114 protein-coding genes (1 of these 114 running past the window's edge) are annotated in these 110,624 nt (G+C 73.7%); 42 read left to right on the top strand and 72 right to left on the bottom strand.

Annotated features, from left to right (window positions below; translation table 11 throughout):
- Positions 1 to 1,503, top strand: the 3' portion of a protein-coding gene (locus KJP73_RS13970; RefSeq protein WP_213283469.1) for a relaxase/mobilization nuclease domain-containing protein. The gene continues 63 nt to the left of window position 1, outside the view; only the last 1,503 of its 1,566 coding nucleotides appear in the window; its start codon lies off the left edge, out of view; its stop codon occupies positions 1,501 to 1,503.
- On the opposite strand, the gene KJP73_RS13965 is transcribed toward KJP73_RS13970, so the two are convergent.
- The 26 genes from KJP73_RS13965 to KJP73_RS13840 all read right to left on the bottom strand — a co-directional run bounded on the left by KJP73_RS13965 (position 1,500) and on the right by KJP73_RS13840 (position 29,681).
- The gene (locus KJP73_RS13965; protein ID WP_213283468.1) at positions 1,500 to 2,300 is read right to left on the bottom strand and encodes a nucleotidyl transferase AbiEii/AbiGii toxin family protein; all 801 of its coding nucleotides are present in this window, start codon (positions 2,298 to 2,300) and stop codon (positions 1,500 to 1,502) included. The two genes, KJP73_RS13970 and KJP73_RS13965, sit on opposite strands and share 4 nt — an antisense overlap.
- A gap of 2 nt (positions 2,301 to 2,302) precedes the next feature.
- Positions 2,303 to 2,662: a hypothetical protein gene (locus tag KJP73_RS13960; RefSeq protein WP_213283467.1), complete on the bottom strand. Its 360-nt coding sequence runs from the start codon at positions 2,660 to 2,662 to the stop codon at positions 2,303 to 2,305.
- A gap of 77 nt (positions 2,663 to 2,739) precedes the next feature.
- A complete protein-coding gene (locus KJP73_RS13955; RefSeq protein WP_213283466.1) occupies positions 2,740 to 3,297 on the bottom strand; it encodes a hypothetical protein in 558 nt (185 codons plus the stop codon).
- A gap of 270 nt (positions 3,298 to 3,567) precedes the next feature.
- Positions 3,568 to 4,461 (bottom strand): hypothetical protein, encoded by an 894-nt coding sequence (locus KJP73_RS13950; RefSeq protein ID WP_213283465.1) that lies wholly within the window; start codon positions 4,459 to 4,461, stop codon positions 3,568 to 3,570.
- 62 nt (positions 4,462 to 4,523) lie between these two features.
- Positions 4,524 to 6,065 carry a hypothetical protein gene (locus KJP73_RS13945; RefSeq protein ID WP_213283464.1) on the bottom strand — a complete coding sequence of 514 codons (1,542 nt, stop codon included), beginning with the start codon at positions 6,063 to 6,065 and terminating at the stop codon, positions 4,524 to 4,526.
- 17 nt (positions 6,066 to 6,082) lie between these two features.
- Positions 6,083 to 6,697 carry a DUF4913 domain-containing protein gene (locus KJP73_RS13940; protein WP_213283463.1) on the bottom strand — a complete coding sequence of 205 codons (615 nt, stop codon included), beginning with the start codon at positions 6,695 to 6,697 and terminating at the stop codon, positions 6,083 to 6,085.
- On the bottom strand, positions 6,694 to 8,352 hold the full coding sequence (locus KJP73_RS13935; protein WP_213283462.1) for a type IV secretory system conjugative DNA transfer family protein: 1,659 nt from the start codon (positions 8,350 to 8,352) through the stop codon (positions 6,694 to 6,696). Before KJP73_RS13935 ends, KJP73_RS13940 begins: the two co-directional genes overlap by 4 nt.
- Positions 8,349 to 9,857 (bottom strand): hypothetical protein, encoded by a 1,509-nt coding sequence (locus tag KJP73_RS13930; RefSeq protein WP_213283461.1) that lies wholly within the window; start codon positions 9,855 to 9,857, stop codon positions 8,349 to 8,351. Before KJP73_RS13930 ends, KJP73_RS13935 begins: the two co-directional genes overlap by 4 nt.
- Positions 9,858 to 9,988: 131 nt before the next feature.
- Entirely contained in the window at positions 9,989 to 11,500 is a 1,512-nt protein-coding gene (locus KJP73_RS13925) for an SCO6880 family protein (RefSeq protein ID WP_213283460.1), read from the bottom strand.
- Entirely contained in the window at positions 11,497 to 12,714 is a 1,218-nt protein-coding gene (locus KJP73_RS13920) for a hypothetical protein (RefSeq protein ID WP_213283459.1), read from the bottom strand. Before KJP73_RS13920 ends, KJP73_RS13925 begins: the two co-directional genes overlap by 4 nt.
- A gap of 139 nt (positions 12,715 to 12,853) precedes the next feature.
- A complete protein-coding gene (locus tag KJP73_RS13915; RefSeq protein WP_213283458.1) occupies positions 12,854 to 13,600 on the bottom strand; it encodes a hypothetical protein in 747 nt (248 codons plus the stop codon).
- 10 nt (positions 13,601 to 13,610) lie between these two features.
- Positions 13,611 to 13,892 carry a hypothetical protein gene (locus tag KJP73_RS13910; RefSeq protein WP_213283457.1) on the bottom strand — a complete coding sequence of 94 codons (282 nt, stop codon included), beginning with the start codon at positions 13,890 to 13,892 and terminating at the stop codon, positions 13,611 to 13,613.
- The gene (locus KJP73_RS13905) at positions 13,892 to 14,383 is read right to left on the bottom strand and encodes a DUF6668 family protein (protein ID WP_213283456.1); all 492 of its coding nucleotides are present in this window, start codon (positions 14,381 to 14,383) and stop codon (positions 13,892 to 13,894) included. The genes KJP73_RS13910 and KJP73_RS13905 overlap by 1 nt, the downstream gene beginning before the upstream one ends.
- Before the next feature lie 82 nt (positions 14,384 to 14,465).
- Positions 14,466 to 15,917 (bottom strand): hypothetical protein, encoded by a 1,452-nt coding sequence (locus KJP73_RS13900; RefSeq protein WP_213283455.1) that lies wholly within the window; start codon positions 15,915 to 15,917, stop codon positions 14,466 to 14,468.
- Positions 15,917 to 16,969 carry a M15 family metallopeptidase gene (locus KJP73_RS13895; protein WP_249669390.1) on the bottom strand — a complete coding sequence of 351 codons (1,053 nt, stop codon included), beginning with the start codon at positions 16,967 to 16,969 and terminating at the stop codon, positions 15,917 to 15,919. Before KJP73_RS13895 ends, KJP73_RS13900 begins: the two co-directional genes overlap by 1 nt.
- Positions 16,966 to 17,475 (bottom strand): hypothetical protein, encoded by a 510-nt coding sequence (locus KJP73_RS13890; protein WP_213283454.1) that lies wholly within the window; start codon positions 17,473 to 17,475, stop codon positions 16,966 to 16,968. Before KJP73_RS13890 ends, KJP73_RS13895 begins: the two co-directional genes overlap by 4 nt.
- Positions 17,475 to 18,881: a hypothetical protein gene (locus tag KJP73_RS13885; protein ID WP_213283453.1), complete on the bottom strand. Its 1,407-nt coding sequence runs from the start codon at positions 18,879 to 18,881 to the stop codon at positions 17,475 to 17,477. The genes KJP73_RS13890 and KJP73_RS13885 overlap by 1 nt, the downstream gene beginning before the upstream one ends.
- Before the next feature lie 103 nt (positions 18,882 to 18,984).
- Positions 18,985 to 20,433: a hypothetical protein gene (locus tag KJP73_RS13880; RefSeq protein ID WP_213283452.1), complete on the bottom strand. Its 1,449-nt coding sequence runs from the start codon at positions 20,431 to 20,433 to the stop codon at positions 18,985 to 18,987.
- 77 nt (positions 20,434 to 20,510) lie between these two features.
- Positions 20,511 to 20,693 (bottom strand): hypothetical protein, encoded by a 183-nt coding sequence (locus tag KJP73_RS13875; protein WP_213283451.1) that lies wholly within the window; start codon positions 20,691 to 20,693, stop codon positions 20,511 to 20,513.
- Between the two features lie 36 nt (positions 20,694 to 20,729).
- Positions 20,730 to 22,796 carry a DUF11 domain-containing protein gene (locus tag KJP73_RS13870; protein ID WP_213283450.1) on the bottom strand — a complete coding sequence of 689 codons (2,067 nt, stop codon included), beginning with the start codon at positions 22,794 to 22,796 and terminating at the stop codon, positions 20,730 to 20,732.
- 226 nt (positions 22,797 to 23,022) lie between these two features.
- Positions 23,023 to 25,281, bottom strand: coding sequence for a hypothetical protein (locus KJP73_RS13865; protein ID WP_213283449.1), 2,259 nt, complete (start codon positions 25,279 to 25,281; stop codon positions 23,023 to 23,025).
- 189 nt (positions 25,282 to 25,470) lie between these two features.
- Positions 25,471 to 26,505, bottom strand: coding sequence for a hypothetical protein (locus tag KJP73_RS13860; protein WP_213283448.1), 1,035 nt, complete (start codon positions 26,503 to 26,505; stop codon positions 25,471 to 25,473).
- On the bottom strand, positions 26,505 to 27,419 hold the full coding sequence (locus KJP73_RS13855; protein ID WP_213283447.1) for a tyrosine-type recombinase/integrase: 915 nt from the start codon (positions 27,417 to 27,419) through the stop codon (positions 26,505 to 26,507). Before KJP73_RS13855 ends, KJP73_RS13860 begins: the two co-directional genes overlap by 1 nt.
- A 295-nt stretch (positions 27,420 to 27,714) precedes the next feature.
- Positions 27,715 to 27,909 (bottom strand): helix-turn-helix transcriptional regulator, encoded by a 195-nt coding sequence (locus KJP73_RS13850; protein WP_213283446.1) that lies wholly within the window; start codon positions 27,907 to 27,909, stop codon positions 27,715 to 27,717.
- A 5-nt stretch (positions 27,910 to 27,914) separates the two neighbouring features.
- Complete coding sequence (locus KJP73_RS13845; protein ID WP_213283445.1) at positions 27,915 to 28,301, bottom strand: hypothetical protein; 387 nt, start codon at positions 28,299 to 28,301, stop codon at positions 27,915 to 27,917.
- Positions 28,302 to 28,790: 489 nt separating this feature from the next.
- The gene (locus tag KJP73_RS13840) at positions 28,791 to 29,681 is read right to left on the bottom strand and encodes a helix-turn-helix domain-containing protein (protein WP_213283444.1); all 891 of its coding nucleotides are present in this window, start codon (positions 29,679 to 29,681) and stop codon (positions 28,791 to 28,793) included.
- Positions 29,682 to 29,856: 175 nt separating this feature from the next.
- On the opposite strand from KJP73_RS13840, the gene KJP73_RS13835 reads away from it, so the two are divergent.
- Positions 29,857 to 30,555, top strand: a complete 699-nt coding sequence (locus tag KJP73_RS13835) for an MFS transporter (protein ID WP_213283443.1) — start codon at positions 29,857 to 29,859, stop codon at positions 30,553 to 30,555.
- A 77-nt stretch (positions 30,556 to 30,632) separates the two neighbouring features.
- Positions 30,633 to 31,070 carry a hypothetical protein gene (locus KJP73_RS13830; protein ID WP_213283442.1) on the top strand — a complete coding sequence of 146 codons (438 nt, stop codon included), beginning with the start codon at positions 30,633 to 30,635 and terminating at the stop codon, positions 31,068 to 31,070.
- Between the two features lie 159 nt (positions 31,071 to 31,229).
- On the opposite strand, the gene KJP73_RS13825 is transcribed toward KJP73_RS13830, so the two are convergent.
- A complete protein-coding gene (locus KJP73_RS13825) occupies positions 31,230 to 31,697 on the bottom strand; it encodes a hypothetical protein (RefSeq protein WP_213283441.1) in 468 nt (155 codons plus the stop codon).
- Between the two features lie 114 nt (positions 31,698 to 31,811).
- Between KJP73_RS13825 and KJP73_RS13820 the strand changes: the two genes are divergently transcribed.
- Both KJP73_RS13820 and KJP73_RS13815 read left to right on the top strand, forming a co-directional pair.
- A complete protein-coding gene (locus KJP73_RS13820) occupies positions 31,812 to 32,708 on the top strand; it encodes a helix-turn-helix transcriptional regulator (protein WP_213283440.1) in 897 nt (298 codons plus the stop codon).
- Between the two features lie 36 nt (positions 32,709 to 32,744).
- The gene (locus KJP73_RS13815; protein ID WP_213283439.1) at positions 32,745 to 33,479 is read left to right on the top strand and encodes an SDR family oxidoreductase; all 735 of its coding nucleotides are present in this window, start codon (positions 32,745 to 32,747) and stop codon (positions 33,477 to 33,479) included.
- Positions 33,480 to 33,543: 64 nt separating this feature from the next.
- Here the strand turns inward: KJP73_RS13815 and KJP73_RS13810 are convergent, their stop codons facing one another.
- Both KJP73_RS13810 and KJP73_RS13805 read right to left on the bottom strand, forming a co-directional pair.
- Positions 33,544 to 34,362 (bottom strand): oxidoreductase, encoded by an 819-nt coding sequence (locus tag KJP73_RS13810; RefSeq protein WP_213283438.1) that lies wholly within the window; start codon positions 34,360 to 34,362, stop codon positions 33,544 to 33,546.
- 25 nt (positions 34,363 to 34,387) lie between these two features.
- Entirely contained in the window at positions 34,388 to 35,221 is an 834-nt protein-coding gene (locus KJP73_RS13805) for an oxidoreductase (protein WP_213283437.1), read from the bottom strand.
- Positions 35,222 to 35,387: 166 nt separating this feature from the next.
- On the opposite strand from KJP73_RS13805, the gene KJP73_RS13800 reads away from it, so the two are divergent.
- Positions 35,388 to 36,269 (top strand): aldo/keto reductase, encoded by an 882-nt coding sequence (locus tag KJP73_RS13800; RefSeq protein WP_213283436.1) that lies wholly within the window; start codon positions 35,388 to 35,390, stop codon positions 36,267 to 36,269.
- Positions 36,270 to 36,289: 20 nt separating this feature from the next.
- Positions 36,290 to 37,012, top strand: a complete 723-nt coding sequence (locus KJP73_RS13795) for a LytR/AlgR family response regulator transcription factor (RefSeq protein ID WP_213283435.1) — start codon at positions 36,290 to 36,292, stop codon at positions 37,010 to 37,012.
- A gap of 144 nt (positions 37,013 to 37,156) precedes the next feature.
- Here KJP73_RS13795 and KJP73_RS13790 read toward each other — a convergent pair whose 3' ends face one another.
- From KJP73_RS13790 to KJP73_RS13775, 4 genes are all read right to left on the bottom strand, one after another.
- Positions 37,157 to 37,714, bottom strand: coding sequence for a glycoside hydrolase family 3 C-terminal domain-containing protein (locus KJP73_RS13790; protein WP_213283434.1), 558 nt, complete (start codon positions 37,712 to 37,714; stop codon positions 37,157 to 37,159).
- Positions 37,653 to 39,548, bottom strand: coding sequence for a glycoside hydrolase family 3 protein (locus KJP73_RS13785; RefSeq protein ID WP_213283433.1), 1,896 nt, complete (start codon positions 39,546 to 39,548; stop codon positions 37,653 to 37,655). Before KJP73_RS13785 ends, KJP73_RS13790 begins: the two co-directional genes overlap by 62 nt.
- A 169-nt stretch (positions 39,549 to 39,717) precedes the next feature.
- Complete coding sequence (locus KJP73_RS13780) at positions 39,718 to 39,966, bottom strand: hypothetical protein (RefSeq protein WP_213283432.1); 249 nt, start codon at positions 39,964 to 39,966, stop codon at positions 39,718 to 39,720.
- Positions 39,963 to 42,140: an Ig-like domain-containing protein gene (locus tag KJP73_RS13775; protein WP_213283431.1), complete on the bottom strand. Its 2,178-nt coding sequence runs from the start codon at positions 42,138 to 42,140 to the stop codon at positions 39,963 to 39,965. Before KJP73_RS13775 ends, KJP73_RS13780 begins: the two co-directional genes overlap by 4 nt.
- Before the next feature lie 761 nt (positions 42,141 to 42,901).
- Between KJP73_RS13775 and KJP73_RS13770 the strand changes: the two genes are divergently transcribed.
- Together KJP73_RS13770 and KJP73_RS13765 are read left to right on the top strand one after the other, a co-directional pair.
- On the top strand, positions 42,902 to 43,141 hold the full coding sequence (locus tag KJP73_RS13770; RefSeq protein WP_213283430.1) for a hypothetical protein: 240 nt from the start codon (positions 42,902 to 42,904) through the stop codon (positions 43,139 to 43,141).
- The gene (locus KJP73_RS13765) at positions 43,138 to 43,686 is read left to right on the top strand and encodes a hypothetical protein (protein ID WP_213283429.1); all 549 of its coding nucleotides are present in this window, start codon (positions 43,138 to 43,140) and stop codon (positions 43,684 to 43,686) included. Before KJP73_RS13770 ends, KJP73_RS13765 begins: the two co-directional genes overlap by 4 nt.
- Before the next feature lie 289 nt (positions 43,687 to 43,975).
- Here the strand turns inward: KJP73_RS13765 and KJP73_RS13760 are convergent, their stop codons facing one another.
- Positions 43,976 to 44,116: a hypothetical protein gene (locus KJP73_RS13760; protein WP_213283428.1), complete on the bottom strand. Its 141-nt coding sequence runs from the start codon at positions 44,114 to 44,116 to the stop codon at positions 43,976 to 43,978.
- Positions 44,117 to 44,184: 68 nt separating this feature from the next.
- A complete protein-coding gene (locus KJP73_RS13755) occupies positions 44,185 to 44,613 on the bottom strand; it encodes a MarR family winged helix-turn-helix transcriptional regulator (RefSeq protein WP_213283427.1) in 429 nt (142 codons plus the stop codon).
- 91 nt (positions 44,614 to 44,704) lie between these two features.
- Here KJP73_RS13755 and KJP73_RS13750 point away from each other — a divergent pair, with 91 nt between their 5' ends.
- From KJP73_RS13750 to KJP73_RS13735, 4 genes are read left to right on the top strand one after another with little or no spacing between them, the layout of a single operon-like run.
- Positions 44,705 to 45,745: an AvrD family protein gene (locus tag KJP73_RS13750; protein ID WP_213283426.1), complete on the top strand. Its 1,041-nt coding sequence runs from the start codon at positions 44,705 to 44,707 to the stop codon at positions 45,743 to 45,745.
- 3 nt (positions 45,746 to 45,748) lie between these two features.
- Complete coding sequence (locus KJP73_RS13745) at positions 45,749 to 46,447, top strand: AAA family ATPase (RefSeq protein ID WP_213283425.1); 699 nt, start codon at positions 45,749 to 45,751, stop codon at positions 46,445 to 46,447.
- Positions 46,444 to 47,868, top strand: coding sequence for a DHA2 family efflux MFS transporter permease subunit (locus KJP73_RS13740; protein ID WP_213283424.1), 1,425 nt, complete (start codon positions 46,444 to 46,446; stop codon positions 47,866 to 47,868). Before KJP73_RS13745 ends, KJP73_RS13740 begins: the two co-directional genes overlap by 4 nt.
- On the top strand, positions 47,865 to 48,992 hold the full coding sequence (locus KJP73_RS13735; RefSeq protein WP_213283423.1) for a 12-oxophytodienoate reductase: 1,128 nt from the start codon (positions 47,865 to 47,867) through the stop codon (positions 48,990 to 48,992). The genes KJP73_RS13740 and KJP73_RS13735 overlap by 4 nt, the downstream gene beginning before the upstream one ends.
- A 104-nt stretch (positions 48,993 to 49,096) precedes the next feature.
- Here KJP73_RS13735 and KJP73_RS13730 read toward each other — a convergent pair whose 3' ends face one another.
- Entirely contained in the window at positions 49,097 to 49,918 is an 822-nt protein-coding gene (locus KJP73_RS13730) for an NAD(P)H-binding protein (protein WP_213283422.1), read from the bottom strand.
- Between the two features lie 86 nt (positions 49,919 to 50,004).
- Between KJP73_RS13730 and KJP73_RS13725 the strand changes: the two genes are divergently transcribed.
- Positions 50,005 to 50,427 (top strand): winged helix-turn-helix transcriptional regulator, encoded by a 423-nt coding sequence (locus KJP73_RS13725; protein WP_213283421.1) that lies wholly within the window; start codon positions 50,005 to 50,007, stop codon positions 50,425 to 50,427.
- Between the two features lie 223 nt (positions 50,428 to 50,650).
- On the opposite strand, the gene KJP73_RS13720 is transcribed toward KJP73_RS13725, so the two are convergent.
- Together KJP73_RS13720 and KJP73_RS13715 are read right to left on the bottom strand one after the other, a co-directional pair.
- Complete coding sequence (locus KJP73_RS13720) at positions 50,651 to 51,532, bottom strand: aminoglycoside phosphotransferase family protein (RefSeq protein WP_213283420.1); 882 nt, start codon at positions 51,530 to 51,532, stop codon at positions 50,651 to 50,653.
- A gap of 225 nt (positions 51,533 to 51,757) precedes the next feature.
- Positions 51,758 to 52,162 (bottom strand): DUF952 domain-containing protein, encoded by a 405-nt coding sequence (locus tag KJP73_RS13715; RefSeq protein WP_213283419.1) that lies wholly within the window; start codon positions 52,160 to 52,162, stop codon positions 51,758 to 51,760.
- Between the two features lie 45 nt (positions 52,163 to 52,207).
- On the opposite strand from KJP73_RS13715, the gene KJP73_RS13710 reads away from it, so the two are divergent.
- The 7 genes from KJP73_RS13710 (at position 52,208) to KJP73_RS13680 (ending at position 58,080) form a co-directional block, all read left to right on the top strand.
- On the top strand, positions 52,208 to 52,828 hold the full coding sequence (locus tag KJP73_RS13710) for a TetR/AcrR family transcriptional regulator (RefSeq protein ID WP_213283418.1): 621 nt from the start codon (positions 52,208 to 52,210) through the stop codon (positions 52,826 to 52,828).
- A 76-nt stretch (positions 52,829 to 52,904) separates the two neighbouring features.
- Positions 52,905 to 53,696, top strand: a complete 792-nt coding sequence (locus KJP73_RS13705; protein ID WP_213283417.1) for a phosphatase PAP2 family protein — start codon at positions 52,905 to 52,907, stop codon at positions 53,694 to 53,696.
- 276 nt (positions 53,697 to 53,972) lie between these two features.
- A complete protein-coding gene (locus tag KJP73_RS13700) occupies positions 53,973 to 54,305 on the top strand; it encodes a DMT family transporter (RefSeq protein WP_213283416.1) in 333 nt (110 codons plus the stop codon).
- Positions 54,306 to 54,325: 20 nt separating this feature from the next.
- Positions 54,326 to 55,225, top strand: coding sequence for a class I SAM-dependent methyltransferase (locus KJP73_RS13695; protein WP_213283415.1), 900 nt, complete (start codon positions 54,326 to 54,328; stop codon positions 55,223 to 55,225).
- Positions 55,222 to 56,448, top strand: coding sequence for an acyltransferase family protein (locus tag KJP73_RS13690; protein WP_213283414.1), 1,227 nt, complete (start codon positions 55,222 to 55,224; stop codon positions 56,446 to 56,448). The genes KJP73_RS13695 and KJP73_RS13690 overlap by 4 nt, the downstream gene beginning before the upstream one ends.
- A complete protein-coding gene (locus KJP73_RS13685) occupies positions 56,432 to 57,631 on the top strand; it encodes an aminotransferase class I/II-fold pyridoxal phosphate-dependent enzyme (RefSeq protein WP_213283413.1) in 1,200 nt (399 codons plus the stop codon). Before KJP73_RS13690 ends, KJP73_RS13685 begins: the two co-directional genes overlap by 17 nt.
- 59 nt (positions 57,632 to 57,690) lie before the next feature.
- Positions 57,691 to 58,080: a DUF5360 family protein gene (locus tag KJP73_RS13680; protein WP_213283412.1), complete on the top strand. Its 390-nt coding sequence runs from the start codon at positions 57,691 to 57,693 to the stop codon at positions 58,078 to 58,080.
- 139 nt (positions 58,081 to 58,219) lie between these two features.
- Here KJP73_RS13680 and KJP73_RS13675 read toward each other — a convergent pair whose 3' ends face one another.
- Positions 58,220 to 58,729, bottom strand: coding sequence for a GNAT family N-acetyltransferase (locus tag KJP73_RS13675; protein ID WP_249669389.1), 510 nt, complete (start codon positions 58,727 to 58,729; stop codon positions 58,220 to 58,222).
- A 371-nt stretch (positions 58,730 to 59,100) separates the two neighbouring features.
- On the opposite strand from KJP73_RS13675, the gene KJP73_RS13670 reads away from it, so the two are divergent.
- From KJP73_RS13670 to gdhA, 4 genes are all read left to right on the top strand, one after another.
- Positions 59,101 to 59,952 (top strand): amino acid ABC transporter substrate-binding protein, encoded by an 852-nt coding sequence (locus tag KJP73_RS13670; protein ID WP_213283411.1) that lies wholly within the window; start codon positions 59,101 to 59,103, stop codon positions 59,950 to 59,952.
- Between the two features lie 61 nt (positions 59,953 to 60,013).
- On the top strand, positions 60,014 to 60,682 hold the full coding sequence (locus KJP73_RS13665; protein ID WP_213283410.1) for an amino acid ABC transporter permease: 669 nt from the start codon (positions 60,014 to 60,016) through the stop codon (positions 60,680 to 60,682).
- Complete coding sequence (locus KJP73_RS13660) at positions 60,679 to 61,473, top strand: amino acid ABC transporter ATP-binding protein (protein ID WP_283770238.1); 795 nt, start codon at positions 60,679 to 60,681, stop codon at positions 61,471 to 61,473. Before KJP73_RS13665 ends, KJP73_RS13660 begins: the two co-directional genes overlap by 4 nt.
- Positions 61,474 to 61,581: 108 nt before the next feature.
- Positions 61,582 to 62,922, top strand: a complete 1,341-nt coding sequence (gdhA, locus tag KJP73_RS13655; protein ID WP_213283409.1) for an NADP-specific glutamate dehydrogenase — start codon at positions 61,582 to 61,584, stop codon at positions 62,920 to 62,922.
- Here the strand turns inward: gdhA and KJP73_RS13650 are convergent.
- The 3 genes from KJP73_RS13650 to KJP73_RS13640 all read right to left on the bottom strand — a co-directional run bounded on the left by KJP73_RS13650 (position 62,919) and on the right by KJP73_RS13640 (position 64,875).
- Positions 62,919 to 63,167 carry a helix-turn-helix domain-containing protein gene (locus tag KJP73_RS13650; RefSeq protein ID WP_213283408.1) on the bottom strand — a complete coding sequence of 83 codons (249 nt, stop codon included), beginning with the start codon at positions 63,165 to 63,167 and terminating at the stop codon, positions 62,919 to 62,921. The genes gdhA and KJP73_RS13650 overlap by 4 nt on opposite strands.
- Positions 63,167 to 63,775 (bottom strand): DUF2975 domain-containing protein, encoded by a 609-nt coding sequence (locus tag KJP73_RS13645; RefSeq protein WP_213283407.1) that lies wholly within the window; start codon positions 63,773 to 63,775, stop codon positions 63,167 to 63,169. The genes KJP73_RS13650 and KJP73_RS13645 overlap by 1 nt, the downstream gene beginning before the upstream one ends.
- A gap of 110 nt (positions 63,776 to 63,885) precedes the next feature.
- Positions 63,886 to 64,875: an SDR family oxidoreductase gene (locus KJP73_RS13640; RefSeq protein ID WP_213283406.1), complete on the bottom strand. Its 990-nt coding sequence runs from the start codon at positions 64,873 to 64,875 to the stop codon at positions 63,886 to 63,888.
- Positions 64,876 to 65,185: 310 nt separating this feature from the next.
- Between KJP73_RS13640 and KJP73_RS13635 the strand changes: the two genes are divergently transcribed.
- A complete protein-coding gene (locus KJP73_RS13635) occupies positions 65,186 to 66,100 on the top strand; it encodes a hypothetical protein (protein WP_213283405.1) in 915 nt (304 codons plus the stop codon).
- A 77-nt stretch (positions 66,101 to 66,177) separates the two neighbouring features.
- Here the strand turns inward: KJP73_RS13635 and KJP73_RS13630 are convergent, their stop codons facing one another.
- Positions 66,178 to 67,020: an HAD hydrolase family protein gene (locus KJP73_RS13630; protein ID WP_249669388.1), complete on the bottom strand. Its 843-nt coding sequence runs from the start codon at positions 67,018 to 67,020 to the stop codon at positions 66,178 to 66,180.
- A gap of 157 nt (positions 67,021 to 67,177) precedes the next feature.
- Here KJP73_RS13630 and KJP73_RS13625 point away from each other — a divergent pair, with 157 nt between their 5' ends.
- The gene (locus KJP73_RS13625; protein WP_213283404.1) at positions 67,178 to 67,480 is read left to right on the top strand and encodes a hypothetical protein; all 303 of its coding nucleotides are present in this window, start codon (positions 67,178 to 67,180) and stop codon (positions 67,478 to 67,480) included.
- Here KJP73_RS13625 and KJP73_RS13620 read toward each other — a convergent pair.
- Complete coding sequence (locus KJP73_RS13620) at positions 67,414 to 68,619, bottom strand: MFS transporter (protein ID WP_213283403.1); 1,206 nt, start codon at positions 68,617 to 68,619, stop codon at positions 67,414 to 67,416. The genes KJP73_RS13625 and KJP73_RS13620 overlap by 67 nt on opposite strands.
- Before the next feature lie 31 nt (positions 68,620 to 68,650).
- On the opposite strand from KJP73_RS13620, the gene KJP73_RS13615 reads away from it, so the two are divergent.
- Entirely contained in the window at positions 68,651 to 69,658 is a 1,008-nt protein-coding gene (locus tag KJP73_RS13615) for a LacI family DNA-binding transcriptional regulator (RefSeq protein ID WP_213283402.1), read from the top strand.
- Positions 69,659 to 69,668: 10 nt separating this feature from the next.
- Here the strand turns inward: KJP73_RS13615 and KJP73_RS13610 are convergent, their stop codons facing one another.
- Complete coding sequence (locus KJP73_RS13610) at positions 69,669 to 70,895, bottom strand: saccharopine dehydrogenase family protein (protein ID WP_213283401.1); 1,227 nt, start codon at positions 70,893 to 70,895, stop codon at positions 69,669 to 69,671.
- A 132-nt stretch (positions 70,896 to 71,027) separates the two neighbouring features.
- On the opposite strand from KJP73_RS13610, the gene KJP73_RS13605 reads away from it, so the two are divergent.
- A complete protein-coding gene (locus KJP73_RS13605) occupies positions 71,028 to 72,005 on the top strand; it encodes a cation transporter (RefSeq protein WP_213283400.1) in 978 nt (325 codons plus the stop codon).
- A gap of 54 nt (positions 72,006 to 72,059) precedes the next feature.
- Here KJP73_RS13605 and KJP73_RS13600 read toward each other — a convergent pair whose 3' ends face one another.
- From KJP73_RS13600 to KJP73_RS13580, 5 genes are all read right to left on the bottom strand, one after another.
- Positions 72,060 to 72,233, bottom strand: a complete 174-nt coding sequence (locus tag KJP73_RS13600) for a hypothetical protein (RefSeq protein ID WP_213283399.1) — start codon at positions 72,231 to 72,233, stop codon at positions 72,060 to 72,062.
- Positions 72,234 to 72,384: 151 nt separating this feature from the next.
- Complete coding sequence (locus KJP73_RS13595) at positions 72,385 to 73,980, bottom strand: threonine/serine ThrE exporter family protein (protein WP_213283398.1); 1,596 nt, start codon at positions 73,978 to 73,980, stop codon at positions 72,385 to 72,387.
- A 124-nt stretch (positions 73,981 to 74,104) separates the two neighbouring features.
- The gene (locus KJP73_RS13590; RefSeq protein ID WP_249669387.1) at positions 74,105 to 75,745 is read right to left on the bottom strand and encodes an MFS transporter; all 1,641 of its coding nucleotides are present in this window, start codon (positions 75,743 to 75,745) and stop codon (positions 74,105 to 74,107) included.
- Positions 75,742 to 76,755, bottom strand: a complete 1,014-nt coding sequence (glsA, locus tag KJP73_RS13585) for a glutaminase A (protein WP_213283397.1) — start codon at positions 76,753 to 76,755, stop codon at positions 75,742 to 75,744. Before glsA ends, KJP73_RS13590 begins: the two co-directional genes overlap by 4 nt.
- 106 nt (positions 76,756 to 76,861) lie before the next feature.
- Positions 76,862 to 77,188, bottom strand: coding sequence for a histone-like nucleoid-structuring protein Lsr2 (locus KJP73_RS13580; RefSeq protein WP_213283396.1), 327 nt, complete (start codon positions 77,186 to 77,188; stop codon positions 76,862 to 76,864).
- Positions 77,189 to 77,440: 252 nt separating this feature from the next.
- Between KJP73_RS13580 and KJP73_RS13575 the strand changes: the two genes are divergently transcribed.
- Complete coding sequence (locus KJP73_RS13575; RefSeq protein WP_213283395.1) at positions 77,441 to 78,091, top strand: DedA family protein; 651 nt, start codon at positions 77,441 to 77,443, stop codon at positions 78,089 to 78,091.
- A gap of 70 nt (positions 78,092 to 78,161) precedes the next feature.
- On the opposite strand, the gene KJP73_RS13570 is transcribed toward KJP73_RS13575, so the two are convergent.
- Positions 78,162 to 78,305, bottom strand: coding sequence for an Rv0909 family putative TA system antitoxin (locus tag KJP73_RS13570; protein WP_213283394.1), 144 nt, complete (start codon positions 78,303 to 78,305; stop codon positions 78,162 to 78,164).
- Between the two features lie 109 nt (positions 78,306 to 78,414).
- Positions 78,415 to 78,645, bottom strand: coding sequence for a DUF6480 family protein (locus KJP73_RS13565; protein WP_213283393.1), 231 nt, complete (start codon positions 78,643 to 78,645; stop codon positions 78,415 to 78,417).
- 105 nt (positions 78,646 to 78,750) lie between these two features.
- On the opposite strand from KJP73_RS13565, the gene KJP73_RS13560 reads away from it, so the two are divergent.
- Complete coding sequence (locus tag KJP73_RS13560; protein ID WP_249669386.1) at positions 78,751 to 78,981, top strand: hypothetical protein; 231 nt, start codon at positions 78,751 to 78,753, stop codon at positions 78,979 to 78,981.
- Positions 78,982 to 79,018: 37 nt separating this feature from the next.
- Here KJP73_RS13560 and KJP73_RS13555 read toward each other — a convergent pair whose 3' ends face one another.
- The 6 genes from KJP73_RS13555 to KJP73_RS13530 all read right to left on the bottom strand — a co-directional run bounded on the left by KJP73_RS13555 (position 79,019) and on the right by KJP73_RS13530 (position 83,521).
- Positions 79,019 to 79,681 carry a flavin reductase family protein gene (locus KJP73_RS13555; RefSeq protein ID WP_213283392.1) on the bottom strand — a complete coding sequence of 221 codons (663 nt, stop codon included), beginning with the start codon at positions 79,679 to 79,681 and terminating at the stop codon, positions 79,019 to 79,021.
- Positions 79,682 to 79,788: 107 nt separating this feature from the next.
- On the bottom strand, positions 79,789 to 80,520 hold the full coding sequence (locus KJP73_RS13550; RefSeq protein ID WP_213283391.1) for a GntR family transcriptional regulator: 732 nt from the start codon (positions 80,518 to 80,520) through the stop codon (positions 79,789 to 79,791).
- Between the two features lie 70 nt (positions 80,521 to 80,590).
- Positions 80,591 to 81,307: a sugar isomerase domain-containing protein gene (locus tag KJP73_RS13545; protein ID WP_213283390.1), complete on the bottom strand. Its 717-nt coding sequence runs from the start codon at positions 81,305 to 81,307 to the stop codon at positions 80,591 to 80,593.
- Positions 81,300 to 81,743, bottom strand: coding sequence for a PTS sugar transporter subunit IIA (locus KJP73_RS13540; RefSeq protein ID WP_249669385.1), 444 nt, complete (start codon positions 81,741 to 81,743; stop codon positions 81,300 to 81,302). The genes KJP73_RS13545 and KJP73_RS13540 overlap by 8 nt, the downstream gene beginning before the upstream one ends.
- Positions 81,740 to 82,042 carry a PTS sugar transporter subunit IIB gene (locus KJP73_RS13535; protein WP_213283388.1) on the bottom strand — a complete coding sequence of 101 codons (303 nt, stop codon included), beginning with the start codon at positions 82,040 to 82,042 and terminating at the stop codon, positions 81,740 to 81,742. Before KJP73_RS13535 ends, KJP73_RS13540 begins: the two co-directional genes overlap by 4 nt.
- A 48-nt stretch (positions 82,043 to 82,090) precedes the next feature.
- Entirely contained in the window at positions 82,091 to 83,521 is a 1,431-nt protein-coding gene (locus KJP73_RS13530) for a PTS transporter subunit IIC (RefSeq protein ID WP_213283387.1), read from the bottom strand.
- A 173-nt stretch (positions 83,522 to 83,694) separates the two neighbouring features.
- Between KJP73_RS13530 and KJP73_RS13525 the strand changes: the two genes are divergently transcribed.
- Entirely contained in the window at positions 83,695 to 84,450 is a 756-nt protein-coding gene (locus tag KJP73_RS13525) for a ZIP family metal transporter (protein ID WP_213283386.1), read from the top strand.
- A gap of 12 nt (positions 84,451 to 84,462) precedes the next feature.
- Here the strand turns inward: KJP73_RS13525 and KJP73_RS13520 are convergent, their stop codons facing one another.
- Positions 84,463 to 84,921, bottom strand: coding sequence for a GAF domain-containing protein (locus KJP73_RS13520; protein ID WP_213283385.1), 459 nt, complete (start codon positions 84,919 to 84,921; stop codon positions 84,463 to 84,465).
- 61 nt (positions 84,922 to 84,982) lie between these two features.
- Positions 84,983 to 86,005: a LacI family DNA-binding transcriptional regulator gene (locus KJP73_RS13515; RefSeq protein WP_213283384.1), complete on the bottom strand. Its 1,023-nt coding sequence runs from the start codon at positions 86,003 to 86,005 to the stop codon at positions 84,983 to 84,985.
- Positions 86,006 to 86,208: 203 nt separating this feature from the next.
- Between KJP73_RS13515 and KJP73_RS13510 the strand changes: the two genes are divergently transcribed.
- The 5 genes from KJP73_RS13510 (at position 86,209) to KJP73_RS13490 (ending at position 92,624) form a co-directional block, all read left to right on the top strand.
- Complete coding sequence (locus tag KJP73_RS13510) at positions 86,209 to 87,531, top strand: ABC transporter substrate-binding protein (RefSeq protein WP_213283383.1); 1,323 nt, start codon at positions 86,209 to 86,211, stop codon at positions 87,529 to 87,531.
- Positions 87,528 to 88,493: a carbohydrate ABC transporter permease gene (locus tag KJP73_RS13505; protein ID WP_249669384.1), complete on the top strand. Its 966-nt coding sequence runs from the start codon at positions 87,528 to 87,530 to the stop codon at positions 88,491 to 88,493. Before KJP73_RS13510 ends, KJP73_RS13505 begins: the two co-directional genes overlap by 4 nt.
- Positions 88,494 to 88,500: 7 nt before the next feature.
- A complete protein-coding gene (locus tag KJP73_RS13500; protein WP_213283382.1) occupies positions 88,501 to 89,325 on the top strand; it encodes a carbohydrate ABC transporter permease in 825 nt (274 codons plus the stop codon).
- Positions 89,322 to 91,253, top strand: a complete 1,932-nt coding sequence (locus KJP73_RS13495) for a glycoside hydrolase family 127 protein (RefSeq protein ID WP_213283381.1) — start codon at positions 89,322 to 89,324, stop codon at positions 91,251 to 91,253. The genes KJP73_RS13500 and KJP73_RS13495 overlap by 4 nt, the downstream gene beginning before the upstream one ends.
- A gap of 108 nt (positions 91,254 to 91,361) precedes the next feature.
- Entirely contained in the window at positions 91,362 to 92,624 is a 1,263-nt protein-coding gene (locus KJP73_RS13490) for a chloride channel protein (RefSeq protein ID WP_213283380.1), read from the top strand.
- A 118-nt stretch (positions 92,625 to 92,742) separates the two neighbouring features.
- Here the strand turns inward: KJP73_RS13490 and KJP73_RS13485 are convergent, their stop codons facing one another.
- The 4 genes from KJP73_RS13485 to KJP73_RS13470 form a co-directional block, all read right to left on the bottom strand.
- Positions 92,743 to 95,268, bottom strand: coding sequence for an MMPL family transporter (locus KJP73_RS13485; RefSeq protein ID WP_213283379.1), 2,526 nt, complete (start codon positions 95,266 to 95,268; stop codon positions 92,743 to 92,745).
- 41 nt (positions 95,269 to 95,309) lie between these two features.
- The gene (locus KJP73_RS13480; protein WP_213283378.1) at positions 95,310 to 95,957 is read right to left on the bottom strand and encodes a TetR/AcrR family transcriptional regulator; all 648 of its coding nucleotides are present in this window, start codon (positions 95,955 to 95,957) and stop codon (positions 95,310 to 95,312) included.
- Positions 95,958 to 96,028: 71 nt separating this feature from the next.
- Positions 96,029 to 96,703, bottom strand: a complete 675-nt coding sequence (locus KJP73_RS13475) for a response regulator (RefSeq protein ID WP_213283377.1) — start codon at positions 96,701 to 96,703, stop codon at positions 96,029 to 96,031.
- Complete coding sequence (locus tag KJP73_RS13470) at positions 96,700 to 97,944, bottom strand: sensor histidine kinase (RefSeq protein WP_213283376.1); 1,245 nt, start codon at positions 97,942 to 97,944, stop codon at positions 96,700 to 96,702. The genes KJP73_RS13475 and KJP73_RS13470 overlap by 4 nt, the downstream gene beginning before the upstream one ends.
- 118 nt (positions 97,945 to 98,062) lie before the next feature.
- On the opposite strand from KJP73_RS13470, the gene KJP73_RS13465 reads away from it, so the two are divergent.
- The gene (locus KJP73_RS13465; RefSeq protein WP_249669382.1) at positions 98,063 to 98,692 is read left to right on the top strand and encodes a hypothetical protein; all 630 of its coding nucleotides are present in this window, start codon (positions 98,063 to 98,065) and stop codon (positions 98,690 to 98,692) included.
- 60 nt (positions 98,693 to 98,752) lie between these two features.
- Here the strand turns inward: KJP73_RS13465 and KJP73_RS13460 are convergent, their stop codons facing one another.
- The 7 genes from KJP73_RS13460 to KJP73_RS13430 form a co-directional block, all read right to left on the bottom strand.
- The gene (locus tag KJP73_RS13460) at positions 98,753 to 100,558 is read right to left on the bottom strand and encodes a glycoside hydrolase family 2 protein (RefSeq protein WP_213283375.1); all 1,806 of its coding nucleotides are present in this window, start codon (positions 100,556 to 100,558) and stop codon (positions 98,753 to 98,755) included.
- A 49-nt stretch (positions 100,559 to 100,607) separates the two neighbouring features.
- Positions 100,608 to 101,711, bottom strand: coding sequence for a LacI family DNA-binding transcriptional regulator (locus KJP73_RS13455; protein ID WP_213283374.1), 1,104 nt, complete (start codon positions 101,709 to 101,711; stop codon positions 100,608 to 100,610).
- Between the two features lie 64 nt (positions 101,712 to 101,775).
- The gene (locus KJP73_RS13450; RefSeq protein ID WP_213283373.1) at positions 101,776 to 103,287 is read right to left on the bottom strand and encodes a DHA2 family efflux MFS transporter permease subunit; all 1,512 of its coding nucleotides are present in this window, start codon (positions 103,285 to 103,287) and stop codon (positions 101,776 to 101,778) included.
- 68 nt (positions 103,288 to 103,355) lie between these two features.
- The gene (locus tag KJP73_RS13445) at positions 103,356 to 103,925 is read right to left on the bottom strand and encodes a PadR family transcriptional regulator (RefSeq protein WP_249669381.1); all 570 of its coding nucleotides are present in this window, start codon (positions 103,923 to 103,925) and stop codon (positions 103,356 to 103,358) included.
- Between the two features lie 95 nt (positions 103,926 to 104,020).
- Positions 104,021 to 104,506 (bottom strand): hypothetical protein, encoded by a 486-nt coding sequence (locus tag KJP73_RS13440; RefSeq protein ID WP_213283371.1) that lies wholly within the window; start codon positions 104,504 to 104,506, stop codon positions 104,021 to 104,023.
- 81 nt (positions 104,507 to 104,587) lie between these two features.
- A complete protein-coding gene (locus tag KJP73_RS13435; RefSeq protein ID WP_249669380.1) occupies positions 104,588 to 105,322 on the bottom strand; it encodes an SIR2 family NAD-dependent protein deacylase in 735 nt (244 codons plus the stop codon).
- Positions 105,323 to 105,331: 9 nt separating this feature from the next.
- Positions 105,332 to 106,156 (bottom strand): LysR family substrate-binding domain-containing protein, encoded by an 825-nt coding sequence (locus KJP73_RS13430; protein WP_213283370.1) that lies wholly within the window; start codon positions 106,154 to 106,156, stop codon positions 105,332 to 105,334.
- Positions 106,157 to 106,372: 216 nt separating this feature from the next.
- Between KJP73_RS13430 and KJP73_RS13425 the strand changes: the two genes are divergently transcribed.
- Positions 106,373 to 106,765: a DUF5997 family protein gene (locus KJP73_RS13425; protein ID WP_213283481.1), complete on the top strand. Its 393-nt coding sequence runs from the start codon at positions 106,373 to 106,375 to the stop codon at positions 106,763 to 106,765.
- Positions 106,766 to 106,804: 39 nt separating this feature from the next.
- On the opposite strand, the gene KJP73_RS13420 is transcribed toward KJP73_RS13425, so the two are convergent.
- The gene (locus KJP73_RS13420; protein ID WP_213283369.1) at positions 106,805 to 107,182 is read right to left on the bottom strand and encodes a hypothetical protein; all 378 of its coding nucleotides are present in this window, start codon (positions 107,180 to 107,182) and stop codon (positions 106,805 to 106,807) included.
- A 259-nt stretch (positions 107,183 to 107,441) separates the two neighbouring features.
- On the opposite strand from KJP73_RS13420, the gene KJP73_RS13415 reads away from it, so the two are divergent.
- Genes KJP73_RS13415 through KJP73_RS13405 form a run of 3 tightly spaced genes read left to right on the top strand, consistent with a single transcriptional unit; the run spans position 107,442 to position 110,586 of the window.
- Complete coding sequence (locus KJP73_RS13415) at positions 107,442 to 108,578, top strand: heme/hemin ABC transporter substrate-binding protein (RefSeq protein WP_213283368.1); 1,137 nt, start codon at positions 107,442 to 107,444, stop codon at positions 108,576 to 108,578.
- A 5-nt stretch (positions 108,579 to 108,583) separates the two neighbouring features.
- Complete coding sequence (locus KJP73_RS13410) at positions 108,584 to 109,681, top strand: FecCD family ABC transporter permease (RefSeq protein ID WP_433995177.1); 1,098 nt, start codon at positions 108,584 to 108,586, stop codon at positions 109,679 to 109,681.
- Complete coding sequence (locus KJP73_RS13405) at positions 109,678 to 110,586, top strand: heme ABC transporter ATP-binding protein (RefSeq protein ID WP_349628313.1); 909 nt, start codon at positions 109,678 to 109,680, stop codon at positions 110,584 to 110,586. The genes KJP73_RS13410 and KJP73_RS13405 overlap by 4 nt, the downstream gene beginning before the upstream one ends.
- Positions 110,587 to 110,624: the final 38 nt, after the last annotated feature.

The raw sequence follows: 110,624 nt of genomic DNA, 5'->3' as shown, positions 1-110,624 counted from the left end.
GGCAAGCGCAACGAGCACACGTTCCCGCACGTGCTCGGCGGCCATGAAGCGGTGATCAGCCAGGTGGGGACCGGTGAGCTGTCTCGCGAAGACGCGGTGGCACTGGGTCAGGCGCTGGAGATGCCGACGAAGGTGTTCGGCACGAAGGTCCGCCAGCGGGTGAAGGTCCGCAACGAGGGCGAGCAGCGGCAGCAGCACGTCGGGTACCGGGACGCGCACGTCTACCACGTGCCGCTGTCGCTGGAGGCCGGCGAGGGGCCGCTGCCCGACGAGCAGTGGGCGGCGATCGCGACGGACTTCGTCGCCGAGATGGGGTTCGCCGGCGAGGGAGTCGACGGCCCGCAGTGCCGGTGGATGGTGGTGCGTCACGGGCTGTCCACCGAGGGCAACGACCACGTGCACGTCGTGGTGAACCTGGTCCGCGAGGACGGGTCGAAGGCGAACCTCAACAACGACTTCCACCGCATCCAGGCGGCCGCGAACCGTCTCGAGCACCGGTACGGCCTGCGCGTGCTGGAGAGCCGCGAGCAGGGCCGCGGGACGCTGTCCGCGGCGCACGCCGCCGAGCTCGGCAAGGTCGAGCGCCGGGCGCTGTCGCTGCCGCCGCGCGAGGAGCTGCGCCGGCGGATGCACGCCGTCGCGGTGACCGCGACGTCGGAGAAGGAGTACCTCGACGGGTTGAAGAACGCCCGCGTCCTGGTGCGTCCGCGCCTGGAGAAGGGGTCGACGGACCGGGTCGTCGGCTACTCCGTTGCGCTCGTCCCGACGTTCGCTGACGGCAAGCGGCAGGACCCGATCTGGTACGCGCCGTCGAAGCTGGACCGCACCTTGGGGCTCGGTCAGCTGCGGATGCGGTGGGGCACCGACGCCGCTGCTGACGGCGCGCTCGCGCCGGTGTGGCGCGGCCAGTGGAAGGACGGGGTGGTCTCGGACAAGGTCGACGTGCGGGCTGCCCCGGAGGTCGGCACCGTCGCGCTGGCCCGGCTTAACGAACGTATGTCCGCCGGCGATGAGCGGGCGGCGGCCGCGGACATCGCCGGCGTCCTGGCGCGCGCGTCGCTGCTCCAGGAGAAGGACCAGCCCGGTCCGCTCGCGCGCGCCTCCGAGGAGTTCGCGCGCATCGCCCAACCCGACCGGTACGACGCCCGCGGCGCCGGCCCGAAGGTGGACCTGCGGGCGCTGATGGGCGCGGCGTACAAGGCGCGGCTCATCGCACGCGCGACCGGCACGGACACCTCGTCAGGTTGGATGGCCGTGCTGCGCCAGGCGCAGCGCACCGGTCAGGCCGTCGCCCGCTCGCACGCCGCACGAGGTCACCTCGAGCGCGCGACGACCGCGAGCCACGCCGCCGACGCTGCGTTCGCGACGCTGCCGGCGCTGCGGCAGCCGGCTCCCGTGGCGGCGCCTACGGCGCGCCGCGCCGCGCCGACGATGCGCGTCGACCGGGGCCCTGCACCGGACGCCGGTCGAGACGCCGGCCAGGGCTACGGGGTCGGCGGCTAGAGCCCGAGGCCGGTACCAAGGTCGGGCGCCCCACGTTCGACCGGTGGCCGTGCCGCGCGCGCCGGGGCCGAAGGATTGTGGAGCCCGGGGAACGACGTGTGTGCCTCCCGGACTGCGCGCGCGGCAGCCGACTCCTGAGCCGGGTCGGCCGGCGCGCCGTCGAGCTCGCGGCCCCACTGCGCGAACCGGTCGACGACCTGCGTGCGCTGTACGGGGTCGACGCCGTACCGGGCGAACTGCCGTTCGGTGTGCGTCGCGGCCTGCTGGAACCGCGCGGCGAGCATCGCGCGGTCCATCGGCTCGACCTCCCGGGCGTCACCAAGCTCGAGGACTTTCGCACGGGTGAACCGCCCGGACTGCACGACCAGGTCGACGTCGATGTAGTCGCGCGTCTCACCGCGCGAGTACAGCGCGGTCACCTTGTTCGCGACCGCGTCTTGGACGTCGAGGACCGGCCCGATCTCCAGTCGAGCGGGAGCGTGCTCGCGGTAGTCCAACCCCAGCTGGATGCTGCTGCTGTCACCGGTGCGTGCGTCGCTGACCACGACGTCGAGGAACGTCGGCCCGTCCCGGACGACGTCGACCTGCAGCCCGTGACGGTCGTACGCCTCCTTCAGCGCGTCCACGGCCTTGGCGAAGTCGTCCGGGGACTGCCGGTTGGTGAACAGGTCGACGTCCTCGGACAGCCGATCGCCCATGCCGTTGGCTGCGACGGCGTACCCGCCGGCGAGCACGAACCCGTACTGCTCGGTGGCCTCGAGCCCGATCCGGGCCAGCCGCTCGTGGAACGGGAGCATCGCTACAGGCTCAACGCCTGCACGCCGAGCTCGCCGAGGCTCGGGAAGCGCGTCGACCACACCTCGCGGCAGCGGCGCGGCAGGACCAGCACCGGCCACACCTGCTCCAGGGTGGCGCGGTTCAGCAGACGCCGCTGGTCGTCGGCGGAGCCAGCTCGCACCACCGCGGCGTACAGCGCGACCACGTCGCCGTGGTCGTCGAGGTCGTACGTCGGATCCTGGCTGGTGTCGATGTGCGGGCGCACACGCACGATGCCGGACGTCGGTCCCTGCAGCTCTGCAAGGTCGTCGGGGGTCTCGTACGGCACGTGGTCAGCGAACCGGTACCCGCGGGGCACCGTGCCGGGCTCCCTTGTGTTCATCGTGACCTCCTGCAGTCCAGGGTAGGGGGTGGTCCCCACGTGCGTTCCAGAGGAACCGTCGTCGGGGCGATCGGGTGCTAGGGCTGCGGGGGCCATCGGCTCGCACCGCTGGCGAGTTCTCGAACAAGGGCGCGATCGGCGAGCGTATGCAAGCTGCGGTGCCACGTACCTCGCACCAGGTCCTCGACGTTCGGGTCTTCGCAGATCTGGCCAGCGACGAGCACCAAGTCGCTCGCCCCGCCGATCACCTGGTGCGCGATCGGCCCGAGGGTGGAGGGCGCGAGCTCCCGCTTCGCCCCCACAACGACCTCGATCGGGTCTAGCGCAATCCGCCGCCGCAGACGATAGCCGGAGCCCTGCACCACCTCGACGCCCCGCCACCACGCTTCGTGCAGGTCATCACGCAGTGCCAGTCCTCGACTGAGAGCACCGGTCCACCCGCGGATGCTGCCGGAGCCGGTGTGGCCGTCGTACGGCGGCAACGCGCGGAACCAGTCCCCCCGCTCGCCGAAGCCGGCGAGGTCGCTCATGGCCGGCAGTGCGCTGCGCACCAGCCAGTCGGCCATCTGTGGCCCGGTGACGCTCACCGTGACCGGGGTGGCGCAGCAGTCGTCGGTGTCGTTCGTCGCGGTCATCGCGCGCACCGTCCGACGCAGAGCACGGGCACCACGGTGCTAGTCATCGTCATTCCGGACTCCGAAATGTTGGTGTTCGCGTCGCGAGCGCGCGACACGGCGAGGGCTCGGGTGATGTCTCGGTGGGCGTTGCGGGCACGGGCGCCGCTCATCGTGATCCCGGTCCGCAGAACCGTGCCGTCGGGCAGGGTCCACAGCGCGTCACCTCCACGTCGCCGCCGGCCTGCCGCACCTGCCGCACGAGCGGCTTGAGTTCCTTGTTGACGCCGATCACTTCGCGATCACCGTCCCCGCCCCCGCGATCGCCACAGCGATCGCGCTCTCGTCGAGACGGCCGCGCGCCGTGAGCGCGGCCGTCACTGCGTCCACCGCAGCGCGGTTCTGAGCCAGGAGCTCGGCGGCTGTGCGGTGCGCGGCGGCGAGGAGCCCGTCGAGTGTGAGGGGCCCGTCGTATCCGGCTGGCGGCTGGCCGCGCCGGATGATGAACGTCGCCGTGGCGAGGGACTGGTGGGTGTCCCCGCTGGCGCCGGGCCAGGCGACCGCCCCGTCCGGGCACTCGACCTCACCGGCGGCCAACGCGCACATCGACACCCAGGCGTTCTCGACCGCCGACTCCCCGTCATTGCGGAACTGCCACTCGCACGTCCCGGCGGCGAGGCCCGTCGGAAGTGCGTTGAGCTGCAGCACTTTGAAGCCGAGGATGCTCGCGACGACGGCATGGGCGGCCTCGTGGCGAGCAACCCCCTCGTCGACGGCGACCGGGAGGAACGTCCCGGCGATCGCGGTCCCGGACGCGCTCACCGGTCGCCGCCGGACCGCCCACACCACCCACCGTGCGATCAGTAACACCGCGACGACAACGACGATCCACGCGTTCTGCACGGCCGGCTCGCTCGCGATCATCTGCTCAGTGATCCGCCGATTAGCCACCACGATGCTCGGGCCGATCAGCAACCAGAGCGCGATGGTCGCGGCCGCGCCCACGATCGCGGTCACCACCGTGCGCGCGTGAGCGCGGAGCACCGCGCGCCGGCTCACGCCGAGCGTGCTCTGCTCGTTGAGCCAACCGGCCACTGCGGCGCGCAGCGTCGACCAGCCGGCGGCCACCCGCTCCTGCAGGTGGACGTCTCGCCGGCCGCTGGCCGTCGCGCCCTTCTCCTCCATCGGAACCCCTTCGCGGTCTGCCGGTCGCACACGACCTTTTGTGGACCTCGCGCGCACGCCGATCACTTGGCCAGCTCCTGACCGCGTGTCGCGTCCGCGCCGCGGTCGACGCGCGCCTTGGTGGCCTTGCTGCGGCCGGCGGATGCGCGCAGCCCGCTGGCGGTGGAGCGCGGGAAGTTGGTCGCGGCCTGCTTGCGGGCGCCCGCGGCCACCGGGGGCACCTGGGTGAGCTCGGCGTCCGTCACCCGCTGGTAGTCCAGGGGTGCACCGGCGGTTGCTTCGGTTGCGGCGGCGGCGGCGCCGACCTGGTCAGCGCGGGCCTCGTGCGCGGCCGCCGTGTGCTCCAGGCGCTCGTCGACGTCGACCAGGTCCGCTCCGTCGTCCATCGCACCGCCGCGCGGCTCACCGAACGCTCCTTGTCCCTCGAGGTCGTGCCCCGCCCCGGCCTCTGCGATGTCTCGTGCCGCCAGGCCTCGTTCGACGCTCTCCTGCTCACGCAGGACGTGTCCGAGCGCTTCCGCGCCCGCGGGCGCGTGCTCGCTGTTCACCGGCCGGGTGCTGGAGGCGCCCGCGGTCCTTGCGAGCTCGTCGTCGCGGCCCTCACGCGTGACGGCGATCTGGTCATCCAGCGCTGCGAGGAGTGCCGCGCGACGCGCGTCGGGCGCGGCCGGCGCCGGGTTGCTCGGGTCCTGCAGGTCGATGCCGAACCGCTTGTGCAGCTGCTCGTCGACGACGCGTGCGGCCTCCCTGCCGGTCAGGTCGTGGGGCGCAATCTGGCGGGTGTACTTCACGACGTCGGCGATCTGCTGATCGGTGGCCTGGTTCCAGAACTCGGGCCGCCGGACCCGGTCGTAGACCAGGCGCGTCTCATCGCGGTTCGCGGCGACGTCGCGCGCCGTGACGGCCTTGCTGAGCTCGCCGCTTAGGGCGCCCGCGCGCGCGGCGGGATCGGCATGCGTCGCACGGATCATGTCCAGGTCGATGTCGTAGCGGCCCTTGAGCTGTTCACGCAGGACGTTGTCGGCTTCCGCTGCCCGGGCGTCGTGCGGCGCCAGGCGGGCGGTGAGCTCGGCCACCTGCGACAGCTGCTCGGGGGCGGCCTGCTCCCAGTACTCGCGGCGGCGCAGCCGGTCGTGCAGGGTGCGCGCGACGTCGGGGTTGTCCTGCGCGAACCGGGCCTCGGCGGTCCGGTCGAACGCCTCGGCGATCTGCGCGCGTCGCACTGCCGGGTCGAGCTGGGCGAGGGGCTGGTGCGCGAGGTCGAACCTCTCGTGGAGCCGTTCGGTCACCAGGTCCTTGGTGCCCATCTCGATCGCGTCGACCGGGACGAGCGTCGCGGTGTACGCGACCACGTCGTTGACCTGGTCGACGGTGGCGCTCTTCCAGAACTCGGGGCGCCGGACCCGGTCGTGGACGACCCGGGACTGCTCGCGGCGCTGCCGCTCGTTCAGCGCGTTGGTCTTCTCCTGGGCCGCGGACAGGTCCCGGACGCGGCCCTCGCGGGCGCGGGACACGCTCTCGGCGGTCATCATCACGCCCATCAGCGCCGATCGGACCATCCGGTCGAACTCGCCGCCGACTTCGTCCTCAGTGCTCGTGCTCATCGGTCCTCCTTGGTTGCTTACTGCTCTGCGGGGTGATCAGCGGTGCGGAACATGCCGCCCGGCGGGGCGTCCAACGGCCACCGCCCGGGCAGCTCGCGGGCGGTGATGTCCTGGAGCTTCCAGAACGGGCCACCGGTCGAGGTGAGCTCGCGCATCAACGGCCACAGGTAGTCGCGGAAGAAGACGGCCATGCCCGTCATGGAGTCCTGGCGCAGGAACTCCCACGCCTGCCACAGGGCCTCCAGGACCGCGATGGCCTCGGTGTACTCCCACCAGCGGGGATCCCAGAGGTGGTTCCGCGGGTCGCGCTTGAAGTGCGGGAGCAGCCACTGGTCGACCCACTCGGCCACGTTCGGGTAGAACGGGCCGGACGCCGCCGGCTCGGGCTGTACGACGTCCGCTCCCGGCGCCGGCACCGGGAGCTCCTGGGAGAAGTCGACGTAGCCGACCTCCCGGGCGCCGTCCAACGCGTCCCCGGCGCCGGTGGCGCCGCCGGGCGTGCCGGTCGCTTCGAGGTCGGTGAGCACGTCGGCGTGGCTGACGTTCGGTCCGTCCTCGGCGTGCGCGGCCGCGGCCGCCGCGACGTCGTCCGCGTCCGCGCCGATCTGGTGGGTGTCGTCGAACTCGCTCATGGGCGTGCTCCGTTGCGCTTGGCGAACCACTGCTTGGACGCGTCGACGTCCTGGGCGTAGGGGCGCGTCGAGTAGTGGTCCAGGCGCAGCAGCACCGCGCGGGTGCCGGCGATGAGCGCGATCGCCCGCCCGCGGGGCAGGGCGGTCAGGTCGGACACCTCGAAGATCCGCCGCTCACCGATCGACGCCTGACGGCTGGCCCCGCCACGGGAGCCGCCGGTGCTGCGCGAGTGCCGGCGGACGTCGCGTGAGCCGATCGCGTCGGACACGCTGCGCAGGAACGTGGACTGCGCGAGCCCGGCGCCAGCGACGCGGACGTTGGCGGCGGACCACAGCTTCTCCATGCCGTTCTGCCCGAACGCCTCCACGCCCTGCGGCCAGGACTGGAAAAACGCGGACACCACGATGCCGCGGCTGCCGTAGTGCGAGTAGACGTCCGGCAGCTCCTTCCACCTGCACACGTTCGCGACCTCGTCCAGGACCGCGGTCAGCGGGACGGGCAGGCGACCGTTCGGCTGCGCCGCGGCGTACGTCTCGGCCGCCGACAGCACGGCCACGGTCAGCGCCGCCGTCAGCGCCCGGGCGGTGCCGCCGCCTTCCATCGAGGCCAGGTAGAGGGTGTCGGAGGACCGCACGAACGCGTGCGGGTCGAAGTGCCGGCGCCGGCCCGCGGGGTCGGTGATCCAGTCACGCACCGCCCGGGAGCCGAGCACCGCGATCCAGGGGCGCAGGGTCCCGTACACGCCGTCGCGCTGGCGGGGGTTGAGGGTCTGGGTCTTCAGCAGCGCCTGGCCGAGGTCGGCTTCCCCGTGCGCGACGAGGATCCGCGCGGGGTCGTTCTCCCGGTCGGCGTGGTCCTCGGTGTTGGCCCACCGGAACACGTCGGTGATGGGCCTGTGGTCCAGCGCCGCGGCCAGCAGCAGCCGCGCCAACGTCTCCTTGCCGGTGGACGTGAAGTACGCGTCCTGCCGGTCGTTCGCCGAGGTGGAGGACGTGATGAAGACGTCAGCGAGCTTCTCGGCGCGGGCGATGTCGGTGACGAACGTCAGCGGGTTCCACCACCAGGCGGCCGGCTCCCCGACGATGCCCTGCACGTCGTGGATCCACACCCGTCCCAGGCGGGACCGCGGCCCGATCGTCTCGGGGATGCCGTCGATCTTGTTCGTGGTGAACAGCACCGGTCCGGTCGCCTCGAGCATCTGGGGCACGCACACGCACGTCGTCTTGCCGGCGCGCGGGCCCAGGATCCACAGCTGCACCCACTCCCACGTGGCGTACAGGCGCATGCTGCCCGGCACGTGCGTGCCGATCGGCACCCCGGGGCCGGCCTTGTCGGCGCCGAGCCGCGCGGCGTGCGCCGCGGAGTCCTTCTCGGTGAGCTCCCGGACGTCGCTGACGTGGTTCATGAACCGGCCGCGGTCGTCGGCCCACGTCGAGGCAGCCTTCTGTCGACGCAGGACGATCACGACCAGGCCGGTCACGCCCGCGAGGACGACCACGGCGGCGATCAGCGCGGCGCGCCCCAGGCCCGCCGCTCCGGCCCACGCCCGTACGAACGCGAAGCCGCCGACGGCGACCGTCAAGACACCGAGCAGCACGCACCACGCCACCGAGACGTCACCGGGCTCGCGGAGCCGGTTCGGTTCGCGGCTCATGCCGCCACCTGCGCGCCGGTGGCCCGGTCCGCCGCCGAGGCCCACGCCTTGTTGGTGTTGTTCACGGGCAGCTCGGCCTCGGTGAGCTGCACATGCAACGGCGTCCCCGAGGACTTCCCGAGCTTGAGCAGGAAGTTGCCCTGTCCGGGTGGTGAGGTCGCCCGGCCGGTCTCCGGGTTGACCTGGCCCTCCACGGCCCAGTCGGTGATCCGCTGCTGCTCGGCGTTCGACACCGCGAACACCTCACGCAGGTTGCCCATCTCGGCGTCCGCGAGGCCGCCGAGGAACACCATCGCGGAGCGTTCGACGAAGCCCCACGCGATCGACGTCAGATGCTCGCTCTCCAGACGGAGGTCGTTCATCGTGTGCGTGATCATGATCTGCCCAATGCCGCGCTGGCGGTTCAGGCGGGTCAGGGCGTCGATGAAGTAGACCATCAGCGCCGAGACGCGCACGATCCGCCACAGCTCGTCGAACACCAGCAGGTAGTGCGTGGGCTCACGCAGCCCTGCCTCCGCGAGGTGGGTGTCTGCCGACACCAACGCGGATCCGTACGCCCAGCAGACCGCCTGGACCGCGGCCTGGAGCTGGACGTCGCCGTCGTCGATACCCGACAGGTCGAACGCCATCGGCCGGCCCAGCTCGATGTGCTCGGTGGTGGGACGGCAGAACACCTCACCGAACGGCCCGGAGGGGCCCAGCGCCAGCAACCCGTCCAGGAGCTCCTGGGTGCGCTCGTCGTAGTGCTCGACGTCGCCGCGCGTGGAGGCGACCGCGAGAAGTCGCGGGTGCCGGGCCCGCACGAGCGCGGTCAGGTGCTCCACCAGCGGTACGCCGTCGTGATCGTCGTCCAGGATCCGCAGGGCCTCGGCGATCAGCGTCTGCTCGTACTCGCGCAGCCGCGACCCGCGCACCATGTCCAGCACCGCGATCACGGTCGTCCGGCGTCGGGCCCGCATCTCCTCCACGGCGCGGCGCCGCGCGGCGAGGTCGGGGATCGTCGCCAGGTCACCCATCGCCGGTCCGAGGTCGAGCAGGTTGATCGACCCGATGCCCGCCCCGACGGCCACGACCTGCCCGTCCATCGCCCGGATCAGGTCGACGTAGTCCGGCTTCAGGTCACCCAGGACCATCGGCACGTCGCCCCACGCCTCCAGCAGCGTGATCATGCGGCGCACCAACGAGCTCTTGCCCAGGCCAGGGCGGCCGAGCACGAACGCTGACGGCTGCAGGATCAGGTTGGCGCGGAACCAGGACAGGGGGTCGGCGCACACCGGTGCACCGTTCAGAAGGCTCCGTCCGAGCGGCACGCCCTGGAGCGGGCTGCCCGCGCCCACGCTGAACGGCCACATCCCGCAGACCTGCACCGACGTGCCCCGGAACTCCGGCGCGGGGTCGATGTAGTTGACCTTCCCGCCCCCGCGTCCGGCCCACCCGCGCCACCCGGCTCGGCCCGCGGCGTCCGCGCGGGCCTCGCCCGCGTCGGAGAGGAACCGCCAGAACACCCCACGTCGCTTCGCCCGCGAGGCACGGATCTGTCGCGCCAGCGCCGCGCGTCCCTGGCGGGACTCGCGCCGCGAGAGGGTCAACGTCAGGTCACCGACGGCCGCAGTCTGCTCACGCGACATCCGGCGGCTCACAGGAACTCCCGCAGAGCCGTCGGCATCATCGAGTGCTCAGGGAGCACCACTCCCAGAGGGAGCGCAGCCTGGAACGCGACGGCCTGGTTCCCCAGCGCCTCACGCACCCTCAGGCGTGCACGGTTCGCCTTGCCGCCGACGACCTTGTCCGCCCGTGGCAGGTCCGCTCTCGACGCGCAGCTCACCGTCACGAGCAGCCCGAAGCGCAGCAGACCGGCGCCGGCCGCCTCCTCCTGCGCGGCCTTCTCCGCGTACCTCGAGCGCTGCTGCTGACGGGCGCTGCGCCGGCGCTTCTCCGTGCCGGCGAAGTCGGCGTTGTCCAGCTCGGACTCGATCACGTCGGCGGCCTTGGACGCCGGGACCGGCCGGTAGAGCATCGTCACGCGCTTGCGGATCACGCCGCCGATCGGTTCGAGCAGCGGCGTCAGGACGTTGGAGTAGAAAATCCCCGACGGGGGCTGCCACATCTGCCACGTGCGCGACACCGCCCGGTCGTGGAAGTACGCGTCCAGCTCCGCGTCGGCGATCGACGGGCCAGCCTCGGCCCACGTCAGGCCCGTGCCCTCCGGTGTGCCGCGGGCCTCCTCGACGGCGGTCGCCACCGTCGGGTCGTACGCGACCCGGGTGAAGTCGACGATGTCCTGCGCGGTGCACGCCCGCACCGACCCGCCGGCGCCGGTGCCCTTCAACGTCGACAGCAGGCCGGGCAGCCGGTTGGCGAGGTCCTCGACCATCGAGTCCGCGCCCAGGTCGCCGGCGCCGTCGTGGCCCTTGCCGGAGAACGTGATGGCGATGCGGCAGCTCACCATCGGTGACCCGGTCTTCAAGTCACTCACCAGCTGCTCCGCGACCGCCTTGGCGAACGGCGACCCCGACGGGTCCAGGTTCGTGTTCACCATCCGGGCCAGCCGCACCCCGGGGTCGATCGACGTCTCCAAGGTCACCGAGGCTCCGACAACAGCCTCTTCGATGCCGAGGTGTGCGAGCCACGCGGCCCAGTGCTCAACCATCGAGTCGACCCGCTCCTGGTCGACCAAGCCGTCACCGTCGGGGAACGCCTCAAACACCACGGTGTAGTGAGCCGCCTTCGGCAGCCGGATCACCCCGAACCGGTTGCCGTACCCGTCGTCGTGCTCGATCAACGTCGAGGCCGCCAGGAGCCCAGGCAGCCGGAACGACCCCTCGGGGACCTTCCCGGCGGGCCCAGCGACGTAGGTGCTGGCTCCGGCACGCACGCTCGCGTTGTGCGCACGGCGCAGCGCCCACCGCTCGTACACGGTGCGGCCCTGCCGCTTGCCGATCACCATCAGCGACACCGCCACCGACCCGACCAGGACCAAGGCGAGTGCCGGGAGCCACGCCTGACGCGTGAGCATCAGCATCGCCGTGGCGATGACCGGCACCGCGCCGATCGTCACGCCCATCGGCAGCCCGAGCAACCCACGCCGGCCCTCGGACATGATGTTCCCGTACGTCACCCGCGGGGTCGGGGCACTGCTCGCGCTCATCGGTCCTCCTGGTTGCTCATGTCGTCGATCGGCCCACCGCGGGCGCCGCCGGCGACCGCACTGCCTGCCATCTGCGCCAGTGCCGCCGCGTTCCCGACGCCCGTCGCAGTCCCGCCGCCGCCGGAGGCCGGGTTGCCGGCGGTCGCGCCGGCGCCGGTCGCTGTACCGCCGGTCGGATCCGCGGCAGCTGCCGCACCGCCGGACGTACCCGCGCCCGGGGTCGTCGACGTCGACGACGTCGACGCACCGGAGGCCTGTCCCGCGCCCTCCGACGAGGACTTCGCGCCCGTGCTGGCGTTGCCCGCACCGGACGTGCTGGCGCCACCGGTGGCTATCCCGCCGGCGGTCGCTGCGCCGCCTGTGGCCGTCGTCCCTGCGCCGGTAGTCCCGCCGGCCGTTGCGGCGGCCCCACCGGCGGCCGGTGCGGCACCGCCACCGGTCGCCCCGATCGCGACGACCGCCGCTCCCGCCGCCACGACGCCGCCTGCGACCGCGCCGCCGGAGAACATCGAGGACGACGCGGCCCCGGCGACCGGGGTCACGAACCTGACAAGGGCGGGCAGCGCGAGCGCGGCCGACAAGATCACCACCACGGCGAGCGCGGAGCTGTACAGGGCTGTCCCCAGCTCGGAGGTGTCGGCGAAGGCCGGCGGGGACTTCACCAGCAAGATCCCCAGGGCGTAGATCACTGCGGCGACCGGCTTGAACAGCAGGCACGCGATCAGCCAGGCGATCATCTTGCGGAACGTCTGGTTACCGGCCTCTGTCGCGCTGGCCGCCGCGGCGGTCGGGATGAACGCGAACAAGATCGCGCTCATCGCCGAGCGGAAGACCATGAACACGACGTTCGCGAACGCCCCGAGGAACAGGCAGATCGCGATGATCAGGGCCGGCCCGAGGCCGGCGGACATCACCACCGCCGTGGTGATGAGGCCGTCCAGAGCGAGTGCGTCACCGGTGGCCCTCTGCACGATCCACGGAGCGAACGCGTCCCCGGCCTGCATCAGCGCCGTGAACCCCGCGGCGAGGGCCGCCGAGGACACGATGAGGTTGACCAGCATCTTCAACCCCGGCGCCCCGGCCTTGAAGTCACCCGCGACCGCCATCCGGCCGATCGCCCACAGCAGGCCCCCCAGGGCGAACGCGAAGGTGTACCAGCTGAGGTAGTCCTGCACGACCGCGACGCCACCGGTCTCCACCGACGGGCTGGGCATGCCCAGCCAGAGCGATGACAGCCACCCCAGGGCCTCGACCGTCGCATCCGCGAGGGACTCGACGACCCTCCCGAGAACTCCTTCACCGGCCTCCGCTGCCGCCCCGGCCACAAGGCAGAGGGGGTCGTTCCAGGCGCAGTCACTCACCGCTGGCGCTCCACGGGGTGTACGTGTCCAGGTCGACCGCGCTCCAGTCGAACGTTCCGGCCGCGAGGTCACCTCGCCACGTGGCGGTGTCCTCGTCCCACTGCAGGGCGATCTTCACCGCGGCCTCGACCGGGTCATGGCTCATGCCCAGGGACACCACCACCTGGTCTTCGGTCACGGACAAGAACTGGAAGCCGGCGATCTGACCGACCTGCCCGGCGGTCTGCGTCCGGTTGCTCGTGTCCTGCTCTTCGAGCCACGCCGTCCCGGCGGGGTTGTCGACCAGCGCCTCACCGACGACCAGTGCGTAGTCCGGCTCGCCGATTTCGGCGAACAGGTTCGCTGCCGCGAACAGGGCCCCGGTGGGGTTGTGCGCGAAGCACCCCCACTGGCGTCCGCCCTCGGTCACGGGCCCGTACACCTGGGACTGCGGGACGAAGACGTACCCGTAGGCCACCCACGTCGCCTCCGGCCCCGCCACGGGGATGTCCTGGTTGTCGGCCGGCAGAGGGCAGCTGCCGCCCTCACGCTCTGCGGGAGCGGGTGTCGCGGCCGTCGAGGAATCGGGGTCGGCCTGCGACCCGGCCCCGAACTCCGGGCGGTCCTCGGCGGGGGGCTCGCGGGTGAGCACCAGCACGGCCACCAGGGCCAGGACCACCACCACGAGGAACCCGCCGGCGGCCCACCACATCGGGGTGCCCCCGCCGGCATCACGGAAGCGTTCGGTGCGCTCGTTCATCGCCCCGGCCTCAGATGAACATGCGCATGATCGCGCCGGCCGCGGAGGCCAGGATGCCGACGATCATCCCGATCACGATGATCTTCACGCCCTTGGCTTCGCGACCGGAGAAGGCCGCCGCACCGAGGACTCCGGCGCCGCCCAAGAACACCCCGAAGCCGACGATCATCACCCCCCAGGAGAGCCAGTTCAGGAGGGTCTGGACGCCCTCGGTGCCGGGGGGCTGTTCCGGGGTCGGGTCGGGCAGGATGCTCGCGGTCCGGATGATCGCTTCGTTGAGCAGGTGGCGCATCAGTTCGTCTCCTTGGTGGTGCTGGTGATGGACGTCATGACCCGCCGCACCCGGGCGGGGGCGGTGGGGAGTTCGGGGGCGGTAACGCGCCAGGCCTCCTGCCAGGGCAGGTGCCAGCCGTGCGGGGTCATCCGGCCGAGCTGGCGGGCGGCCTTGCGTTGCGCGACGGTGAGGTTCGGGCCGTCGTCGACGAGGACCAGGCCCACGAGCCGGGAGTCGGCCAGCGCGCCGGTGGCCCACAGGCGGGCGAGCCGGGTGGCGGCTTCGATGCCCCGGTGGTGGGTGCGGGCGACCGCGACGACCGACAGCACGGGCAGCGGTCGAGCCCAACCGCTCGCGACCGGCCACGCGGTGCCGACGTCCAGCGCCGCGGCGCCGAGCAGGGAGGCGACGGTGGTGGTGCCGGCGCCGCCGTGCACGCCCATGACGCAGATCTGCGGGTTGCCCAGCACCTCGACGGTGGCCCGGCCCAGGCGACTTCGTCGTCCCACAGGGCGTCGGGTTCGACCTGGTCGAGGAGGTCCTGGTCGACCGGTGCGGCGGCCGGCGCCTGGTGGAACGGGTTGGTGGTGGTCACTGCTGCTCCTGTGCGGTGGGGACGCGCGGCAGCGCGTAGAGGTAGGTGGCGTCGACCTTGTGCGCGAGCACGTACGCCAGGTCCGCGGTGACGGCCACGAGCTCGCCGGTGTCCTGGTCGGGGGTCGCGTACTGCTCGAGCGGGACGGAGACCGTCGTCGTGTCGGCGAGCACCGCGGCGCGCTCGTGGGTGCCGTAGACCAGGTCGCCGGCCACCGCACGCGCCCGCAGCTCGCCGAGGTCGACCACCCGGGGGGTGCCGGTGAACGCGACGTACGCGCCGCCGACGACCAGGACGTCGGCGGTGGGGTCGCGGACCACGTCGTCCTGCTCGCTCACCGACCCCGACGCCAGGACGGTGGCCGTCGTGACCTGGTCGGTGGTCAGGTCGATCACGGCGACGACCTGGTCCTGCCCGGCCGGCCACACGCCGATGAGGTGGGTGTCGTCGCCGGCGATCAGCCGCTCCCACGGGCCGGTCGCGCCGGCCGGCGTCGGCAGGGTGTGGCGGACCGGCTCCCCGGCCGCGCCGATCAGCCACCAGGCGTCTTGCGAGGCAGCGACGACCCCCGCGGTGGTCGAGGCGACCGCCGTTGCCGCCACGGGCACGTCGCGACGGACCAGACCGCGCGGACCGAGGACCTCGACGGTCTGGTCGGGCAGCACGATCAGCGGCACCGACCCGGACACGTCGACCTCGCCGCGGGCACCGAACTCCAGCACGCTCGCCTCAGCGGGGGTGACGTCCAGCGGCCACAGCGACACGGCCTGCGACGTGGCGCCCATCAGCACGGGCCGGTCCTCGACCGTCCCCGCGCTGACGGTCCCGTACCAGGGGCCACCGGACCACACCCGCCGACCGGTGCTGTCCCAACCGACCAGAGACCCGCCCGTGTCGAGAGCGATGACCCCACCGTCAGGCAGGACGAGCGGGGTGCTGCGTGAGGTCACCGGCACCGACCACGCGGCCCGCTGAGCGAACCCCGCGGGTGCGTGCACCGGAAGGTTCGCGCCCGCGCCGGGCGGGGTGAACGCCTGCTCCGCCGTGGCGGCCGGCTCCCGGTCGCGGTTCTGCAGCACGAGCACGGCCCCGGCCCCGGCGCCGCTGGCCAGCAGGACACCGGTCACCACGCTCAGGGCCACCACGCGCCTGCGCCGGGTCTTGGTGCGGTCCGGCGGGGCGGTCACGTCGTAGGTGTCCCCGGCCGCGGTGACGACCATGTCGTAGGACCGCTCCGGGGTGACCGCCCGCACCCGCACGGCGTCAAGGCCCTGCGCCCTGGCCTGCTGTGCGACCAGCGCGACGCCGGTGGCGGTCACGGTCGCGTCGTCACCGGTGCTCGAGGCGACGTACTCGTCGTCGACGAGGACGGCGCCGCCGGCGGTGAGCGCAAGGCGCACCAGCGGGAACGTCGGGACCTTGGTGGGGTCGAACTTCGTGCCGTCCATCAGCTCTCGCTCCCGTTGAACTCCCAGTGCCACGCCTCGGGCTTCGCGCCGCCGGCCTGCGCCCACTCGGGCAGCACCCACCCGTAGGTGGGCGCGTTCTGGCGCATCCAGGTGTGCTGAGCCGTCCCGAACCGCTCGATGCCGCCCCCGAGGTCAAGGGCCAGGCCCCAGCCGTGGTTCGAGGTGCCGGGCGTGGCGGCGAGGTTGCCCTTGGACTTCTTGGTGCTGACCTGCTGGTCGAAGTCGCGGTAGGAGTCCGTGATCTGGATGCTGGTGCCGAACTGCGCCCGGTAGGCGTTGTTCAGCCCGGTCAGCGCCTGGCTGGCGTCGGCGCGCAGCAGCTGCCCGGGCGCCCACGGGACCGGTGCCAGCGCGCTGAGGGGAATGCGCCCGTTGGCGTGCCCACCCCAGCCGCCCGGTGCGTCGCCGCCGGCGCCCACCGGCACCTCGGGCTGGCACGTCGCCGAAGACCCGCCGGTCAACGCCTGCACGATCAGCACGGCGGAGTCCCAGTGCTTCGCGTAGTGGTTCGGGTCGGCGTTGCGCTGCACCCGGTGCGCCGCCAACGTCGGGGCCATGTCCGCCCACCCCTGCACGCCCTGCAGCCGGGTGTAGAACGTCGTGGCCGCGAACGTCGGGTCCATCACCTGCTCCCGGGTGCCGTACCCGCCCAGGCACCACTGCTGCTGGAACAGGCCGACCGAGCAGGTCGCCGACCCGTCCGGGTTCGTCACGCCGGCGGCCTCGTCGCCGTGGGCGACGTTGATCAACGAGGACTCACCGAACGCCGTCATCACGGCGATCTGCTGGGCGCGCACGTCCAGGCCGAGGGCGGCCGCCGCGTTCATCACCGCCGCGGCGTTGCTCAGCTGCGCGGACCGCACCTGCGGGTCACCGGACAGCCCGGGGGCCTCCACGTGCGCCGCGGTGCCGTCGAGGGCGATCGCTGCGGCGGTGGAGCCGGGGGCGCAGCCGTCGTCGCCGGCCACGAGGAGCAGGATCACCAGCACTGGCGCCAGCAGCACCGCCAGCAGCCCTCCGACGGCCTTCACGCGAGCTCCTGCGGGGCGGTGATCATCAGCACCAGCCAGGGGTGCTCGACGCTCTGGCGGACCATGTCCAGGCGGTAGACGCCGACGTCCGTGCCGACCGACACGACCAGGGACGTGGCGTCCGGCGCCGAGAGCACCTGCGCGTCGCCGGTCACCGCGGTGGCGGGCACCTTCCACGGGTCGGTGGTCTCGAACAGCCACTGCGCCTCGGGGGTCAGCAGCGGCGACAGGGCCGCCCACCACTGCTCGTAGGGCAGCGTCCGGGCGGTGAACGCCTGCATCGCGCGCACCGCCGCCGCGCCGCCATCGGCAGCGTCCTGCTGCACCATCACGTCCGGCCCGGGGACCGCGGCGGTGCTGGGTGCCGCGCTGCGTGCCGCGGCTGCGCTGCTGCTCGGCTCCGGCGCGGGTTCGGCGCCGGAGGCGCACGCCGCGCACAGCACGAGAGCGGCCAACGCCGCACCGCCCCATCGCACGGCACGGAGGCCGCTGCGGTCGGCGCGCATCAGCCCACCGCCACGTTCTTCGAGCCGGACGCGACCAGCTCGTCGGCGCTGACCGACCACGCGTACGTCCCGGCGGCCAGTCCGTCGACCCGGGCGGTGAACGTCCCGGATCCGGTCCCCATGTAGACGCTGCGCCCGGCGATGTTCAGGTAGACCGCCCCGGTGATGCCCTGGGTCGTGGCCGACGCCTGCGCCCACCCGGTGCCGGTCGAGATCGCGCCCGGCTTGATCTCCTTGTGCGTCGCCGCAGGCGGTGCGCCGCTCCCGGCCGTGCCACCGCTCTGCCCGGACGGGGCGGGCGTCGACGAGCCCTCCTGCGGGCCGGCGGCCCGCCCGCCGGCGGGCGCCTGCTGCGCTGCTGCAGCCCGCTCGGCAGCGGCGGCCTGCTCCGCTGCGGCCTGCTCCGCGGCGACGCGAGCGTCCTCCGCTGCCTGCCACTGCGTCTGGGAGTCGGCCACGGCCTGCATCGCGGCGGGGAGCTGACGGACCAGCGCCTCCCACGACGCCGGCGCCGCACCAGCCGCCAGCTGCGCCCCGGCCTGCTCAACCAGCACCGACAACGCCTCGCGCAGACCGACGTCGGCCTGCGCGGAGGCGGTCAGGACACCGCGGGCGGCTTCGACCGCCGCTTGGGCGCCGGCCACCTCTGCGGCCCGCTGCTGTGCGACGCGAGCGTTCGCGACGACGGTGCGCCGCTCGTCGAGCCACCGCCGCTCGTTGAGGTCCGCGGCCCACTGGGCCCGGGATGCGGCGTTCACGGCGAGCGGTGCGGGCGCGTCCCTGCTCAGCCACGCGGCACCTGAACCCGCAGCGACCACCGCCACGACAACGCCCGCGGCCGCGAAGCGCGGCCACCGTCGACGCGCGGCCACAGGCGCCGCGGCCACCGGGCCGAAGGCGGGCTCGTCCTCGTCGACGCCGGTCGTGCTGTCGGCGTCGTCAGGCACGGGTGCGACCGGGACCTCAGCGTCCCGGGCGGGGATCTCGGCGGCCGGCGCCTCCGCGGCGGGCTCCACCGGAAGACTCATGGCCGGTGCGGCGGGTTCGATGCGTGCCGGCGCAGGGGGCGCGGGAGGCGCAACTGCTGTGGCGGGTGTCTGCGGCGCGCGGCCGCTGGCATGAAGCACCCTCGGTGACGGGACGGCGGCGGTGATGGCGGACCCGACGTGCTCGACGCCGCCTTCCGGGCTCACCCGCAGCTGGAACGACCTGCTCGGTTCGTCGACAGTCGCGTACAGCGCACCGGTGCCGGCCTGCGCGACCAGGAGCGTCACAGCGTGCTTGCGCGCGGCGGCCAGGTCGCGGCTGTTCCACCGGTGGACGTCGCCCCCCGCGTGCAGCGCACCGGAACCGTGAGCGTCGAGCTCGACGGACACCGTGCTGGCGGGCGGCGGCTGCGTGCTCATCGCCTCGGTCCTCACGGGGTCCTCCAGAAGTTCGGGTCGGTCGGTGCGAGGGGCCGGCGGCGGGCCGCGCGAGGGGGGCGCGTGACCCGCCGCCGGCGGTCTGTCAGCCCACGCTCGGGTCGGTGGGGACACCGGTGTCGGCGGTCGCGCGGCGCCGCTTGATCGCGACGGCGGCGACGCCGCCCGCCACGAGGGCGCTGGCGGCGGCGAACGCGACCCCGACGGTCACGCCCGTGGTGGCGAGCTGCGACGGGCCGTTGTCGGCGGCGACCGGCTCCACAGCGACGGGAGTGCCGGCACCCTGGGCGGGACCGGCGACCGGGATCGTGCCCGGGGCGACCGGCGCGTCCTGCGCGAGGACGGTCCAGGTGACGGCGTGGGTCGTCGTGCGGCCCTCACCGTTGGTGGCCAGCGCCACCAGCGTGTGCTCACCGACGGACAGGTCGGCCATCTGCAGCGTCGTCCCGGTGAACGGCAGGTCGACCCCGTCCAGGGCGTAGGACCAGGTCACGTCCTGGTCCGTGGAGAACTCGAACGCGGCGCTGCGGTCCGTGGTCGACGCGGCCGGCCCGGACACCTGAGTGACCACCGGGGCGGTCACCGCCGGGTCGGTGGGCTCCGGGTCGGGGTTCGTCGGCTCGGTCGGCTCCGGGTCGGGGTCGACGGGGCCGGGGTTCGGGGTGATCGTCGCGCCCGACGGGCCGACCGGGACCATCAGCGACGTGCCGGTGGCCGGGACCGTGAGGATCCCGGTCAGGGCGGTGGGGTCGATCCCGCCGCCGAGCGGGACGAGGTCCTGGCTGCCGTACGCGTAGGGCTTGAACGTCACGTCGTACGTGCCGGGCACGACCCAGTAGGTCCGCACACCGGGGTCCATCGGCCCGAACGCGGACAGGGGCACCAGGCCGTCGCTGGGGCGGTCCTGGTTGCGCAGCTCGAGGGTGACGGCGTCCTCGGGCGAGCCCTCGCCGGCGTCGACGGCGCCATTGAGGTTCGTGTCGAGCCAGGCGTACATCTGCACCGGCGCCAGCGGCGTGGCCTCGGACGTGATCCGTGCGCTGATCGTGCGGGAGACGATCGAGCCGCCGGCCTTGGTCAGGTCGAACTCGACGACCGCGGTGCCGCCCGGCTCGGCGAGCACCCCGCGGGAGGTGTCCAGGGAGTAGACCCCGGTCTGCTTGAACCCGGCGGGGGCGGTCAGCTCGACCCGGTAGTGCCCGGCGGTCGCACCAGTCAGGTACATCTTCCCGCCGGCTTTGGCGTACGGGACGCTCAGGTCGCCGGTGGCGACCTGAGCCCCGTCCTTGGTGACGGTGAAGGTGATCGCGTCGTGCACGGCGTCCGGGACGCCGGCGAGCAGGAAGTCGGTGCTGGACAGCTCGAGCCACGTGCAGTCGTCCGAGGACGTGTCGAACTTCGCGGTCGGGCAGTTCGGGTCGAGGCTGATCGTGTCGGCGGCGATCTGGGTCTGCGCGGACGCCGCGGGCGCCAGCGCCAGGGCGCCCGTTCCGGCCATCATCAGACCCGCCACTGCGGCGCCGGTCGTCTTCATCGAAGGTCGCATCAGGTGTCGTGCTTTCTGTCGGTACTCGGCCCCGCACCAGCTGGTGCGGGGGTCGTGCGGGCGGGTCACAGCAGCGACTCGCCGATCGCGGTGGCCGGCTCGCGGCCACGGCGAACGTCTCGCTCCTCGGCCGCCGCCAGGACGAGCAGCGGGGCGAAGAACGCGAGCAGCAGGGGCATCACGAGCACCGCGCGGGTCCGGGCCGCGGTCGTCTCGGCTGCGTCGCGCAGCCGCCGTGAGATGGGCATGAGGGGCTTCTTCCTGGGAGGTCTGGGGACGCTGGTTCAGGCGTCGATCTGCGGCTGACCCGCGAGGGCCTGCCGGCGCCGACGGACGGCATGCACGACGACCGCACCGGCGGTCAGCAGCACGAGGACCGCGGCGACCACGGCCGTGATCCCGGCCGGGCCGGTGACGGCCAAGGGCGCCGGGTCGGCGGCTGCGGCGGGCAGCGCCGGCGTCGGGTCGGCGTCGACGACCTGCACGGGCTCCGGTGGGGCCGGGAGAGCGGGCGCGGGTGGGGTGGTGATGTCCTGGGTGACCGTCGCGGTGGCGTCCCAGCCGGTGACCTCGACGGTGTCGCGGATCGTCGGGACCGGTGCCGTGGCGTTCGTGTGCACCTGGTACTCGACCGTGGCCGCCCGCCCGGCGGGCAGGTCGCCCGTCCAGGTCAGGGTCTGGGCGTCGACGTCCAGGGCGGCCTGGCCGGTGGTGGTCGTGATGGTGTCGGGGTCGAAGTCGCCTGCCGGCAGGACTGCGGCCAGGTCGTCGACGACCTCGAGGCCGAGCAGGTCGACGCTGCCGGTGTTCTCCACCGTCCACGTGTGCGTGGTGGTGTCGCCGGCGGTCAGCGTCTCGACGTCAGCGGCCTTGGTGATGGCCACCGCCCCGTGCAGCTGCAGCACCGCGGAGACGGCGCGGTCGGTCGTGTGCGTCCAGTCCTGGATGTGCTTGCCGTCGCCCCAGGTCGTTGCGGCCTCGGTGATGACCGCGCCCTGCCCCCAGCCGTGCACGCCCCCGGTGGAGTCGATGCCGTCGCCGGCCAGGGCGGTGGGCTGCCCGCCGATGCACGGGGTCACGGTCCGGCCGGACCCGTCGCTGTAGAAGCAGCCCTCCATCGGGCGGTCGTCCCACCACAGCGCCCGCGACCCGGCCTGCGGGCCGTTCACGGCCTCGACCTCGATGCCGCCGTCGCGGTACTCCACGTCGTCGTGCACGAAGTAGATGTCCCCGGAGGTCACCAGCTCGGCCTGGAACCGCACCGCCTGGGACAGCGGCACCGGGACGCCCGTGGCGTCGGTGCCGTCCCACTCGATCCCGGTCACGCCGAGCGGGACCGCGCGGGTGAGCGTCACGTCGCGGGCGCCGGTGAACGCGCCGTCGTCGTCGACGTCGACGCGCACCTCGACCGTGCCGGCCTGACCTTCGAGGGTCACGGCCAGCTCCCCGCCCCAGGCGTTCCCGGGGGTGGTCTGCGACCAGGTCAGCGCGGGGATGCTCGGGCTGGTGTAGGTCGGCATGACCCAGGACTGCTGCCCGGTGAAGAACGCGGCGGTCGCCGGCATGGTGGTGTCCGGGGTCTCGAAGAACAGCCGGTAGCGGGTCACGTCGGGGCAGGTGGATCCGAACCGGACCAGCGGGTCCCCGGCGGTGGTGGAGTGCTGGATCGGCTGGCACGACAGGTCGGTCAGGCCGAGGCTGTCGGCGTGGCTGCGTGAGTGGATGCCGTTGAACCCGAACTGCGTGGCCCGGTAGGTCACCCCGGACGCGGACAGCAGGTAGTGCGTCTGGTCCCAGCGGGACACGCCCTTGGCGCGCATCCCGGCGTCGGACTGCAGGTACTCGTCGACCCACACCCGCCCGGTGTGCGCGGTGCCGTCGCTGTCGCGCGGGACGATCTGCCAAGCCTCGCTCGTCAGGTACTGGCCCCACGCCCACGGGGCGCCGGCCTCGTTCGTGGCGGTCAGCCGCACCCGCCATACCCCGGCGTCCTGCGCGGGGTCTTGGAACGAGTCAGCCACGATCGCGCCGGCCTCGGGGTCCCACTGCACGTCGCTGGCCTGCTCCTGGCCGGACGGGGAGGTCGCGACCAGGCCGACCGTCCCGGGCTGCTCGGTCACGATCGCGTGCGGCTCGCCGTTCGTCGCGGCGTTCGGCGAGATCTCGACCCGTACGTCGACGCGGCCGCCGGCCTCGACGTACACCGACCACTCCTGGCCCACGTGAGTGGGGCCCGCGGTCGCGCCGCTGGACTCCTCGGCGCCCGGTTCGGCGGCGACCGCGGACGCGCCGGTCGCGGCCATCGCCACGAGCGCGGCTGCCAGGACCGTTGCTGCTGTGCGGGTCCGCACGGCGGTACTGCTGGTTCCGCGACCCTCGCGGGGGGTACGTCGCTGCGCGTCCATGACGCTCCTTCGAAGATGAGGGAAGAGCTGGCGCCGGTGGGTGGTGGGTGTAGGGCTCAGCCACCGGCGAGGTCCGTTGACGGGCCGGCCCCTACCTGCCGGGGCCCGTCGGACCGTGGGAGCCGCGGCGGGGGTGCCGGTTCCGGCCTGGCCGCACCCCCGCCACCGCCGCTCAGGGCAGGTCGGTGCCTGCCTGCGCTGCCACGGCCTGCGCGAGGCGCCGTCGGTACAGCACGACGCCGACGCCTGCGGCGACCAGCGCCGCGGCCGCGGCCGCCATCGCGGTGGCCTGCGAACCGGTCACGGCAAGGGCGCCGTCGGTGTCGGCCAGAGCGGCGGCCGCGTCCTCGTCGCCGGCCAGTGGTGCGGCCGGCTCCGGCGCCGGGGTGACGTGCAGGGTCTCCTCGGCCTCGCCGCACTCCCCGCGGTCGATGACCTGACCGTCGACGTTCCGGACGGTCTCGACGTACCCGTAGCTGCCCGCGTTCACGGGGTCCAGAACCGTGGGGGTCGACTCGTACTCACCGGGTCCGTCCAGCGGGATCGCCTCGGAGTGGTCCACCAGGTTCTCCGGCGTGCAGACGGGGTCCTCACCGGTCCAGTGGTGCAGGTCGTACTCGATGGTCGAGTCCTCGGGCACCGTGCCCGTCACGATGCCGGTGTCGCCCAGGGTGGCCGTGCCGCCCTCGACGAGCTCGACGTCGGAGTGCGCCTTCGTGGTCACGCCCAGCGGCACGGGCAGGGTGGCGTACTGCTCGGCCGGGTCCGTCACCGAGGACGTGAACGGCGCGACCCGGTCGTCGCCGGCCCACACGACCCGGGCCGCGTACGTGCCCACGACGTCGTTGCCGGCCTCGTCCTTCTTCACCACGTACTTCGTGGACCCGACGGTCGGCTCGAACCCGTTCTCGGCGTCGAGCTTGACCGTGCCGACGAGCTCGGCCTGGTCGATGTTCTCGTCGAGAACCTCGACGTCCTGCGGGAAGAACCACAGCTCGTGCGCCATGTCCTTGACGTCGGCGGCGAAGCCCGCGGCTCCGTCGAACTCGGTGTGGTCCTCGGGGAACCCGTCGGTCCACACGTCGTCGACCAGGTACGTGCCCGACTTCGTCTCCCGCACCGTCAGCGTGGAGTCGAAGTCGACGGTGTCGTGACGCACCGACGTGGTCTCCTCGGCGATTCCGTACGCGTCGGACCAGTCACCGCGGATGTACGGCTGGAGGTTCGCAGGCTGGTTCGCCTTCACCTCACGCCACACCCACGTGACGAACTGCCCCTGCGGCAGCGCCGGGGCCGTCACCGTGTACTCGCCCGGGCCGTCCGCGATGAACGACGCCGTGCCGACCACGGGCGCGTCCGCCGGGACGTCAGCGGCCTGCGCGGCCGGCTGCAGGCCCGTGGCGTACGCCGTGCCCTCGAACAGCACGTCCACCGGGTCCCCGCCCAGCACGACCCACGGGTCGTCCTTGGCCGACACCGTCAGGGTGTCCGACAGCTCCTCGCCCGCCTCGACGACCTTCGCGTCACCGACGTTCGACGTCGCCACCGGCTGGAAGTCGAAGACCACGTCGAACGCCGGGCCCGGTGCGGTGATCTCCTCGGGGTCCGACGGGCTGCGGTACCCGTAGGACAGCGTGTCCTGCACCTGTCCGGCGGCGGAGAACTTCGTCAGTGTGGTCCGGGCGGGCGCCTTGATGGTGCGCGTCCAGTTCACCGTGCCGTTGCCGTTTGCGGCCCAGCGCAGCGAGATCGGGCCACCCTCGGTCTGTCCCGTCCAGACGTTCGTCTCGCCAGGGTCGGGGCGGCCGTTGCCGTTCGTGTCGAACACCGCAGGGCCGTCCAGGGTGACGGTCATCTCCTTGCCGGGGATCCAGGCGCCGGCATCCGACTGCATGCCTAGGTTGTTCACCTGACCAGTCCGCTCGCCGGCCCCGACCGCGGCCGCGTTGCCCGCTCCGTAGGGACCGGCCTGGCTGGCGGCTTCCCCGAGATAGGCCGCGGCCTTGTCCTTGATCGACTGCGGGGTGTTCGCCTCGAGCGCGGCCCTGCGTGCTGTGTCCGACACCGTGGCGGTGCCGGTGTCGTGGCGGGAGTGCATCAGGTACGCGATCGCCGCCGCGGACAGCCCCGATCCGTCGGACCTGGCCTCGCCCTCCTTGGCCTGCACGATCCACGCGAGCTGAGGGTCGGACACGTAGTCGATCGCGACTGCAGGGGCGCCGTCGGGCGCGTCGGGGCCGATGGTGATGCACCAGGACAGCCACCCGGTGACCTCGGCGTCTGCGGTCCCGACCACCGGTCCCAGCCACGTCGTGCCGTAGGACGTGACACCGCTGATCTCGATGCCGTGACCGGTGCGGCCCATCGCCGCGAACGCCGGACCTGCGGCTCCCGCAGCCAGCGCGCACACCACCGCGGTCGTCGTCGCCACAGTCAGCGTCGCGCGCCGCCCCTGAGCATGGAAAACTCTTACTGCTCGCATGACAAAACCTCTCCGGGGCCTTGGCCCCGACTGGTGATCTGGAGTGATCTCGTGCGAGAAGAGGGCCCGGCGTTCCCGCGCCGGGTCCTCGCCTTATGGCGAGGGGTCCCTCGTCCCGCGGACCTCATCTGCTTTCCATCAGCACTCCCAAGAACCGCCCGACGTGTCGCCGGAGTGGCAGAGGTCAGGGCCGGAACTGGTGTCCGACCAGTGCGACCCGTCGCCTCCCGCCGGTGCGGCCGGGCTCGGGCTGCCGGCCCCGGTGCCTGCGCCAGAGCTGCCGGCACCACCGCCGCCTCGCGGTGCAGAACTGCCACCGCTCGTCGCAGTGGGCGTCTTCTTCCGGCCGGAGCTCGCTGCCGCCGCGGCAGCGGCGTGCTCGGCGGCAACCCGGTCCTGCTCGGCCTGCCACGCGGCCTGCGCGTCGACGACGGCCTGCTGAGCGGCGGCTAGCGCGGCGACGTGTTCGCGAGTCGTGACGGCAGCGGCGGTGAGGGCTGCCGTGTCCTCGGCGTCCGCGGCGGTGTCCCGAACGGGGCCGGCAGCGTCGATCGCTGCGCTCAGCGCCAAGCGCGAGGCGTCGTCGAGCACGTGACCCTCGGACGCGGTCAGGAGCGCCGCTGCGGCGTCGACCGCCGCTACCAGCTCGCCGTGCGCGGCGTCGTGGTCGGTGCGGGCTTGATCAAGGAGCCACGCGTCGTGCGACGCGAGCACCGCAGCGGCTGCCGCCTGCCGGTCGGCGGTCTGGCTGCGCGTCGTAACGGTGATGCGACGTAGGTCCCGGGCGCCTCCGTCCAGGTCCTCCGTGGACCAGGAACGCCACGGCGCGTCCGCGCCCGACTCGGGCACGCGCGGGAGGTCAGAGACGGCGCCGACCGCCGTGGCGAGGGCCGTGAACGTCTCGGGGTCCGTGACCTGGTCCGCGGGCACCAGCGCGGCGGCGTTCACGTCGGCGACCCCGTCCGCATCTTCGAGCGCGTCACGCAGATCGGCCACCGCCGCGGCGTAGGCGTCCACTGCGTGCGCATGAGCACGCGCGCGTGTCGAAGCAGTCACCGCCACGGCGCAGACTGCGAGAGCGACGATGAGACCGCTGCTGATCCATAGCCTGCGACGGCGAGCATGGATACTGACGCGCTGGTCGCGCGGTGGGTGATTCTCGTCGAGGCTCATCAGCCCTCCAGGTCTGACGTTGCGCGGGCGTTGCTGGGGTCGAGCAGGGCGGGGATCCCACCGGGAGGACCAGGCAGCGACTCGACCGCCGCTCGCCGCCGGTGCGGGCTGACCTGTGTGTAGATCGCGGTCGTGGCAAGGGAGCGGTGGCGCATCAGCTCCTGCACGACCCGGACGTCATGGCCCTCCTCCAGGAGCGTGCTCGCGAACCAATGCCGGAGCTGGTGTGCGGTGGCGACGGCGCCTGCGCGCGCGAACGCCGCCGAGATCACCGTCGAGACCGAGTTCGGGTGCACCGGGCGACCCTGGCGGACGGGAGAGGGAAACCACACCCCCCGAGCCGGCCGCAGTGCGGCGGCGGCGGCCACCCAGGGGTGCACGGGCAAGTAGTCCTCCCTGGCGCCCTTGCCCACCACGCGGAGCTGGCCCGGCACAATCCGGAAGTCCTCTCCGCGAACCTTGGCGATCTCGTGCACGCGGAACCCCTCGAACGCACCAAGCAGGACCTTGTCGCGCGTGTCCGGGTGCTGCCCGGGCGCCGTCAGCACGGCGTAGAGCGCCGTGGTGTCAGCCGGCCGCGGCAGGCCCGGCACCGTGCGAGGTCGCGGGACCCGCAACATGGGGTCGTCGTCCCGCACTCCGGCGCGCACGAGATGGCGCGACCAAGCCACGAGAGCCTGGTAGTACGAGGCGCGAGACGTAGGCAGTTCGACGGCCTGCAGCCAGACCCTGATCAGGTCGGAGGTCAAGCGCGTCGGGGACGCGTCCATGTCCCGGGAGATCGCGCGCACGATCCTCGTGCGTTCGGTGATCGTCCGGGACGAGAGGGCAGCGACTTCCATGTGCTGCACCCAGTCGGCAAGGATCTCGGCGGCGTTGTCGCGCGGCGAGACGGAGGTGTCGAGGCAGTTCACTGGCACCTACGCGACGATTGCATCGCACTGGCACTCAGCGAGGCGACGCCGTGGGAAATGGGTGCTCACAGACCGGCAGCCTCGGCGAAATCGGGTGCTGGTGAGTGGTGGCCGACGCCCAGCGTGAGGATCCGTGCATCCCCAGACTTCGGATCAGAAGGTTGGGGGTTCGAGTCCCTCCGGGCGCACAGCGCACAACCCCCGTCCGGGTCACCCTGGGCGGGGGTTTCTGCATGCCCCGTCTGGACGCAGGTGACCGAGCCGGAGCTCGCCCGGGCTAGCACCCGTCTGATCGTCAGCGATCGCCGGAGAAGATGTCCTCGATGGACTGCTCGAACAGCGCGGCGATGCGGAACGCGAGGGGCAGGCTGGGGTCGAAACGGCCCGTCTCGATCGACACGATCGTCTGCCGGGACACTCCGAGTTCTTGAGCCAGTCGCGCCTGTGACCACTGCCTCTCGGCGCGCAGGGCGGGCAGGATGTTGTCCATCAGGATCAGGATGCCCGGCGTCGCACCACGACCAGCCGCACGAGCGCGTCGACGATCGCCAGGACGACCACACCGAACAGCACCGTGCGTCCATCCAGGTCGGTGCCGCCGATCGACGTGACGGTCAGCCCGAGACCGGTGGCGGCGAGCACGTCGTGGAATGCGCCACTCGTTGCCTCGCGGTACCACCGCGTCTCGATGTTGTCCTCCGGGTGCCGGTCATGCTGAACAGTGTGGCCGGCGACGAACAGCGTCCACGCCAAGGAGAACACCACCGGTGCGCACAACAGCGCGAACACGAAGGCGGCCCGCCAGAAGCCGTCCTCGTCGGCTCGCACCCAGCCAGCAACCGCCCCGATCGCCGCCGTGAGAGCCGTCGCGGTCGCTGCCATCAGCACGTACGCCCGAGCAGGCGCCCGAGTCTGCCCTGTGTCAAGCGTGCTTGTCATGCGCTCAGACTTCCTCGCGCCCGCACCGGATGTCAAGCGTACTTGTCATCGCGTGGTCCGGCCTGGCTCGACCAGGAGGAACCGACAACGGCGCACGCTTGACACAAGCGTTCTCGGACGCCTGATCGCGGTCGAGCACGCGTCAGCCACGGGGGCCCAGGCGACAGGTGTGATTCGTTGAGCCGGGTCAACCCCGTGCCAGTCGTGGTCCGGCCCCCGCGCAGACCGGCGCTACCGCCGGCGCGTCCGGCGGCGCCTGACCGGGACGACCAACACCGCCCCGGCCGCCAGGGCCACGACGACGGCCACTGCGACGATGGCGGGTATGGCGTGCGCCTGGCGAGTACGCCGCTGGTCGCGGTCACCTGAGCCCACGCCGAGCGGGTCGGGACGGCGACGGATACCCCGGAGGGACCCCCAAAAAAGGAGACGTCAGCGCCGCTGCGACCCGGTCGCCGGCAGCGAGCCGTCGTACGCGTCGTCCGTGGCGGACCAGCTGGCGAGCAGGTCGAGCGCCTGCTGGGACGGCGAGCCGGGCTCCGCGCCGAAGACGAACATGGCGAGACCAGGGTCGGCGGGCAGCTCGAGGCCCTCGAAGAACAGGTCGAGGTCGCCGACGACCGGGTGGTGCAGACGCTTGGTGCCGGTGCGGTGCAGCCGGACGTCGTGCGTGGCCCACCGCTCGCGGAACTCCTCGCTGCGGGTGCTGAGGTCGCCGATCAGGTCGGTCAGCGCCTTGTCGTAGGGGTCGCGGCCGGCGGCGGCGCGCAGCACCGCGACGATCTCGCGTCCGGTGCCCTCCCAGTCCCGGTAGAAGTCGGCGGCGCGGGGGTTCAGGAACCGGAACCGGGCGGCGTTCACGGGACGGACGGGGTCGTCGAACAGCGGCGCGTTCAGCGCCCGCCCGAGCCGGTTGGTCGCCAGGATGTCGCCCCGACCGTTGCTGACCCAAGCGGGCGCGAGCTGGCTGTCGAGGACGTGCTGGAGCGCCGACCGCACACGCTGCGGGGGCGTGGCGCGGCGTCGCAGCGTCGCGCCGTCGCCGGCCACGCGCGCCAGGTCGAGCAGGTGGGCGCGCTCGGACGGGTCCATCTGCAACGCGCGGGCGAGCCCGTGCAGCACGCTCTCGGAGACCCCGCGCAGGCTCCCGCGCTCGATCTGCGTGTAGTACTCCACGGAGACCCCGGCCAGCATGGCAACCTCGTCGCGGCGCAGGCCCGGGACGCGACGGGCGCGTCCGTACTGCGGCAGACCGACGTCGTCGGGCGTGATGCGCCCACGACGGGAGACGAGGAAGTCGCGCACCTCGCTGCGGTTGTCCATGCCGCCACGCTACGAGTCGCCCGCCGACGCAGGCAGTGGCTACGAGAACCCCCTTCGGTCGGCGACTGGTGGTCGTGCGAGGGACTGCCGTGTCCGGTACTGGCAGACACTCCCTCGGACGTCACCCGCCTGGTTCGCTGACGCGGCCAGGTCGTCGACAGCCAGGAGCACGTGCGTGAGCAAGCAGGACCGGTCCGTCATTCGTCGACTGGAGGGCACACCGGCGTTCGGGGCGGCGACCGCGGCCCTGGCGATGGTGTTCCTCGCCTCGGGCACGCCCGTCCCGCTGTACAACACCTACCGCGTCGCTGACGGCATCACCGACGGCGGCCTCGCGATCACCACCGTGTGCTATCTCGCGGTCACGGCGCTGTCGCTGCTGCTGCTGGGGCGACTCTCCGACCACGTGGGTCGACGTCCGGTCGCCGCGGCCGCTGTCGTCCTGGCCGCGGCGGGCTGCCTCGTTCTGATGCACGTCGACCGGCTGGAAATCCTGCTGGGCGGGCGGATGCTGCAGGGGCTGGCCTGCGGGGTCGCGTCCAGCGCGCTCGGGTCTTTCGTCGTGGACACCGCTCCCGCCCGGCCTGGAGGGCTGGCGGCGATCGTCACCAGCAACACCCCGCCGTTCGCCATCTCGGTCGGCGCGCTGCTGTCCGGCGCCCTGGTCCAGGTGGCTCCTGCTCCGCGCGTCCTGACGTACGCGGTCGTGTGCGTCGGCCTGGCGGTGTGCCTGGTGCTCGTGCTGCTGTCCCGGGAGCCGGGTACGCGGGCGCCCGGCGCGCTCGCCTCGCTCGTGCCGCACGTCTCCGTCCCGGCCGGTGCCGGTGCGCGCTGTTCACGGCCGGCGCGGCCCTGGTCGCGACGTGGTCGCTGAGCGGCTTCTACCAGGCGTTCTCGCCGGCGGTCACGGCGGACCACCTCGGCACGACGAACACCGTCGTCATCGCGGTCGTGTTCTCCTCCGTGGTGATCCTGGGCCCGGTCGGTGGGACGCTGACGCGCCGCCTGCCCGAGCGCACCGCGATGACCGTGGGGCTCGTGCTGTTCTGCGTGGCGGCGGCCGGTGCCGTGCTCTCGCTGCACGCCGGGGCGATCCTGCCGTTCCTGCTCGCCTCGTACCTCGCGGGCCTCGCGCAGGGCGCCGCCAACTCGGCGGGGATGCGGGCGGTCCTCGGCCGGACCGGTGCGGGCGACCACGCCGGGGTCCTGGCGACGGTCTTCCTCGTCTCCTACGCCGGCGCGGCCGGCCCGGGTCTGGCCGCCGGCCGGCTGACGTCCGTGCTCAGCGTCGATCAGATCGCCGACGGCTACCTGCTGCTCGTGCTCGTCGCCTCGGTGGTCGCGCTCACCACCGCACGCCGGTCGCTGCCACTGCGAGGGCTGCGATGAGCTCGGCAGGACGGGCCGGCACCGCGGTGGTCGTGGGCGGCTCGCGCTCGGGCCTGATGGCCGCGCTCGGGCTGGCGAGGCTGGGGCAGGACGCCGACAGCGCCTAGGCCAGGGCGACGACGGGCACGACGTCCCGGGCCGCCTACGAGCGCGAGCGCGTCAGCGCGCCGCCTGCTCCCGGATCTGCTCCAGGGCGTCGTTGAACCCGAGCGTCGTCCCGCTCGACCCGGCCAGGTAGTCCAGCTCGATCTCGTCCAGGGGGCGGCCCACGACGACGTCGACGACCGCCTCCGCGAACCGCTCCTGCAGGTCGAGCGACGTCTCGTTCGTGGCTGTCGGAGTGACCTCGACGTCGGTGACCACGTCGTCGCGCAGGGTCACGTCCACGACGATGTGCGAAGGCAGACCGCCGTACCACCCCGTCGCCGTGTACTCACCGTCGCGGTACCGGTCCTGGTCGGGCACCGGTGCGGCCGCCCCCTGCTGCGCGGCGGTCGTAGCGGTCGTCGGCGCGTCGGCCCGGTCCCGGTCGGCCGGCCCGCACCCGCCGAGACCCACGACGCCGACCACGCCTGCGGCGGTCAGCCCGGTCGCCTGCCACGGGGATCGTCTCGTCGTCTGTCGCATCCTCCGACGCTACGGACGCGACGTGCGGCGAGGCAGGGCCTGGCAGTACCCGGCTGGGAGACCGGTACTGCCAGCCCCTGCCTGCCGTCCGCATCGCGACGTAGCGTGCCGGTCATGGACACCAGGGAGCAGGTGCGCGAGTTCCTCACCACCCGCCGCGCACGGCTGACGCCCGAGCAGGCAGGACTCCCGGCGTGGGGCGGGCACCGCCGCGTCACCGGGTTGCGCCGCGAGGAGGTCGCGATGCTCGCGGGGGTCAGCGTGGACTACTACACCCGCCTCGAGCGCGGGAACCTCACGGGTACGTCCGAGCAGGTGCTGTCAGCGCTCGCCGACGCCCTGCAGCTCGACGAGGCCGAGCGGCTGCACCTGACAGACCTCGCGCGTGCGGCCAACGCCGGACCGTCGCGGCGCGCGGCACGGGGTGCGCGGCCGCCGCGTGGCACCGTCCGCCGGGAGGTGCAGTGGATGCTCGACTCGATGCAGGGCGTCCCGGCCATGGTGCGCAACGACCGCCGTGACATCGTGGCGACGAACTCCCTGGGCCGGGCGCTCTACAGCGAGCTCTACCGCGACCCCGCGCGCCCGGTGAACCTGGCCCGCTTCACGTTCCTCGACCCGCGCGCGCGGGACTTCTTCGTGGACTGGGACCGCGCCGCGACCGACCTGGCCGCCAGCCTGCGGACCGCCGCGGGCCGCACGCCGGACGACCGCGTCCTGAGCAGCCTGATCGGTGAGCTGACGACCCGCAGCCCCGAGTTCTCCCGCATGTGGGCGGCGCACGACGTCCGGCTGCACCGCAGCGGCGCCAAGCGCATGCGGCACCCCGTGGTCGGTGACCTGACCCTGACGTACGAGTCCATGGACCTCCCCGGTGACCCCGGGCACTCGCTGATCGTCTACACCGCCGAACCCGCGAGCCCCTCGGCGGCCCACCTCCTCCTGCTGGCGACCTGGGCCGAGCAGACCGCCGCCGCCGCGCAGCAGGACCGCGCCGCCGCGCGGTCCTGACGGCCGCGCACGCACCTGACGAAAGGGCACCTCACCATGACGCAGTCCGCCACCCACGACCGCGTCGCCGTCATCACCGGAGGCTCCTCCGGCATCGGCGCTGCTACCGCCCGCGCCTTGGCCGCCGCCGGCTACCGGGTCGCGCTCCTGGCCCGCCGCGTCGACCGCATCGAGGCGCTGGCCGCCGAGATCGGCGACCGGGCACTGCCGATCCAGGCCGACGTCACCGACCGCGACGCCCTCGTCACGGCGGCCGAGCGCGTGCGCACGGAGCTCGGCGGCGCGGACGTGCTCGTCAACAACGCCGGCACGATGCTTCTGGGCCCGTTCGGCCCCGACCAGCGCGACGACTACCGCGCCATGGTCGAGGTGAACCTGCTGGGCGCGATCACCGCGACCGAGGTCTTCCTCGACCAGCTCACCGACGGCGCCGGCGACCTGATCAACATCTCGTCCGTCGCCGGGCGCACCGCCCGCTCCGGCAACGCCGTGTACGCCGCGACCAAGTGGGGCATGAACGGCTGGTCGGAGTCCCTGCGCCAGCAGCTGCTCCCGGACGTGCGGGTCACCCTGATCGAACCCGGTGTCGTGGACACCGAGCTGCCGACGCACATCACGCACGAGGCGACACGCGAGGCCGTGCAGCAGGGGTACGACATCGCCACGGTGACCCCCGAGGACATCGCCGAGGTCATCGCGTTCGTCCTCGCGCGGCCCCGCCACCTCGCGATCAACGAGGTGGTGCTGCGTCCCGCCGACCAGCTCGGCTGACGTCTACGGCCGATCGGCACCCAGGTCGCGCGCGCCGGCGTAGAACCGCACGGTCGGCGGGCGGTCAGTCGGCGTCCGTGCTCAGGGTCAGCTCCTCGAACCGGTCGACGTCCTCGGCCTCCGCCAGCGCCCGCGCCCGGAAGCCCTCGAGCGCGTCGCTGCCCAGCAGCAGCAGCTGCGGCGGCTGCGGGGACTGCACCGCCTCGAGGATCGCGTGGGCGGCCTTCAGCGGTTCCCCGCGCTGGGGTGACAGCCCGCCACCCCCGTCGCGGCCGAGCACGGCGTCGTAGGCGTCGATCACGACGTGGGAGCGCTGTGCCGAGCGGCCTCGGAAGTCGGTCCGGAACGACCCGGGCTCGACGACGACCACGCGGATGCCGAACGGCTCGACCTCGCGCCGCAGCGACCCGGACAGGCCCTCGAGAGCGGCCTTCGCGGCCGAGTAGTACCCGCCCCCGGGGATCGTGGTGCGGGCGCCGACCGAGGAGACGTTGACGATCGTCCCGGCGCCGGCGGCACGCATCGACGGCAGGACGGCGCGGATCAGTGCGGCGGGCCCGAAGACGTTCGTCGCGAACAGCCGGTCGACCGCCTCGGGCTCGCCCTCCTCGACGGCCGCGACGTAGCCGTACCCGGCGTTGTTCACGAGCACGTCCATGCCACCGAACGTCTCGTGCGCCTGCCGGACCGCCCGCTGGACGGACTCTTCGTCGGTCACGTCCAGCCGGACGGCGACCGCGGTCCGCGGGTACCGGTCGACGAGCTCGTGCACGTGGGCGGTGTCACGGGCGGTGACGACGACGCGGTGCCCCGCGGCGAGGACCGCCTCCGCGAGGGCTCGACCGAGCCCGCTCGAGGTGCCGGTGATCAGCCACGTCGACATGCTGCGTGCTCCTTCTGGTGCGGGTTCAGTCGGTCGGGAAGTCGGTGGCGGCGCTGGTGTCCTGCCAGGCGTCGATCTCCGCGAGACGCCCGGTGAGCTCCTCGCGCACGACGGCCAGGGCGTCGCTGCCCAGCAGCAGCCGGAACGGTGGGTCACCGGCGGCGACGACGTCGACCACCGTCTCCGCCGCCCGCGCCGGGTCGCCCGGCTGCGTGCCGTGGGTGCGGTCGTTCTCCTTGCGGCGCAGGCCGGCGGTGCCGGCGTAGTCGTCGATCACCCTGCGCGACTGCAGCAAGGAGCCGCCGGAGAACTCGGTGCGGAGCGCGCCCGGCTCCAGGACGAGGACGTGGATGCCGAGGGGTCGGACCTCCCGCGCGAGCGCGTCGGAGACGGACTCCAGCGCGGACTTGGTCGCCGAGTAGTAGCCGGAGGCCGGGTTGGACCGCGGCGCACCGATGGACGAGACGTTGACGATGGTCCCCGAGCGGCGCTCGCGCATCTGCGGCAGGACCGCCTTGACCAGGTCGACCGGTCCGAAGAAGTTGGTCGCGAAGAGCTCGGCGACCTCGTCGTCCTCGGCCTCCTCGACGGCGGCCCGGAACCCGTGACCGGCGTTGTTGACCACGACGTCGATCGCGCCGAACCGCTCGGTCGCGGCAGCGACCGCGGACACGACCTGCGCGTGGTCGCCGACCTCCAGGGGCAGGGCGAGGGCGGTGTCCGGGAACTGCGCGACGACGTCGGCGACGCGCTGCGGGTCGCGGGCGGTGACGACGGCGTTCCAGCCGCGACGCAGGACGGCGAGGGCGAGCTCGCGGCCGAGGCCGGTCGAGCAGCCCGTGATGAACCAGGTAGGCATGGGTGGCTCCTCTCGCCGGCCATCGTCGCCCGTGACTGCGACGGGAGGCAGGGGCTGCTGTTACCCCGCTCGCGGAGTCGCCGGGCGCGCTGCACCCGGCCGCGGCCTTCAAGGGGGTACTGACGACCTCTCCCTCGCATCGGTGTCGGCTCGTAGCGTGGACGGCATGACGCAGACACTGACGCTCAACAACGGAATCGAGATCCCCGTGATCGGGTTCGGGGTGTTCCAGACGCCGCCGGAGGAGACCGTCTCTGCGGTGTCCGAGGCGCTGCGCGTGGGCTACCGGCACATCGACACCGCCGCGGCCTACGGCAACGAGCGCGAGGTCGGGCAGGCGATCGCCACCTCCGGCGTCGACCGCTCCGAGGTGTTCATCGAGACCAAGATCTGGATCAGCGACTACGGCTACGACGCCACGCTGCACGCGTTCGACAAGAGCGCCGGCAAGCTCGGCGTCGAGCAGATCGACCTGCTGATCCTGCACCAGGCCCTGCCGTCCGACTTCGAGCTGACCATCGGCGCCTACAAGGCCCTGGAGACGTTGCTCGCCGACGGCAAGGTCCGCGCGATCGGCGTCTCGAACTTCATGCCCGAGCACCTGAGCAGCCTGCTCGAGCGCACCGACGTCGTCCCGGCCGTGAACCAGGTCGAGGTCCACCCGTACTTCACGCAGCCCGATGTCCAGGCCGCGGACGCCGCCCACGGCATCCTCACCCAGGCGTGGTCGCCGATCGGCGGCATCACGGCCTACCGCGGCGGCGACAGCAAGCGGACGTTCGACGACCCGGTGATCCTGGGCATCGCCGAGCAGTACGGCAAGTCCGCCGCGCAGGTCATGCTGCGCTGGCACCTGCAGCAGGGCCGCTCCGCCATCCCGAAGTCCGTGAAGCCGGCGCGGATCGCGGAGAACCTCGACGTCTTCGACTTCGAGCTGACCGGCGAGCAGCTGGCGGCGATCGACGCGCTCGACACCGGCGTCCGCGGCGGGCCGGAGCCGGCCGACGTCCGGCTGGACAACTTCGGCCGCGAGATCCCCGAGGCCTGAGGGCCGGCGCTGGTCCGCGCGTGAGCGAGCTCCGGGTCGCGGTCGTCGAGGACGACCCAGACGACCGGCAGCGTCTGGTCGAGCTGCTGGACCGCTTCCAGGCCGAGAACGGTGTGCGGTTCGAGATCCACCACTTCTCCGACGGACGGGACATCGTCCGCCGCTACCGCGCCGCCTACGACGTGATCCTCCTCGACGTGCAGATGCAGCACCTGGACGGGCTGGAGACCGCGCGCCGCATCCGCAACCTGGACCCTCGGGTGGTGATCGTGTTCGTCACCCACCTGGTGTCGTCCGCCCCGCGCGGCTACGAGGTGGACGCCATGGACTTCCTCGTCAAGCCGGTCTCGTACTTCTCGCTGGCGCGGAGCCTGACCCGGAGCGCGGGCCGGCTCCGGCGTCACAGCGGCGCGGCGGTGCTGCTGCCGACGTCGAGCGGCACGGCCCGCGTGCCGGTCGCGGACATCGTGTACGCGGCCAGCTCCTCGAGGCACCGCATCGACGTGCACACGGTCGACGGGTCCTACGGGTTCTCGGGGACGCTCCGTGCCCTCGAGGACGATCTCGTCCCGCAGGCCGGCTTCTTCCGCTCGAACAGCTGCTTCCTCGTGAACCTGCGGCACGTCGCCGAGGTGCGCCAGGCCAGCTGCGTCATGACCACCGGCGCCGAGCTCGTCATCAGCCGGTCCCGGCGGCGCGCGTTCCTCGAGGCGCTCACGGACGACGTCGCCCACTCCGGCTGAACCGGGGTGGTCGCGACCGCGCCGGTTGCGCGGGGACGACGACGGGTGCCCTCCCCGCCCGCAGGCGGAGAGTGCACCCGTCGTGTCCGTCCCGGTGATCGCCGCGGTGGCGGCGCAGTGACCTGGGCGGGACCGGGCGAGCACTCAGCCGGTGATCGGCCCGTCGTGATCGAGTCCGAAGCCGAACTCGTAGGTGTTGCCAGCCGAGTCCACGTACGGCTCGGTGTCCTCCGGCACGTCCTCGAGCTGCGCCTCCACCGCGTCCATCGACTCCGGGAAGCCGATCGGCAGGCGACCCCGGGGCTCCGACAGTCCGAGGGCCGTCTCGATGAGCGCCTGGTCGCTCGTCCCGAACCCGACGACGATCGCGTCCGACTCCGCCTCGAACTCGGTCGGGACCGTCGGGTTGTTGGCCTTGAGGACCGTGATCACCGGGACGTCCCGGCCCGACGCCTCGACCGCTGCCACGGCGCGCTCGAACGCGTCCAGGTCCGCTTCGTTCGAGATGCGCGAGGTGCTGCCGGCGTACGAGCGGTTCTCGCGGCTGCCGTCCGGGAGGACGTCGCCGCCGATCGAGGTCTGGCGGACGTCCGGGCCGTCCGCGGTGTACGGGCGGTACTGCAGCGAGAGGGGGTACCACTCACCGGTCTCGCCGTCCTGCCCTGCACCCGACGACAGGCTGCCGTTGGTCGGGCTGTCCATGCCGACGAGCACCAGGTCCACGTCGGAGAGGTCCGGGGGCGGTGTAACCCGTGACCCTGCCGTCCGCGTCCTCGACGGCCTCGTCCGTCACGACCTCCGCGAAGTACTGCTCGGCGACCTCCACCGTCAGGCCGGGGCCCTCCGTGTACTCGGCGGGCGTCCGCGTCGTGGCGAAGCCCGTGTCGAACGAGCGCGGGATGTACACGGTCTTGTCCGCCCAGTCGTCCGCCTCGGCGGCGGCGATCGTGCCGGCGTCGTTCTTGAGCATCACGACCGAGTCCAGTTGGGCCTGGTAGCCCGCCTCGAGCTTGTCGGAGGAGGCGACGACCGCCTGCGACTGCTCGAGGTCGAGGTACGGGTTCTCGTACAGGCCGGGCTGGAAGATCAGGGTGAGCACACGCGCCCCCGTCTCCCGGAACCGGGTGTCGGCGTCGACCTCGTTCTCGCCGGCCTCGAAGTCCGCCTGCCACATGGCGTGAGCGGCGAGCACCGGCGCCACGTCGTTGTTGCCGCCGAACATGTCGACGCCCGTCCTGAGGATGGCGTAGTGCCGCTCGTCGACGGTCAGGTCCTCGCCGCCCCAGGACGTGGTGATGGTGCCCGGGTCGAAGTCGCGGGTGACGCCCCAGTCGGTGACCACGACACCCTGGTAGCCGTTGTCCTCCCGCAGCAGGGCCATCCGCCCCGGGTCGTACGCGGTGCCGGCCCGGTTGCCGAGAAGCGGCTCGCCGGCACCGTCGACCGCGATGGAGTACGACGTCATGATCGCGGCGGAGTCGAGCGCCGCGATGAACGGCTGCGTGTGCAGGTCGAAGGCACCGCCGGGATACACCCCGTACTTGCCCGAGCTCTTGTGCGACTCCCGGCCGCCCTCGCCGGGGCCGTCGCCCGCCCAGTGCTTGATCATCGCGTTGACCGACTCGTCGCCCCAGCCCTCGGTACCCGGCGACGTCTGGAACCCGTCGACGTAGGCGGCCGCGAGCCGGCTGCTCAGCTCGACGTTCTCGCCGAACGTGCCCTCGACCCGCAACCAGCGCGGCTCGGAGGCCAGGTCGATCTGCGGGCTCAGAGCGGTCGCGATGCCGAGTGCCCGGTACTCCGCCGACGTCATCGACGCGAACGCGTCCATCGTCTCGGTGTCGAACGTCGCCGCCAGCCCGAGATTGGACGGCCAGCGTGAGATGTCCGCCCCCTCGGCGTTGTACGCCGCCGAGCTCGAGGCTGTGGTGCGCGGGTCTGTGCTGAAGTTGACCGGGACGTACGGCTCGTCGTCGGTCGAGAGCGACTCGACGTACGCCTGCATCTCGTTCGCCCACCGCACGTTCACGTCGACCTCGTTCGGGCCCGCGTTCAGCACGTTCCGGAGCCGCGACTGCGACAGGTACTCCTCCTGCCCGTCCGTGAGACCGTCGGCGGGCGAGCGCTCGTGGGAGCTGAACAGCATGAGGCCGGCGATCTGCTCGATCGACAGGTCCTCCGCCAGGTCGGCGGCGCGGTCCTCGGCGGTCTCCCGCCAGTCCTCCCACGTGTCCAGCTCGCCGTCGGCGTTCATGTCCTTGAACGCGTACTCCTGGCCGTCGATCTCCTCGGACAGGAGCTCCACCCCGCTGTCCTTCCCGTAGGACAGGACCGGTCCGTCGCCCGGGTTCGTCACGACGACGAAGTCCGTCTCGCCGTCCGACACCTCCCGCGACGTGAACGAGTCGTTCGCCGCGTCCTCGTCCGACGAGGAGGGGGAGCATGCCGTGATCGCGAACAGGGCGAGGCCCGCCGCTGCCGCTGCGCTCCTGACGTACCTGCTGCTGCGCCGTCGTGCCGTGGTGGTTGTCCTCATCGACCTTCCCTTGTCATCGAGCGGCTCTGCTCGTGCGCCACCGGCCGCACCGGAACGCTATGGGCGGTGCCGACCCGCCGGCGGGTGGCTCTCTCGGACGGTCGGCCGGGGCGCCTGAACGGTCGTGATGGCGACGACGCCGCTGACGTCGTCGCGCACGGGCCCGGAGTCAACGGTCCCTGGTGCGCCGCTCGCCGGCGTCGTCCCCGGGCGCTCTGCCCACGCTGGCGCGGATCCCCGCGACGGTGATCACGACGCCCGGCACGAGGACGCAGAGCATCGCCCAGCGCGGCGCATGGGTCGCGTTCAGCATCATCGCGACGCCGATGAGGACGACGCCGAGCGGTAGCCACGTCCGGTGCCTGTTCGCCGGGCCGTGATCGTCGCGCGCGCCGGCGCCGGGGTTCTCCTCGTTCACGGCAGACGCCCGTCGGTCCGGGTCCGACGCGCGCGCAGCACCAGGGCGACGCCGCCGCCCGTGAGCACCGCCCCGAGCAGCCACAGCGCACCGAGACCGGCGACGCCGGTCGCAGCGAGCGGGCCGATGCGCAGGGCGGGACGGTCCGTGTCGGCGTCGCTCGACGTCTGGTCGACCCCCGCACCCGGTCCCTGCCCCTCCGGCCCTGGGGTCGGTTCGGGGACCGCCGGGGGCAGCACGTCGATCGTGGACGCTCCCGTGGACGCGAGGTGGTTCACGTCGCCGGCGTACCGGGCTTCGAGCGCGAGGGCGGGCGCGGTGACCGACTCGGCGGGCACTTCGGCCCGGAAGCCGCCGTCCGCGCCGATCTGCGCCGCGGCGACGACCTGCCCGCCGGACACGAGGTCGATCGAGCCGGTCGGCACGGTGCCGTGCTCGGCGGTCACCGCGCCGGTGACCGAGACGGGCTGTCCCGCCTCGGCGTCGGCGGCCGCACCCAGGATGGTGACGGTCGCCGCCGGGGAGACCCGGAGCGTTCCGTGACCGGTGGCGAGCTCGACCCCGTCGACCGCGGAGAGGACCGTGACCGTGACGGCGTGCTCACCGGCGGGGAACGCGGAGGGGGCGAGCCCGACGGAGACGGTGCCGGCGGTCACGGACGCGCCGGGGACCTCGACGCCGCCGACGGTGACGACGGCTGCCGCGGCGGACGCGCCGGTGACGGCGGCCGTCACGGTCGCGGGCCGGCCGTACTCGACGCCGACGTCCGGGACGGTGACCGAGGTGGTCTCGCCGCTGACGCCCTCGAACACGTAGACCTTGCCGCTGACCGCGGTGCTGGCGGGGAACCCGGCGATCGCGGCGCGGTCGCCGGAGACCGCCAGGCCGTGCCCGAGCGCGCTGCTGCCGAACCGGGCGCCGGGCCCCATGTCGGACCCGCGCAGGGTCTGCGCCGGCTCGACGACCTGGCGCAGCAGTCCGGCGTCGTCGGGGACGGCGGGGTCCACGGCGCTCGGGTCCAGGGCGTAGACCTGGCCGAGTCGCCCGTCGGCGGAGTGGTAGCCGGAGGCCAGCAGGACGTCCCCGGTGACGGCGACGGAGTGGCCGAAGGCCCAGGTGTGCGGAGGGGGCACGATCTTGCCGCCGACCTGCCCCGGCGCGCTGGGGTCGCTCACGTCGTAGACGTAGACGGCGCCCTGCGTGGTGGTGCCCTCGTCGACCGAGGTGGCGTTGTACCCACCGGTGGGGTCGGCGGCGTCGTCGGCGGTGTAGTTCACCTCGAGCGGGGAGCCGACGTAGAGCCGGTCGTCGACGATCGCGAGGCTGTACCCGAACGCGGGCCCGCCGCCGGTGCCCGGGGGGATCGACTTCATCTCCTCACCGACGGGCTGGCTGGTGAGCGACGGGCTCGACTCGAGGTTCGCGGCCTCCCACACGTACACGCCGCCGACGCGGAACGTGCTGCCGTAGAAGTCCAGGGTGCGGCGCACCTGCGGCGCGCCGACCGCGATCACGCCGCCCGCGACGGCCACGTCCTGCCCCGCGATGGCGTCGCCGATCACCTGATCCGCGCCGGGCACCAGGGTGGACCCTGCGCCGGTGCTGAGGTCGAAGGAGTACGCGACGCCGGCGTTCGCGCGGTCGTCGACGGTGCTGTTCGGGGCGCCGACCACGAGGGTGTCGCCGTCGAGCGCGACGCTCTCCCCGAATCCCCGCACCGTGCCGACCCGCGGGTGCGCCGGTGCGGTCAGGACCCTCTCGACCTGCCAGTCGCCCGGCTCCGCCTGCGTGTAGACGACGACCTGCTGCGTGGTGAGCGCGCCGACCACGACCCGGCCGGTCGCCTCGTCGGCGGCGACGGAGGCGCCGAAACCGCGGGCATCCGCCGGAACCGGAAGATCAGTGACGCCCCAGCCGGCCTGACCCCCGCTGTCCGTCCAGCTGGCCACCTGGACGAGGCCGGTGCCGGCGGCGGACGTGGACTGGTAGCGGCCCGTGTAGACGGCGAGGTCACCGTCGAGGTCGACGTCGTAGCCGGTCGCTCGCGGGTCGGGGACCGTGAAGATGTGGTCCTCCTCCAGCTCGTGGGAGGCGGCTGCGGCCGGTGGGGCGAGCAGCACGCCGCCGATCGCTGCGAGGCAGGCGGCTGCGGTGGACGTGAGGGCACGTGACATGGGGACATCCAGCGACGCCACGCCGGTCCGCTCGACGGGCGCCAGCGGCTCGTCGGACGAGAGACGCGGCGGACACCGACCACTGTGGACGCGCACCTCCCACCGAAATCCCTGCGTAGGTGGTGCCCCGCGCTCGGACTGAGTGGTACGTGTCGGTGGCTGGTTCCGGGTGGTGTCCGACCGCGTAGGTGGCCATGCAGCGTCGCACGAGGGGTGCGTCGCCTGGAACCCTGAAGAACGTCGGAGGTCGACCCCCACCGCCTGTGACCGGGGGCGGTGCAGCCGCGCCGAACGAGTCCACGAGGAGGCGCCTGCCCATGTCTGACGGGGATGTCATCGAGCGACCGAAGCCGGGTGGGCGAGAGCTGCGGGTGCGGCAAGCGACCGCCGCGGCGCGTGCTCACCTGCGCATCGCTCTGGCCGCCCAGAACGGAGACGGACCACAGGACGTGCGGGAGGGGCACACCCGTACGGAGGCGTTGAACGCCGCGCTGAACCTCCTGTCGGCGATCGGGCAGCCGGTCCGTGCACCGCGCGGGCCGCACCGTTTCACCGCCCCCGTCCCTGCCGTCGGCCCGGCGAGGACCGCAGTCGAGCTGTCCGAGGTGAAGCTGACCGCCCGCGAGGCCGCGAACGTACGGATCGCGCTCGGAGCTCGACAAGTGGAGCTGGGCCGCTCTGAGGAGCCGGGAGCAGAGCTGGACATCGCAGCGATGGACCGCGTGGAGTCCAAGGTCAGGGCTGCAGGCTCGCGGAGGCCGGTGACCGTGACACCGCTGCCCGTCCGACGCCAGGACTCGTCGCCGAACCGCGACGCGGTCGGGCTGATCGACCTGCTCGGCACCGTCGCCGCCGGCACGCCAGACGGCCCCGACCCCGACGCCGTGCCGTGGGGCGACGTCGCCCACCAGCTCGCCTCGATCGAGGACGTCGAGGTCCTGCGCCGGCTGCTCGCGCACGTGACTGCCCGCGTCGCTGCCGCCGACGGGGACGCCTCATGAGCGGGCCCCTCGACCGGGCGCTCCTCAGGCTGGTGGAACAGCCGTGGACGGAGGATCGGATGCTGCGGATGCTGCGCCAGCGCTACACCGCTCTGCGACCCGGCACCGCCACGGACCGTTACGTGCGCGCCGCACACGTGCCGACCTCGTCGACGTACCGCAGGGACGTCGACCGGATCGCGGACTACCTCGTCCTGGACACCTACGGGCGGGCCGAGCTGCACGGGTTCGACGTCAGGGTGTCCCACGCAGACGTGCTCGCCGAGCTGCGTGAGCCCGCGAAGGCTCAGATGTGGTCGCAGTACTGCGACCGGTGGTGGCTCGTCGTCCCGGACGCAGCGATGGTCGTCGACGGCCTCCCAGGCGGGTGGGGACTTCTCACCGTCGACCCCCGCGGCAAACCGGCGGCCCCACGACTGCGAGCAGTTCGCGCTGCGCCACGACAGACCCGGCGGGCCATGCCTCGCGCCGTGCTGGGGCAGTGGGCGCGATGCGTCGCCAAGACGGCACGGCTCGAGGTCCACCTCGACGGAACCCCGTGGTGACGGAACGTATCTCGCCGGCCCCGCTCGCCGACGACATCCGCGCAGCGCGGGCATGACTGCACCGGACAGGACCGTGATCCTGTTCAGGTGGACGCCAACGCGCGTCTGAGCCGGACCACCTCGGCGTGGAGATGGTTGACCGGTGTGACGTGCCGCGCGGCGATCAAGGCTGCGGCCCGCGGCGTCTGCGCCGACGCTTCACCGCGACCACCAGTGCCGCTCCAAGGCCGGCCTCGAACGGTGGTGGTGTGCAGAACCGGCATCAGGGAGGGGTCCGACCCGCGTTCGGTCAGGGCATCCGGCCAACCTTGAAAGCGCTCTCGGACGACGCCTTCCGGTGCGGTGTCGGGGCCAAGGCACGCATGGTCGCGATGCCCGAGGTCTGCCAGGTGCGCACCGGCGAGGTGGCCTCCCAGTCGATCGTCGACACCCATGCTCGCTGGTCTCGGACTGACACCCGCCGCCTGCGCGCGGGCCGTTCCCACCGCGCGTCGCCGGTCACCTGCCGCTGCTCGCCCGCCGGAGCAGGACCTCGAGCTGCTCGCGCTCGGCGTCGCTCATCGCACCGAGTGACGTGCGGGCCTCGAAACGGTCGATCATCGCCGTCCGGACCGCCCGGCCTTCGTCCGTCAGGTGCAGGACCTTCGAGCGCCGGTCGGTCGGGTGTGGTCGCCGCTCGACCAGGCCGCGGGTCTCCAGCTTGTCGACGACGAACGTGACGTTCGAGGGCTCGCAGCAGAGAGCTCCTGCGAGCTGCTTCTGGGTCATCGGCGCACCTAGGTCGCGGATGACGTTCGCCTGGGTGGTCGTGAGGTTGAGGTCCGTGACTGCTTCGCGGACCTCCTCGGCAAGCTCGCGCGAGAGCGCGAACACCAGCTCGCGGATGGTCCTCGTGCGGTCGCTGCGCTCCTCGCTCCGTTCACCCATTGGACCAGTGTAGACCGGGCGCCCTGTGAAACCTCTTTGTCTAGTACGGTTCAAGCAAGGCGCCCAACTCGAATAGTTGCGGGAGGTCTCCATGGGGGCATGGGTAGATGGTCAGACGATCGACGCGCATCTGGGTCCGGCGTCGACGAGGTTCTTCGGTGAGGGCTTCCAGAAGGTCCGTCACCGCCTGAGCGCGACTGAGGTCGTGGTGACGCCCGACGGACGACTGCAGGTCTCGTCCCGAGGCGCTCTGATGTACCCGCAGGACTGGTCGGTGAAGGCGACCAGCTCGCTGGCCCCGCACCTGTCGACGATCGATGCGTTCGTGATGGCGGTGGAGGCGTCCGAGCTCCTGCTCATGCGTCTGTATGCCCTCAGCCCGCTCGGTCGGTCGCAGGCGTGGGTCCGGTCTGCCGACTTCCGTGCGGGCGCCGCGCCACAAGAGGACCTGGGTGACTTCCCGGTGTCTGCGACGGTCGCGTCGACCCAGCCCAACAACGGCCCGCTGGCGCTGGGCTTCGTGTCCGACCTGGACTGCCGTATCGGGTCGGTGAAGGTGCGCCTGCGCATCGAGCATGACGTGCTCGGCGTCCGGCACGAGGCCGGTGTCATCGGCGACGCAGACGACGTGCTGGGAGAGAACGCAGGCCGCTTCTACGGCGCCGGCTACACCGCCCGGAGCCACCTCATCGACGACGTCCGCCGCGACGACGCATCCACCGTCAGCGCGCGCGTCCGCATCGACGGCTGGGACGGCGACGGGAGCATGCGCGACGACCTCGGGGGCGCCTACCGGCCGGCGGTGTCGATGCTCGATGCGATGACCGCGCATCCGCAGATCGCTCAGGCACTGCTGTATGACCTCGACGGCTTCGATCGCAGCGAGTCCAACACGCTGTGGATGCGTAAGGCCGCCGTGGCCGCGTCGACCCCGCACCGGGCCATCGACGCGCCGTTCACCATGGTCGCCACCATCGCGCGCACCCGGCTCACGCCGATCGGGGACGCCACGTTCCGCACCTCCGACTTCGTCGGATCCTTCCAGGGCCTCGCCTGCTCCTACTCGCTCGCTCACCAGCTCCCGGCGCGAGTCGCCGACGAGCTCTCCCTCACCGCGTCTCAGAAGGGCTGACCCATGCGCATCGCCATCTCCGGCACCTACTCCTCCGGCAAGACCACCACCTCCCTGGCCCTGGCGCACCTCACCGGCATCCCGCAGACCCGCGCGAAGACGATGCGCGAGATCCTGCCCGACGCTCTGCCAGGCAAGCGGCTCGAGGAGGCCACCGCCGCCGACCTCGTACAGCTGGGCATGATCCGCTACGCGGAGCGCGCCGTTCACGAGAGCCACCTGCCGGACGGCTACGTCTCCGACGGCTCCTCGCTCCACGAGTGGGTCTACGGCAAGATCCGGACTTTCACCGGCATCCACCCCACTGACGACGTCCAGGAGCACCGCGAGCTCACCGAGACCGAGCGCGTCTTCGACGACGTCATGGACGCCGTCGGACAGGTCGCGAAGCGGCACGCCAAGAGCAGCTATGACGTCTTCATCCACCTGCCGATCGAGTTCCCCCTGGCCGCCGACGGACACCGGCCCGTCTCCGAGCGGTTCCGCGGCCTGTGTGACGAGCTGCTGCTGACGACGCTCCGAGAGCTGGACATCCCGCACCACGTCATCGGAGGTTCGCTCGCGGACCGACTGACCCGGATCACTGACGCCCTGGACCTGCGCAAGGTCATCCCCGTTGACATCGCGATCGAAGCCGCGAAGCACGACATGGCATCGATGGACGTCACCGACGAGGTCGACCGGGCAGAGGCCGCTCGATGAGCAACGCGCAGAGCGACGTCGGCACTCGGGACGCGACGACACTGCCCGGCGGCCGCGACGCGCGATTCGTGGTCGTGGCCCTTGGCCTGAGCTTCGTGCTGGCCAACCTCGACGTCACCGTGGTGAACGTCGCCACCGCGACGATCCAGAGCGACCTGTCCAGCACCGTCTCCCAGCTCGGCTGGGTCATCAACGGCTACGTCCTCACCTACGCCGCGCTCCTGCTGCTCGCGGGTGACCTCGCCGCACGGTTCGGCGCACGTCGGGTGTACGTCGCGGGCGTGGCCGTCTTCACGCTCGCCTCAGCCGCCGCCGGGTTCGCCCCGAGCATCGAGGCACTGATCGGCGCGCGTGTCGTCCAGGGGGTCGGCGCCGCACTGTTCCAGCCGGCTTCCCTGATCCTGCTCGCCGCGGCGTTCCCCGACCCCAAGGTCCGCAGCAAGATGATCGGCCTGTGGGCCGCCATGGGCGCGGCTGCGGCAGGCCTGGGTCCGGTCATCGGGGGGCTGCTGGTCGGGGCCGGCGGATGGCGCGTGATCTTCTGGATCAACCTGCCGGTCGGCCTGCTCACCGTCCTCCTCGCGCGTCGGATCCTGCCCGAGGCGGTGACCGACCCCGGCCGCGTGATCCGGGCCGTGGGTCACACGCTCGTCGTCGCGCTCCTCGCCGGCGCGGCGTACGCACTCATGCAGGGACCCGAGCAGGGGTGGAGCTCGGTGGGGGTCATCGCGGGCGCCGCGGTCGCCGTCGTCTCCGCGATCGGGTTCGCGGCGTGGCAGTCCCGAGGAGGCCACGCGATCTACCCGGCGCGGTTGTTCACCAACCGCACCTTCAGCATCGCGAACACGGTCGGCACGATGCTCAACCTGGGGCTGTTCGGGATCGCGTTCATCCTCGCCCTGCTGCTGCAGGTGCAACGAGGAGCCACCGCCGCCCAGGCCGGCCTCCAGATGCTCCCGATGATGCTGATGTTCGTGATCGGGAACGTCGCGTTCTCCCGGCTCGCGGGCCGAACCGGGAACAAGGCGCTGATGGTCGCGGGCATGGCGGCCGCAGCCCTGGCCACCATCGGGCTCGCGGTCGTGCTCGACGCCAGCACCCCGTACTGGGTTCTCGCCGTGCTCATGTCCGTCGCGAACCTGGGCCTGGGGCTCGCCTCGCCCGCCATGACCGACACGATGATGAGCTCGGTCGGCCCCGCCGACACCGGCACCGCCGGCGCGATGCTCAACGTCAACCGTCAAGTCGGATCCCTCATCGGCGTTGCGATCTTCTCCGGTCTGCTGGCCAACACCACGAACTGGTACGCCAGCGCCACGCTGGCGCTCATCATCGCCGCGCTCGCCTATCTGGTCGCCGGCATGGCCGCGGCCGTCATCCGCATCGCACCGACACACACACCGCAGGGAGCAGGACGATGACGGGCACCGGACTTGCCAAGGAGGCGCCCGCGGTCACCGCCGATCCTCTGTTCCAGCCCATCACGATCGGCGATGTACGTCTGCCGAACCGCATCGTCATGGCACCCATGGGCGTCGGCCGCTCACGCGGTGGCGTCCCGACCCCCGCCAAACGGGACTACCTGCGCCGTCGAGCAGCCGGCGGTGTCGGGCTGATCATCACGGGAGGCACCTTCGTCGACGACCCGGCAGCCAGCAACCACCCTCTCCTGCCGAACATGTACGGCGAAGACGCCATCGCTGCCTGGGGAGAGGTCGTCGACGCAGTTCACGACGCCGGCGGCCGGATCATGGTCCAGCTGATGCACGCCGGCGCCGAGCGAGTGCCCGTCGAGTCGCCAGACCCACACATCGGGGCCCTCTCGCCATCGGGGACGGACGGGCTCGGCGATCACAGCAGCGTCGCGATGACGCGCGCAGAAGTGCACGCGGCGATCGATGCGTTCGCCCGCTCCGCCGCTACCGCCGCGCACCTCGGATTCGACGGAGTCGAGATCCACGGCGCGCACGGGTTCCTGATCGACCAGTTCCTCTGGGACCGCAGCAACACGCGCACCGACGAGTACGGGGTCGATCGAACACGCTTCGCGACCGACGTCATCCAGGCGGTGCGCCAGGAAGTCGGCCGTGCCATGCCGATCAGCTTCCGCCTGTCCCAGTGGAAGACCCGTGACTACGGCGCGCGCGTCGCCCACGACCCCGAGCAGCTGCGGTCCGTCGTCGAACCGATCGCCGCCGGCGTAGACATCATGCACGTCTCGACGCGTCGCTACTGGCAGCCGGCGTTCAACGGCAGTCCCGCGACGCTCGCCGAGCTCGTCAAGCTCTACAGCGGGTTGCCGACCATCACCGTCGGGTCCGTGGGGCTCAGCGGCCAGGACTTCGAGTCGGTCTTCGCCGGCGTCGGCGCCAAGAGCGCACCGCTCGACGACATCCGCGCACGGCTGCGAGCGAACCAGTTCGATCTCGTCGCGGTCGGGCGAGCGCTGCTCGGCGATGCGGACTGGGTGTCCAAGGTCCGCGACGGCGACACCGACTCGATCACGGAGTTCCGCGCCAACAGCCTGTTCGACGGCTTCCGGTGATCGCTCGACCGGGCCAGTGCAAGGGCGTGCCCGGGCAACTCCGTGCGGGGGGCGAACATCGCCCGGTTCCTCAGGGCCGACGCGTTGCAGGCGCTCAGGGTGATCTAGGCCGCGGCCGCCGGCGGGCGCAGGGCCGCCGCGGTGCCGGCGGCGACCGCCAGCGGGTCGGCGGTCGGCCGCTGGAGCAGGTCCCGCAGGTCCGGGCCGGTGCCGTCCAGGAAGCCGTGCCGCACGCTGGTCGCGATCGAGGCGAGCATGGCGGGCTGGAACGGCAGCAGCTCCGGGGCGGCGTGCAGCCGGGCACGGAACTCGCCGAGCCCGATGCTGCGGTGGGGGACGTCCAGCCGCGCCGCCACGTCGTCGGCCGTGATCGGGTCACCCACGAGGTCGTACGTCCGGCCCTGGTGGGCGGTGGGGTCCGAGGCGACGACCGCGGCCGCCTCCGCGAGGTCGTCCCGTGCGACCGACGACAGGGCCCCGCCCCCGAACGGCGACACCAGGCCCGCGGGCGTCCAGGTCAGCAGGGCGCCGAACAGCTCCGCGTACAGGCCGTTGCGCAGGACGGTCCACCCGAGGCCGCTCTCCGCCAGGAGCCGCTCGGTGGCGCGGTGGGCGGGGGCGAACGTCAGGTGGTCGCCGGCGCCGGTGACGCTCGTGTAGACGACGTGGGTCACCCCATCGCGGCGCGCCGCGTGGATCACCGCCGCGTGCCGAGCGATCACCGCGTCGTCCTCGGCGTACCCCGCGGAGATCAGCACGAGAGTCGACACCCCCGAGAGGTCGAGCGTCGACGGCACGTCGAAGTCCAGCCGAGGTCCACCGTCGCGGGGGGTGCGGGACGCGCCGACCGCGTCGACCCCGCGGGAGCGGAGCGCGGCGAGCGTGCGGGAACCGAGCTGTCCGCCGGTACCGGTCACCAGGAGCATGAGAGGAACGACCCTTCGTGGTTCTGATCAGTAACTACGCTGGGATCGTGTCCCGGCGCCCGGGACCGCCACAAGGAGGCAGTTCGATGTCACTGACGCACACCGAGGTAACCGTGCCGGTGGCGGAGCTGTACCCGTGCGGGCTCCCGCACCACGCGGACTGCGGCATCCGCGACGTCCTCGACCGGGTGGGCGACAAGTGGTCCGTGCTCGTCGTCGTCGAGCTCGCGAGCGGGCCCCGGCGGTTCCGGGAGCTCCAGCGCGCGGTCGACGGCATCTCGCAGCGGATGCTGACCCTCACGGTCCGGCGGCTCGAGCGGGACGGTCTCGTCCTGCGGACCGTCTACCCGACGGTCCCCGCGCAGGTCGACTACCGGCTCACGGACGTCGGCGCCTCGCTCACCCACCTCGTCCGGGCGCTCGCCGACTGGTCCCTCGCCCACCGCGACACCATCGCCGAGGCCCGCGACCGCTACGACGCGGAGCACCCCGACCACGACATCCGGTGACCGGTCAGCGCACGCGGCCGGCCGTGTCGATACACCGACCGACGGTGTGGGGTAGGTGAGTCGGGGTCCGGCACCTCGTCGACCAGCTCGGTAACGAGGTCCGGCCGGGCCGTTGACCGCGACGGCGGCGACGATGATGCCGGCCACCGTCGCGGCGATCGAGAGGATGAACGCCAAGAACGACCCCCGTCTGGCCGGCTGCGACTCGGGGACGTCGCGGTGGTCAGACCCCCGCGAACAGCTCGTCCAGCACGTGCCGCGCCAGCTCTGCCTGCCCCGGCGGCTTGTTCGTCAGCATGATCAGCCCCTTCCAGAGCGCCCAGCCGCGGCCCCGGGCCCAGGTGGCGTCGTCCACGTCCAGGTCGCGGCGGAACACCTCGCGCGCCGGGCCCGACAGCCGCGTCCACACGATGACGGTGTCGCACGCCGGGTCCCCGACGCCCGAGCAGCCGAAGTCGATGACCGCGGCGAGCGCGCCGTCGCGGACCAGCAGGTTGTTCGTGGAGACGTCGCCGTGGAACCACACAGGCGGACCGGTGTGCTCGGCGGCGAGCGCGTCCCGCCAGATGCCCGCCGCAAGGTCCCGCTCCCGCCCGTGCACGCGTGCCAGCAGGTCGTGCACCTCGGCGTCCCAGTGGGCGACCGGGCCGCCGCGGAAGGCGCTGTGCGGTCCCGGCGGGGGAGCGCCCGCCGTCCCGGCCGACCGCAGCGCCACCAGGAACGCCGCGAGGTCGGCGGCGAACCGGACGGGGTCCTGCGGGGGATCGACCGTCGCGGGCACGCCGTCGAGCCACCCGTACACGGACCACGGCGCCGGGAACAGGGCGGACGGCACGCCGACCCCGCGCACCTCCGGGACCGGGAGCGGCACCACGGGGGCCAGCCGGGGCAGCCACTCCTGCTCCTTCCTGACCTGCGGCACGTACCCGGACGCGCTCGGGAGCCGCACGCTCAGGTCGTCGCCGAGGCGGAAGATGCGGTGGTCGTTCCCGCCGTCCAGGACGGGGCGGATCGGCAGGTCCTGCCACTGCGGGTGCTGCTCGTGCAGCAGGGCGCGGACGAGGTCCTCGTCGACCTGCACCGCGTCGACGCCGTCGGAGGTCACCGGACGACGCTAACCCGGCGGACAGCCCGCGGGCCCGGTCGTACGCTCGAGGTGGTGGCCGACCTGACGGGAAGGCCAGACATGGGTCGGGCTCCTCCTTCGGGTCGGGGCCCGAGAAGGTCAGGAAGTAGACCCCGGTCTGGCGCCACCCTCCGCGCGATCCGTCGGATGGTCCGCGGGCGCGAGGCCGACCGTCCAGGCGACGGCCGGCACGACGTCCGGCCGCTATCGCGCGTCCGGTGCGGACCCCCGGACCGCCAGCCCGCTCAGGTCCGGGACGGCCCAGCCCCCGGCGTCCCGCTGGAGCGGCAGCGTCGCCACGACGGTCCGCCGGTCCATCGGCACGGCGCCGCGGGTCCGCGGGACGGCTCCGCCGGGCCGCGGCTCCCAGTCGACGGCGGCACCGGCCTCGGCGAGCGCGTCCTCGTCCAGGACCGCGAGCAGCAGGGGTTCGGAGACGTCGCCGTAGACGTCGCGGAGCACGGCGGCGACCCCGGTCGACGTCGTGGCGTGGATGAAGCCCTCCGTCTCGTACAGGGTGCGGCGCGTCGCGACGTCGTACTCGCCGAACCGCTCGCAGCCCTCCCAGTCGTCGTGGAACGCCACGTGCAGCACCCGCATCCCGCCCATCGGACCCTCCTCGTTGGTAATGAAACGGCAACGTATCATTACGGCATGCGCCCGTCAGACCCGCCGTCCGCACCCGCCGGACCCGCCGCACCCGCGCGCCGGCTCGGACGCCCCACGCGCGGCGAGCGCGAGGCGCGACGGACCGCCGTCCTCGACGCGGCGGTCCGGCTGTTCCGGACGCGCGGGTTCGCCGCCACGACGATCGAGGCGGTGGCCGCCGAGGCGGGGGTCACCAAGCGCACGGTCTACGCCTACTTCACGGACAAGACCGGCCTGTTCGTCGCGGCCGTCGACCGGCTGCACGAGCACGAGCACGCGGACGACGTGCCGGGCGCGGACCTGCTCACGGTGGCGGCGCGGATCGTCCTCACCCTGCACGGCGACGACGCCGTGACGCTGCACCGGCTGGTCATCGCCGAGGCGGCGCGCCTCCCGGAGCTCGCTGCCGCGTTCTACCGCCGTGGTCCGGCCGCCTCGATCCGGGTGCTGGCCGACCGCCTCGCGACACGACCCGGTCACGACGCGGATCACGCGGAGGCGCTGTACACGCTGCTGCTGGGAGAGGCGCACCGGCAGCGCCTGCTCGGCCTGACCCCCGCGCCGACACCGGCCGAGGCGCGCGACCACGCCCGGCGCGCCATCCGCACGGTGCTCGGCGCGGGGTGACGCCCGGGCGGGCTCCGGCACCGCCGGCAGGAGCCTTCACCGGGCGACCGCCCGCCACTCCTGCGAGGATCGCCCGATGCGCCGCGCGCCCTGGTACCGGCAGCCCGTCGACAGCGCCACGCGGACGCTGCAGACGCTCTGGGCCCGACGCGGCGAGCTGCGCGACCCGACGTCGAGGGCCGCGGTCGTCCTCGGGATCCTGCTCGTCGTGCTGGGGACGGTGACCCTGCTCGTCGTGCACGACGCGGTCGACGAGGGGGACGACCTGGCCGAGGCCGACCTCCCCGTGCTGGACTGGCTGGTCGCGGCGCGGGGCCCGGCGCTGACGACGTTCCTCACCGTCGTCTCGGCGGTGACGGGACCGAGCGTCCTGCCCGTGATCGTCGTCGCCGCCTGCGTCCTGTGGGGGCTGAGGACGCACTCCTGGTGGCAGCCCGCGCTGCTGGCCGGTGCGATGGTGCTCTCGACCCTCGTCTCCGTGACGATCAAGTCCGTCGTGGCCCGTCCGCGGCCGCCGCTGTCCACCATGTCGGTCCCCGGCTCCGAGACGACGTACTCGTTCCCGTCGGGGCACACCGTCGGGACAGCGACGTTCCTGCTGACCGTCGGGTACCTGATCTGGATCCGCAACCCGCACGTGCGCTCGCTCGTGCTGTGGGCGCTGGCCACCGGCGCGGGCATCGCGCTGGTCGCCGGCAGCCGCCTGTACCTGGGCTACCACTTCCTCACCGACGTGACGGCGGGGTTCGCGCTCGCCGTGGCGGTGCTGGGAGTGGTGGTCGTCGTGGACCGGCGTCGTGCCGTGCGCGCCGCGCGGATGACGGCGGGTGCCAGAGGCGACGACGCCGGCGCCACGCCCGCCGGCTGACACAGCGCGGCAGGACACGCACCGCTCGCTCGATGCCAGCGTCGGTCGAGTCATCCGTGGCCGCACGTCCGGAACGAGACGCCCGCCGTCGGTGGCCACCATGGTGGTGCGAGAGCCGGACGCGACGGGTCGCACCTACGCACGCGCTCCTGTGAACGCCCGCACTGACCGTTCAGTGCTGCGCGCGTGCAACGGTGAGTCGACGACATCCTCGTGAGGCATTTCCGTGTGGCCTGTGAGGTCCCGAAAGCCCGCCGTCGACGGAAGGTGTGGAGCGTGAGGCCGATCGCATTCCTCGCGGCCGCGATCGTGTTCGAAGTCATCGCGACAGCGTCGCTGAGGGCGTCCAACGGATTCCGAAACGTCCTGCCGTCGGTTGTCGTGGTCATCGGTTATGGCGCCGCGTTCTACTTCCTCAGCCTGTGCCTGCAGCAGATTCCGCTGGGAGTGGCTTACGCCGTGTGGTCGGGGGTCGGCACCGTCCTCATCACGCTCGTCGGTGTGGTCCTGTACCGGCAGGCGCTCTCCCCAGCGGTCATCGCGGGTATGGCACTGGTGGTCCTCGGTGTGGTGCTCATCAACCTGGGCAGTCCCGCGGTCGACGAGTGACGACGAGAACGGACGACAAGATGAGGCTTCCTCCCGCCGTGGCGGTGGCGGTATATGCCGCCAGAGACGTCACGTTCCGCCTCCGAGGGCAGCACGCGGACATCGCAACGGACTACGACGAGGTGTCTGCGGACTACGAGAGCCAGTACTCCCGCAACCTGAGTCGAGCCACAGCGCAGTTCGTCGCCCAGCTCCCTGAAGAGAGAATGCGCCCTAGAATGCGCGTGCTGGAGCTGGCCGCAGGCACCGGTGCTCTCACGCGGGCGCTCGTCACCGGACTGCACACCACGTCGGAGCTCGACGCCGTGGACATCTCGGGGGGCATGCTCGAGCAGAACGCGTTAGGGCTGGCGGACTCGACAGCGGACGTCCGGCTTCACCGGCAGGACGCGGTGACATACCTGAGTGCCCGGCCACGGGACACCGCGGACCTGATCGCGTGTGCGTGGGGCGTCTGCTACATGGATCCACGGCGCCTTCGCCGTGAGATCACACGTGTGCTCGCCCCGGGCGGATGGTTGTGCCTGGTCGAGAATCGTCACGATTCGTTGCGCGAGGTGGAGCGCCTGTTCCGGGACGCGGTTCTGAACGACCCCACCGCACTGGCCTCCGCGGTTCCGATCCGCCTGCCCCGTGACTCCCGCGCGCTGAAGCGGCGCTTCATGCCGCGCTCGGTGGTGCCGGTGCTCACGATGGACGCGGAGAGCGCCACGGTGTTCCCTGACGCCGCCTCCCTGATGGACTACATCTCGAAGTCCGGGATCTCGGCGGGCTACCTCAACGCTCTCAAGCCGACGAGGCGTGCTCCGTTCATGGAGCAGGTGCGCAGGACGGTGGAGCGCCGGGGCGCTGCATCCGTGCCGGTGGTGCACCGCTACTCCGTGGCCATCGGCAGGCGCCCGGATGATGCCCTGCCGTGACGTCGGCGCGAGACACTGGCCACGACGCGCCTCCACAGCCGGAGCTGCGCCTCGACTGGGACGCGTTGACGGCTCTGCGGGGACTGTGCGCGCTCTTCGTCGTCGTGAGCCACGTCTGGTTCCAGATCTGGCCGGCAGCCGTGCCACCGCTCGGATACGGTCGGGCACCTTCGGGAGCTCTGGGTGCTTTCACGGGGTGGCTGTACAACGGGCATCTTGCCGTCGTCGTGTTCATCGTTGTCAGCGGGTTCTCACTCGAGGCAGCGCGTCTTCGACGGGCCGCGCCGCTCAAGATCGCCCCGTTCCTCCGTCGGCGAGCACGAAGGATCCTCCCCGCGTACTACGCGGCCCTCGCCTTGTCGCTGCTCGTCGCCCTCACACTCGGTTCCGCCCGGACGGGCAGTCAGTGGGACATCAGCCTGCCTGTGACCGTGCGCGGAGTCGTCGCTCACGTCCTCCTGCTCCAGGACGTGATCGACTCGACCCAGGTGAACTACGCGCTGTGGTCCATCGCGGCGGAGGTGCACCTCTACCTGATCTTCCCGGTCGTCGCCGCGCTGCTGTCCGGCTGGGGAGTCACGCGGACGGCCGTCTCTGCGGCTGTCCTCGTCGGCGGGCTGATGATCGTGCTCGCCGTCACGACCACCTTTCCCGTCAGCTACCTCGGGCTCGTGCTCCATTTCGTGATCGGGGCCGGCGCGGCCGACGTCATCCTGCGACTCGAGCCGCGTGCCTCTCGCAGCCGGTTCTGGTGGGGAACGGTCGGCATCCTCCTGGTGCTCACCACGTGCGCCCTGATCGGTCCTCGGAACACGGATCGCGTCCAGCCGATCGCCGACGTGCTGGTCGCCGTGGCGACCGTGCTCCTGATCTCCGGTGTCGTGCTCCGGGTGGAGACGCCGCCCCACAGGTACCGGCGTCTCCGCCGGGTTCTCGTCGCGCTCGGCGCCTTCTCCTACAGCACGTACCTGATCCACCCGCCGGTGGTGCATCTGTCCTGGTTGGTGACCAGGGAGCTGTCCGACGCGCCTGGCAACCAGTTCCTCGTGCTGCTCGGCGTCGCGGTGCCGCTGTCGCTGATCGCCGGGCGCCTCCTGTTCATGCTCGTCGAGCGACGAACCCTGACCATCCGCCCGCGTGCTGTGCCGGTCACGTCCGCACCTCGCGCGGAGGTGACCGCACCACATCGAGAAGAGGCGACCCCAGATGGGCTGGAAAGATGAGCGGTACCGCCGCTACCGGGACCTCCGGGACACGATCGAGCAGGACAGCGGGGGATTCCCGTACGGGAAGAGCCGCCCGACCGCCAACACGCACGAGTACACGCTGTCCGGCGACAGGGTGCTCAACTTCTCGAGCTACGACTACCTCGGACTGGGCCAGGACGAGCGTGTTCGTGCGTTCGCCCGGGAGTGCATCACGCGGTACGGCATCTCCACCGGCGCGAGCCGCCTCGTCTCCGGCGAGCTCGACATCCATGGTCAGCTCGAACGCGAGCTTGCTTCCTTCCTCGGGCGTGAGGCGGCGTTGCTGTTCGTGAGCGGCCACGCGACCAACGTGTCCGTCCTGGGCTTCCTGTTCGGACCGGCCGACTACATCGTGCACGACCAGTACATCCACAACAGCGTGCTCGAAGGGATCCGGCTCTCCCGCGCCCAGCGCGCAAGCTTCAAGCACAACTCCGTCAGTGACCTCGAGCGCATCCTGCTCGCCGCCCCGAGCAGCGCTCGACGACTGGTCGTGTGCATCGAAGGTCTCTACAGCATGGATGGCGACCACGCCCCGCTCCAGGAGATCCTCGAGCTGAAGCGGCGCTTCCGGTTCCTGCTGGTCATGGACGAGGCTCACTCGGTCGGCACGACCGGCCGGACAGGACGCGGTCTCACCGAGCTGAGCGAGGCGGCGCCCGGAGAGGTCGACGTCCTCATCGGAACGCTCAGCAAGTCGCTGGGCAGCTGCGGCGGATTCGTCGCAGCGAGTGCGGAGCTCGTCGAGTACCTCCGGAACGGGTGCCCGGGCTTCGTCTTCAGCACCGGCATCCCGGCTCCCGTCACCGGTGCCGCCTACCAAGCCCTGCGTTGCCTGGTGGAACAGCCCGCCCTCGTGGAGGAGCTCGGCGCCAAGGCCGAGCAGTTCCGCGCGTCGCTGCGTGAAGTGGGACTCGACCCGCTCGGCGTCGAGTCCGCGCCGATCGTCCCGGTGAGGGTCCCCGCGCGTGCCGTCTACGGCTGCGCCCAGAACCTCCGTTCCCGGGGGGTCGACGTGTATCCGATCTCCTATCCGGCGGTCTCACCGTCAGCGGCCCGCCTCCGGTTCTTCCTGAGCCGACGGCACCGTGACGAGGATCTGATCACGACGGCCCGCGCAGTGGCCGACGCGGTCGCGGAGAGCGGGCGTGCCTCGTGAGGCGTGACCGCCGGACTCGCCCGTCGGCGATGCCGCGAGGGCTGAAGCCCGCACTCGTCGTGACCGATGTCGGCCTGCTCGTCTACTGGCTCGCCGTCGCACTGGGCCTCATCCCAGCCGAGTACGCCTTCAACGGGTACGAGTCGCCGGTCATGCGCGACTGGAACTGGTCCTTCTTCCCGCTGGACGTGCTCGCCGCCGGTGCGGGCCTCGCCGGCGCGTACCTGCTGGCGCGCGGGCGTCCCGAGGGTCCGGCTGTCACCGTCGTGAGCCTCGCTCTGACGTTCTGCGCCGGCCTCATGGCCATCTCGTTCTGGTGGCTGTCCGGCGACGTCACGCTCTCGTGGTGGCTCCCCAACCTGTACCTGATGGGCATGCCCGTGTACTTCGCGCTGGTGTCGATGGTCGCGCGTCGAGCGGCGGCACGGGGGGCCTCTCCGGTCGAGTGACATCCGCGCGGGGGTCGTGTCTGTCGCAGCGACGCTGCACGCGTCCCCCGCGCCTGAGGCACCCCCGGAGTCGTCGGCCTCGCGCCGAGCCGTGGGTGCCAGGGGCGACGACGCCGGCGCCACGCCCGCCGGCTGACGGTCAGCGCGCCGGTGTCCCCGCCGCGTCGATCAGCGCGTCGCCCGTGAGGCGGTAGCCCGTCCAGTCGTCCATCGCGACCGCACCCAGGGACCGGTAGAAGGCGATCGAGGGGGCGTTCCAGTCCAGCACCGCCCAGTCCACGCGGGCGTAGCCCCTCTCGACGGCGACCGCCGCGAGGGTGCGCAGCAGCGCCCCGCCGTAGCCGTGCCCCCGGTGGTCGGCCCGGACGTACAGGTCCTCGAGGTAGATGCCGTGGCGCCCGGTCCACGTGGAGTAGCTGAGGAACCACACGGCGATGCCGACGACGGCGCCCTCGCGCTCGACCACGTGCGCGAACACGGCCGGCGAGGCGCCGAAGAGCGCCGTCGCAAGGTCCCGCTCCGTCGTCTCGACGGCGTCGGGCTCGCGCTCGTACGCGGCCAGCTCCCGGATGCACGCGAGGATGCCGGGCTCGTCACCGGGCCGGGCCGGACGGAGCACCGCACCGCCGGCGAGGGTCGTGGTCGTCACGGCCAGCGACCCTACCGGGGGCTGCCTCGGAGACCGAGCGATGTCCGCACGCGGTCGGCGACGGCGCGGGAGCGGCTGCGCGGGGGCACGCGATCACGGTGCTGACCCGCGGCGCGTCGCACGACGCGCCCGCTGCTAGCCTGACGCCCGTGACCTCGACGCCCGCCCCTGCCCGACGGAGCCCCGTCGCGCCCGGGTCGTGTTGTTGTCGCCCGCGACGCTGACCGCGTCCCCCCGCGCCTGAGGCGCCCCCGGAGCCGTCGGCCTCGCGCCGACCACCGCTCCCCGCCGCACCACCCGCGGCTCCCGCGTGCCGTCGTGCGCCGCACCGCGCAGACTTTTCCTCACCTCGTCGACCGGAGAACCCACTCATGCCTGCTCGCCTCACCGTCCAGCGCCGCGCCCGTACCGGTGCCCTCGCCGCTGTCGCCGCCGCCGTCACCACGCTCGGCCTCGCCGCGTGCGGCTCGGGCTCCGGGTCGGACGACGGCTCCGGCAGCTCGGCCGCGGCGGGCGACGGGTCCGCGCTCGCGGCGGTCCAGGAGGCCGGCGTGCTGCGGGTCGGCACCGAGGGGACGTACGCGCCGTTCAGCTTCCACGACTCGTCCACGGACGAGCTGACGGGTTACGACGTCGACGTGATCACCGCGGTCGCGGAGCAGCTGGGCGTCGAGCCCGAGTTCTCGGAGACCACGTGGGACTCGATCTTCGCGGGCCTGGAGGCCGGCCGGTACGACGTGATCGCGAATCAGGTGAGCATCACCGACGAGCGCACCGCGAAGTACGACTTCAGCGAGCCGTACACCGTGTCGACCGGGGTGGTCGTGGTCCCGGCGGACGACACGGAGATCACCTCGCTGGACGACGTCGCCGGGAAGACGACCGCCCAGTCCGCGACGTCGAACTGGTCGAAGGTCGCGACGGACGCCGGCGCGACGGTCGAGTCGGTCGAGGGCTTCACGCAGGCCATCGCGCTGCTGAAGCAGGGCCGGATCGACCTGACGTTCAACGACAACCTGGCGGTCCTGGACTACCTGAAGTCGACGGGCGACGAGGACGTGAAGATCGCGTTCGAGACGGACGACGTCGTCGAGCAGGGCTTCCCCGTGCTGAAGGGCTCGGACCTGGCGCCGGCCATCGACGACGCCCTGGAGGCGCTGCGGGCCGACGGCACGCTCGCGGAGATCTCGACGAAGTGGTTCGGGCAGGACGTCTCCCAGTGACGTCGGCGTCGGTGCGCGGCGGCTCGGTGCCCGGCGGGCCCGGGCGCGGTGAGGGGGGCCGGTGAACGACACGACGTGGGAGCTGGTGCGCACGTCGATCGGCCCGCTGCTCGAGGGCGCGATCCGCGGCACCATCCCGCTGACGATCATCTCGTTCGCCATCGGGCTGGTCATCGCGCTGCTGGTCGCCCTCGCGCGCCTGTCGCGGGTGCCGGTCGTGTCGTGGCTGGCGCGCGCGTACATCTCGGTGATCCGCGGGACGCCGCTGCTGGTGCAGCTGTTCCTGATCTTCTACGCGCTGCCGTCGATGGGCGTCGTCATCGACCCGTTCCCGTCGGCGATCATCGCGTTCTCGCTGAACGTCGGCGGGTACGCGGCCGAGACGATCCGGGCGGCGATCCTGTCCGTGCCGCGGGCGCAGTGGGAGGCGGCGTCGACGATCGGCCTCGGCCCGACGCTCACGCTGCGCCGCGTGGTGCTGCCGCAGGCGCTGCGGGTGTCGGTGCCGCCCCTGTCGAACACGTTCATCTCGCTCGTGAAGGACACGTCGCTGGCCTCGACGATCATGGTCACCGAGCTGCTCCGCAAGGCGCAGGAGATCGCGGCGCCGACGTACGAGTTCATGACCCTGTACTCGCTCGCCGCGGTGATCTACTGGCTGATCTGCCTGGTGCTGTCCGCCCTGCAGAGCCGCGTCGAACGGCGCCTCGACCGGTACGTGGCGACATGACGGAGGACGACGTGACCGACACCCACCCCCGCGGCCAGGCCCCGGCGCTGGTGCGGGTGCACGCGCTGGCGAAGTCCTTCGGGGACAACCACGTGCTGCGCGACATCGACCTCGAGGTCGCGCAGGGCAGCGTCACCGTGATCATCGGCCCGTCCGGGTCGGGCAAGACGACCCTGCTGCGCTGCCTCAACGCCCTGGAGATCCCCGACGCGGGCACCGTGGAGGTCGCCGGCGTCACCCTGGACTTCGCGGCGCGGCACTCGCAGGCCGAGCTCCGCCGGCTGCGGGCGCAGTCGGGCATGGTGTTCCAGTCGCACGCGCTGTTCCCGCACCGCACGGCGCTGGAGAACCTCGTCGAGGGCCCGGTGCACGCCCAGCGCCGACCCGTCGCCGAGGCCACGGCGGAGGCGAACGCCCTCCTGGAGAAGGTCGGGTTGGCGTCCAAGGCCGACGCGTACCCGCACGAGCTGTCCGGCGGCCAGCAGCAGCGCGTCGGCATCGCCCGGGCGCTCGCGCTGCGGCCGAAGCTGATCCTGTTCGACGAGCCGACCTCCGCGCTGGACCCGGAGACCGTCGGCGAGGTGCTGACGGTCATGCGGGACCTGGCCGCCGAGGGCTGGACGATGATCGTCGTCACCCACGAGATCCGGTTCGCGCAGCAGGTGGCCGACCACGTCGTGTTCATCGACAACGGCGTGGTCGTCGAGGAGGGCCCGCCGGCGGACGTGCTCGGCAGGCCGTCGCATGAGCGCACGCAGCAGTTCCTCCGCCGGATCCTGGACCCGATCTAGGCCCACCACTCAGCCCGCACCCACGCCCTGGACACCGCCGACCAGGCCCCGCACGACCCTCTAGGTTGGCGGGGGTCCGACGACGCGAGACGAAGTGGCGGTGCAAGGGTGCAGGGACAGCTCGACGCGGTGCTCGACCAGGTGCTGGCGCGCAACCCCGGGGAGCCGGAGTTCCACCAGGCGGTGCGCGAGGTGTTCGGCAGCCTCGGGCCGGTGCTGCGCCGGCACCCGCAGTACGTGGACGCCGCCGTGCTGGAGCGGCTGTGCGAGCCCGAGCGGCAGATCGTGTTCCGGGTCCCGTGGGTCGACGACGCCGGCCGGGTCCGGATCAACCGCGGGTTCCGGGTGCAGTTCAGCACCACGCTCGGGCCGTCGAAGGGCGGGCTGCGGTTCCACCCGTCGGTGAACCTCGGCATCGTGAAGTTCCTCGGCTTCGAGCAGATCTTCAAGAACTCGCTGACCGGCATGCCGATCGGCGGCGGCAAGGGCGGCTCGGACTTCGACCCGCGGGGCCGGTCCGACGCCGAGGTGATGCGGTTCTGCCAGTCGTTCATGACCGAGCTCGCCCGGCACATCGGTGAGTACGTGGACGTGCCCGCCGGTGACATCGGCGTCGGCGGCCGGGAGATCGGCTACCTGTTCGGGCAGTACAAGCGCATGACGGGCCGGTACGAGTCGGGCGTGCTCACCGGCAAGGGCGTCACCTGGGGCGGGTCCCTGGTCCGCACGGAGGCGACCGGGTACGGCGCGGTGCTGTTCGCGCAGGAGATGCTGCGCACCGCCGGGCGGTCGTTCGACGGGCAGCGCGTCGTCGTCTCCGGGTCGGGCAACGTCGCGCTCTACGCGATCGAGAAGGCGCAGCAGCTCGGCGCGCACGTCGTGGCGTGCTCGGACTCGCGGGGCTACGTGGTCGACGAGCAGGGCCTCGACCTCGCGCTGGTGCAGCAGGTGAAGACGGTGGAGCGCGGCTCGCTCGCCGCCTACGCGGAGCGGCGCGGGGGCAGCGCGCGCTACGTCGCCGGCCGGCGGGTGTGGGAGGTCGGCGGCACCGTCGCGCTGCCCTGCGCGACGCAGAACGAGCTCGACGCCGACGACGCCCGCTCCCTGATCGCCTCCGGCCTGGTCGCGGTGGCCGAGGGCGCGAACATGCCGACGACCCCCGGGGCCGTGACCCTGCTGCAGGAGGCCGGCGTGCTGTTCGGCCCCGGCAAGGCCGCGAACGCCGGCGGGGTCGCGACGTCCGCGCTGGAGATGCAGCAGAACGCGAGCCGCGACTCCTGGTCGTTCGACTACACCGAGGACCGGCTCGCCACGATCATGCGGGACATCCACGACCGGTGCGCCGCCACCGCGGACGAGTACGGGTCGCCGGGCGACTACGTGGTGGGCGCGAACATCGCTGGGTTCCTCAAGGTCGCCGACGCGATGCTGGCCCTGGGCGTCATCTAGCGGGCGCGCGGTCCGCCCGCGCGCGGCGCCACGACGAGCAGGTCGCCGACCTCGCAGCCGAGCACGTCGCACACGGCGGTCAGGGTGGAGAACCGGATGGCCCGCGCCCGGTCGTTCTTCAGCACGGACAGGTTCACCACGGTCACGCCGACGAGCTCGGCCAGCCGAGTGAGCGTCATCCCGCGCTCCGCCAGCAGCTCGTCCAGCCGGCAGTGGATCCGTCCCGCGTCCTCCTCGGGCGGCACTAGACGAGGCCCTCGGTGTCGCGCTGCATCCGCTCGCCCGCCCGGAACACCGCGGCGAGCGCGCCGACCGCCATGGACGCCAGGATCGGGGTCCACGAGAACGTGATGCGGGTGGCGTCGAGCACGTCCGGGTCCGCGACCAGCGCGAGCGCCCCGTTCGACGCCATCACCGAGAAGCCGAACCACGCGAGCCAGCCGACCGCGATCAGCAGCGAGATCGCCGTGATCAGCCGCGTCGTCGTGGGGGAGAAGAACCGGCCGGCCAGGACGTGGCGGCAGAGCAGCAGCACGCAGGCGGTGACCGCGATCGTGGCCAGCGGCGGGACGACGGCCGCCCCGAGGGCCGAGGCGTACGTCGCCACCGGCATGTCGGACACCGTGACGGACGCGACGTCGACGGTCGCCGGGACGGGGGCGCCGCCCGGTCCGACCGGCAGGGCCAGCGTCGCGCCCGTGAGGCGGACGTCGACGGGCACGTCCCGGTTCGGCAGCAGCCGGACGACGTCCGTCACCAGCGTCACGAGGTTCCACACGATGACGCCGGCGCCGACCAGGAGGACGGACCAGAGGTCCGTGGTGGTCGCGAACCGCGGCGGCGTGGTCTGCATGGTGCTCCGATCATATCGACGGTCGATGGTATCGACTGACGATATGCCCGGCGGACGACGGCTGTCGACCCACGCGGGACGTCGGCCGCGTCAGGACGCCCGGTGACTGGTCAGCGCACGCGGAACCGCTCCACGAGCGCGTCCATCACGCCGTCCAGCCGGGCGTCGACCTGCCGGCGCGCGGGGTCGGCGTCGTGCCACGCGACGATCTCCCGGGCGCCCTGCTCGAACGGGATGGTCGCCTCGAAGCCCGGGACGACGCGGCGCAGCTTCGTGGTGTCGAAGACCATCGAGTGCGCCTTGTCGCCGAGCAGCCCGGCACCCCACTCGGGGTCGGCGGCGGCGATGGCGTCCGACGGGACGTGCACGATGCGGGGCTCGACGCCGGCGGCGGTCGCGAGCGCCCGGACGATCTGGTCCCACGTGAGGACGTCGTCCGAGGTGATGTGGAAAGCCTCGCCGAGCGTGCGCGGGTGGCCGAGCAGCGGCACGAAGCCGCGCGCGAAGTCCTCGTGGTGCGTGAGCGTCCACAGCGAGGTGCCGTCGCCGTGCACGACGACCTCCTTGCCGCGGCGCATCCGCTCGATCGCGGTCCAGCCGCCGTCGAGGGGGATGAGCGTGCGGTCGTAGGTGTGGGACGGGCGCACGACGGTCGCGGGGAACCCGGAGTCGCGGTACGCGCGGACCAGCAGGTCCTCGCACGCGATCTTGTCCCGGGAGTACTGCCAGTGCGGGTTGCGCAGCGGCGTCGACTCGGTGACGGGCAGCCGCTCCGGCGGGGTCTGGTACGCCGACGCCGAGCTGATGAACACGTACTGCCCGGTGCGGCCGGTGAACAGGTCGACGTCGGTCGCGACGTGCTCGGGCGTGAACGCCACCCAGTCCACGACGGCGTCGAACTCCCGGTCGCCGAGCGCCGCGCGGACCGACCCGGGGTCGCGCACGTCGGCCTGCACGAGCTCCGCGCCGTCGGGGAGCGGTCGCGTGCTGCTCGACCCGCGGTTCAGCACGGTGACGTCGAGGCCGCGCTCGACGGCCAGCCGGGTCGAGGCGGAGCTGATGACGCCGGTGCCGCCGATGAACAGGACGCGAAGGCTCATCCCCGCACGCTAGCCGCGGTCGCAGACGCGTGCCCGGTTCGTCGGGCCCCGCGTTGGCGGCCTGGTCGTCAGCCGGGTGACGGCTTGAGGCAACACCTCGGCCATCATCACCGAGGTGAAATGCCGATTCGATACGAGATGCCACATCTACGTCGCATTGTGACCAGAAATCCAGTGACATCAGAACGAAGAAGGGACCTTGGGCCCACACGCCGCCACTCTGTGCTGGCCAGGGTAGAACAGAAGAGCGCGTTCGTCGGTCCCAGCAGGGGGTTGTTCCATGTCTTCGCGTAGTTCTCGCGCCGCGGTCGTGGCGCTGTTGATCGGGACGTCGTCGGCGGTGCTCGCAGGGTGGCTGTTGCAGTCGACCTGGTCGGTCCTGTTCTTCATCACGGCACTGGTGATGTCGGCCGGTGCGACATTTCTCGCTTGGCGAAATGCGATCCCGCATCGGCGGACGAACGCCGCGGCGAGAACAGGCGTGATGGCGCTCGTGCTCGCGGTCGCCGTCACGTCCGTCGGTATTGCGGGCGCGGGAGGGGAATCGACGCGGTTCGAGGCGGCGACCGCAGGGCAACTCTCCTTTCCCGAGCAGAGCAACGTCACGGCGGTCTCCACAGAGGTCGTCGAGTCGGACGCCGCGACGAGCGACGCCGTGATGGAGAAGGTCGGTGATACGGCGCGTGAAGTCCGGCCCGTCTCGGGCGCGGAGGAGCGTGACCGTGCCGCCCTGGCACGGCGCATCGACTACACCGCGCGCAGTGGCCTCGACCTCGACTGGGCGCATGCGACAGCCCAGAACTATGAGGGGACGGAGAGTCTTGTCGTCCCGGTCCTCGGCACCGACATCCCCGAGTTGTCGAAGGTCGTCTACCTGGCGACGGATCAGGGCATCACGGTGGTCGAGATGGTCGCTGGCATGGTCGACACCGATCGCGCCGGCATGCGTGTCTGGGAGGACGGCACCCTCACGAAGGACATCGTCGTCGTCAACTCCGACGCCGCGAGCGACGGAACCGTCGTTCAGGCGGGCTGGAGCTTCAACAAGTTCAAGAACTGCCTGAACAATGCTGGAATCATGTGGGCGACAGTCGCTCTGGTGGGGTCGATCTGCGGTGTCGCGTGCGCTGTGACCGCCGGGGTGGCTTGCATCTACTGCGCTGCCGGCGTCTTGGGAGGCAACGCGGGTGTGATCGGTACGTGTGCGGCAGCGGCGTCGCGCTAGTACGTCGTTCACGGACGCCGCCATCGCCGAGATCTGGGGGTGGCGGCGTCCTGCTGCGGCGGTGTCCGGGCCGATCGCTACACGAGCCCGAGCTGCGCGAACGCCGGGACCAGCCCGTGCGCCCCGGGCCCGGCGGCCACGTGGTCGGCGACGGCGAGCAGCCGCGGGTCGGCGCCCTCGATGGCCACGGCGGTGCCGGCGTGCTCCAGCATCTCCAGGTCGTTGAGCCCGTCCCCGAAGGCCACGACGTCGTCGCGCGTCAGCCCCAGGTGCGCGGTGACGACCTCGATGCCGACGGCCTTGTGCACCTCGGCGAGCTGGATCTCCCCGGCGACGTCGCCCATCGCGGAGATCGAGCTGGGCAGGATCGTGATGGCGTCCCCGATCTCGGCGGCGATCACCGTCGTCGGCACGCGGGCGTCGAAGTAGGTGACCTTGGCGAACGAGTCGGCGGCCGGGTCGTCGGACATGGTGAGCGCCTGCAGGATGTCCAGCGGGCCGCGCTCGTGCGGGTCGCGCAGGTGCGGCGCGAGCAGCTCGTGCAGGCGGACGTCGACCCCACGGCGCCCGTACAGGGCCTCCGGGGCCTCGAGCAGGTACGCCGCGTCGTGCCGGTCCAGCACCTCCACCACCCGTGCGGCGAGGTCGGCCGGGAACCGCACGTCGGCGAGCACCCGGCCGTCGAGCTCGACGTAGCCGCCGGCGGAGGCGACGATGCCGTCGAACCCGGCCTCCAGGATCCGCGGGGGGAGCATCGCCCGGGGGCGGCCGGTGCACAGCAGCACCCGGTTCCCGGCGGCCCGGGCGGCCCGGACGACCGCGACGTGCGCCTCCGGGACGATGCCGTGGTCGGCGTAGGTGCCGTCCACGTCGAGGAAGATGACCTTGCCCTGCGGTGCGCGCGCCGTGTCCACGGCCACGATCCTCCCCGACGTGGGCACCGGACACCTCCTCGTGCCGGGCGGTGCTCGCAGTCCGAGGACCGAAGTCCCATCAGACCGGCCGCCGGCTGCCGATCGGAGGACCGGGTGGCATGCGCTTCCCCGAGACACCCGACCTGCTCCGAGAGGGACACCTGTGCTCCGACCGACCCGGATCCTGCTGCGCGACGGCGAGTCCCGCGCCCTCCTGCGGGCCGTCGACCTGCGTGGCCACACCGTCCGGATCGAGGGGACGGCGGCGAGCCTGCGGGTGGAGGACGCGACGACCGACTCGCTGCTGGTCGACGCCCCGATGGCCCAGCTGGAGCTGATCGACGGCGAGGCGATCCACTACACGGGTGCCGGGCGCATCCTCGACTCGCGCGAGCTCCGCTACCTGCGCATCACGCTGGAGTTCTCGGAGGCGACGGCCCGGCCGCTGCCCCGCGCGACCCGCTGAGCGCGCTCGTGGCGCCGGGTGACGGCGGGCGCCAGCACCGCGAACGCACCGGCGAGCGCCGCGACGCCGACCATCGCGCCGCGCAGCCCCACGACGTCCGCGAGGGCGCCGACGTACACGGGCCCGAGCACGAACCCCAGGTAGGCGGTGGTCGCGACCGCGGACGTCGCCCGCCCGCGCCGGTCCGCCGGCACGTCGCGGGCGGCCCGGCTGAGCAGCGTCGGGAACAGCACCGACGTGCCGACGGCCGCGAGGGCGAGCCCGCCGAGGGCCACGGGCAGGTCCCGGGCGGCGGCGACCGCGAGCGTCCCGGCCGCGGCGACCACGGCGCCGCCGACCAGCAGCGCCCCGGTCGGCACGCGGGTGGACGCCCCGGCGGCGAACCGGGTCAGCGCAGCGAACACGGCGAACGTCGCCGGCGCGACCGCCGTCAGCCCCGGCGCGGCGCCGAGCTCGTCCGCCAGGAAGATCGCGCTCCAGCTCTGGTGCGCGTTCTCGGCGGCGAACCCGAGCGCGCCGACGAGGCCGATCACCACGAAGGGGAGCAGGAGCCGGGCGCCGTCGCGGCGGCGTCCTCCCGGCGGCGCCGACGGTGCGTGCGGGCCGTCCCCGGTGGCGAGCACGACGACACCCGCCACGACCATGAGCGCGCCGGCCGCGGCGAACACCGGCACCACGTCCGCCCCCGCGGCCCGCAGCGCGCCGGTGCCGAGGCTGCCGATCACGACGAAGGACGAGAACACGGCGTGCGAGAGCGTGATGACCCGGCCGCCCGAGCGCTGCTCCGCGAGGCCCGCGAGCGCGTTCCCCGCGACGTCCGCGGCGCCCGAGGTCGCGCCGACCAGCGCCATCCCGGTCGCGAGGGTCGGCAGGTCCCGCGCGAACCAGGCGGTGAGCACGCCCGCGACCGCGAGGGCGCACAGCAGCGGCCCGGCGGTGCGGGCGCCGAACCGGTCGACCGCCCGGCCGGTCAGCAGCATCGCGGGCAGCGCACCGAGGCCGACGAACAGCAGCGCGGTGCCCAGCGCGGCGTCGTCGACCCCGGCGGCGTCCCGCAGCCCCGGGAGGGCGGCGCCCCACGTCCCCCAGAACAGGCCGAAGGCGGCGAAGGCGGTGTGCGAGGCGGTCGTCGTACGCATCTGTGTAACGGTACACAGGTAGGCTGCTCCCGTGAACCCCGGACGCGTGACGATGCGGCAGGTCGCCGCGGAGGCCGGCGTCGCCGTGATGACCGTGAGCTACACGTACACGCGCCCGCAGCGCGTCGCGGCGCCGACCCGGGCCCGCGTGCTGGAGGCCGCCGAGCGCCTCGGCTACCGGGGACCGGACCCGGTGGCCCGCTCGCTGCGGAGCGGCTCGACCGGGAACCTCGGCGTCGTGCTCGGTGAGCACCTGACCTACGCGTTCGAGGACCCGCAGGCCGCCCGGTTCCTCGCCGGGGTGTCGAAGGTGTGCGTCGAGCACCGGCTCGGGCTCGTGCTGATCCCGAGCACCGGCGAGCCCGGCGACGTCGACCGGGTGCGCGAGGCGGCGGTCGACGGGTTCGTGCTGTGGACCACGGCCGACGACGACCCGGTCCTCGACGCCGTCGCCGCGACCGGCCGGCCCGCCGCGATCCAGGGCGGGCCGCCCTCGCCGGGCGTGCAGGTCGTGACCGCCGACGACCGGGCGGCCGCGCGGGCGATGGCGCGGCACATGCTGACGGGCGCGCGGTCCCCGCTCGTGCTCTCGCAGCCGCTGGACCGGGACCGCTGGTCGGGCCTGCTGCGCGGGCCCGAGACCGACGTGCCGTTCCCGGTCACCCGCGCGCGGCTCACCGGCTACCGGGAGGCCGCCGAGGAGTCCGGCCGGGACTGGGGCGGCCTCCCGGTCGCTGTCGTGGCGCGGCACTCCCGCGAGGACGGGCGCGCGGCGGTGGCGGCGGTGCGCGACGAGCTGCGGCCGGACGTGGTGATCGCGATGAGCGACCAGCTCGCGGCGGGGGCGCTCGACGTCCTCGGACCGTCCGCCCGGGTGAGCGGGTGGGACGACAGCGACCTCGCGGCCGCGCTCGGGTTCCCGAGCGTGCGGCAGTCGCTGTTCGACCAGGGCGTCGCGTGCGCGCGGGTCGCGGCCGGGCTGGACGCCGAGGTCGCGCCCGTGGCCTGGGAGCTGGCGCTGCGGGGGCCGGCGCGCTGAGCGGGTCGGATCAGGACGGCGTCGCCACGGCGTCCAGCCGGAACCCGTGCGCCCGCAGCCGGTCGGCGAGCACGTCCCCGAGCGCCGTCGCCGGGGTCAGCGAGCCCGCGCGGTCCGGGAGGGCGTCGCCGTCGAGGGCCAGTGCCAGCGCCGCCTCGCCCAGCATCACGGACGTCGCCGCGTACCCGGGGTCGCCGGACGCCTGCACCCGCGCGGCGTAGGTCCGCCCGCTGGTCGTCGTGGCGAGGAACCGGTGCCGGAACCAGCCGGCGCGCCGCGTCTGCTCGTCGGGCCCGTCGCCGGCCGCGGGCAGCACCCGCCCGGCCAGTGCCCGCGTCGGCGGCAGCGCGAGGGCGGCGCCGCCCAGCGCGGTCGCGGCGGTGACGGCCAGCGCGGTGGCCAGCCCGGCGGGCCCGCGTCCCGCGTCGACGTGCTCCGCGTACCGCAGGTCCCGCCCGTACGCCCAGCCGGTCAGGGCGTTCGAGCGGCGGACGACCTTCGTGTTGAACGGCGCCATCACGAACGGCGCGACCCAGCGCCCGCGGAGCCGGCGCGGCGGCGCGAACGGCGACGGCTGCGCGCCGCCGGGCTCGGCGTCCCGGTCGGGGGACAGCGCGTAGGGGTCGGCGTGCAGCCGGCGCACCCGCGGGTCGGTGCGGGCGGCGTCGACCTCCCCGAGCAGGGACGCGATCGTCCCGCCGGACACCCCGCCGCGGGCGACGGCCAGCGCGTGCACGTCCACGAGGCCGCCGGCGTCGTCGGCCGTCGCGGCGCGGTGCAGCAGGTGCACGCCCAGGTCGGACGGCACGGAGTCGTACCCGCACGCGTGCACCAGGCGGGCACCCGTCGCGCGGGCGCGCGCGTCGGCGGCGTCGATCGCCGCCCGCACGAAGCCGAGCTCGCCGGTGAGGTCGGCGTAGTGCGTCCCGGCGGCCGCGCACGCCTCGACGACCGGCAGGCCGTGCCGGGCGTACGGGCCGACCGTCGTGGCCAGCGCCGTGGTGGCGGCGACGACCCGGTCGAGCGCCGGGCGGTCCTCGACGTCGACGGCCAGCAGCGGCCACCCCGCCGCGCGCTCCGGCAGGCCCGCCCGCACCGCGGCGAGGCGCTCGCGGTCCCGCCCCGCCAGGGCGATCCGGGCCGCCGGGGGCGCCGACGCCGCGAGGTGCGCTGCGGTCAGCGCCCCGACGAAGCTCGTGGCGCCCAGCAGGACCAGGTCGTGCTCGCGGTCGGTCATGCGGGCACGGTAGGCACGCGCGGCCGGTCCTGCCCGGCGGGCCGGGGGCCGGGCGGGACCCGAGCGGCCCGGTCCTCGACCGGCGGCACCCCGGCGCGGGACACTGCCCGGACCCGACCGGGAGGTGGCCAGGTGGACGAGCCCAGCCCCGACGCCGTGCCCGCGACCGTGCCCGACGCCTCGTCCGATGCCCTGCCCGGCGCCGTGCCCGACGACGTCCGCGGCGAGCGGTCGGCCCTGGCCGGCTCGGCGGTCGCCGCGGGGGTCGTCGGCACCGGCGCGGTCGTCTGGGGGCTGGTCGCGGGGTCGGGCGTCATCCTGTTCGACGGCGTGTACGCGCTCGCGGGCATCGCCCTGGTCGCGGTGTCGTTCCTGGCCTCGCGCGCCGCGGGGTCGACGCCCAGCAGCCGCTACCCGTTCGGGCGGCACGCGGCGACGCCGCTCGCGGTCGCGATGCAGGGGGCCGCACTGCTCGCGACCCTGGTGTACGGGCTGGCCGACGCCGTGGGCACGCTGCTCGCCGGCGGTTCCGAGGGCGACCCGGCGAGCCTGCTCGCGTACGGCGCCGCCTCCGCCGTGCTGAGCGTGCTGGCCGCGGTGGCGCTGCGGCGGCGGGCGCCCGCCTCGGAGCTGGTGCACGCCGAGGTCGTGTCCTGGCGCGCGGGCGCGTGGCTCAGCGTGGTGGTCGCGGTCGGCGGCGTCGCCGGCCTGGCCCTGGAGCGCGCGGACCGGCCGGTGGCCGCGGGGTACGTGGACCCGGTGCTGCTGCTCGTGGCGGTCGTGCTGATCGCCCCGCTGCCGGTCCGCCTGGTCCGGGACGGGATGCACGAGCTGCTGGAGGGCGTGCCGCCGGAGCCGGTCGCGGCCGAGATCGCCCGGGTCGTGGCGCTGGCGCGGGACGAGCACGGCCTGCCGCAGCCGGTGGTCCGGGCCACGAAGCTCGGTCGGCGCCTGTACGTCGAGGTGGACTTCGTCGTGCAGCCGGGGTCCGGCTGGGACGTCGACGGGGAGGACGCGGTGCGGCACGCGGTGGTCGACCGGCTGCAGGGGCTGCCGTACGACGTGTGGGCCACCGTCGAGCTCACGGCGGACCCGGGCCTGGCTCTCTGAGCGGCGCGGCGGTCAGGGCCCGGCGGTCAGGGCCGGGCGGTCAGGGCCGGGCTGTCAGGGCCCGGCGCGGCGGGTCCGTCGCCGGCGCACCGCGCGGACGACCAGCGTGACGGCTGCGGCGCCGAGCAGGACGCCGATGAGCTGGAGGCCGGGTGAGTCGTCGGCCTCGCCGGCGACGACTGCTGCCGCCCCGGTGGCGAGCGCGAGCACGGCGAGCACGTACGGCACGGGGGTTCCTCCTGTCGGGCCGTCCGCGGGCGCGGCCGGCCGCTATCGACTGTCGCGCGTGATCTATCGTTTGTCAATAGGTGCCGACATCCGGCGTGATGACGGGCCGTGCCGGACCCGTACCCCCGGCCGCGCCCGTCGGCGCCCGGGCTCAGACCAGCGTGCGGCCGCGCCCGACGCCCGGCAGCGCGCGCGTCCCCGCGAGCCCGACCAGCACCCCCAGAGCGATCACCACCATCGTGGCGGCGGTCGTCACGAGCGTCGGCACCCCGCCGGAGTCGCCGTCGAGCAGGGACGTGACCCCGACCAGCCCGAGCGCACCGGGGACCAGCATCCAGAACGCCGGCAGGAATGAGACGAGCGGCGACGGGCCGGACGGGAACCGGGCGACGGCCAGGGCGACCGGCGTCATCGCGAGCGCCCCGACGAACGCGGACAGCACCCCGCCGAACAGGGCGTCGCCGACCACCTGCGCGCCGTACGCGACGGCCAGCACGAGCACGACCCAGCCGATCGTCCGGGGGCGCCCGCACCGGAACACGACGGTCCCGACCCCGAACAGCGCGACGCCGGCCCACGGTGCGAGCGGCCCCAGAGGCTGCCCCGAGGCGGTGAGGTCGAGCACCGGCACGCCCACGAGCGCCGCGCCCGCCACGATCCCGCCGGCGAGCAGGACCAGCTGCATGGTCCCCGCGGCGACCCGCCCCGCGCCGGACAGCATCTGCCCGGTCGCGAGCTCGATCACGCCGGTCGTCAGCAGCCCGCCCGGCAGGAACAGCACGAGCGGCGCGACGATCGCCGGCAGCACACCGAGGTCCGGCACCGCCCGCGCGAGCAGCAGGACGACGGTCGCGACGGCGAACGACGCGGCGACCGTGAGGACGACCTCGGCCGTGGTGGAGACCGCCCGCGACGCCAGCTGGGCGGACCCCACCGCGAGACCGAGGGCCGCCACGACCAGCAGGTCGACCCACGAGGCCCCGAGCAGGGCCGCGATGCCGACGGACAGCAGCAGGTACCCGCCGAGCCGGGCGAGCGTCCCGAACGGCGGCGAGACCGCGCGCAGCAGCGCGATCCGCCCGGTCACCCCGCGGGGGTCGGCGGCGGGGGTCGTCGCCTCGTCGAGCAGGTCCGCCAGCGCGTCCAGCTGGTGCAGGAGCAGCGGCCGGCGCCCGGTCCCCGTCACCGCGGTCTGCACGGTCTCGGCGTGCGGCACGGACACGATCAGGGCGGTCGGCAGCACGACCGTCTCCGCGCCGCGCACCCCGTGGGCGGCGGCGACCTGCGCGAGGGTCTCCTCCACGGACGACACGGTGTGGCCGGCGTCGATCATCGCCTCCCCGGCGGTGACCATGAGGCGGAGCACGTCCTCGGGGGCGGCGCCCGGCGGGCCGTCGGCGGCGGCCTGGGCCCCGGCCGGCACGACGGCGGCGGCGGCGTGGGCCCGGCGCCCGCCCACCGCGCCCGCCCTCGCGACCAGCTCCACGCCCTGGGCCCAGCTGCTCGCCGCGCTCGGCGCGGGGGCAGGGGCCGTGGCGGTCGGGGCCGGCCGCTCGGGCGACGCGCTGGGCGCGGGGGTCGGCGTGGCGCCGGGCCGCGCGGGGCTCGGGGACGCCGAGGGCGCGGCAGCGGCGGCCCCACCCGGGTCGACCGGGGAGGTGCCGGCCGTGGCCCCGAGCGTCCCGAGCACCCCGGTCATCCCGATCAGCAGGGTGGCGAGGGCCGCCGCAGGCCCGTGTCGTCGCATGCGTCCGGCTCCCCGAGGTGGTCGTCCCGCGCCCGGGTGGACGGGCGCGACCGCCTCCACGGTAGCCGGGGCGCAGCAGCGTCGTCGGTGCCGCCCGGTGCCGCCCGGTGCCGCTCAGTGCCGCTCAGTCGTCCGCGGGCGAGGGGTCCGGGATCTCGTGCGGGCGGTACGCGGGCAGCCGGGAGGCCGGCAGGATCGCCAGCGCGCTCAGCCCGGCGAGCACCAGCAGGCCGAGCTTGAGGCTGCTCAGGCGGGCGTCGACGTTGATCTGCACCGCCGCGTCGACCTGCTCGGGCGTGGCGTCGGTGTCCTCGAGGACCTCGCGGAGCCGGTCGTTGCTGACGAAGTTCACCTCGTCCAGGTCCACCTGCGCGACGACCTCCGCGGGGAGCTCGACGCTGCGCGCGACGGCCTGGCCGACGTTGAGGCCGAGGATCGTCACGAGCAGCGCGCCGGCGAACGCGGTGCCGACGGCGGACGCGAGGTTCTGGGTGGTCCCGCGCACCGAGCCGACGTCGCCGGCGAGCTCCTTGGGCGCCGCGGTGACGAGGACGTTGAACACCAGCGTGACGAGCGCCCCCTGCCCGATGCCGAACACGATGAGCCCGGCGATCGTCGGCAGCGTCTCCCAGTTGTTCGTCACGACGAACGCCAGCCACACCAGGGCGACGGTCGTGAGCACGAACGAGAACACGCCGATCGTGCGGGGCGGGAACCGCCGGTAGAACCGCACGACCAGCGTCGCGGTGACGAACACGGTGAGGTTGAACGGCATCATCGCGAGCGAGGTGTCGAACGGGGAGCGGCCCTGCACGATCTGGATGTACAGCGGCACGGTGAAGTTCAGCGCGGCCTCCAGCGCCACGACGACGAACATGGCGTAGACCGCCGCGCGCTCCCGCGACGAGCCCAGCACGGAGAGGCTCACCAGCGGGACGCCGCCCGCCCGGGTCCGGCGGCGGGTCCACACGAAGAACCCCTGCCCCAGCACGATCCCCAGCAGCACGAGCACCGGCGCGGGCGACAGCCCCAGCACGTCGAACGGCGCCCCCGCCCCGGCGAGCACCACGCCCCAGGAGTTCAGGTTGTTGAACCCGAGCGTCAGCAGCACGACCGCCGTGCCGATGAGCACCGCCCCGACGACGTCGATGGTGACCTGGCGGTCGCCGCGGTCGGACCGCAGCCGGAAACTCAGGGCGAAGACCACCACGGCGAGGCCCAGCACGATCGCGAACACGGGCCGCCAGCCGACGAGGGTGCCGAGCGCCCCGCCGATGAAGAACGCGCTCATGCCGGACACGGCGCGCGCCGACCCGAGGGACCCGATCGCGGTGGCCTGCTGCGGGCCGTGGTAGTTCTCGGCGATGAGGGCGACGAGCGACGGCACGATGATCGCCGCGCACGCCCCGGCGAGCGCCTGGGCGACGATCACCCAGGTCACCGACTGCGAGGTGATCATCAGGAGCGCCGACACCGCGAACAGCGCGACGACGACGCGGAACGCCGTGATCCAGCCGACCCGCTGGCCGATCTTGGCGCCGACCATGACCAGCGCGGCCACCGCGAGGCCGTACATCACGATCGCAGTGCTGACGGCGGTCGGCGGGACGCCGAAGTCCTCCACCATGCCGCCCAGCGAGACGGGCAGCGCCGCCACGTTGAACGACATGAGGACCTGGGCCAGGAACAGCCCGACCATCGGGACCCAGGACGCCTTCGCCGCCCCGGCCTGCGGGCCGGCGGGGTGCTGCGCGGTGGTGGTCATCGGGGCGAGCCTCCTGCTCGGGGGTGGACCGCTGAGGCGAAGACGTTCAGGCCGAGCACCCGGGACAGGTGGGCGGTCGCACGCTGCCCCCGGACGCTGTTGCCGGCGCGGTCGAGCCGCGGCGCGTACGTCCCGATCCCGGCCTTGCCCGGCGCGACGGTGACGATGCCGCCGGCCACCCCCGATTTGCCGGGCAGGCCGATCTCGAAGAGCCACTCGCCGGACCGCTCGTACAGGCCGGTCGCGGCGAGCACCGCCAGGGTGTCCCGGCACACCTGGGCGGAGACGACGCGCTCGCCGGTGACCGGGTTGACGCCGCCGTCGGCGAGCGTGGCGCCCATGACGGCGAGGTCGCGCGCCGTGACGCGCAGGCTGCACTGGCGCGTGTAGGTGTCGACCACCGCGAGCGGGTCCACCGCGATGCGGCCGTAGCTCTCGAGCAGCTGGGCCAGCGCGCGGTTGCGGCCGTTCGTGCGGGACTCCGAGGCGTACACCTCGTCGTCGAGCTCCAGCGTCCGGCCGGCGAACCGGGAGAGCCCGTCGTGGACCGCCGCCCACTGGTCCGCGGGCGTGCCGCCGTCGACCAGCGCGGTCGTGGCGAGCGCACCGGCGTTCACCATCGGGTTCATGGGGTGGCCGGCGTTCAGCTCCACCGCGATGACCGAGTTGAACGACAGGCCCGTGTTGTTCACGCCGACCCGCTCCCGGACGGCGACGTGCCCGAGGCGCTCGCAGACCAGGGCGTACACGAAGGCCTTCGAGATCGACTGGATCGAGAACTCGACCTCGGCGTCCCCCGCGGTGTGCAGCCCGCCGTCGACCTCCGCGACGCACACGCCGAACAGCTCCGGGTCCGCTGCCGCGAGCGCCGGGATGTAGTCCGCGACGGTCCCGTCCGGGTCGGCGAGGCCGCGGGCGTGCGCCTCCAGCACGAGCTCGTCCACCCGCGCCCAGCCGGGCAGCGACCCGGTGGAGACCGCCTGCGCCACCGCGTCCGGGGACGGGTCCATACGCGCCCTCCCCCCGGAGCCGGTGAACCTCGGCGCCACGCTAGCGCGCCCGGGGGGTCATGGGGAGGGGTGCGGGGCCGTCACCTGCGGGGTCGGTCGTCCGCGGTCAGTCGGCGGTGGGTGCCGCGCCGCGGGCGTCGACGTAGGCCCGCAGCACGTCCGACGGGATCCGGCCGCGCTCGCTGACCTGCATGCCGTTGTCGAGCGCCCACGCGCGGATGGCGGAGGGCGGCCGCGGGCGGTCGGGGTTCCGGCGCCGTGCGGGCGTGCGTCCGACGGCCAGGAACGGCTCGACCGCGTCCCGCAGGCGGCGGGCGTTCTCGGCCGACAGGTCCACCACGACGGCCCGGTCGTCGAGGGCCAGCACGTGGGTGACGACGGCGGGCGTGCCGTCGAGGTCGTCGACGAGCGCGATGCTGGTGCTGCGTGCCATGCCCGGGCCCCCGTCCGTCGTCCGCAGCAGGGCGACGCCCCGCTGGTCCTGCTCGTGTGACCACGACGCTAGGGCGGTCGGCACCACTCACCCGGGGCCCGCAAGCACCTACGCAGCAGGGACCGGCGAGGATGCGCGGGCCGGTGGGTGGCAGGGGACGGGGTTGAGTGGTGCACGTCTGGTGTGCCGTAGGTGGACCCTCACTGAACTATTGACTTTCGATAGATCAGCATCGACGATCGATTGATGGGCATGCCGGACGTCGCTGAGTGGGTGGTGCTGCTCGGTGGCGCCCCGTGGGCCCTGCTCGTCCTCTTCGCGCTCGCGGCCGTGGACGGCTTCTTCCCGCCGGTGCCGAGCGAGGGGGCCGTGATCGCGCTCGCGGCGCTCGGTGCGTCCGGGGGTGCGCCGGAGCTGTGGCTCGTCGGGACGGTCGCCGCGGCGGGGGCGCTCACCGGCGACCTGGTCGCCTACGGCATGGGCCGCCGGGTCCCGGCCGGGCGGCTCCGGGCACTGCGGTGGCGGGGGGCGCGGCGGGCGGTCGCCTGGGCGGAGGGTGCGCTGGCCGAGCGCGGCGCGGCGGTGGTGCTGGGTGCGCGGTTCCTGCCCGGGGTCCGGGTGGCGGTGAACCTCACCGCCGGTGCCGTCGGGTTCCCGCGGGCCCGGTTCGCGGGGCTCGCCGCCGTCGCCGCCGTGGCGTGGGCGGTGTGCTCCGTGCTGCTAGGGGCGGGCGCCGGCCGGCTGCTCGCGGGGCAGCACCCGGTGCTGCGCGTGGCGGCGGGGGTGGTCGTCGGCGCCGTGCTGGGGGTGGCGCTGGACCGGGTGCTCCGGTGGCGCGGCGCGCGTCGGGCCTCGTCCGGCCGGGCGGCGGGCGGGGCGCCGGATGGCGCGACGGGCGGCTGAGCACCCGCAGCCGTCGGCCCGCGCCCGGGCAGTCGCAGCTCCGGGCGCGGGCGCGGCTGGGGAGGTGCGGTCAGCCGCCGATCTTGTCGTCGGCGGTCTTCTCGGCCTTGTCGATCTTGTCGCCGCCCTTGCCGCCCGTCTTGGAGTCGGCGGCGTCGCCGGCCTTCTCGATGCCGGCGTCGCTGGCCTTCTCCTTCATGTCGTCCAGGCCCATGTCGGTCCTCCTCGTCGCGCGGGTCCGGGACAGGCGACCCTGCCCCGATCCCCAGTGTCGGCGCGGACCGGCGGACGTGCGACCGGGGCGGGCGGCGCCGCCGGCGGGCTCAGTCGAGCAGGCCGACGATGTACCCGACGAACAGCAGCAGCACGACGACGACCACCGCGCCGAGCAGCGCGTACACCAGCCAGTTGGTCCGGCGGCTGGGCAGGTCGGGCTCCTGGAAGGCGGCGCCGGACGTGCTCGACTCGCCGGGCGGGGTGTCGCCGGGGGCGACGCCGCCGCCGGGCTCGAGGCCGGGGGTGTTCGAGGGGTCCGGGTCCGGGGAGGTGGTCATGCGGCCACGGTAGGCACGCGGGCGCGGGGCGGCGACCGGTGCGCTCCGCGCCGACCGGGCCTACGGTGGGGAGCACGCAAACCGCGTCGTGACGAGGGGGTCATCATGTCGGACAGCGAGACCGGTGCGGTCACCGGGACGGCGGACAAGGACTACAACCTGATCTGGTTCGCGGAGGCGTGCCTGAGCAACGTCCTGCGCCTGGAGCAGTACGTGCAGGACGCGGACCGGGAGGGCGACTCCGAGCTCGCGGACTTTTTCCGCCGGGCGCAGGCGGAGAGCCGCAAGGGGGCGGAGCAGTCGAAGGCGATGCTGGCCCGCCGCCTGCAGGGCTGACGGGGCTGACGGACCCGGCCAGGGCCGCACCAGCGGGTCACGCGCGGTACCACTCCTCGTCGACGGAGGCCAGGCGCGAGGGGTGGACCCGCGGGCCGAGGCCGTAGAACTGCTGGAAGCTCATGATCAGCGGCCGCCAGCGGTCAGGGTCGACGCGGTGCTCGTAGCCGGGCAGCCGCAGGTCGTCGTGCACGTGCACCCGGGTCACCGCGACCTCGAACGCCAGCGTCCGCCCCGCGGAGGTGGGGTCGTCGCCGCCCAGCGCGTGCGTCGCCGTCAGCCGGCACTCCAGGTGCACCGGGCACTCCAGGGCCCGGGGCGGGTCGACCGTGTCCGACGCGACGGGGGTCATCCCCGCGAGCCGGAACTTGTCGGCGACGTGGCGGTAGCCGGCCGCGGCCTTGCGCGGGGAGACCGGGTCGCGGCCGGTCGTCAGGGCCAGCCGGTCCACGACGTCGACCTGGTCCGCCGACGGCAGGTTGATCACGCACGCGCCCGTCGCGATCAGGTTGCGCGCCGTCTGCGACCGAGCGCCCAGCCCGAGCACGGCGGTGTGGCCGAGCCAGAAGACCGACGACATCGGTGCCAGGTTCGGGCGCCCTGCCCCGTCGACGGTGCTGAGCAGGGCGACGGGCGTCCCGAAGTACAGGATCGCGGGGTCGACGACGGTGTGCGCGGGGGCGGCGGCGGTGCTGGTCACGGACCGAGCGTCGCGGGATCCGGGCGGTCCTGTCTGGCGGTCGTCGGACCTGGCACCGACCGCCCGCCGCCTGCAGGGGGTGAGCGGCCGCCTTCGCCGGCGGCGCGCTAGAGGGCGCTGCTCAGCTCGTACCGGTCACCGCGGTAGACCGACACCGTGTACTCCACGAGCCGGCCGCGCCACGTCGACGTGCGCACGAGGTGCAGCACGGCGGCGCCGGCGGCCAGGTCGAGGTGCCCGGCGTCGCCGGGGTCGACCAGCCGGGCGGTGATGGTCTGGCGCCCGCCGTCGAACACGACCCCGTACCGGTCGGACAGCACCGAGTAGAGCGACCGGTTCGTCAGGTCGACGTCGACCAGGCCCGGCACGACGTCGGCGTTGAGGTGGACCCGCTCGATCGCGACGGGCTGGTCGTCCGCGGTGCGCAGCCGCACGATCTGCAGGACCTGGTGCCCGCGCGGGACGTCCAGGTTGCTGCTGAGCCAGTCGTCGGCCGGGACCAGGCCGCCGTCGAGCGTCCGCGCGCCCGACGTGTACCCGCGCTGCTGCATGTCGTTCGTGAACGACGTGAGCTGGATGGGCAGGCGGATGGTCGGCTCGTTCACGAACGAGCCGCGCCCGGGCACCCGCTTGATCCGTCCCTCGACGACCAGCTCGCCGAGGGCGCGGCGCGCCGTCATCCGGGACACGTCGAGCCCGTCCGCGAGCTCGCGCTCCGACGGCACCGGGTCCCCGGGGGAGAGCCGGTCGATGTGGTCGACCAGGACGGCCTTGAGCCACGCGTACTTCGCCACCGACGGCGGCGGGGAGCCCACGAGGTCGCGGGTCAGAGCGGTCACGGCTGTCCTTCCAGGTGCGCCCGGCGGACGCGTGTCCGCCGGTCCGGCCATTGTGCAGGGCCGGCGCGGCTCAGATGACGGGCACGAGGGCCCGGTAGAGCTCCTGCAGCCGGGCGTTGTGGTCCTCCGGCCCGGTGGTGTTCGCGCTGCGCCACGTCGGCAGGTCCGGTGCGGCGTCGAGCGCCGCGACGAGCACGAGGTTCCAGCAGAGCGTGTTCGCCAGGGACGACAGGGGGGCCGTGCGCGGGCCGTCCTCCGGCCACGTCACGTCCCCCGGCGGCACGCAGGTGTCGAGCACGACGTCGGCCAGGTCGGCGAGCCGCCGGCCCTCGCGCAGCGGCGCGGCCGCCGACGCGGGGCGGGAGGTCACCGCGATGACGCGGGCCCCGACCGACCGCGCGTGGGCGGCGATCTCCACCGGGTAGAAGTTGACGCCCGAGGTGGAGAGCACGACCACCGCGTCGCCGGCCTGCATCCCGGAGTCCCGCGCGACCTGCGTGCCGAGCCCCGGCCGGCGCTCCGCGGCGGTGGACCGGGCGGCGCCGTTCAGCGGCAGGACGTCCGGGTGCCACAGCGGGTTGACGAAGGGCAGGCCCCCGGCGCGGAAGAACATCTCCAGCACGCCGGCCAGCGAGTGCCCGGCGCCGGCGCCGTGCAGGACCCGGCCGGCGCGGGCGACGTCGACGACGACGTCGGCCGCCTGCCGCGCGGCCTCCACGTTCGCGTCGACGACCGTGCGGACGTGGCGCGCGACGTCGGCGCCGTGGTGCGTGATCGCGTCAGACACCGGCCACCGCCTCGGTGAGCAGCTCGCCCAGCCGGTCGACCGGCTCGGCCTCGCGGAGCCGCGCCGCGAGGCCGCCGCCCAGCGCGCCGGCCAGCGACCGCAGCATGTCGAGGTGCGCGCCGGGGCCCACGGTCGCGAACGCGAACACCAGGTCGACCGGGTCGTTGGCGGGGTGCCCGAACGCGACCGGCTCGCCGAGGCGCACCACTGACACCCCCACCCCGGTCGCGCCCTGCTCGGGTCGCGCGTGGGCCAGGGCCAGCCCGGGAGCGAGCACGATGTACGGGCCGCGCTCCCGGACGGAGTCGACGCACGCGGTGACGTACTCGTCGGTCGCGACGCCCAGGTCGACCAGCAGCCCGCCGGCGGTCCGGACACCCGCGGCCCAGTCGTCGACCGCGTCGACGTGCACCGCGCGGGTGGGGACGGTGCTCACAGCCACCCCGCCTCCTCCAGCGCCGGACGCAGCCTCGCCTCGAGCGCGGCGTCGTCCACGAAGTCGTCGACCACCACGTTGACCGGCGCAAGACCCTCGAGGTCGCCCATGTGCATGCCCTGGCCGACCAGGACGTCGGGGGACATGCTCTTGGCGGCGGACAGGTCGGTGTTCTCGACGCGGGCGTCGATGCCCAGCCGGCTGAAGACGGTCTCGCAGGTCATGCGCAGGATGAGGCTCGTGCCCATGCCGAGGCCGCAGACGGCCAGGACGGCGAGCGGTTCGGGACGCTGGCTCATGTCGGTGCTCCTTCGGGGACGTGCGGGGGGTTCAGGGGGTCCACGGTGTCAGGGGACGGCGACGTCGCTGCGGTCGGCCTCGGCGGCGGCGGTCCGGTCGGCTCGCGCGGCACGGCGCCCGAGGACCACCAGGGCCACCACGGAGACCGCGAGCACGGCGCCGGCCACGACCCACACGCCGGCCGCGCCGAGCGGCTCCAGCACCGACCCGACGGAGGTGAGCACGCCGGCGACGACGTACCAGTCCGGGTCGGCGAGGGTCGCGAGCTCGGGGGCGGTGCCGGAGAACACGCCCCAGAAGATCCACTGCCCGAACGCGAGGACGACGCCGTTGAGCACGCCGCCGAACACCGCGCCCCGCCATCCGGCCACCGCGTTGCCGAACACGCCGCCGGCGCCACCGCCGAAGAACAGCATGATCATCGGCGGCACCAGCACGAACCACCCGGCGCCGGCGAACACGGCCAGCAGGACCAGGAACGTCGCGGTCGAGGCGAGGAAGCCCACCATCACGGCGGTCGTGCCCTTGGGGAAGATGACCGGGATGTCGAGCGCGGGCTTCGAGCCCGGCAGCAGCTTGTCGGAGATGCCCTTGAACGACGGGACGATCTCGGCCAGGAACATCCGCACGCCGAACAGCAGGATGGCGATGCCGCCGGCGAACCGGAGCGCCTGCATCAGGCCCCAGGCGAACGGCGCCAGGTCCTCGCCGGCGACGGCCCGGACGGTCTCCGGGTCGGCGAACGCGAGCGCGATCATCATGATGACGCCGACGATCAGCGCGGTGGCGACGTTCATGTCCTTGAGGAACGCGATGCTGCGGGGCAGCGTGAGCTTCTCGGTGTCGTGCTTGACCGGGTCGCCCAGGCGCAGCGCCTTCGCGCCGTAGCCGGTGGCCAGCGCCAGCGACGAGGTGGTGTGCGCCAGCCCGAACTGGTCGTGGCCCATCACGCGGCGCATCAGCGGCGCGATCCACATCGGCTGCAGCGTGAAGTAGCAGGCGAGGATCACGGAGCCCGCCCCGACGAGGGTCCAGCGCTCGACCTCGCCGAACGCCTCGACCAGCGCGGCCGCGACGACGATGCTCATCCAGAGCATGAGGTGCCCGGTGAGGTAGACGTACCGCGCGGACCGGAACACCCGGACCATGACGAGGTGCAGGGCGAACCCGCCGGCGATGATCAGCGGCGCGGCGGCGCCGGGGCCGGCGAGGAAGTCGTCGAGCGTCGTGGTCGCGGTCGGGGGCTCGACGCCCACCGCGCTGGACACGATCGCCTGGAAGCTCGCGAGCCCGCCGACGAACACGTCGATGCCGATGGTGAGGATGACGACGCCGATCGCGGCGCGGAACGTCCCGCCGATCACGTCGGAGACCGGCTTGCGCTGCAGCAGCAGGCCGAGCAGCGCGATCAGGCCGATGAGGATGGGGACCTGGCTCAGCAGGTTGTCGGCAATGCCTTGGAGGATGTCCTGCACCATCGCACGTGATCCTTCCCGGGGAGGGCGGTAGGAGGTGGTATAGACCGGACCATACCGATCTGTACCGGAGCGTGGCAAGAGGTCGGTCCCCGCGGTGCGCGGGCGGCGGTGCTGGGGGAGCCTGGCCCCGGACGGCGCGCCGGGCGGCGCCCGGGGATGCGGAGGCGGGCGCGGTGGGTGGCTGGGTCGAGGCGGGCCTGTGGGGCCTCGTGGGCGGGCTGGCGCTCGTGGCGGGCGCGGCCGTGGCGTGGTGGGTCCGCGTTCCGCCGCGTGTGACCGCCGGGGTCATGGCGTTCGGCTCCGGGGTGCTGATCTCGGCTCTGGCGTTCGACCTCGCCGACGAGGCCGCGGACACCGGCGGGCTCGGGCCCGCGGTGGCGGGCCTGGCCCTCGGCGCGGTGCTGTACGTCGCGGCGAACGTGCTGCTGGCCCGGCACGGCGCCCGGCACCGCAAGCGCTCGGGCGGGCTGCAGCCGTCGGAGGCCGACCAGGCCGGCAGCGGGACGGCCATCGCCGTGGGGTCGCTGCTCGACGGGATCCCCGAGTCGGTCGTGCTCGGGCTGAGCCTGCTCGGGGGGAACGGCGTCAGCGCCTCGGTGGCGGCCGCGGTCGTGATCTCGAACGTGCCGGAGGGGCTGTCGAGCGCGGCCGGGATGAAGCGCGCGGGGCGGTCCGCGCGGTTCGTGTTCGGCCTGTGGGGCGCCGTCGCCGTGACGGTCGCGCTCGCGGCGGCCGGCGGCTACGCGCTGCTGGGCAGCGCCTCGCCGGAGCTGGTCGCGGTCATCACCGCCGTCGCGGCGGGCGCGATCCTCACCATGGTGGCCGACACGATGATCCCGGAGGCGTTCGAGCGCGCGCACCTGTTCACCGGCCTCATCACGACGGCCGGGTTCATCGTCGCGTTCGCCCTCAGCCGCGCCGGCGGCTGAGGGCGGCCAGGGTCAGATGCCGCGGGTGCGGATGGTCTCCGCGACCTCCTGGACCAGGCGGTCCATGCCGACGAGCGTGTCCGGGTCCCACGGGTCGACCTCGGTGGAGTACAGGTTGAGCGCCACGGTGGTGTCCGCGTCGACGATCCCCGGCAGGGCCGCCGCCGACCGGAAGCCCTGCTCGGTGGCCGCCGCGCGCCAGTCGGGCCACAGCGTCTCGGCGAGGACGTCCGGCACGACCTCCCCGCGCAGCTGCTGGATCGCGACGACGCACGGGCCCTCGCCCGTCGCGACCTCGACCTGGTCGCAGTACGCCGACCGGGGGGCGCTGCTCGCGACGTACTGCAGCACGTGGTGCCGGCGCAGGATGATGCTGCACTCGGTCGGCGCGCCGATGCGGTCGGCGGCCTCCTGGGCGTAGGTGTCGAGGAACGCGTACATGTCGTCGCGCTCGGTCGTCTGCTGCGTCACGGCGTGCACCTCTCCGGTCCGGGGAGAGGAACTGTCTCATGACCACCCCGGACCGGGGGAATCACGCGTGCCGCGGCGCCGTGGAGCCGCGCGGCACCAGCCGGCACGGCACGACCTCGGTGCCCGACGACGGCCGCCCCTCGATGGCGTCGAACAGCAGCGCGGCGGCCCGGCGGCCCACCTCCTCGAGGTTCATGTCGACCGAGGTGAGGTGCGGGCGGGCGTTCAGCGCGAGGATCTCCCAGTTGTCGTGGCCGGTGACGGCGACGTCGTCCGGGACCGCGCGGCCCGCCTCGCGGAGGGTGTCCAGGACTCCCCGGGCGATGTGGTCGCTCCCCGCGACGATGGCGTCGACGTCGGGGTGCTGCGCGAGGACGACGGCCGCCGCCGTCCGGCCCCACTCCTCGGTCCAGGCGCCGTACAGCGGCTCGCCCGTCATGGCGAGGCCGGCGGCGTCCAGCACCTCGCGGACGCCGGCGACGCGGTCGTGCGCGGCCCCGTAGGTGGCGTCGCCCGTGACGACCGCGATGCGCCGGCGCCCGCAGGCCAGCAGGTGCTCGGCCACCAGCCGCCCGCCGAGCACGTTGTCGGAGACGACCGACATGTCGTCCGGGTCCTGCGACGGCGCGTAGGCGTAGACGACGGGGACGGGCAGCGGGCCGAGCGAGTGGCGCGGGTCGGGCCGGGCGCCGACGACCATCAGCCCGTCCACGCGCCGGCCGAGCAGCGCCTGCACGTGGTACTGCTCGCGCAGGGCGTCGCCGCGGGCGTCGCACAGCAGCACGGACGTCTTGCCGGTGCCGGCGGCGTCCTCCGCGCCCATGAGCGTCGGGATGGAGAACCGGCCCTCGAGGTCGTGGGTGACCAGGCCGATCGTGCCCGAGCGCCCGCTCAGCAGGTTCCGGGCGAGCACGTTGGGCGAGAAGCTCAGCTGCTCGGCCGCGGACAGGACCCGCTCGCGGGTCTCGGCGCGCACCTGCTGCCGGCCGTTCAGGGACTTCGAGGCGGTCGCGACGGAGACCCCGGCCAGCCGCGCGACGTCGGACAGCGTGGGCCGGCGCGGGGTGCCCGACGTGGTCGTCATGCTGCCTCCTGCGCCCCTGCCAGCGGCGCCGGAGCGGCGCCGTCATGGCCGAGATCGTACACACATCACGTTTTCGCGTAACCCCTTGACCGGCCCTCGGCCTGGGGTCTACGTTCCCCGAAAAGGGTTTCGGCAGAACCTCCGCGCGGTGTCCACCCGGGTGCCCCGCACAACTTCGACGGCGAAGTTCCGAGGAGAGCACGATGAGCAACCGCATGTTCCGATCGCGCGGGCTGCGTCCCGTGGCGACGCTGGCCGTCGCCGGCCTCGCGCTGACCGGGCTGGCCGCCTGCGGCTCCGGGTCCGACGGCGGCGACGCCGGGGAGGCCCTCGAGTCCGCCGGCCCCGACGGCGTGGACGACGGCACGACGCTGACGATGTGGACCCGCGCCCCGCTGGAGCGGCAGGCCACCACCCTCGTGGAGGCGTACAACGCGTCGCACGAGAACCAGGTCGAGCTCGAGATCATCCCGAACGACGACATGGAGGGGAAGGTCGGCGGTGCGGCGACGAACGACGAGCTGCCCGACCTGCTCGCGGGCGACGTCGTCCGGCTGCCCTACTGGGTCGCGAACGGGTTGTTCACCGACCTGACGGAGCAGATCGACGCCCTGGACTTCAAGGACGACATCACGGGCGGCCACCTGGACGCCGGCACGGACCCCGACGGCGCGCTGCACACGCTGCCGTTCGTCGAGGACATCTCGGTGCTGGTCTGGAACAAGGACCTCTACCGCGAGGCCGGGCTCGACCCCGAGAAGGGCCCCACGAACCTGGCGGAGTTCCAGGAGCAGGCCATGGCCGTGCAGGCGCTCGGCAAGCCCGGCGTCTCCGGCACCTACTACGGCGGCAACTGCGGCGGCTGCGGGGTGTTCACCTGGTTCCCGACCATGTGGGCGTCCGGCGACGAGGTGCTGTCGGAGGACGGCACGACCGCGCAGGTGAACTCGGACTCGGCCAAGGCGCTCTACCAGATGTACTACGAGCTCAACCAGGCCGGAGCGGTCGGGGCGGGCTCGAAGGAGGAGACCGGAGCCACCTGGACCGCCCCGTTCTCCAACGGCCAGGTCGGGGTGCAGCAGTACCCGAACACCGCGGTGTACGCGGCGCAGGAGGCCGGCATCGACGTCGGCGTCACCGCGATCCCCGGGGTCGACGGCGGGCAGTCGACGTTCCTCGGCGGCGACGCCCTGGGCATCTCCAAGGACTCCGAGAACGTCGCGCAGGCCTGGAACTTCCTCGCCTGGATGATGTCGGAGGAGACGCAGCTCGAGGTCATCGCGAAGAACGGCGAGGTCCCCGGCCGCAACTCCCTGCTCGACAACGAGTACGCGCAGGAGAACCCGCTCGCGCTGACGATGAACAAGATCGCCGAGTCCGGTCGCACGCCGGTGGCGGAGTTCTTCTCGGAGGCGTTCAACGCGTCCGGCAGCCCGTGGGTGACGCTGATGCGCAACGCCACGTTCGAGGGCACGGACACCGTCGACGAGGACAACGACGCGATCACCGAGGTGCTGTCGCAGTGACCGTCGCGACTCACGGCCACGCGAGGCGGGTGCCGGCCCGGCAGGCACCCGCCCGCGCGGGCGCGGCCCGGGGCCGGACCCGCACGCGCTCCCGCGGCGCCCTGCAGGGCTGGCTGTACGCGAGCCCGACGGCGGTGCTGGTGCTGGTGCTCTTCGTCGTGCCGCTCGTGCTGGTCGTCGTCATGTCCGGCTCGGACTGGTCGCTGCTGGGCGGCAACCAGGGCACGAACTTCCCGGAGAACTTCTCCGAGGTCGTCGCGCACCGGCTGTTCTGGCCGTCGGTGTGGTTCACCGTCAAGTACACGGTGATCGCGACCGTGCTGCTCATCCTGCTCGGGCTGGGCCTCGCGCTGCTCGTGCAGGAGAGCAGCCGGTGGCGCGGGTTCCTGCGCACGGCGTTCCTGCTGCCGACGGCGCTCGGCCTGGCGTCGGCGTCGCTGCTGTTCTACGCGCTGTACTCCCCGCAGGTCGGCCCGGTCTCCGGGTGGATGGAGCGGCTGGGGCTCGGCAGCGGGCAGGTGAACGTGCTCGGGTCGGCCGACGGGGCCCTGTGGGGCACGGTGCTGCTGATCGTGTGGCGGTTCGCGGGGTTCTACATGCTCCTGCTGCTCGTCGGCCTGCAGGGCATCCCGCACGACGTGTACGAGGCCGCACGGCTGGACGGCGCGCGGACGTGGCAGGTGTTCCGCCGGATCACGCTGCCGCTGCTCAAGCCGTCGCTCGCCCTGTCCACGATCATGTGCGTCACCGGGTCGATCCTCGCGTTCGACCAGTTCTACATCCTCACCAAGGGCGGGCCGGACTCGTCGACGACGACCGTCGTCCAGCTCATCTACAACCTGGCGTTCGAGTCCAAGCGGGACCTCGGCATGGCCGCCGCCCTGTCGGTGATCGTGCTGCTCGCCCTCATCGTCGTCAACGTCGTCCAGCTCAAGGCGCTGCGGCGCTCGCCCGAGGAGTGAGGCTCCGATGACCGGCTTCTCCCGCGTCCTGGGACGCACCCCGTTCTACGTCGTGACCGGCGGCCTCGCGATCCTGTTCCTCTACCCGATGATCTGGACCACCGTGTCGTCGGTGTCCCCGCAGCCCGGGTCCGCGCAGGTCGACGGTGTCGGGTTCGGCAACTACGCGACCCTCGCGTCGTACCAGGCCGGCGTCGCCACCTACCTGGGCAACTCGCTCGGCATCACCGCCACCGCGGTCCTCGTGACGCTGGTGGTCGCGACGCTCGGCGGCTACGCGTTCGCGCGGTTCCGGTTCCCCGGCAAGGACGCCCTGTTCCTGCTCGTGCTGTCGATCCTCATGGTCCCGTACGCAACGCTGCTGATCCCGCTGGTGATCTGGCTCAAGGACATCGGGCTGTCCAACACCCTCGTCGGGGTCGGGCTGGTGCTCGCCGTGTTCCAGCTGCCGTTCGCGATGTTCATGATGCGCATCTCGTTCGAGGCCGTGCCCCGGGAGCTGGAGGAGGCGGCGCTCGTCGACGGCTGCGGCTCGTTCGGGGCGCTGCGCCGGGTCATGCTGCCCGCCGTGAAGCCCGGCCTCATCACCATCGGGCTGTTCGCGTTCCTCGCCGCGTGGAACGACTTCATGGTCCCCCTGTACCTGGTGGGCGGCGACAACCAGCCGCTCCCGCTGGCGCTGGTCAACATGCGCCAGCAGGTCATGGGGGTCATCGACTACGGCGCCACGCAGGCCGGCGTCGTCGTGCTCACCGTCCCGTGCGTCGTGCTGTTCCTGATCCTGCAGCGGCACTACGTCAACGGGTTCATGTCCGGAGCCCTGAAGGGATGACCACCCCCGTGCACGCACTCACCACCGCACCACCCGTCGCCCCCGTCGTGCCGTCCCGCGGCGCGCTGCGCCCGCTCGGCCTCGACGAGGTGACCCTGACGGGCGGCTTCTGGGCGGACCGCCAGCAGGTCAACGGCGCCGCCACCATCCCGCACTGCGACAGCTGGGAGACCCGGGTCGGCTGGATCGGCAACTTCGCGCGGGCCGTCGACGGCACCGTCGCGGAGCACCGCACCGGGCGCGAGTTCTCCGACTCCGACGTCTACAAGATGATCGAGGCGATGGCGTGGGAGGTCGGCCGCACCGGCGACCCGGCGCTCGAGGCCCGGATCGCCGAGCTCACCGCGCAGATCGGCGCCGTGCAGGAGCCCGACGGGTACCTCAACACGAAGTTCGGGCGCCCCGGGCAGCGGCCGCGGTACTCCGACCTGGCGTGGGGGCACGAGCTGTACTGCTTCGGGCACCTGATCCAGGCGGCGGTCGCCCGGCTGCGGACCGGGCACGACGACGAGCTCGTCGCGATCGCCCGCCGCGCCGCCGACCACGTGTGCGCGGAGTTCGGGCCCGACGGCCGCGACGCCGTGTGCGGTCACCCCGAGATCGAGGTCGCGCTCGCGGAGCTCGGCCGGGCCACCGGGGAGCAGCGGTACCTCGACCAGGCGGCGCTGTTCGTCGAGCGCCGGGGGCGCGGCCTGCTGCCCGACATCGAGTTCGGCCGGGAGTACTACCAGGACGACGTGCCGGTCCGGAAGGCGGAGGTGCTGCGCGGGCACGCGGTCCGCGCCCTGTACCTGACCGCCGCCGCGGTGGACGTCGCCGTCGACACCGCGGACGACGAGCTGCTCGAGGCCGCCCGCGGGGCCTACGAGCGCACGCTCGCCCGGCGCACGTACCTGACCGGCGGCATGGGGGCGCACCACCAGGACGAGGCGTTCGGCGACGACTTCGAGCTGCCGCCCGACCGCGCGTACTGCGAGACCTGCGCGGGCGTCGCGTCCGTCATGGTCGCCTGGCGGCTGCTGCTCGCCACCGGGGACGCCGCGTGGGGGGACGTCGTCGAGCGCACCCTGTTCAACGTGGTCGCGACCTCGCCCGCCGAGGACGGCCGGGCGTTCTTCTACACCAACCCGCTGCAGAAGCGGGTGCCGGGGGAGGCGGCCGCGGAGGACGAGGTGAGCGCCCGCGCGCTGTCCCGGCTGCGGGCCCCGTGGTTCGAGGTGTCCTGCTGCCCGACCAACGTCGCGCGCACGCTCGCCACGCTCGGCGGGTACGTGGCCGCCGTGTCCGACGACGCCCTGCACCTGCAGCAGTACGCGCCGGCGCGGATCACGACGCGCCTCGGCGACGGCCGGGCGGTCGGCCTGGAGGTCGCCACCGGGTACCCCGTCGACGGCGAGGTCGTCGTGCGCGTGACCGACGCGCCGGCGGGCGAGTGGACGCTGGCGCTGCGGGTGCCCGCGTGGGCGGCCGGTGCGGCGACGCTCGACGGGGCGCCCGCGGAGGTGTCCGGCGGCGAGGTCCGCGTGCGGCGCGCGTTCGCCGCCGGGGACGAGGTGCGGCTGGTGCTGCCGGTCGAGCCGCGGGTCACCGCGCCGGACGGCCGGATCGACGCGGTGCGCGGGTGCGTGGCGGTCGAGCGCGGTCCCGTGGTGCTCTGCGCCGAGTCGGTGGACCTGCCCGGCGGCGCGGACGCCGGTGCGGTCCGGGTGGACGTCGGCACCGCCGGGGCCCTGGTCGCCGACGGCGACGGCGCCCGGGTGCGGGGCCGCGTCGTGCGGGCGGCGGACGAGGGCTGGCCGTACGGGGGCACGGACGCCGGTGACGCCGGTGACGCCGCGGGCGAGGCGGTGGAGCTGCGCCTCGTCCCGTACCACTCCTGGGCGAACCGCGGCCCGAGCACCATGCGGGTCTGGCTGCCCACCGCCTGACCCGCCCACCGAGCCGGACACCGCTCCCCGGCCGCTGCCGACGGGCGGGGAGCGGTGTCCTCCTGCCCGGGGCTGTGCGCAGGCCGGTCGCGCCGATAGCGTGGCGGCGTGCCCGCACCGGGGTCGACGACGACCGCCGCCGTGCCGACGAGGGACTTGGCCCGGCTGACGCTGCTGGGCGCGCTGGTGGGCCTGCCGGCCGGGGTCGTGGCCTTCGCGTTCGTCGGCGCGGTGCACGTGCTGCAGCAGCTGTTCTGGGACCGGCTGCCCGACGCGCTGGGCGCCGCGAGCCCGCCCTGGTACCTCGTCCTCGCGCTGCCGGTGGCGGGTGCGGCGCTCGTGGCGGCCGCCCGCCGGCTGCCCGGCGACGGCGGGCACCCGCCCGCCGGCGGGATCCACGCGGGCCCGGTGCCCGTCGCGCACGGCCCGGGCATCGCGCTCGCCGCGCTGGCCGGCCTGGCGACGGGGATCGTCCTCGGCCCCGAGGCGCCGCTGATGGCCCTGGGCTCGGTCGTCGCCGTCGAGGTCACCCGGCGGACCGGGGTCACCGGGAAGGCGCGGGAGCTGGTGGGCGTCTCCGGGTCGGCCGGCGCGATCTCGACGCTGTTCGGCGGCCCGCTCGTCGCGGGGATCATGCTGGTGGAGGCCGGGGCCGGCGCGCTCGGGGCCGCCACGCTGCTCCCGCCCCTGGCGGCCGCGGCCGTCGCGTACGTCCTGGTCACCGGGTTCGGTGCGTGGACGGGGGTCCCGGTCGGCGGCCTGAGCGTCCCCGGCCTGCCCGCCTACGACGGCATCCGGCCGGGCGACCTGGTGCTCGCGGTCGTCGTCGGGGTGCTCGCGGCGGTCGTCCTGGCCGGGGTGCGGCGGGTCGCGGCTCTGCTGGCCGCCACCGAGCCGCGCGTGGGGAGGCTGCCGCTGCTGCTCGGCTCGGGCCTGGCCGTCGGGGGGCTCGCGCTGCTGGCCGGGGCGCTCGGGGCCGACCCGCAGGACGTGCTGTTCTCCGGGCAGGCGTCGGTGCCGGTGCTCGTGGGCGGGGCACCGGTCGGGGTGCTGCTGGTGCTGCTCGTCGCCAAGGCGCTCGCCTACGCGGTGAGCATGGGCGGCGGGTTCCGCGGCGGCCCGATCTTCCCGGCGATCTTCCTGGGCGTGGCGCTCGCGGGCCTCGCCGTCACGGTGCTGGACGTGTCGCCCACGCTCGCCGTCGCCGCCGGGACCGCCGCCGCGATGGCCTCGACCAGCCGGCTGCTGGTGTCGGCGGTGCTGTTCGCGGGGCTGCTGGTGGGTCCCGCCGGGTTCGACGCCGCGCCGGCGGCGGTGCTCGCCGCGGTGGCCGCGTGGCTGACCTCCCGCGCGCTGGACCCGCGCCGCTGACGACCCGTCCGACCGGGCGCGCCCGGGCGGGCGAAGTGGAGAGCTCTGCCCGACACGCGCGGGCGTGTCGGGCAGAGCTCTCCACCCGGTGCGGGGTGGTGCCGTGACGACCCGGGGGTCAGGCCCGGTGGGTCGCCTCGTGCGGGGCCTCGCCCGGGTCCGTCGCGTCGGCCGGGGCGTCTGCGCGGTGCGACGGGTGAGTCGGGTGCGTCGGCTGCCCGTCGTACGACGTCGGGTGCGGGTGGGTGCGCTCGAGCGAGGCGCCCTCCACGTCGACGTCCGGCAGGATCCGGTCGAGCCACTTCGGGATCCACCACGCCGCCCGGCCGGCCAGGTGCATGACGGCCGGGATCAGCAGCATCCGCACCACGAACGCGTCGAGCAGCACGCCGAACGCGAGGCCGAACCCGAGCGGCCGGATGATCGACGACTCCGAGAACACGAAGCCGGAGAACACCGACGCCATGATGATCGCCGCCGCGGTGACGACCACCCGCCCGGCGTGCAGGCCGCGGCGGACCGCCACGCGGGCGTCGACCCCGTGCGCGTAGGCCTCGCGCATGCCGGACACCAGGAACAGCTGGTAGTCCATGGCCAGACCGAACAGCACGCCGGTCACGATGATCGGCAGGAAGCTCAGCACCGGGCCCGGGTCGTGCACCCCGAAGACCTCGCCGAGCCAGCCCCACTGGTAGATCGCGACCACGCCGCCGAACGCCGCGAACAGCGACATGACGAACCCGAGCGTCGCGGTGACCGGCACGAAGATCGACCGGAACACGATGATGAGGATGATCAGCGACAGGCCCACGACGATCGCCAGGTAGCCCGGCAGCACGTTCGCGAGCTTCTCGGAGACGTCGATGTTCGCGCTGGTCGTGCCGGCGACGCCGAGCTCGACGTCCCCGTCCGTGCCGGCGATCGGCGAGGAGTCGCGCAGGTCGCGCACGAGCTGCTCGGTGTCCTCGCTGTCCGGCCCGCTCTTCGGGACCACCTGGAACGCCAGCACCGTGCTGTCCTCGTTCGCACCGATCGGCGCGACGGCGGCGACGTCGTCGTGCGAGGCGAGCTCCTGCCCGATCCGCACCTGCTCGGCGACCAGGTCCTCCTCGGCGACCGCCTGGGGCAGGTCCGCGACCACGAGCAGCGGGCCGTTGACGCCGGCGCCGAACTTCTCGGCGGTGATCGTGTACGCCTGGTACTGGGTGGACGTCGGCTCCTCCGACGCGCCGCCCGGCAGGCCCAGCCGCATCGACAGCGCCGGGATCGCGACGACCAGCAGGGCCGCGACGCCCGCGACGACGGTGAGCACCGCGCGCCACGTCCCCATGGGGGTGGTCGGGACGGCCTCGGGCTCCTCGTGGCCGAGGGTCGCCCGCTGCTTCTTCGGCAGGACCTTCAGGCCGATGCGCGACAGCAGGGCCGGCGTCAGGGTGATGGCCAGCGCCACGGCGATCGCGATGCACGCCGAGCCGACGCTGCCCATGAGGCCCAGGAACGGGATCCCCGTGACGTTGAGGGCCAGCAGCGCGACCAGGACCGTCGCGCCGGCGAACACCACGGCGTTCCCCGCGGTGCCGTTCGCCAGCCCGATGGACTCGTGCAGCTCGACCCCCTCGCGCAGCTGCCGGCGGTGCCGGTTGAGGATGAACAGCGAGTAGTCGATGCCGACCGCCAGCCCGAGCATGATGCCCAGCACCGGGGTGACGGACAGCATGTCGACCGACCCGGACAGGGCCAGGGCGGAGATCGCGCCGATGCCGACGCCTACCAGGGCGGACAGGATCGGCAGCCCCGCGGCCACGACCGAGCCCAGCATGATGAGCAGCACGACGCCCGCGACGACGACGCCGATGATCTCGCCGGCACCCAGCACGCTCGGGACGCCCTGCGTCATGTCGCTGGACACCTCGACCGAGACGCCCTCGATGTCCGCGCCGGTGAGCGCGTCGACGACCGACTCCTTGGTCTCCGGCGTCACCTCGAACTGCGCGTCCTCGAAGGAGATCGACGCGACCGCGGCGGACTCGTCGGAGGAGACGAACCGGATCTCGCGGGACAGGTCGAGCAGCGCGGCGCCCTGCTCGAGCTGCTCGCTCTGCGCCTCGAGCTGCGCGCGCCCCTCGTCGGCGGCCTGCTGCTGCGCGTCGAGCTCCGCGAGGACGGCCGCCGGGGCGCCGGCCTGCTCGGCCTGCTGCCGGGCGGCGTCGAGCTGCGCCTGGCCCGCGTCGAGCTGCGCCTGGCCGGCCGCGATCTGCTCGCGGCCCGACTCCACCTGGGCCTGCGACTCCTCGAGCTGCGCCGTCGTCTGGAACGGGTCGGTGACGCCCGCGACGCCCTCGAGCTCGGCGGCGTCGGCGAGCGCGGCGCTGATCGCGGCCGCCTGCTCGTCGGTGAAGGCGCTGTCGTCGTCGGTGTGGAACACCACGGTGCCGCTGCCGCCGCTGGCGGACGGGAACTCCTCCTGGAGGTGCTCCGTCACCTTCTCGGTGGCGGTCCCGGGGATGGTGACGGCGGAGGTCAGCGTCCCGCCGAACGCGAGGTAGGCCCCGACGGCGAGGGCGAGCACGACGACCCAGGCCGTGACGACGGCCCAGGCCCGGCGGGCGGCGAAGCGCCCGAGTCGGTAGAGGAGTCCTGCCATGATCCCTGTCTCTCGCGGTGGTGGTGTGGGAGTGCGGGGCGTCAGTGCTCCGGCATGTACCCGGCTCGCACGCTGGTGAGGAGCCGGTCGAGGAGGCCGTCCCAGGCGGCGAGCGCCGCCGGGCCGGTCATGTCGGTGGTGGTGATCCAGTGCTGCGCGATGACGCCGACGCCGTGCACCAGGGAGGTGACCAGCAGCTCGATGTCGAGCCGGTCCGCCTCGGGGTTGCGGCGGGAGAGCTCGCCCGCGAGGTGGTCGGCGGCCCGGGAGAACGCCTCGACGACGAACTGCTTCTGCCGCGGGTCGGTGCCGTCGTCCATGCCACCGAGCGCGCGGCAGAGCACGGCGACGGCGGTGGACAGGTCGGCCGCGCGCAGCATCTGGGCGATCTCGTCGAACATCTCGGCGCGCGTGCCGCCGCCCACCGGGGTCGCGGCCGTGGCGGCGTAGAACCCGTCGATGACCGTCTCGAGCGTCTCCGTCGCGGCCGTGACGACCACGTCGTTGATCGACGCGAAGTGGTTGAACACGGTGCGGCGCGAGACGTCGGCGCGCTCCGCGAGCTCGTCGACGCTGAACTGCGGTCCGCCGCGCTCGGCGATGAGGGCGTTCGCGGCGTCGAGGATGGCCCGGCGGTAGCGCGCCTTGAGCGTCGCCCGCCGGTCCGGGGCCCCCGCCTCGACCGTCACGGGGAGGACGGTAGGCAGATGCGTGCACTCAGTGCAACCGTGCACGGGGTGCATCTCGCGGAGCGGTCCTCCTACGGCACCAGGCCCGCCCGGTGCGCGACGGCGGCGGCCTCCAGCCGGGTCCGGCAGCCGAGCTTCGCGAGCACCCGGCTGACGTGGGTCTTGGCCGTCGTCTCCGACACGGTCAGCGCCGCGGCGACCTGGGCGTTCGACCGGCCCTCGCCGAGCAGCACGAGCACCTCGCGCTCGCGCGCCGTGAGCTGCTCGAGCCCGGGCGGTGCCGCGGCGCTGCCCGGGCCGGGGTCCGGCGGCGGTGCCGTGACGCTCGCGAGCACCCGGCGGGTCACCTCGGGGGCGAGGATGCCGTCGCCGGCCGCGACCCGCCGCACCGCGTCGACCAGCTCGGCGGCGCCGACGGACTTCAGCAGGAACCCGACCGCGCCGGCGCGCAGCACCCCGAACAGGTACTCGTCCAGGTCGAACGTCGTCAGGGCGACCACCTGCGCGAGCCCCTCCGCGGTGATCCGCCGGGTCGCCTCGATGCCGTCGGTGCCGGGCATCCGGATGTCCATGAGCACCACGTCCGGCCGCAGCGCCCGGGCGTTCGCGACCGCCGCCGCGCCGTCCGCGGCCTCGCCCACCACCGTGACGCCGGGCGCCTGCTCGAGCATGAGCCGCAGGCCGGCGCGGATCGCCCCGTGGTCGTCGGCGAGCAGCACCCGGACCGGGTCCGTCGGGTCAGTCATCGGGCGGCCTCCGGGTCGAGCGGCAGGACGGCGTGCACGCGCCAGCGGCCGTCCTGCGGCCCGGCGGAGAGGTCCCCGCCGAGGGAGCGGGCGCGCTCAGCCATGGTCACGAGCCCCGTCGCCGACCCCAGCGACGGCGGGTGCGCGGCGGCGGGCCGGTCCGCGGTCGGCAGGAGGCTGAGCACCTCGACCTCCAGCCCGCCCGGGCCGGGGGCCACCCGCACGTCGACCCGCCCGCCCGCCGGGCCGTGCGCCGCGGCGTTGGTGAGGGCCTCGCGCGCGATCCGGTAGGCGGCGTGGTCGACGACGGCGGGCAGGGCGCCGGTCGCCCCGATGTCCGTGCGCACGTCGAGGCCCCGGTCCCGGGCCGTCGCGAGCAGGTCGCCGAGGCGCTCCAGCCCGGCCGCCGCGGTCGACGCCGGGTCCCCGCCGGCCCCGCGCAGGACGAGGATCATCGACCGCATCTCCGCGAGCGACGCGACCGACTCCGCCCGCACGGCGGTCAGCGCCGCCCGGTCCCGGGCCTCGTCGGGAGCGCCGGACAGCGCCGCCTCGGCGTGGATCGCGATGGCCGACAGCCGGCTCGCCACCACGTCGTGCAGGTCGCGGGCCATCGCGTTGCGCTCGTCCCGCACGGCGGCGTCGCGGTCCAGGTCGGCGATCCGCGCGGCGTCGGCGGCGTGCGCGCGCGCCAGGTCGGCCTGCTCCCGCTCGAGCTCCGCGCGCCGGGCCTCCGACGCGGCCAGCTCGGTCCGGCTCCGCACGTCGGATCCCCACCACAGGGGCGTGACCAGCAGCGCCACGGCCTGCAGCAGGGCCGCCAGGGCGTCCCGCAGCCCGCCGCCGAGTGCCCACGCGGCGACCGGTGCGGCGGCGCTGACCACCACCACGCAGCCCACCAGCACCCGCCGGCCGCGCGCGGAGAGGTGCACCGCGGCGGTGTACAGCGCGTCGACGAGCACCAGCAGGATCCCGATGCTGCCGCCCAGCGGCACGGACGCGAGCGCCGCCGCCGCCGCGACGGCCAGCACGGCGACGGGGTGCCGGTGCTTCACGACGAGCGCCCCGCACGCCACGACCAGCAGCCCGGCGTGCAGCCACCATGCGGACGCCGTCAGCCCGGGCGCGCTGGTCCCGGTCACGCCCGCGCCGAGCAGCAGCAGGCCGGCGGCCAGGTAGGCGAGCGCGACGCCGCGGTCGTCGAGGTGCGGCAGGCGCCGGGGTGGTCGGACGCGCGGCATGCCGCCCATCCCAGCACGACCCGTGGACGGGCGGGTCCTCCGGACGGAGGACCCGCCCGCGCAGGATCGTGCGGACGGCCGACGCCGCACCGTGCCCGGTGCGGCGAGGCTGCCGCGCATGGACGCCATCCGTGAGAACCCGGTCGCCGCGCTCGTCGTCGCCTGCGAGGTCGGCTTCTGGGTGTTCCTCGCCGCCGCCGTCGTCGCCCGCTATGCGCTGCGGATGCGCCGGACCTCCACGGTGCTGCTGCTGTGCGAGCCCCTGCTCGAGGTGGTGCTGCTGGTCGCGACCGTCGGGGACCTGCTCCGCGGCAGCGAGGCCACCTGGACCCACGGGCTCGCGGCGCTGTACCTCGGGTTCACCGTCGCGTTCGGCCGGCGCACCGTGCACGCGGTGGACGCCTGGGTCGCGCACCGGTTCTTCGGCGGCCCGGCGCCGGTCAAGCCGCCGAAGCACGGCCCGGTGCGGGTCCGCTACGAGTGGGCGCTGTGGCTGCGGGCGCTGCTCGCCTGGGCGGTGGCGTGCGCGGTCCTCGGCGTGCTGCTGCTCCTCGCGCAGGGCGCCGGGGAGGCGGCGGCGCAGCAGCAGGAGGTGCTGCTCGGCTGGGGCGCCCGGGCGACGGTGGTGCTCGTCGGGTGGTTGGTGTTCGGGCCGGTGTGGGAGATGCTCACGCCGGCGGACACGTCGGCGTCGTCACGAGCCGCGGTGCCCGCGGGGAGGAGCGACGGACCTCCTCCGGGACCGTGACCGCCGCGTATGCGGTGTACGCAGCGGTCACGGTCGCGGGCGCCCGTCGGGGCGGCGGTGTCAGCCCGCGAAGATGCGGCGGAACGTCTCCAGCGGGAGCTTCGGGTTCCGGTGCTCGTCGCACAGGCCGTTGGTCTCGAGCCCGGTGTCGGTGATCTGGGTGTAGCAGAACCCCCGCAGCAGGCCCGACGCCCGGACGGCGTCGAGCAGGTCGGTGAGCCGTGCCTCCAGGTCCTCCGGGGAGCGGGCCTCGGAGTAGCCCCACGACCCCGCGGGCGCGCCGGGGGCGTACGCCACCCCGCCGAACTCCGACAGCAGCACGGGGATCGTCCCGGCCGCGGGTGCCGGCCCGCCGACCCACATCCGCCGGCCGGCCGGCCCGACCCCGGCGAGCGTCTCCGCCAGCGCGGCGGCGCTGCCGTACCGCTCCCGCAGGACGGCGCCCGTGTCGGCGTAGTCGTGCACCGTCAGCAGGTCGGACGACGTGTGCTCCCAGCCGTCGTTCGAGATGACGGGCCGGGTCGGGTCCAGGGCCCGGGTCAGGTCCGTCAGCGCGCGGCTGTAGGCCTGCTGCGCCGGGTCGTGCGCGAGGTGCTGCACGCCCCACGACTCGTTGAACGGCACCCACGCGATGATGCAGGGGTGCGAGACGTCGCGGCGCACGATGTCCAGCCACTCCCGCGTCAGCTGCGCGACCGCCTCGTCGCTGAACCGGTACGCACCCGCCGTCTCGGACCAGACGCACAGGCCCAGCACGTCGCACCAGTACAGGTAGCGGGGGTCCTCGATCTTCTGGTGGATCCGGACCGTGTTGAAGCCGAGTGCCAGCGCCAGCTCGACCTCCGCGCGCAGGGCCTCGGGGCTCGGCGGGGTCAGGTGCGACTCCGGCCAGTAGCCCTGCTCGAGCACCGCGCGGACGTAGAAGGGCCGGTCGTTGAGCAGCAGGGCGTCGCCGTCGGCCTGCACCGACCGCAGGCCGCAGTAGGCGTCGACCCGGTCGAGCACCGCGTCGTCCCCGCCCAGCAGCGTCACGTCGGCGTCCAGCAGCGTGGGGCGCTCCGGGGACCACAGCAGGCCCTCGTAGGCCTGGCCGTTCTCCTGGCCGGGGATGGGCACGGTGACCAGGGCGGTCTCGCCGTCGACCGGCACCTCAGCGGCGCCCACCGGGGTGCCGTCGTGCGTGAGCCGCACGCGGACGCGGGTGCCCGCCGGGGCGGCGGCGTGCAGCCGGACGCGCACCTCCATGCGGCCGCCCGGGACGTCCGGCCGCCACGACAGCGTGTCGACCGCGACGGCCGGGACCTGCTCCAGCCACACGGTGCGCCAGATCCCGGAGGTCCGGTGGTACCAGATGGCGTGCTGGTCGGGCTGCCAGTCCTGCTTGCCGCGCGGCTGCTCGACGTCGGTGCGGGAGTCGGTCGCCCGGACCACGACGACGTGCGCGTCCGCGGCCACGGCCGGGTCCAGCAGGTCGGTGACGTCGACGCTGAAGGTCGTCTGCCCGCCCTCGTGCCGGACGGCGTGCTGCCCGTCGACCCACACGTCGGCCTCGTGGTCGACCGCGCCGAGGTGCAGCAGCAGCCGGTCCGCGCCGAGCCCGGCCGGGACGGTGACCGTGCGGCGGTACCAGAGCGCCGCGTGGTCCCCGTGGTCGGCGATGCCGGACGCGGTGGACTCCGGCGGGAACGGGACGACGATCTCGCGGTCGAAGGGTCCGGTGCCCGGGGCGTACCAGCGCTCGCGCAGCCCGGCGTCCGCGTCGTCGAACGTGAACTGCCAGGGGCCGTCGAGGGACCACCAGCGGTCGGGGCGGATGAGCTGGGGGCGCGGGTGCAGGCCCCGGTCGGGTGCAGACGTCGTCGTCATGGCGGTCCTTCGTTCGTCGCGGTGGGCGGGCGTCTTCGGCAGGCCGACATCATGTTGCCACGTGGCAAACGTCCGCGTCACGCGGACCGGCGCCCCCGGTGGACTCGCGCGCGACGACGGCGTGCGCGACGGTCACGTCCCGGGCGGTCCGGGGTGCGCGCGGGGTGTCGTCCCGCTCGTCGTCCCGGCCGTCGTCCTCCGCCGGGTCGAGCCGCGCGACCAGCAGGCCCACCGCCACCCGCGCGATGGCGTCGCGGTCCGGGCGCACCGAGCTGAGCGACGGCGTGAGGTACCGGACCTCCTCGACGTCGTCGAAGCCCAGCAGAGCGACGTCCTCGGGCACCCGCACGCCCCGGGTGAGGCACGCGCGCAGGGCCCCCACCGCCAGCATGTCGTTGAAGCAGAGCACCGCGTCCGGCGGCTCCGGGGCGTCGAGCAGGGCCGTCATCGCGGCGAAGCCCTCCGCCCGGTCGTAGGACCGGACGTGCCGCAGGTGCGCGGGGTCGGCGGGCAGCCCGGCGTCGGCGAGCGCGCGCAGGAACCCGTCGGCCCGCTGGTGGCCGGTCTGCAGGAGGGGGTCGTCCTCGAGCCCGATCGCCGCGATCCGCCGGCGCCCCAGCCCGATCAGGTGCGCCGTGCCCTCGCGGGCCGCCGCGACGTCGTCGATGTGCACGTGGTCGAGCGACGTGTCGACGGTCCGCTCGCCGAGCAGCACCACCGGGCGGTCGGGGTCGACGCCCCGCAGGTCGTCGGCGGTCAGCGCGAGGGGGCTGAGCACCAGGCCGTCGAACATCGCCCCCCGCGGGCCCCGGAGCAGCAGCTCCCGCTCGCGGGCCGGGTCGCCGTCGGTCTGGTCGACGACCACCGTGAACCCGGCCGCGGTGGCCTCGCGGACGACGGCGCGCGCGAGCTCCGCGAAGTAGGGCTGGTCGAGCGCGGGGACGACGAGCCCCAGCAGCCCCGTCCGGCCCGTGCGCAGGGACCGCGCCGCGGCGTTGGTGCGGTAGCCGAGGGCGTCGACGACCGCCTGCACCCGGTCCCGGGTGTGCGGGGCGACGTGCCGGTACCCGTTGACGACGTTCGACACGGTGCGGGGCGACACCCCGGCGGCGCGCGCGACCTCGGCGAGCGTCACCGCGGCCCTGCGTGCCATGCGCGGCACCCTAGCGGTTCGGGAGCGAGCGGGGTCCGTCGGACCCGGCCCGCTCCCGGACGGGTCAGCGCTGCGGTGCGGACTCCGCTGCGGCCGCGGCAACCGGGGCGGCGACGGGCGGGGCCGCGTCGCGGCGCGGCGGGACGAAGAACGCCACGATCACCGCTCCGACGACCGCGATGCCCGCGGGGAGCAGCAGCGACTGCGCCATCGCGTCGGAGAACCCACCGGCGAGGGCGTCGGGCAGGGTGCCCGCGGCCTCGGCGGCGCCGGTCGACTCCCCGGCGCCGGGACCGAGCTGGGCGACCAGCCGCGCCTGGATCAGCGCCGCGATGGCCGCCGACCCGAGCACGGAGCCGATCTGCCGGGTCGTGTTGAACACGCCCGACCCGGCGCCGGCCTGCGCGCGCGGCAGGTTGCGGGTCGCGGTGGAGGAGATCGGCGACCAGAGGCAGGCGTTGGCGATGCCGAGCAGCGCGCTCGGGAGCAGCAGGCGCGCCCACTGGTCGGGGTCCGGGGTCAGCCAGAGCGTGAACCACACGAGGGCGATCGCCTGCAGCACCATGCCGGTGAGCGCGATCGTGCGCGGGTTCGCGGTGTCGACGCGGGGCCCGATGACCGGGGACAGCACCAGGGTCATGACGGCCATCGGCGCGAGCATCAGCGCGGACCGGGTGGGGGAGAACCCGAGGACCAGCTGGTAGTAGAAGACCAGCGGCAGCGACATCGCGGTCACCGTGAAGCCGAGCGCGCTGATCGCGCCGTTCGCGAGCGCGAAGTTGCGGTCCTTGAACAGGCCGAGCGGCAGCAGCGGCTCGACCTTCGTGCGGGCCTGGTGCACCACGAACGCGACGAGCACCAGCACCCCGGCCCCGACGACGCCCCACACCGGCAGCCAGCCGCCGATCAGGCCCCAGTCGTAGGACTGGCCCTCCTGGATGCCGAACACCAGCAGGAACATGCCGAGCGCGCTGAGCAGCACGCCCACGACGTCGAACCGGTGCGGGTGCGTGTCGAGGCGCGGGACCAGCCGCCAGGCGAGCACGAACGCCACCACGCCGACGGGCACGTTGACGAAGAAGATCCACTCCCAGCCGAGGCCGTCGACGAGCACGCCGCCGAGGATCGGCCCGACGAGGGTGGCGACGCCGGCGACGGCACCCCACAGGCTCATGGCCTTGCCGCGGCTGTCCGGCGGGAACAGCCGGGTGATGACGGCCATCGTCTGCGGCGTCATCAGGGCGGCGCCGAGGCCCTGGAACGCGCGGGCGACGATCAGGGCGCTGATCGAGCCGGCGAGGCCGCAGGCGGCGGACGCGAGCGTGAACACGGTCAGGCCGATCAGGTACACGGGCTTGGGCCCGAACCTGTCGCCGAGCCGCCCGGTGACGAGCAGCGGCGCGGCGTAGGTCAGCAGGTAGGCGCTGGTCACCCAGATCACCGCGTCGATGTCGGTCCCGAGCCCGGCCATGATGGCGGGGTTCGCGACCGAGACGATCGTGGTGTCGACCAGGATCATGAAGAAGCCCACGACCAGCGCCCAGAGGGCGGGCCAGGGTCGGACGGTGGTGGACATGCGTGCCTCGTTCAGGGGGTGCGGAGGAGTCAGGGCAGGTCCGCGCGCCGGGGGGCGCGCGGCGGGGGTCACCAGGGGATGTCGCCGGACTCGATGTCGTCGATGAACGTCGCGATCCAGCGCGACTCGGTCTCGAACACGGCGATCTGGTAGGTCAGGTCGACCCAGTAGCGGGCCGGCAGCTGCTTCGCGGTGACGCGGGCGACCCCGTCGCGCAGCTGGTCGAGCTCCTCGGACAGGCGCGACACGCGGTCCCGCAGCAGGGCGAGGACGGTGTCCCGGGGCAGGTGGTGCGCCTCGGCGAGGGCCAGCGGCAGGCGCGGGTACTCGTTGACGGGGGCGGAGAGCATGGCGGCGAGCTGCTCGGCGAGGGCCTCGCTCCCCGCCGGGGTGAGGGCGTACGTGGTGCGCTCCGGCCGGTTCCCGGCGCGCTCGGTGCCGACGGCCTGCACCAGCCCGTCGCGGTGCAGCCGGTCCACCGCGTGGTAGAGCGAGCCGGGGCGGACCTTCACGAGCCGGTCCGTCGCCCGCTGGAGCAGCACCTGGTGGATCTCGTAGGGGTGCATCTCGCGCTCCGCCAGCAGCGCGAGGATCGCGACCGCGAGCGGGGTGAGCGTGCTGCTGGGGGTGTCGGGCACGATGCTCCTCTCCGAATAGTCCGCGTGGAGCATACGACGTCTGTGCCATGCAGGGAAGTGGGCGGAGAGTGACGTGCGCCGCTCGCGGTCCGGGCTCAGGGGGCGTCGAGGTCCGCGGTGACCTTGACGAGCACGGTGCCGAGGAACATGTCCTCGACGCGGGTCGCGTCGGGGTCGACCTCCCGGGCGGCGACCGCCCAGACCTGACGGCCGGCGACGACCCCCTGCACCATCGCGAGGTCACCGCCCTCCGGGGGTGCCGCGACCGCGACCCCGGTGACCCCCGCCTCGGCGAGCGCCCCGACCAGCGCCTCGGCCGAGTCCTCGGGCGTCCCGGCCGTCCGCCAGCACCGGTCGACGTCGGTCCGGGCCGCGTCCGCGCACGGCACCGGCGCGAAGCCGTCGGGGAGCGCGACGGCGGCGACGGCGGCCTCGATCCGGCCGCGCTCGTCCGGCCAGCGCTGCTCGGCGACGGCGTGCCGCGCCACGTCGAGCCAGTACGGGGCCGCCCACAGGGTGACGGCGACGGCCGCCGCCGCGAGGGGCACGGCGACGACGAGGGCGGTGCGGACTCGGGCCACACCCCGGTCATCGGCGCCCGTGCCGCCGGGCATGAGGCGCCGCGCAGGTCAGGCGCAGCTCGGGCGCAGGTCGGGCGCAGGTCAGGCGCGCGCGAGCAGCTCCGCGACCAGTGCGGGCAGGGCGTCCTCGATCGGCTCGCGGACCACGCGGTCGGCCACCCGGTCGTACGGGGTGGGCTCCGCGTTGACGATGACCACCTCGGCGCCGCTGTCGGCCGCCAGCCCGGTGAGGCTCGCGACCGGCTGCACGCTCAGGGTCGTGCCGACCGCGAGGAACACGTCGCCGTCCTGGGCCGCCGCGATCGCCCGCTCCAGCGCCCGGTCGGGCAGCATCTCGCCGAAGTAGACGACGTCCGGCTTGAGGATCCCGCCGCACACGGTGCAGGGCGGGTCGGGCTCCGCGTCGAGCCGGGCCAGCACGTCCGCGGTCGCCTGCCGCGCGCCGCACGCCAGGCACGACGTGGTCCGCATGGTCCCGTGCAGCTCGACCACCTGCCCCGGGTCCGAGCCGGCCGCCTGGTGCAGCCCGTCGAAGTTCTGGGTGAGCACCGCCTGCAGCCGTCCGGCGCGCTCCAGCTCGGTGATCGCCCGGTGCCCGGCGGACGGCCGCGCGCCCCACGCCGGGTTCGCGCGCCACCACCGCCAGCCGGTGCGGCGCGCCTCGGGGTCGGCGACGTAGCGGCCGATCTCCAGCAGGTCCACCTGCTCGGGGTGCCGCGTCCACGCGCCCTCGGGACCGCGGAAGTCCGGGATGCCCGACGCGGTGGAGATCCCCGCGCCGGTGAGCACGGTCACGCGGAGCCCGGGGGCGGGCATGTGCACGGCCTACCGCCCCCGCCGGCCGCGCCCGCTCGTCCTGCCGGAGGGGCGACCGCCGCGGCCGCGGTCGGAGGTCCGGGGGCCGCGGCCACGGGCGCCCCCGCGCTGGGGTCGCTGCTCCTTCGCGGCGGGCTGCACGGGCGCCGGCGGGGTCGACCCGCGCCCGCGGGAGCTGTTCACCGTGCGTCCCCGGACGATGCCGATGAGCTCCTCGACCAGCGGGTCGCCGTCCCGGGCCGCCGGCCACGCGAGGGCGGTCTGCGACGCGGGCGCGTCGGCCAGGGGGCGGTAGGTGAGGTCCTTGCGGTGGTGCAGCCGCGCGAGCGACTGCGGCAGCACCAGCAGCCCGACCCCGGACGCGACCAGGGCGACCGCGTCCTCGGTGGTCTCGGGGGTGGGCAGCGCGGACGGCTCCCCGGGCGGGTCCGTCCAGCGCACGACGTCGTCCGCGGGGGTCAGCAGCGTCTCCTCGGCGAGGTCGGCCGGCGTCAGCTCGTCCAGTGCGGTGAGCAGGTGGTCCTTCGGCAGGACGACCACGGTCTGCTCGACGTACAGCGGGATCGCGGACAGCACGTCGCGGTCCACCGGCAGCCGGAGCAGCGCGGCGTCCGCGCCCCCCTCCGCCAGGACCCGCCCCGCGTCGGCGGCGGTGGCGTGCACCAGCTCCAGCGGGACGTCGGTCACCCGCTCCCGCCACGTCCGCACCCAGGACGCCGGGACGACGCCGGGCACCAGCAGCAGGCGGAACCGCGGGCCGTCGGCGGGTGCGCCGGGAGCGGCGAGCTCGTCGGCACGGGCGTCGGGCTCGGGCGGCACCGGGGTCTCGGACATCGCGGCCAGCGTAGTCGCGCGACCCTCGCCGGGCCGCCGCCGGGCCCTCGCCTGGCCCTCGCCGGGCCGCCGCCGGTGCCCTCGGCGGCCCGGCGTCCGTATCCTGGTGCGGTGACCTCCGACTCCCCGGTGACCCCGGACGCCCCGGCCGGCAGCGACAGCGACCCGGCCGACGCCCCGGCGGCCCCCGCGCGCCGCGCCCGCACGCCGCAGACGATGAAGCCCGCCACCGCGGCGGCGAAGCTCGGCGTGTACCTGCCCGCGACGCCGGAGGAGTTCCAGGCGGGCCCCGTGTCCCGCGAGGAGCTCGACGCCCTGCAGCGCACGCCCCCGCAGTGGCTGGTGGACCTGCGCCGCACCGGGCCGCACCCCCGCGCGGTCGTCGCCGCGCGGCTGCGGATCTCGACCTCCGGCCTCGCCCGCGCCGGCCTCACGGACCCGCTGACCACCGAGCAGATCGACGCGATCATCGCCGAGAGCCCCGAGTGGCTGCACCGGGAGCGCGCCACCCACGCCGAGGTGAAGCGCGAGGAGCAGCGGCTGCGCGAGCGCGACGCCGCCCGGGCCGCCGAGCGCGCCGGGCAGCAGGGCGACCGCCCCCGCGGCTGACGCCCCCGTCCGGCGGGCCGGCCCCCGTGCCGGCGCGGGTCAGCCGTGGGCGAGGAGCTCGAGCCCGACGACGGCCGTCCCCACCGCGACCACGCCGACGAGCACCGCGAGGCGCTGCCACCCCGGCAGGGGGATGCGGCGCACCGCGATCCAGCCGACGACCCCGAGGCTGGCCAGGAGGGCGATCGTCGACGCCCGCAGCGCCGCGTCGACGTGCCACCCGCCGGCGCCGGCCACCCCCAGGAACACCATCGGCAGCACCAGGACGCCCAGCGCGCCGGTGCAGACGGCCACCATGTGCCGCGCCTCCGCCGGGGTGGGGACGGCGCCGTGCACGGCGAGGTGCGACACGACGTCCGCGAGCAGCACGGCCAGCAGCGTGCCGCCGACCGTGATGAGCAGCGTCGTCGCCGCCACGCGCGCGGAGACGTCCTCCCCGCGGCGGTGGGCTGGTCGCGTGCTGCCGTCTCCATCGCCCCAGGCTATGGATGCGTCCGCCGGCAGGGTGTCGTGCGAAGTGGAGCGTTCTGCCGGAAACGCCGGGGTGTGTCGGGCGGAACGCTCCACTTGGTCACGGAGCGGTGTCCTGAATGTCGCGGATGTCCGGACGGTGCTTGTCTTCTGAGGTTGTCCTAACTTAGGGTCGGCTCACCTAAGAACACAGGAGCCGTGCGTCATGTCCCAGCACCACCCGTCCGGTCCGGCCGCGCGCCGTCGCACCACCCGCCGGACGGTCCCGGTGCTGGTCGCGGCGCTGCTCGTCGCCCTGCTCGCCGGCTGCACCGCCGCCGCGGGCTCGGCCGGCGGCACCGCCGCGGCGGCGGGGGACCGGCCGCCGCTGAGCGAGCTGACGCCGCTCGACGACCCGCGGGCGTGGGTCGGGGAGTCCACCGCGCTGTCCGCCGTGACCCCCGTGGAGCCGGTCAGCGCCGACCCGGAGCCGGCGCTCCCGGTCACGGTGACCGACGCGCAGGGGACGTCCGTGACCGTCACCGACGTGAGCCGGATCCTCGCGCTCGACCTGTACGGCTCCACCTCGCGGGTGGTGCACGAGCTGGGGCTCGGGGACGACGTGGTCGGGCGGGACGTGTCGTCGGACTTCCCGGAGATCGCGGACCAGCCGCTGGTGACGACGAACGGCCACGAGCTGAGCGGCGAGGCGATCCTCGAGCTCGCCCCGACGCTGATCATCACGGACACCTCGCTCGGGCCGTGGGACACCGTGCTGCAGATGCGGGACGCCGGGATCCCGGTGGTCGTCGTGGACGCGCACCGCAGCCTCGACACGGTCGACGACCTCATCACGGCGGTCGCCGCCGCGGTCGGCCTCCCGGAGGAGGGCGCGGCCCTGGCCGCCCGCACCCAGGCCGAGATCGACGCGGTCACCTCCGACATCGCCGCGCTCGCCCCCCAGGACCCCGCCGACCGGTTGCGGGTGGTGTTCCTCTACCTGCGCGGGCAGTCCGGCGTCTACTACATGTTCGGCGCGGGGTCCGGCGCGGACTCGCTGATCAGCGCGCTCGGCGGGGTGGACGTCGCGACCGAGATCGGCTGGGAGGGCATGCGCCCGGTCACCGACGAGGGCCTGATCGCCGCCCAGCCCGACCTGGTCCTGGTGATGACGAAGGGCCTGGAGTCGGTCGGCGGCGTCGACGGGCTGCTCGAGCAGCTGCCGGCCGTCGCGCAGACACCGGCGGGCGAGCACCGCCGGGTGGTCGACATGGCCGACAGCCAGATCCTGTCGTTCGGGCCGACGTCCGCGCAGACGCTCGACGCCCTGGCGCGCGCGTTCTACGCGCCCGACGCGTCGTGACCGCCCTGCGCCCGGAGGTGGTCGCCGAGGCCCCCGCCCCGCCGGCCCCGCCGCTGCTGCCCCGCGCTCGGTCCCGCCGGGTCGTGCCGCTCGCCGTCGCGCTCGCCCTCGGGCTGCTCGTGCTGGCGGTCGTGTCCGCCGGGAGCGGCCAGCTGCGGGTGCCGCCCGCGGAGGTCCTCGGCTCCGTGCTGCACCGGCTCGGCATCGACGCCGGCCCCGTGCCGACGCACCCGAACGGCGACGCCGCCCTGTGGACGATCCGGTTCCCGCGCGTCGTGATGGCCGTCCTGGTGGGGGCAGCGCTCGCCACCGCCGGCGCCGTCATGCAGGGCGTGTTCGGCAACCCGCTCGCCGAGCCGGGCGTGGTCGGGGTGTCCTCCGGCGCGGCGCTCGCGGCGTGCACGGGCATCGTCTTCGGGCTGGGCTTCCTCGGGCCGTTCACCTCGGCGGCGCTGGCGTTCGGTGGCGGGCTCGTGACGACGCTCGCGGTCTACCTGCTGGCGCGCTCCGGCGGCCGGACGGAGGTCGTGACGCTGGTGCTGACCGGCGTCGCGGTCAACGCGGTGTGCGGTGCGGGCATCGCCTTCCTCACGTTCCTCGGCGACACGCAGGCCCGGGAGCAGATCGTGTTCTGGCAGCTGGGCAGCCTCAACGGCACCCGGTGGCAGTACGTCGCGGTCGTGGCGCCGTTCGTCGCGGCCGGGCTGGTGGTCGCGGTGCTGGTCGCGCGCCGGCTGGACCTGCTGTCCCTCGGGGAGCGCGCCGCCCGGCACGTGGGCGTCGACGTCGAGCGCCTGCGGCTCGTCAGCATCGTCGCGGTCGCGCTGCTCACCGCGGCGGCGGTCGCGTTCTGCGGGATCGTGTCGTTCGTCGGGCTCGTGGTCCCGCACCTGGTGCGGATGGCCGTCGGGCCGGGGCACCGGGTGCTCGTGCCGCTGAGCGCGCTCGGCGGCGGGGTGCTGCTGCTGGCCGCCGACCTGGTCGCCCGCACCGCCGTGGCCTACGCCGACCTGCCGATCGGGATGCTGACCGCGCTCGTGGGCGGGCCGTTCTTCTTCTGGCTCATCCGGCGCACCCGGCGCCAGGCGGGGGGCTGGGCGTGACCGGCGGGGCGCGTGTGCCGGCGGCCGCGCCCGGCGCCGTGCCGGTCGTGGCGCGCGACGTGGCGTACGCCGTCGACGGGGCGGTGCTGCTGGACGGCGTCGACCTCGACGTGCGCGCCGGGGAGGTGCTCGCGGTCGTCGGGCCGAACGGCGCGGGCAAGTCGACGCTGCTCGGCGTGCTCGCGGGCGACCTCGAGCCCACGCGCGGCGAGGTCCGGTACGACGACGCGGACGTCCGCCGGCTGCGCGCCGGGGACCTCGCGCGCCGCCGGGCGGTGCTGCTGCAGGAGCACCGGCTGAGCTTCCCGTTCGCCGTCGCCGACGTGGTGCGGATGGGCCGGGCGCCCTGGCGGGGGACCGCCCAGGAGGACGACGACGACCGGGCGGTCGCCGGGGCGCTGGCCGAGGCCGAGGCGGGGCAGCTGGCCGAGCGCCGGTTCCCGTCGCTGTCCGGCGGCGAGAAGGCGCGCGTCGCCTTCGCGCGGGTCCGGGCGCAGGCGACGCCGGTGCTGCTGCTCGACGAGCCGACCGCCGCGCTCGACGTCCGGCACCAGGAGCTGCTGCTCGACCGCGCCGGCGACCGCGCCCACGCCGGGGACGCCGTCGTGGCCGTCCTGCACGACCTCACGCTCGCCGCCGCGCACGCCGACCGGGTGGCGGTGCTCGCCGGCGGCCGGCTGCGCGCGCTCGGGGCCCCCGAGGACGTGCTCACCGCGTCGCTGCTCACGGACGTCTACCGGTACCCGGTGGAGGTCGTGCCGCACCCGCGCACCGGCGCCCTGCTGGTCCTGCCCGACCGGACCGCCGTCGCCCCGCTCCCGCCACCGAGCAGCGACCCGGACGCGGGCGCCGCGGTCGCCGCGGGCCGCTCGTCGACCCGGGTCAGCGGCCGGTCCGCGTCGTAGGACACGTACATCGCGGTCGCGGGCTTGCGCGCGTCCGC

Origin of the sequence: Cellulomonas hominis, from assembly GCF_901521055.1 — a bacterium.
GTDB lineage: Bacteria > Actinomycetota > Actinomycetes > Actinomycetales > Cellulomonadaceae > Cellulomonas > Cellulomonas endometrii.
This window is presented reverse-complemented; position numbering and strand designations above follow the sequence as displayed.

Excerpts from the sequence above, each read along its gene's own strand:
- KJP73_RS13965 (WP_213283468.1), bottom strand. The coding sequence starts at position 2,300 with ATGCTCCCGTTCCACGAGCGGCTGGCCCGGATCGGGCTCGAGGCCACC.
- KJP73_RS13960 (WP_213283467.1), bottom strand. The coding sequence starts at position 2,662 with ATGAACACAAGGGAGCCCGGCACGGTGCCCCGCGGGTACCGGTTCGCT.
- KJP73_RS13955 (WP_213283466.1), bottom strand. The coding sequence starts at position 3,297 with ATGACCGCGACGAACGACACCGACGACTGCTGCGCCACCCCGGTCACG.
- KJP73_RS13950 (WP_213283465.1), bottom strand. The coding sequence starts at position 4,461 with ATGGAGGAGAAGGGCGCGACGGCCAGCGGCCGGCGAGACGTCCACCTG.
- KJP73_RS13945 (WP_213283464.1), bottom strand. The coding sequence starts at position 6,065 with ATGAGCACGAGCACTGAGGACGAAGTCGGCGGCGAGTTCGACCGGATG.
- KJP73_RS13940 (WP_213283463.1), bottom strand. The coding sequence starts at position 6,697 with ATGAGCGAGTTCGACGACACCCACCAGATCGGCGCGGACGCGGACGAC.
- KJP73_RS13935 (WP_213283462.1), bottom strand. The coding sequence starts at position 8,352 with ATGAGCCGCGAACCGAACCGGCTCCGCGAGCCCGGTGACGTCTCGGTG.
- KJP73_RS13925 (WP_213283460.1), bottom strand. The coding sequence starts at position 11,500 with ATGAGCGCGAGCAGTGCCCCGACCCCGCGGGTGACGTACGGGAACATC.
- KJP73_RS13920 (WP_213283459.1), bottom strand. The coding sequence starts at position 12,714 with ATGCCCAGCCCGTCGGTGGAGACCGGTGGCGTCGCGGTCGTGCAGGAC.
- KJP73_RS13915 (WP_213283458.1), bottom strand. The coding sequence starts at position 13,600 with ATGAACGAGCGCACCGAACGCTTCCGTGATGCCGGCGGGGGCACCCCG.
- KJP73_RS13910 (WP_213283457.1), bottom strand. The coding sequence starts at position 13,892 with ATGCGCCACCTGCTCAACGAAGCGATCATCCGGACCGCGAGCATCCTG.
- KJP73_RS13900 (WP_213283455.1), bottom strand. The coding sequence starts at position 15,917 with ATGGACGGCACGAAGTTCGACCCCACCAAGGTCCCGACGTTCCCGCTG.
- KJP73_RS13890 (WP_213283454.1), bottom strand. The coding sequence starts at position 17,475 with ATGCGCGCCGACCGCAGCGGCCTCCGTGCCGTGCGATGGGGCGGTGCG.
- KJP73_RS13885 (WP_213283453.1), bottom strand. The coding sequence starts at position 18,881 with ATGAGCACGCAGCCGCCGCCCGCCAGCACGGTGTCCGTCGAGCTCGAC.
- KJP73_RS13880 (WP_213283452.1), bottom strand. The coding sequence starts at position 20,433 with ATGAAGACGACCGGCGCCGCAGTGGCGGGTCTGATGATGGCCGGAACG.
- KJP73_RS13875 (WP_213283451.1), bottom strand. The coding sequence starts at position 20,693 with ATGCCCATCTCACGGCGGCTGCGCGACGCAGCCGAGACGACCGCGGCC.
- KJP73_RS13860 (WP_213283448.1), bottom strand. The coding sequence starts at position 26,505 with ATGAGCCTCGACGAGAATCACCCACCGCGCGACCAGCGCGTCAGTATC.
- KJP73_RS13850 (WP_213283446.1), bottom strand. The coding sequence starts at position 27,909 with ATGGACAACATCCTGCCCGCCCTGCGCGCCGAGAGGCAGTGGTCACAG.
- KJP73_RS13845 (WP_213283445.1), bottom strand. The coding sequence starts at position 28,301 with ATGGCAGCGACCGCGACGGCTCTCACGGCGGCGATCGGGGCGGTTGCT.
- KJP73_RS13840 (WP_213283444.1), bottom strand. The coding sequence starts at position 29,681 with ATGGACAACCGCAGCGAGGTGCGCGACTTCCTCGTCTCCCGTCGTGGG.
- KJP73_RS13825 (WP_213283441.1), bottom strand. The coding sequence starts at position 31,697 with ATGCGACAGACGACGAGACGATCCCCGTGGCAGGCGACCGGGCTGACC.
- KJP73_RS13820 (WP_213283440.1), top strand. The coding sequence starts at position 31,812 with ATGGACACCAGGGAGCAGGTGCGCGAGTTCCTCACCACCCGCCGCGCA.
- KJP73_RS13815 (WP_213283439.1), top strand. The coding sequence starts at position 32,745 with ATGACGCAGTCCGCCACCCACGACCGCGTCGCCGTCATCACCGGAGGC.
- KJP73_RS13810 (WP_213283438.1), bottom strand. The coding sequence starts at position 34,362 with ATGTCGACGTGGCTGATCACCGGCACCTCGAGCGGGCTCGGTCGAGCC.
- KJP73_RS13805 (WP_213283437.1), bottom strand. The coding sequence starts at position 35,221 with ATGCCTACCTGGTTCATCACGGGCTGCTCGACCGGCCTCGGCCGCGAG.
- KJP73_RS13800 (WP_213283436.1), top strand. The coding sequence starts at position 35,388 with ATGACGCAGACACTGACGCTCAACAACGGAATCGAGATCCCCGTGATC.
- KJP73_RS13790 (WP_213283434.1), bottom strand. The coding sequence starts at position 37,714 with ATGGACAGCCCGACCAACGGCAGCCTGTCGTCGGGTGCAGGGCAGGAC.
- KJP73_RS13785 (WP_213283433.1), bottom strand. The coding sequence starts at position 39,548 with ATGAGGACAACCACCACGGCACGACGGCGCAGCAGCAGGTACGTCAGG.
- KJP73_RS13775 (WP_213283431.1), bottom strand. The coding sequence starts at position 42,140 with ATGTCACGTGCCCTCACGTCCACCGCAGCCGCCTGCCTCGCAGCGATC.
- KJP73_RS13765 (WP_213283429.1), top strand. The coding sequence starts at position 43,138 with ATGAGCGGGCCCCTCGACCGGGCGCTCCTCAGGCTGGTGGAACAGCCG.
- KJP73_RS13755 (WP_213283427.1), bottom strand. The coding sequence starts at position 44,613 with ATGGGTGAACGGAGCGAGGAGCGCAGCGACCGCACGAGGACCATCCGC.
- KJP73_RS13750 (WP_213283426.1), top strand. The coding sequence starts at position 44,705 with ATGGGGGCATGGGTAGATGGTCAGACGATCGACGCGCATCTGGGTCCG.
- KJP73_RS13745 (WP_213283425.1), top strand. The coding sequence starts at position 45,749 with ATGCGCATCGCCATCTCCGGCACCTACTCCTCCGGCAAGACCACCACC.
- KJP73_RS13740 (WP_213283424.1), top strand. The coding sequence starts at position 46,444 with ATGAGCAACGCGCAGAGCGACGTCGGCACTCGGGACGCGACGACACTG.
- KJP73_RS13735 (WP_213283423.1), top strand. The coding sequence starts at position 47,865 with ATGACGGGCACCGGACTTGCCAAGGAGGCGCCCGCGGTCACCGCCGAT.
- KJP73_RS13730 (WP_213283422.1), bottom strand. The coding sequence starts at position 49,918 with ATGCTCCTGGTGACCGGTACCGGCGGACAGCTCGGTTCCCGCACGCTC.
- KJP73_RS13725 (WP_213283421.1), top strand. The coding sequence starts at position 50,005 with ATGTCACTGACGCACACCGAGGTAACCGTGCCGGTGGCGGAGCTGTAC.
- KJP73_RS13715 (WP_213283419.1), bottom strand. The coding sequence starts at position 52,162 with ATGGGCGGGATGCGGGTGCTGCACGTGGCGTTCCACGACGACTGGGAG.
- KJP73_RS13710 (WP_213283418.1), top strand. The coding sequence starts at position 52,208 with ATGCGCCCGTCAGACCCGCCGTCCGCACCCGCCGGACCCGCCGCACCC.
- KJP73_RS13705 (WP_213283417.1), top strand. The coding sequence starts at position 52,905 with ATGCGCCGCGCGCCCTGGTACCGGCAGCCCGTCGACAGCGCCACGCGG.
- KJP73_RS13695 (WP_213283415.1), top strand. The coding sequence starts at position 54,326 with ATGAGGCTTCCTCCCGCCGTGGCGGTGGCGGTATATGCCGCCAGAGAC.
- KJP73_RS13685 (WP_213283413.1), top strand. The coding sequence starts at position 56,432 with ATGGGCTGGAAAGATGAGCGGTACCGCCGCTACCGGGACCTCCGGGAC.
- KJP73_RS13670 (WP_213283411.1), top strand. The coding sequence starts at position 59,101 with ATGCCTGCTCGCCTCACCGTCCAGCGCCGCGCCCGTACCGGTGCCCTC.
- KJP73_RS13660 (WP_283770238.1), top strand. The coding sequence starts at position 60,679 with ATGACGGAGGACGACGTGACCGACACCCACCCCCGCGGCCAGGCCCCG.
- KJP73_RS13645 (WP_213283407.1), bottom strand. The coding sequence starts at position 63,775 with ATGCAGACCACGCCGCCGCGGTTCGCGACCACCACGGACCTCTGGTCC.
- KJP73_RS13640 (WP_213283406.1), bottom strand. The coding sequence starts at position 64,875 with ATGAGCCTTCGCGTCCTGTTCATCGGCGGCACCGGCGTCATCAGCTCC.
- KJP73_RS13620 (WP_213283403.1), bottom strand. The coding sequence starts at position 68,619 with ATGCGTACGACGACCGCCTCGCACACCGCCTTCGCCGCCTTCGGCCTG.
- KJP73_RS13610 (WP_213283401.1), bottom strand. The coding sequence starts at position 70,895 with ATGACCGACCGCGAGCACGACCTGGTCCTGCTGGGCGCCACGAGCTTC.
- KJP73_RS13595 (WP_213283398.1), bottom strand. The coding sequence starts at position 73,980 with ATGCGACGACACGGGCCTGCGGCGGCCCTCGCCACCCTGCTGATCGGG.
- KJP73_RS13590 (WP_249669387.1), bottom strand. The coding sequence starts at position 75,745 with ATGACCACCACCGCGCAGCACCCCGCCGGCCCGCAGGCCGGGGCGGCG.
- glsA (WP_213283397.1), bottom strand. The coding sequence starts at position 76,755 with ATGGACCCGTCCCCGGACGCGGTGGCGCAGGCGGTCTCCACCGGGTCG.
- KJP73_RS13580 (WP_213283396.1), bottom strand. The coding sequence starts at position 77,188 with ATGGCACGCAGCACCAGCATCGCGCTCGTCGACGACCTCGACGGCACG.
- KJP73_RS13575 (WP_213283395.1), top strand. The coding sequence starts at position 77,441 with ATGCCGGACGTCGCTGAGTGGGTGGTGCTGCTCGGTGGCGCCCCGTGG.
- KJP73_RS13570 (WP_213283394.1), bottom strand. The coding sequence starts at position 78,305 with ATGGGCCTGGACGACATGAAGGAGAAGGCCAGCGACGCCGGCATCGAG.
- KJP73_RS13565 (WP_213283393.1), bottom strand. The coding sequence starts at position 78,645 with ATGACCACCTCCCCGGACCCGGACCCCTCGAACACCCCCGGCCTCGAG.
- KJP73_RS13560 (WP_249669386.1), top strand. The coding sequence starts at position 78,751 with ATGTCGGACAGCGAGACCGGTGCGGTCACCGGGACGGCGGACAAGGAC.
- KJP73_RS13535 (WP_213283388.1), bottom strand. The coding sequence starts at position 82,042 with ATGAGCCAGCGTCCCGAACCGCTCGCCGTCCTGGCCGTCTGCGGCCTC.
- KJP73_RS13530 (WP_213283387.1), bottom strand. The coding sequence starts at position 83,521 with ATGGTGCAGGACATCCTCCAAGGCATTGCCGACAACCTGCTGAGCCAG.
- KJP73_RS13515 (WP_213283384.1), bottom strand. The coding sequence starts at position 86,005 with ATGACGACCACGTCGGGCACCCCGCGCCGGCCCACGCTGTCCGACGTC.
- KJP73_RS13510 (WP_213283383.1), top strand. The coding sequence starts at position 86,209 with ATGAGCAACCGCATGTTCCGATCGCGCGGGCTGCGTCCCGTGGCGACG.
- KJP73_RS13500 (WP_213283382.1), top strand. The coding sequence starts at position 88,501 with ATGACCGGCTTCTCCCGCGTCCTGGGACGCACCCCGTTCTACGTCGTG.
- KJP73_RS13495 (WP_213283381.1), top strand. The coding sequence starts at position 89,322 with ATGACCACCCCCGTGCACGCACTCACCACCGCACCACCCGTCGCCCCC.
- KJP73_RS13485 (WP_213283379.1), bottom strand. The coding sequence starts at position 95,268 with ATGGCAGGACTCCTCTACCGACTCGGGCGCTTCGCCGCCCGCCGGGCC.
- KJP73_RS13475 (WP_213283377.1), bottom strand. The coding sequence starts at position 96,703 with ATGACTGACCCGACGGACCCGGTCCGGGTGCTGCTCGCCGACGACCAC.
- KJP73_RS13470 (WP_213283376.1), bottom strand. The coding sequence starts at position 97,944 with ATGCCGCGCGTCCGACCACCCCGGCGCCTGCCGCACCTCGACGACCGC.
- KJP73_RS13465 (WP_249669382.1), top strand. The coding sequence starts at position 98,063 with ATGGACGCCATCCGTGAGAACCCGGTCGCCGCGCTCGTCGTCGCCTGC.
- KJP73_RS13460 (WP_213283375.1), bottom strand. The coding sequence starts at position 100,558 with ATGACGACGACGTCTGCACCCGACCGGGGCCTGCACCCGCGCCCCCAG.
- KJP73_RS13455 (WP_213283374.1), bottom strand. The coding sequence starts at position 101,711 with ATGGCACGCAGGGCCGCGGTGACGCTCGCCGAGGTCGCGCGCGCCGCC.
- KJP73_RS13450 (WP_213283373.1), bottom strand. The coding sequence starts at position 103,287 with ATGTCCACCACCGTCCGACCCTGGCCCGCCCTCTGGGCGCTGGTCGTG.
- KJP73_RS13435 (WP_249669380.1), bottom strand. The coding sequence starts at position 105,322 with ATGCCCGCCCCCGGGCTCCGCGTGACCGTGCTCACCGGCGCGGGGATC.
- KJP73_RS13430 (WP_213283370.1), bottom strand. The coding sequence starts at position 106,156 with ATGTCCGAGACCCCGGTGCCGCCCGAGCCCGACGCCCGTGCCGACGAG.
- KJP73_RS13425 (WP_213283481.1), top strand. The coding sequence starts at position 106,373 with ATGAAGCCCGCCACCGCGGCGGCGAAGCTCGGCGTGTACCTGCCCGCG.
- KJP73_RS13415 (WP_213283368.1), top strand. The coding sequence starts at position 107,442 with ATGTCCCAGCACCACCCGTCCGGTCCGGCCGCGCGCCGTCGCACCACC.